General features: G+C 45.9%; 113 protein-coding genes and 3 pseudogenes (2 of these 116 only partly in view). 72 read left to right on the top strand and 44 right to left on the bottom strand.

Going from position 1 to position 113,049, the window contains the following annotated elements:
• From murC to lpxC, 7 genes are all read left to right on the top strand, one after another.
• Nucleotides 1–1,263 carry the 3' portion of a UDP-N-acetylmuramate--L-alanine ligase gene (gene murC, locus ICN20_RS05060; protein ID WP_216238472.1) on the top strand. Its footprint begins 174 nt before the window's first position, so only the last 1,263 of its 1,437 coding nucleotides appear in the window; the start codon falls outside the window, past its left edge; the stop codon is at nt 1,261–1,263.
• A complete protein-coding gene (locus ICN20_RS05065) occupies nt 1,256–2,269 on the top strand; it encodes a D-alanine--D-alanine ligase (protein WP_255534653.1) in 1,014 nt (337 codons plus the stop codon). The genes murC and ICN20_RS05065 overlap by 8 nt, the downstream gene beginning before the upstream one ends.
• Nucleotides 2,266–3,123 (top strand): cell division protein FtsQ/DivIB, encoded by an 858-nt coding sequence (locus ICN20_RS05070; protein ID WP_216238473.1) that lies wholly within the window; start codon nt 2,266–2,268, stop codon nt 3,121–3,123. Before ICN20_RS05065 ends, ICN20_RS05070 begins: the two co-directional genes overlap by 4 nt.
• 9 nt (nt 3,124–3,132) lie before the next feature.
• Nucleotides 3,133–4,362 (top strand): cell division protein FtsA, encoded by a 1,230-nt coding sequence (gene ftsA / locus ICN20_RS05075; protein WP_215321364.1) that lies wholly within the window; start codon nt 3,133–3,135, stop codon nt 4,360–4,362.
• Between the two features lie 59 nt (nt 4,363–4,421).
• Nucleotides 4,422–5,762, top strand: a complete 1,341-nt coding sequence (ftsZ, locus tag ICN20_RS05080) for a cell division protein FtsZ (protein ID WP_216238476.1) — start codon at nt 4,422–4,424, stop codon at nt 5,760–5,762.
• Between the two features lie 112 nt (nt 5,763–5,874).
• Nucleotides 5,875–6,375, top strand: coding sequence for a peroxiredoxin (locus ICN20_RS05085; protein ID WP_216238478.1), 501 nt, complete (start codon nt 5,875–5,877; stop codon nt 6,373–6,375).
• A 47-nt stretch (nt 6,376–6,422) separates the two neighbouring features.
• Nucleotides 6,423–7,337: a UDP-3-O-acyl-N-acetylglucosamine deacetylase gene (gene lpxC / locus ICN20_RS05090; protein WP_216238480.1), complete on the top strand. Its 915-nt coding sequence runs from the start codon at nt 6,423–6,425 to the stop codon at nt 7,335–7,337.
• Nucleotides 7,338–7,359: 22 nt separating this feature from the next.
• Here the strand turns inward: lpxC and ICN20_RS05095 are convergent, their stop codons facing one another.
• Nucleotides 7,360–7,890 (bottom strand): hypothetical protein, encoded by a 531-nt coding sequence (locus ICN20_RS05095; RefSeq protein WP_255534654.1) that lies wholly within the window; start codon nt 7,888–7,890, stop codon nt 7,360–7,362.
• Between the two features lie 24 nt (nt 7,891–7,914).
• On the opposite strand from ICN20_RS05095, the gene secA reads away from it, so the two are divergent.
• The 6 genes from secA (at nt 7,915) to ICN20_RS05125 (ending at nt 16,061) form a co-directional block, all read left to right on the top strand.
• Nucleotides 7,915–10,680: a preprotein translocase subunit SecA gene (gene secA, locus ICN20_RS05100; RefSeq protein WP_216238482.1), complete on the top strand. Its 2,766-nt coding sequence runs from the start codon at nt 7,915–7,917 to the stop codon at nt 10,678–10,680.
• Between the two features lie 170 nt (nt 10,681–10,850).
• Nucleotides 10,851–11,309, top strand: coding sequence for a (2Fe-2S)-binding protein (locus ICN20_RS05105; RefSeq protein WP_216238484.1), 459 nt, complete (start codon nt 10,851–10,853; stop codon nt 11,307–11,309).
• A gap of 13 nt (nt 11,310–11,322) precedes the next feature.
• Entirely contained in the window at nt 11,323–13,446 is a 2,124-nt protein-coding gene (locus ICN20_RS05110; protein ID WP_216238487.1) for a molybdopterin cofactor-binding domain-containing protein, read from the top strand.
• A gap of 77 nt (nt 13,447–13,523) precedes the next feature.
• Nucleotides 13,524–14,759 carry a bifunctional glutamate N-acetyltransferase/amino-acid acetyltransferase ArgJ gene (gene argJ / locus ICN20_RS05115; RefSeq protein ID WP_216238489.1) on the top strand — a complete coding sequence of 412 codons (1,236 nt, stop codon included), beginning with the start codon at nt 13,524–13,526 and terminating at the stop codon, nt 14,757–14,759.
• Between the two features lie 15 nt (nt 14,760–14,774).
• Complete coding sequence (locus ICN20_RS05120; RefSeq protein WP_216238491.1) at nt 14,775–15,632, top strand: ATP-binding protein; 858 nt, start codon at nt 14,775–14,777, stop codon at nt 15,630–15,632.
• Between the two features lie 12 nt (nt 15,633–15,644).
• On the top strand, nt 15,645–16,061 hold the full coding sequence (locus tag ICN20_RS05125) for an NUDIX domain-containing protein (RefSeq protein WP_216238492.1): 417 nt from the start codon (nt 15,645–15,647) through the stop codon (nt 16,059–16,061).
• Here ICN20_RS05125 and zapD read toward each other — a convergent pair.
• The 6 genes from zapD to ICN20_RS05155 are packed head-to-tail and all read right to left on the bottom strand — an operon-like array spanning nt 16,058 to nt 21,368.
• Nucleotides 16,058–16,810 (bottom strand): cell division protein ZapD, encoded by a 753-nt coding sequence (gene zapD / locus ICN20_RS05130; RefSeq protein ID WP_216238494.1) that lies wholly within the window; start codon nt 16,808–16,810, stop codon nt 16,058–16,060. The two genes, ICN20_RS05125 and zapD, sit on opposite strands and share 4 nt — an antisense overlap.
• A gap of 11 nt (nt 16,811–16,821) precedes the next feature.
• A complete protein-coding gene (gene coaE, locus ICN20_RS05135; RefSeq protein ID WP_216238495.1) occupies nt 16,822–17,508 on the bottom strand; it encodes a dephospho-CoA kinase in 687 nt (228 codons plus the stop codon).
• Complete coding sequence (locus ICN20_RS05140) at nt 17,463–17,963, bottom strand: A24 family peptidase (protein ID WP_216238496.1); 501 nt, start codon at nt 17,961–17,963, stop codon at nt 17,463–17,465. The genes coaE and ICN20_RS05140 overlap by 46 nt, the downstream gene beginning before the upstream one ends.
• A complete protein-coding gene (locus tag ICN20_RS05145) occupies nt 17,963–19,009 on the bottom strand; it encodes a type II secretion system F family protein (RefSeq protein ID WP_216238498.1) in 1,047 nt (348 codons plus the stop codon). The genes ICN20_RS05140 and ICN20_RS05145 overlap by 1 nt, the downstream gene beginning before the upstream one ends.
• A complete protein-coding gene (locus ICN20_RS05150) occupies nt 19,000–20,079 on the bottom strand; it encodes a GspE/PulE family protein (RefSeq protein WP_216238500.1) in 1,080 nt (359 codons plus the stop codon). The genes ICN20_RS05145 and ICN20_RS05150 overlap by 10 nt, the downstream gene beginning before the upstream one ends.
• A complete protein-coding gene (locus ICN20_RS05155) occupies nt 20,076–21,368 on the bottom strand; it encodes an HlyC/CorC family transporter (protein ID WP_216238501.1) in 1,293 nt (430 codons plus the stop codon). Before ICN20_RS05155 ends, ICN20_RS05150 begins: the two co-directional genes overlap by 4 nt.
• Before the next feature lie 118 nt (nt 21,369–21,486).
• Here ICN20_RS05155 and ICN20_RS05160 point away from each other — a divergent pair, with 118 nt between their 5' ends.
• The gene (locus ICN20_RS05160) at nt 21,487–21,999 is read left to right on the top strand and encodes a methylated-DNA--[protein]-cysteine S-methyltransferase (RefSeq protein WP_216238502.1); all 513 of its coding nucleotides are present in this window, start codon (nt 21,487–21,489) and stop codon (nt 21,997–21,999) included.
• Between the two features lie 6 nt (nt 22,000–22,005).
• Here the strand turns inward: ICN20_RS05160 and ICN20_RS05165 are convergent, their stop codons facing one another.
• Entirely contained in the window at nt 22,006–22,989 is a 984-nt protein-coding gene (locus tag ICN20_RS05165; protein WP_370624527.1) for a squalene/phytoene synthase family protein, read from the bottom strand.
• Nucleotides 22,990–23,106: 117 nt separating this feature from the next.
• Here ICN20_RS05165 and ICN20_RS05170 point away from each other — a divergent pair, with 117 nt between their 5' ends.
• Both ICN20_RS05170 and ICN20_RS05175 read left to right on the top strand, forming a co-directional pair.
• On the top strand, nt 23,107–24,522 hold the full coding sequence (locus tag ICN20_RS05170; protein ID WP_216238503.1) for a sodium:solute symporter family protein: 1,416 nt from the start codon (nt 23,107–23,109) through the stop codon (nt 24,520–24,522).
• Nucleotides 24,523–24,627: 105 nt separating this feature from the next.
• Complete coding sequence (locus tag ICN20_RS05175; RefSeq protein WP_216238504.1) at nt 24,628–25,647, top strand: 2-dehydropantoate 2-reductase; 1,020 nt, start codon at nt 24,628–24,630, stop codon at nt 25,645–25,647.
• Nucleotides 25,648–25,719: 72 nt separating this feature from the next.
• On the opposite strand, the gene ICN20_RS05180 is transcribed toward ICN20_RS05175, so the two are convergent.
• Nucleotides 25,720–26,487, bottom strand: coding sequence for a fumarylacetoacetate hydrolase family protein (locus tag ICN20_RS05180; protein ID WP_216238505.1), 768 nt, complete (start codon nt 26,485–26,487; stop codon nt 25,720–25,722).
• Between the two features lie 56 nt (nt 26,488–26,543).
• Here ICN20_RS05180 and ICN20_RS05185 point away from each other — a divergent pair, with 56 nt between their 5' ends.
• Nucleotides 26,544–27,479, top strand: a complete 936-nt coding sequence (locus ICN20_RS05185) for a reductase (protein WP_216238506.1) — start codon at nt 26,544–26,546, stop codon at nt 27,477–27,479.
• Here ICN20_RS05185 and ICN20_RS05190 read toward each other — a convergent pair.
• A complete protein-coding gene (locus tag ICN20_RS05190; protein ID WP_216238508.1) occupies nt 27,476–28,480 on the bottom strand; it encodes a polyprenyl synthetase family protein in 1,005 nt (334 codons plus the stop codon). The genes ICN20_RS05185 and ICN20_RS05190 overlap by 4 nt on opposite strands.
• A 75-nt stretch (nt 28,481–28,555) precedes the next feature.
• Here ICN20_RS05190 and rplU point away from each other — a divergent pair, with 75 nt between their 5' ends.
• From rplU to proB, 4 genes and pseudogenes are all read left to right on the top strand, one after another.
• Nucleotides 28,556–28,867, top strand: a complete 312-nt coding sequence (rplU, locus tag ICN20_RS05195) for a 50S ribosomal protein L21 (protein ID WP_011902040.1) — start codon at nt 28,556–28,558, stop codon at nt 28,865–28,867.
• A 19-nt stretch (nt 28,868–28,886) separates the two neighbouring features.
• The gene (gene rpmA, locus ICN20_RS05200) at nt 28,887–29,147 is read left to right on the top strand and encodes a 50S ribosomal protein L27 (RefSeq protein ID WP_011902041.1); all 261 of its coding nucleotides are present in this window, start codon (nt 28,887–28,889) and stop codon (nt 29,145–29,147) included.
• Nucleotides 29,148–29,235: 88 nt separating this feature from the next.
• Nucleotides 29,236–30,324, top strand: coding sequence for a GTPase ObgE (gene obgE, locus ICN20_RS05205; protein ID WP_216238510.1), 1,089 nt, complete (start codon nt 29,236–29,238; stop codon nt 30,322–30,324).
• A 21-nt stretch (nt 30,325–30,345) separates the two neighbouring features.
• A pseudogene (proB, locus tag ICN20_RS05210) lies at nt 30,346–31,122 on the top strand (glutamate 5-kinase); the annotation flags it as partial.
• Between the two features lie 24 nt (nt 31,123–31,146).
• On the opposite strand, the gene ICN20_RS05215 reads toward proB, so the two are convergent.
• Both ICN20_RS05215 and ICN20_RS05220 read right to left on the bottom strand, forming a co-directional pair.
• Nucleotides 31,147–31,710, bottom strand: coding sequence for a CNP1-like family protein (locus ICN20_RS05215; RefSeq protein WP_216238513.1), 564 nt, complete (start codon nt 31,708–31,710; stop codon nt 31,147–31,149).
• Nucleotides 31,707–32,309, bottom strand: a complete 603-nt coding sequence (locus ICN20_RS05220; RefSeq protein ID WP_216238516.1) for an RNA pyrophosphohydrolase — start codon at nt 32,307–32,309, stop codon at nt 31,707–31,709. Before ICN20_RS05220 ends, ICN20_RS05215 begins: the two co-directional genes overlap by 4 nt.
• A gap of 48 nt (nt 32,310–32,357) precedes the next feature.
• On the opposite strand from ICN20_RS05220, the gene ICN20_RS05225 reads away from it, so the two are divergent.
• Nucleotides 32,358–34,100 carry a proline--tRNA ligase gene (locus tag ICN20_RS05225; RefSeq protein WP_216238518.1) on the top strand — a complete coding sequence of 581 codons (1,743 nt, stop codon included), beginning with the start codon at nt 32,358–32,360 and terminating at the stop codon, nt 34,098–34,100.
• 15 nt (nt 34,101–34,115) lie between these two features.
• On the opposite strand, the gene ffh is transcribed toward ICN20_RS05225, so the two are convergent.
• Nucleotides 34,116–35,498, bottom strand: coding sequence for a signal recognition particle protein (gene ffh, locus ICN20_RS05230; RefSeq protein ID WP_216238520.1), 1,383 nt, complete (start codon nt 35,496–35,498; stop codon nt 34,116–34,118).
• A gap of 20 nt (nt 35,499–35,518) precedes the next feature.
• Here ffh and ICN20_RS05235 point away from each other — a divergent pair, with 20 nt between their 5' ends.
• From ICN20_RS05235 to ICN20_RS05255, 5 genes and pseudogenes are all read left to right on the top strand, one after another.
• Nucleotides 35,519–36,367, top strand: a complete 849-nt coding sequence (locus ICN20_RS05235) for an inner membrane protein YpjD (RefSeq protein ID WP_216238528.1) — start codon at nt 35,519–35,521, stop codon at nt 36,365–36,367.
• 3 nt (nt 36,368–36,370) lie between these two features.
• Nucleotides 36,371–37,192 (top strand): 1,6-anhydro-N-acetylmuramyl-L-alanine amidase AmpD, encoded by an 822-nt coding sequence (ampD, locus tag ICN20_RS05240; protein WP_216860188.1) that lies wholly within the window; start codon nt 36,371–36,373, stop codon nt 37,190–37,192.
• A gap of 327 nt (nt 37,193–37,519) precedes the next feature.
• Nucleotides 37,520–40,429, top strand: a complete 2,910-nt coding sequence (locus tag ICN20_RS05245; protein ID WP_370624557.1) for a ribonucleoside-diphosphate reductase subunit alpha — start codon at nt 37,520–37,522, stop codon at nt 40,427–40,429.
• 51 nt (nt 40,430–40,480) lie between these two features.
• Nucleotides 40,481–41,665 (top strand): ribonucleotide-diphosphate reductase subunit beta, encoded by a 1,185-nt coding sequence (locus ICN20_RS05250; RefSeq protein WP_216238538.1) that lies wholly within the window; start codon nt 40,481–40,483, stop codon nt 41,663–41,665.
• Between the two features lie 331 nt (nt 41,666–41,996).
• Nucleotides 41,997–42,457: pseudogene (locus ICN20_RS05255) on the top strand (histone H1-like DNA-binding protein).
• A 99-nt stretch (nt 42,458–42,556) separates the two neighbouring features.
• Here the strand turns inward: ICN20_RS05255 and ICN20_RS05260 are convergent.
• The 7 genes and pseudogenes from ICN20_RS05260 to ICN20_RS05285 form a co-directional block, all read right to left on the bottom strand.
• Nucleotides 42,557–43,516, bottom strand: a complete 960-nt coding sequence (locus ICN20_RS05260) for a carbohydrate kinase family protein (RefSeq protein WP_216238541.1) — start codon at nt 43,514–43,516, stop codon at nt 42,557–42,559.
• A gap of 44 nt (nt 43,517–43,560) precedes the next feature.
• Nucleotides 43,561–44,181 carry a DUF3426 domain-containing protein gene (locus ICN20_RS10275; protein WP_255534735.1) on the bottom strand — a complete coding sequence of 207 codons (621 nt, stop codon included), beginning with the start codon at nt 44,179–44,181 and terminating at the stop codon, nt 43,561–43,563.
• A pseudogene (gene prmA, locus ICN20_RS10280) lies at nt 44,170–45,090 on the bottom strand (50S ribosomal protein L11 methyltransferase); the annotation flags it as partial. The pseudogene prmA and the gene ICN20_RS10275, both read right to left, overlap by 12 nt.
• A 34-nt stretch (nt 45,091–45,124) precedes the next feature.
• Nucleotides 45,125–46,489 (bottom strand): acetyl-CoA carboxylase biotin carboxylase subunit, encoded by a 1,365-nt coding sequence (gene accC / locus ICN20_RS05270; RefSeq protein WP_216227159.1) that lies wholly within the window; start codon nt 46,487–46,489, stop codon nt 45,125–45,127.
• Between the two features lie 65 nt (nt 46,490–46,554).
• Entirely contained in the window at nt 46,555–47,016 is a 462-nt protein-coding gene (gene accB / locus ICN20_RS05275; protein WP_216238545.1) for an acetyl-CoA carboxylase biotin carboxyl carrier protein, read from the bottom strand.
• 36 nt (nt 47,017–47,052) lie between these two features.
• Nucleotides 47,053–47,502: a type II 3-dehydroquinate dehydratase gene (gene aroQ, locus ICN20_RS05280; protein WP_216238546.1), complete on the bottom strand. Its 450-nt coding sequence runs from the start codon at nt 47,500–47,502 to the stop codon at nt 47,053–47,055.
• A 229-nt stretch (nt 47,503–47,731) separates the two neighbouring features.
• Nucleotides 47,732–48,259: a TlpA disulfide reductase family protein gene (locus tag ICN20_RS05285; RefSeq protein ID WP_216238548.1), complete on the bottom strand. Its 528-nt coding sequence runs from the start codon at nt 48,257–48,259 to the stop codon at nt 47,732–47,734.
• A 26-nt stretch (nt 48,260–48,285) separates the two neighbouring features.
• Here ICN20_RS05285 and mpl point away from each other — a divergent pair, with 26 nt between their 5' ends.
• The 6 genes from mpl to mtgA are packed head-to-tail and all read left to right on the top strand — an operon-like array spanning nt 48,286 to nt 55,053.
• Nucleotides 48,286–49,686: a UDP-N-acetylmuramate:L-alanyl-gamma-D-glutamyl-meso-diaminopimelate ligase gene (gene mpl, locus ICN20_RS05290; protein ID WP_216238550.1), complete on the top strand. Its 1,401-nt coding sequence runs from the start codon at nt 48,286–48,288 to the stop codon at nt 49,684–49,686.
• A gap of 19 nt (nt 49,687–49,705) precedes the next feature.
• Entirely contained in the window at nt 49,706–50,440 is a 735-nt protein-coding gene (gene fabG / locus ICN20_RS05295; protein ID WP_216238552.1) for a 3-oxoacyl-ACP reductase FabG, read from the top strand.
• Between the two features lie 2 nt (nt 50,441–50,442).
• Entirely contained in the window at nt 50,443–52,482 is a 2,040-nt protein-coding gene (locus tag ICN20_RS05300) for a ribonuclease catalytic domain-containing protein (RefSeq protein ID WP_255534655.1), read from the top strand.
• Nucleotides 52,466–53,353, top strand: coding sequence for a TonB family protein (locus ICN20_RS05305; protein WP_216238555.1), 888 nt, complete (start codon nt 52,466–52,468; stop codon nt 53,351–53,353). Before ICN20_RS05300 ends, ICN20_RS05305 begins: the two co-directional genes overlap by 17 nt.
• A gap of 44 nt (nt 53,354–53,397) precedes the next feature.
• Nucleotides 53,398–54,300: a shikimate dehydrogenase gene (gene aroE, locus ICN20_RS05310; protein WP_216240287.1), complete on the top strand. Its 903-nt coding sequence runs from the start codon at nt 53,398–53,400 to the stop codon at nt 54,298–54,300.
• Nucleotides 54,301–54,309: 9 nt separating this feature from the next.
• Nucleotides 54,310–55,053 (top strand): monofunctional biosynthetic peptidoglycan transglycosylase, encoded by a 744-nt coding sequence (gene mtgA, locus ICN20_RS05315; protein WP_216238557.1) that lies wholly within the window; start codon nt 54,310–54,312, stop codon nt 55,051–55,053.
• Nucleotides 55,054–55,075: 22 nt separating this feature from the next.
• Here mtgA and pyrF read toward each other — a convergent pair whose 3' ends face one another.
• Complete coding sequence (pyrF, locus tag ICN20_RS05320) at nt 55,076–55,921, bottom strand: orotidine-5'-phosphate decarboxylase (RefSeq protein ID WP_216238559.1); 846 nt, start codon at nt 55,919–55,921, stop codon at nt 55,076–55,078.
• A 73-nt stretch (nt 55,922–55,994) separates the two neighbouring features.
• Between pyrF and corA the strand changes: the two genes are divergently transcribed.
• Nucleotides 55,995–56,960, top strand: a complete 966-nt coding sequence (gene corA, locus ICN20_RS05325; RefSeq protein WP_215358999.1) for a magnesium/cobalt transporter CorA — start codon at nt 55,995–55,997, stop codon at nt 56,958–56,960.
• 59 nt (nt 56,961–57,019) lie between these two features.
• Here the strand turns inward: corA and ICN20_RS05330 are convergent, their stop codons facing one another.
• From ICN20_RS05330 to thiL, 3 genes are read right to left on the bottom strand one after another with little or no spacing between them, the layout of a single operon-like run.
• A complete protein-coding gene (locus ICN20_RS05330; RefSeq protein WP_216240289.1) occupies nt 57,020–57,499 on the bottom strand; it encodes a CinA family protein in 480 nt (159 codons plus the stop codon).
• Nucleotides 57,500–57,507: 8 nt separating this feature from the next.
• The gene (locus ICN20_RS05335; protein ID WP_216238561.1) at nt 57,508–58,068 is read right to left on the bottom strand and encodes a phosphatidylglycerophosphatase A; all 561 of its coding nucleotides are present in this window, start codon (nt 58,066–58,068) and stop codon (nt 57,508–57,510) included.
• Nucleotides 58,065–59,090: a thiamine-phosphate kinase gene (thiL, locus tag ICN20_RS05340; protein WP_216238563.1), complete on the bottom strand. Its 1,026-nt coding sequence runs from the start codon at nt 59,088–59,090 to the stop codon at nt 58,065–58,067. The genes ICN20_RS05335 and thiL overlap by 4 nt, the downstream gene beginning before the upstream one ends.
• Nucleotides 59,091–59,195: 105 nt before the next feature.
• Here thiL and ICN20_RS05345 point away from each other — a divergent pair, with 105 nt between their 5' ends.
• Both ICN20_RS05345 and ICN20_RS05350 read left to right on the top strand, forming a co-directional pair.
• The gene (locus ICN20_RS05345; RefSeq protein ID WP_216238566.1) at nt 59,196–61,517 is read left to right on the top strand and encodes an NADP-dependent malic enzyme; all 2,322 of its coding nucleotides are present in this window, start codon (nt 59,196–59,198) and stop codon (nt 61,515–61,517) included.
• A gap of 128 nt (nt 61,518–61,645) precedes the next feature.
• On the top strand, nt 61,646–62,266 hold the full coding sequence (locus ICN20_RS05350) for a barstar family protein (protein ID WP_215321414.1): 621 nt from the start codon (nt 61,646–61,648) through the stop codon (nt 62,264–62,266).
• A gap of 33 nt (nt 62,267–62,299) precedes the next feature.
• On the opposite strand, the gene ICN20_RS05355 is transcribed toward ICN20_RS05350, so the two are convergent.
• Complete coding sequence (locus ICN20_RS05355; protein ID WP_216238567.1) at nt 62,300–63,061, bottom strand: 16S rRNA (uracil(1498)-N(3))-methyltransferase; 762 nt, start codon at nt 63,059–63,061, stop codon at nt 62,300–62,302.
• 43 nt (nt 63,062–63,104) lie between these two features.
• On the opposite strand from ICN20_RS05355, the gene tkt reads away from it, so the two are divergent.
• On the top strand, nt 63,105–65,096 hold the full coding sequence (gene tkt, locus ICN20_RS05360) for a transketolase (RefSeq protein WP_223146555.1): 1,992 nt from the start codon (nt 63,105–63,107) through the stop codon (nt 65,094–65,096).
• A 42-nt stretch (nt 65,097–65,138) separates the two neighbouring features.
• A complete protein-coding gene (gene gap / locus ICN20_RS05365; protein WP_216238569.1) occupies nt 65,139–66,167 on the top strand; it encodes a type I glyceraldehyde-3-phosphate dehydrogenase in 1,029 nt (342 codons plus the stop codon).
• A gap of 131 nt (nt 66,168–66,298) precedes the next feature.
• On the opposite strand, the gene fur is transcribed toward gap, so the two are convergent.
• Nucleotides 66,299–66,751, bottom strand: a complete 453-nt coding sequence (fur, locus tag ICN20_RS05370; protein WP_216240293.1) for a ferric iron uptake transcriptional regulator — start codon at nt 66,749–66,751, stop codon at nt 66,299–66,301.
• Between the two features lie 130 nt (nt 66,752–66,881).
• On the opposite strand from fur, the gene ICN20_RS05375 reads away from it, so the two are divergent.
• From ICN20_RS05375 to hemL, 10 genes are all read left to right on the top strand, one after another.
• The gene (locus ICN20_RS05375; RefSeq protein WP_255534656.1) at nt 66,882–67,532 is read left to right on the top strand and encodes an outer membrane protein assembly factor BamE; all 651 of its coding nucleotides are present in this window, start codon (nt 66,882–66,884) and stop codon (nt 67,530–67,532) included.
• 72 nt (nt 67,533–67,604) lie between these two features.
• Nucleotides 67,605–68,405, top strand: coding sequence for a 4-hydroxy-tetrahydrodipicolinate reductase (dapB, locus tag ICN20_RS05380; RefSeq protein WP_216240297.1), 801 nt, complete (start codon nt 67,605–67,607; stop codon nt 68,403–68,405).
• Between the two features lie 43 nt (nt 68,406–68,448).
• On the top strand, nt 68,449–71,121 hold the full coding sequence (gene leuS / locus ICN20_RS05385) for a leucine--tRNA ligase (RefSeq protein WP_216238571.1): 2,673 nt from the start codon (nt 68,449–68,451) through the stop codon (nt 71,119–71,121).
• Between the two features lie 14 nt (nt 71,122–71,135).
• Nucleotides 71,136–71,663 carry an LPS assembly lipoprotein LptE gene (lptE, locus tag ICN20_RS05390; protein ID WP_216238579.1) on the top strand — a complete coding sequence of 176 codons (528 nt, stop codon included), beginning with the start codon at nt 71,136–71,138 and terminating at the stop codon, nt 71,661–71,663.
• 14 nt (nt 71,664–71,677) lie between these two features.
• Nucleotides 71,678–72,739 (top strand): DNA polymerase III subunit delta, encoded by a 1,062-nt coding sequence (gene holA, locus ICN20_RS05395; RefSeq protein WP_216238593.1) that lies wholly within the window; start codon nt 71,678–71,680, stop codon nt 72,737–72,739.
• Nucleotides 72,740–72,777: 38 nt separating this feature from the next.
• Nucleotides 72,778–74,055, top strand: a complete 1,278-nt coding sequence (locus ICN20_RS05400) for a glutamate-5-semialdehyde dehydrogenase (RefSeq protein WP_216238594.1) — start codon at nt 72,778–72,780, stop codon at nt 74,053–74,055.
• Between the two features lie 29 nt (nt 74,056–74,084).
• Nucleotides 74,085–74,510, top strand: coding sequence for a CopD family protein (locus tag ICN20_RS05405; RefSeq protein ID WP_216238595.1), 426 nt, complete (start codon nt 74,085–74,087; stop codon nt 74,508–74,510).
• Nucleotides 74,511–74,570: 60 nt separating this feature from the next.
• A complete protein-coding gene (locus tag ICN20_RS05410) occupies nt 74,571–76,007 on the top strand; it encodes a class I SAM-dependent RNA methyltransferase (RefSeq protein ID WP_216238596.1) in 1,437 nt (478 codons plus the stop codon).
• A gap of 81 nt (nt 76,008–76,088) precedes the next feature.
• Nucleotides 76,089–76,259: a rubredoxin gene (locus ICN20_RS05415; RefSeq protein ID WP_071464595.1), complete on the top strand. Its 171-nt coding sequence runs from the start codon at nt 76,089–76,091 to the stop codon at nt 76,257–76,259.
• A gap of 21 nt (nt 76,260–76,280) precedes the next feature.
• Complete coding sequence (gene hemL / locus ICN20_RS05420; protein ID WP_216238597.1) at nt 76,281–77,582, top strand: glutamate-1-semialdehyde 2,1-aminomutase; 1,302 nt, start codon at nt 76,281–76,283, stop codon at nt 77,580–77,582.
• 34 nt (nt 77,583–77,616) lie between these two features.
• On the opposite strand, the gene ICN20_RS05425 is transcribed toward hemL, so the two are convergent.
• Both ICN20_RS05425 and ICN20_RS05430 read right to left on the bottom strand, forming a co-directional pair.
• Nucleotides 77,617–78,456 (bottom strand): symmetrical bis(5'-nucleosyl)-tetraphosphatase, encoded by an 840-nt coding sequence (locus tag ICN20_RS05425; RefSeq protein ID WP_216238598.1) that lies wholly within the window; start codon nt 78,454–78,456, stop codon nt 77,617–77,619.
• 58 nt (nt 78,457–78,514) lie between these two features.
• On the bottom strand, nt 78,515–79,987 hold the full coding sequence (locus ICN20_RS05430; RefSeq protein WP_216238599.1) for a deoxyribodipyrimidine photo-lyase: 1,473 nt from the start codon (nt 79,985–79,987) through the stop codon (nt 78,515–78,517).
• Between the two features lie 214 nt (nt 79,988–80,201).
• Between ICN20_RS05430 and ICN20_RS05435 the strand changes: the two genes are divergently transcribed.
• The 8 genes from ICN20_RS05435 (at nt 80,202) to ICN20_RS05470 (ending at nt 86,613) form a co-directional block, all read left to right on the top strand.
• Nucleotides 80,202–80,873, top strand: coding sequence for a YdcF family protein (locus ICN20_RS05435; RefSeq protein ID WP_255534657.1), 672 nt, complete (start codon nt 80,202–80,204; stop codon nt 80,871–80,873).
• A gap of 126 nt (nt 80,874–80,999) precedes the next feature.
• Nucleotides 81,000–81,539 carry a YqgE/AlgH family protein gene (locus tag ICN20_RS05440; RefSeq protein WP_255534736.1) on the top strand — a complete coding sequence of 180 codons (540 nt, stop codon included), beginning with the start codon at nt 81,000–81,002 and terminating at the stop codon, nt 81,537–81,539.
• On the top strand, nt 81,532–81,945 hold the full coding sequence (ruvX, locus tag ICN20_RS05445; protein ID WP_216238609.1) for a Holliday junction resolvase RuvX: 414 nt from the start codon (nt 81,532–81,534) through the stop codon (nt 81,943–81,945). Before ICN20_RS05440 ends, ruvX begins: the two co-directional genes overlap by 8 nt.
• A 44-nt stretch (nt 81,946–81,989) precedes the next feature.
• Nucleotides 81,990–82,490 carry a bifunctional pyr operon transcriptional regulator/uracil phosphoribosyltransferase PyrR gene (gene pyrR / locus ICN20_RS05450; protein WP_216238610.1) on the top strand — a complete coding sequence of 167 codons (501 nt, stop codon included), beginning with the start codon at nt 81,990–81,992 and terminating at the stop codon, nt 82,488–82,490.
• Nucleotides 82,490–83,449 (top strand): aspartate carbamoyltransferase catalytic subunit, encoded by a 960-nt coding sequence (locus ICN20_RS05455; RefSeq protein WP_216238612.1) that lies wholly within the window; start codon nt 82,490–82,492, stop codon nt 83,447–83,449. Before pyrR ends, ICN20_RS05455 begins: the two co-directional genes overlap by 1 nt.
• Nucleotides 83,450–83,459: 10 nt before the next feature.
• Nucleotides 83,460–84,791, top strand: a complete 1,332-nt coding sequence (locus ICN20_RS05460) for a hypothetical protein (protein ID WP_216238614.1) — start codon at nt 83,460–83,462, stop codon at nt 84,789–84,791.
• Between the two features lie 8 nt (nt 84,792–84,799).
• On the top strand, nt 84,800–85,699 hold the full coding sequence (locus ICN20_RS05465) for a DUF6492 family protein (RefSeq protein WP_216860189.1): 900 nt from the start codon (nt 84,800–84,802) through the stop codon (nt 85,697–85,699).
• A complete protein-coding gene (locus ICN20_RS05470; protein WP_216238615.1) occupies nt 85,699–86,613 on the top strand; it encodes a glycosyltransferase family 2 protein in 915 nt (304 codons plus the stop codon). The genes ICN20_RS05465 and ICN20_RS05470 overlap by 1 nt, the downstream gene beginning before the upstream one ends.
• 6 nt (nt 86,614–86,619) lie before the next feature.
• Here the strand turns inward: ICN20_RS05470 and ICN20_RS05475 are convergent, their stop codons facing one another.
• The gene (locus ICN20_RS05475) at nt 86,620–87,504 is read right to left on the bottom strand and encodes an alpha-1,2-fucosyltransferase (RefSeq protein ID WP_216238616.1); all 885 of its coding nucleotides are present in this window, start codon (nt 87,502–87,504) and stop codon (nt 86,620–86,622) included.
• 85 nt (nt 87,505–87,589) lie between these two features.
• Between ICN20_RS05475 and ICN20_RS05480 the strand changes: the two genes are divergently transcribed.
• The 6 genes from ICN20_RS05480 to waaC are packed head-to-tail and all read left to right on the top strand — an operon-like array spanning nt 87,590 to nt 93,518.
• The gene (locus ICN20_RS05480) at nt 87,590–88,807 is read left to right on the top strand and encodes a glycosyltransferase (RefSeq protein ID WP_216238621.1); all 1,218 of its coding nucleotides are present in this window, start codon (nt 87,590–87,592) and stop codon (nt 88,805–88,807) included.
• 35 nt (nt 88,808–88,842) lie between these two features.
• On the top strand, nt 88,843–89,901 hold the full coding sequence (gene rfbB / locus ICN20_RS05485; protein ID WP_216238628.1) for a dTDP-glucose 4,6-dehydratase: 1,059 nt from the start codon (nt 88,843–88,845) through the stop codon (nt 89,899–89,901).
• A 2-nt stretch (nt 89,902–89,903) separates the two neighbouring features.
• Nucleotides 89,904–90,878, top strand: coding sequence for a dTDP-4-dehydrorhamnose reductase (gene rfbD / locus ICN20_RS05490; protein ID WP_216238630.1), 975 nt, complete (start codon nt 89,904–89,906; stop codon nt 90,876–90,878).
• Nucleotides 90,879–90,918: 40 nt separating this feature from the next.
• A complete protein-coding gene (gene rfbA / locus ICN20_RS05495; RefSeq protein WP_216238631.1) occupies nt 90,919–91,848 on the top strand; it encodes a glucose-1-phosphate thymidylyltransferase RfbA in 930 nt (309 codons plus the stop codon).
• Nucleotides 91,845–92,411: a dTDP-4-dehydrorhamnose 3,5-epimerase gene (gene rfbC / locus ICN20_RS05500; protein ID WP_216238633.1), complete on the top strand. Its 567-nt coding sequence runs from the start codon at nt 91,845–91,847 to the stop codon at nt 92,409–92,411. Before rfbA ends, rfbC begins: the two co-directional genes overlap by 4 nt.
• Nucleotides 92,412–92,450: 39 nt before the next feature.
• Nucleotides 92,451–93,518 (top strand): lipopolysaccharide heptosyltransferase I, encoded by a 1,068-nt coding sequence (waaC, locus tag ICN20_RS05505; RefSeq protein WP_216238635.1) that lies wholly within the window; start codon nt 92,451–92,453, stop codon nt 93,516–93,518.
• A 10-nt stretch (nt 93,519–93,528) separates the two neighbouring features.
• On the opposite strand, the gene ICN20_RS05510 is transcribed toward waaC, so the two are convergent.
• Nucleotides 93,529–95,154, bottom strand: coding sequence for a TolC family protein (locus ICN20_RS05510; RefSeq protein WP_216238637.1), 1,626 nt, complete (start codon nt 95,152–95,154; stop codon nt 93,529–93,531).
• A 120-nt stretch (nt 95,155–95,274) separates the two neighbouring features.
• On the opposite strand from ICN20_RS05510, the gene ICN20_RS05515 reads away from it, so the two are divergent.
• Genes ICN20_RS05515 through trmB form a run of 3 tightly spaced genes read left to right on the top strand, consistent with a single transcriptional unit; the run spans nt 95,275 to nt 97,399 of the window.
• Entirely contained in the window at nt 95,275–96,120 is an 846-nt protein-coding gene (locus ICN20_RS05515; protein ID WP_216238640.1) for an undecaprenyl-diphosphate phosphatase, read from the top strand.
• A gap of 38 nt (nt 96,121–96,158) precedes the next feature.
• Entirely contained in the window at nt 96,159–96,623 is a 465-nt protein-coding gene (locus ICN20_RS05520) for a DUF2721 domain-containing protein (RefSeq protein WP_216238648.1), read from the top strand.
• A complete protein-coding gene (gene trmB, locus ICN20_RS05525) occupies nt 96,620–97,399 on the top strand; it encodes a tRNA (guanosine(46)-N7)-methyltransferase TrmB (protein WP_216238650.1) in 780 nt (259 codons plus the stop codon). The genes ICN20_RS05520 and trmB overlap by 4 nt, the downstream gene beginning before the upstream one ends.
• A gap of 45 nt (nt 97,400–97,444) precedes the next feature.
• Here the strand turns inward: trmB and ICN20_RS05530 are convergent, their stop codons facing one another.
• The 4 genes from ICN20_RS05530 to ribBA form a co-directional block, all read right to left on the bottom strand.
• A complete protein-coding gene (locus tag ICN20_RS05530; RefSeq protein ID WP_216238651.1) occupies nt 97,445–98,917 on the bottom strand; it encodes an NAD-dependent succinate-semialdehyde dehydrogenase in 1,473 nt (490 codons plus the stop codon).
• A gap of 124 nt (nt 98,918–99,041) precedes the next feature.
• The gene (gene nusB / locus ICN20_RS05535) at nt 99,042–99,551 is read right to left on the bottom strand and encodes a transcription antitermination factor NusB (RefSeq protein ID WP_216238652.1); all 510 of its coding nucleotides are present in this window, start codon (nt 99,549–99,551) and stop codon (nt 99,042–99,044) included.
• 5 nt (nt 99,552–99,556) lie between these two features.
• Nucleotides 99,557–100,069: a 6,7-dimethyl-8-ribityllumazine synthase gene (ribH, locus tag ICN20_RS05540; RefSeq protein ID WP_216238653.1), complete on the bottom strand. Its 513-nt coding sequence runs from the start codon at nt 100,067–100,069 to the stop codon at nt 99,557–99,559.
• A gap of 46 nt (nt 100,070–100,115) precedes the next feature.
• Nucleotides 100,116–101,246, bottom strand: a complete 1,131-nt coding sequence (gene ribBA / locus ICN20_RS05545; protein ID WP_216238654.1) for a bifunctional 3,4-dihydroxy-2-butanone-4-phosphate synthase/GTP cyclohydrolase II — start codon at nt 101,244–101,246, stop codon at nt 100,116–100,118.
• 375 nt (nt 101,247–101,621) lie between these two features.
• Here ribBA and ICN20_RS05550 point away from each other — a divergent pair, with 375 nt between their 5' ends.
• Genes ICN20_RS05550 through ICN20_RS05570 form a run of 5 tightly spaced genes read left to right on the top strand, consistent with a single transcriptional unit; the run spans nt 101,622 to nt 104,923 of the window.
• Nucleotides 101,622–102,275, top strand: coding sequence for a hypothetical protein (locus tag ICN20_RS05550; RefSeq protein WP_216238657.1), 654 nt, complete (start codon nt 101,622–101,624; stop codon nt 102,273–102,275).
• A complete protein-coding gene (locus tag ICN20_RS05555; RefSeq protein WP_216238659.1) occupies nt 102,272–102,601 on the top strand; it encodes a hypothetical protein in 330 nt (109 codons plus the stop codon). The genes ICN20_RS05550 and ICN20_RS05555 overlap by 4 nt, the downstream gene beginning before the upstream one ends.
• Nucleotides 102,594–103,142 carry a Tfp pilus assembly protein FimT/FimU gene (locus tag ICN20_RS05560; RefSeq protein WP_255534658.1) on the top strand — a complete coding sequence of 183 codons (549 nt, stop codon included), beginning with the start codon at nt 102,594–102,596 and terminating at the stop codon, nt 103,140–103,142. Before ICN20_RS05555 ends, ICN20_RS05560 begins: the two co-directional genes overlap by 8 nt.
• 17 nt (nt 103,143–103,159) lie before the next feature.
• Nucleotides 103,160–104,278 (top strand): bifunctional diaminohydroxyphosphoribosylaminopyrimidine deaminase/5-amino-6-(5-phosphoribosylamino)uracil reductase RibD, encoded by a 1,119-nt coding sequence (ribD, locus tag ICN20_RS05565; RefSeq protein WP_216238661.1) that lies wholly within the window; start codon nt 103,160–103,162, stop codon nt 104,276–104,278.
• A gap of 27 nt (nt 104,279–104,305) precedes the next feature.
• Nucleotides 104,306–104,923, top strand: a complete 618-nt coding sequence (locus ICN20_RS05570) for a riboflavin synthase (protein ID WP_216238662.1) — start codon at nt 104,306–104,308, stop codon at nt 104,921–104,923.
• A gap of 9 nt (nt 104,924–104,932) precedes the next feature.
• Here ICN20_RS05570 and ICN20_RS05575 read toward each other — a convergent pair whose 3' ends face one another.
• From ICN20_RS05575 to tolQ, 9 genes are all read right to left on the bottom strand, one after another.
• A complete protein-coding gene (locus ICN20_RS05575) occupies nt 104,933–105,223 on the bottom strand; it encodes a type II toxin-antitoxin system RelE/ParE family toxin (RefSeq protein WP_216238664.1) in 291 nt (96 codons plus the stop codon).
• Nucleotides 105,210–105,464, bottom strand: a complete 255-nt coding sequence (locus tag ICN20_RS05580; RefSeq protein ID WP_215362623.1) for a type II toxin-antitoxin system prevent-host-death family antitoxin — start codon at nt 105,462–105,464, stop codon at nt 105,210–105,212. Before ICN20_RS05580 ends, ICN20_RS05575 begins: the two co-directional genes overlap by 14 nt.
• A 106-nt stretch (nt 105,465–105,570) precedes the next feature.
• Complete coding sequence (queC, locus tag ICN20_RS05585; RefSeq protein ID WP_216240303.1) at nt 105,571–106,305, bottom strand: 7-cyano-7-deazaguanine synthase QueC; 735 nt, start codon at nt 106,303–106,305, stop codon at nt 105,571–105,573.
• Nucleotides 106,306–106,315: 10 nt separating this feature from the next.
• On the bottom strand, nt 106,316–107,047 hold the full coding sequence (gene ybgF, locus ICN20_RS05590; protein WP_216238666.1) for a tol-pal system protein YbgF: 732 nt from the start codon (nt 107,045–107,047) through the stop codon (nt 106,316–106,318).
• A complete protein-coding gene (gene pal, locus ICN20_RS05595) occupies nt 107,047–107,553 on the bottom strand; it encodes a peptidoglycan-associated lipoprotein Pal (protein ID WP_216238667.1) in 507 nt (168 codons plus the stop codon). The genes ybgF and pal overlap by 1 nt, the downstream gene beginning before the upstream one ends.
• A gap of 130 nt (nt 107,554–107,683) precedes the next feature.
• Nucleotides 107,684–109,006 carry a Tol-Pal system beta propeller repeat protein TolB gene (gene tolB, locus ICN20_RS05600; RefSeq protein ID WP_216238668.1) on the bottom strand — a complete coding sequence of 441 codons (1,323 nt, stop codon included), beginning with the start codon at nt 109,004–109,006 and terminating at the stop codon, nt 107,684–107,686.
• A gap of 3 nt (nt 109,007–109,009) precedes the next feature.
• Nucleotides 109,010–109,828, bottom strand: a complete 819-nt coding sequence (locus tag ICN20_RS05605) for a cell envelope integrity protein TolA (RefSeq protein ID WP_216238669.1) — start codon at nt 109,826–109,828, stop codon at nt 109,010–109,012.
• A gap of 23 nt (nt 109,829–109,851) precedes the next feature.
• Nucleotides 109,852–110,271, bottom strand: coding sequence for a protein TolR (tolR, locus tag ICN20_RS05610; RefSeq protein WP_072583297.1), 420 nt, complete (start codon nt 110,269–110,271; stop codon nt 109,852–109,854).
• A 35-nt stretch (nt 110,272–110,306) separates the two neighbouring features.
• Complete coding sequence (gene tolQ / locus ICN20_RS05615; RefSeq protein ID WP_216238670.1) at nt 110,307–110,963, bottom strand: protein TolQ; 657 nt, start codon at nt 110,961–110,963, stop codon at nt 110,307–110,309.
• A 76-nt stretch (nt 110,964–111,039) separates the two neighbouring features.
• Here tolQ and glyA point away from each other — a divergent pair, with 76 nt between their 5' ends.
• Entirely contained in the window at nt 111,040–112,284 is a 1,245-nt protein-coding gene (gene glyA, locus ICN20_RS05620; protein ID WP_216238671.1) for a serine hydroxymethyltransferase, read from the top strand.
• A gap of 39 nt (nt 112,285–112,323) precedes the next feature.
• Nucleotides 112,324–112,770, top strand: coding sequence for a transcriptional regulator NrdR (gene nrdR / locus ICN20_RS05625; protein WP_215360817.1), 447 nt, complete (start codon nt 112,324–112,326; stop codon nt 112,768–112,770).
• 9 nt (nt 112,771–112,779) lie between these two features.
• Here nrdR and ICN20_RS05630 read toward each other — a convergent pair whose 3' ends face one another.
• Nucleotides 112,780–113,049 carry the 3' portion of a DNA-binding transcriptional regulator gene (locus ICN20_RS05630; RefSeq protein ID WP_216238672.1) on the bottom strand. The gene runs 48 nt beyond the window's last position, so only the last 270 of its 318 coding nucleotides appear in the window; the start codon falls outside the window, past its right edge — the gene reads right to left on this strand; it ends in the stop codon at nt 112,780–112,782.

Consider the following 113,049-nt stretch of genomic DNA (forward strand, 5'->3'; position numbering starts at 1 on the left):
CCTAAAAATATTGGCACCGCTGAAGCTGTAGTGATATCCACTGCCGTTGCGGGCAATAACCCAGAAGTTTTGGCTGCACGTGCGGCAAAGGTTCCAGTCATTCAACGCGCAGTGATGTTGGGTGAGTTAATGCGCCTAAAGCAGGGTATTGCGATTGCGGGAACGCACGGTAAGACGACTACCACTAGCTTAGTAGCATCAGTTTTAGCTGAAGGCGGATTAGACCCAACATTTGTCATTGGTGGGAAACTGAATTCAGCAGGTGCCAACGCCCGTTTGGGACGTGGCGATTTCATTGTTGTAGAGGCAGACGAATCAGATGCTTCTTTCTTGCAGTTATTCCCCGCAATGGAAGTGGTAACCAATATTGATGCTGATCATATGGATACCTATCAACATGATATGGCGCGTCTAAAGCAGGCATTTGTACAGTTTATTCAGCGTATGCCGTTCTATGGTGTGGCAGTGCTGTGTATTGATGATGCAAATGTACGTGACATCATTCCATTTGTGTCTCAGCCAGTGCTACGTTATGGCACATCAGAAGAGGCGGATATCCGCGCAAGTAATGTTCGTGCAGATGGCACTCAAATGCACTTCACGGTTGATCGTCGCACGGTGCGGAGACATGGAAATAAGCCTGGTCCGCTAAATATCACCCTGAATTTACCGGGCTTACATAATGTTCGTAATGCCTTGGCTGCCATTGGAATTGCGACAGAGTTAGGCGTAGGTGATGAGGCAATTATTAAGGCTCTATCCGAGTTTGGCGGTGTAGGTCGTCGTTTCCAGCGTTATGGAGAAATTCCACTGACATCTGGCGGCAGCTTTACCTTGATTGATGATTATGGACATCATCCAGTTGAGATGGCTGCAACGCTAGCTGCAGCTAGAGGTGCTTTTCCAGATCGTCGCTTGGTCTTGGCATTCCAACCGCACCGCTTTACTAGAACGCGTGACTGCTTTGGTGAATTTGTGCAGGTCCTCAAGAGTTTTGACGCTTTGGTTTTGACGGACGTATATCCAGCAGGCGAAGCAAAAATTCCAGGCGCTGATAGCAAGAGCTTGATGAAGGCCGCGGTTGCTGAGGACAAGAATTCTAAAACCTTATTAAATGTAAGTGCAGTGGCTTACGCTGCAAATATTGCCGAGATGCCAGAAAAATTGAGTCAAGTTTTAAAAGATGGTGATGTTTTAATCACGATGGGTGCAGGATCGATTTCTGCTTTGCCGCATACGCTTTCGGAGGCAAAGAATGTCTAAGGTAGTTGCTAATTTGAGCTCTTGGGGTGATCGTGCAAAGGCTAGCTTAGCTGGCTTGGACCCTAAGTCTTTCGGTCGCGTTGGGGTATTGCTGGGTGGTAAATCTGGTGAGAGAGAGATCTCCCTCATGTCCGGTAATGGCGTATTAGAGGCTCTGCGTGCAAAAGGCGTTGATGCGCATGCATTTGATACAGGATTGCGTTGTCCGACTGAGCTAGCTAAAGAAAAATTTGATCGTATATTTATTTCCCTGCACGGTCGCTTTGGTGAGGATGGAACCATTCAGGGTTTGCTTGAATTGTTAGGCCTGCCTTATACCGGTAGTGGTGTTTTGGCATCTGCTTTAGCTATCGACAAAATTGTTACCAAGCAAGTCTGGATTAGTAATGGACTCGCCACCCCTGATTATGAAGAGCTGACAGCTAGAAGCGACTGGAATGCAGTTGTGAAACATCTGGGCTTGCCTTTGATTGTGAAGCCTGCGCATGAAGGCTCTTCTTTGGGTTTAACAAAAGTTAAATCAGTTGATGAATTGCCTGCTGCTTACAAGTTGGCAGCTGGATTGGATAAGAAAGTGATTGCAGAGACTTGCATCATTGGTGATGAGCTCACTTGCCCATTAATTGGACAGGGCAACACAGCTGAAGCTTTGCCTGTCATTAAAATTATTCCGCCACAAGCAAATTATGATTTTCATAACAAGTACTTTTCTGACGAGACTCAGTACCTATGCCCAACCGGACTTGCGCCTGAAGTGAATGCTGCAGTCCAAGAATTAGCTTTGGCTGCATATAAAGCTTTGGGTTGCCGTACATGGGGACGTGCAGATGTGATGTTGGAGCAAAAGACTGGTAAGCCTTATTTACTAGAGATGAATACCTCCCCTGGCATGACTTCTCACTCCTTGGTCCCTATGGCTGCTAAGGCTGCTGGTATTGAGTATGCCGACTTAGTGCTCTGGTTATTAAGTCAAACATTGCAGCAAAAAGAGGGCGCCTCTACATGAGCAACTTCATGGACCGCTTCGGTGAAATTTTCTCCATGTTAATGGCTCCGCTTTGGAATCATTCCGAGCGAATGGAGAAATTGAGTCGCTTCATGATGCGTTGCTTTGTTGTAATGCTGGTGATTGGCATTTTGGTTTGGTTGAGTCAACGGCCTGTATTTGCATTGAAGCAAATTCAAATTGAGCCGGTTGCTGGCCAAACGTTGAAACACATTAATAAGCCTATTGTGAAGCAGCAAGTGCTTGAAACAGTTCAAGGCAATTTCTTCAGTGTTCGCCTAGAGGATGTGAAGCGCGGCTTTGAAAGTATGCCTTGGGTAAGACATGCCAATGTGCGTCGTGTCTGGCCAAATGGATTGGTGGTGAGTATTGAAGAGCAGAAGCCTTTTGGAACCTGGGGCGGAGCTGATAGTCACACCCTCATGAATACCCATGGCGAACTTTTCACCGGTCGTGTTTCTGAGTTGGGTGACGATGTCCGTTTAGTTGACTTCTCTGGCCCTGCAGATGCTGGTAAAGAAGTGATGAGTCTTTATGAAAAAGCCAATAACTGGTTTAAACCATGGGGTGCTGAAGTAACTAGTCTTGCACTGACCGAGCGTTATGCATGGCACGTAAGACTTTCTAATGGCATGAAGGTGGAGTTTGGACGCGATGAAGAAAGCTCCGACAAGAATTTAACAGAAGAGCGTGTAGCGCGATTATTTAAGTATTGGCCACAAGTTCAAGAGAAGTGGGCGAATCGAGTGGATGCAGTTGATTTGCGCTATGCAAATGGTTTCGCAGTTCATCTTGCTGCTGCAAGTTTGAAAAAGAATGATGTAGATGGCAAAAAAAGTGAGCTGAAGCAATGAGGAATGGTAATGAGTAAAGACAATCGCGATATTTTGGTTGGTTTAGATATTGGAACTTCCAAGGTAGTTGCCTTGGTTGCTGAATTAGCTCCTGATGGTCAATTCAACGTGGTTGGTGTTGGTCAAACTGCTTCGAAGGGATTAAAGAAGGGTGTTGTAGTCAATATTGAGGCAACCGTTCAGTCGATTCAGAAGGCGCTTGAAGAAGCCGAGGTAATGGCCGATCGCCAGATCGTACAAGTATTTACAGGTATCGCGGGTAACCACATTGTGAGTTTTAACTCGAGTGGCATGGTTGCCATTCGTGACAAAGAAGTTGGTTCTGGAGACGTTGAGCGTGTTCTCGAAACAGCAAAAGCAATCAATATCCCAACTGATCAACAGATTCTGCACATCCTGGTTCAAGAATTCATTATTGATGGCCAGGAAGATGTACGCGAACCAATTGGTATGAGTGGCCTACGCTTAGAGGTAAAGGTACATATTGTTACTGGAGCCGTTAGCGCCGCACAAAATATCGTGAAGTGTGTACGTCGTTGTGGTCTTGAGGTAAATGATTTGATATTGCAACCTTTGGCCTCAAGCTTAGCAGTGTTAACTGAAGATGAAAAAGAGCTTGGCGTTGTATTGGTCGATATTGGAGGTGGTACAACTGATATTGCGATTTATTGCCAGGGTTCGATTCGTCACACAGCAGTTATTCCAATCGCTGGCGATCAAATTACCAACGACATTGCAATGGCATTGCGCACGCCAACGATTGATGCTGAGGATTTGAAAATTGCACACGGTATCGCTCGTCAAGAGATGGCTGATCCAACTGCGATGATTGATGTTCCTGGTGTTGGTGATCGTGAGCCACGACCTATGTCTAAACAGGCTCTAGCAGCGGTCATTGAGCCACGAGTTGAAGAGTTATTTACCTTAGTAAGAGGCGTAGTGCGTGACTCTGGCTATGAAGACATGGTTTCTTCTGGAATTGTTTTAACTGGTGGCACTGCGCTAATGCCTGGCATGGTGGAGTTGGCTGAGCAAGTCTTCTTGCGGCCAGCCCGTATTGGTACACCGGAGTACCGCGGACATTTACATGAGGTTTTACGAAGCCCTAGATATGCCACCAGCATTGGTTTGCTGATGGAAGGCCAAGCGCAGTTGTTGCGCGGCCGTCGTGTTTCTCAATCAGGCGCGCTACAAGGTGTTATTTCGCGCATGAAGGAATGGTTTGCGGGTAATTTTTAAACAATTTTTAAGTTTTTTTCGTCGTCGTCAACGTAGTACGTATTTACCTAGGAGGGTATATGGAATTTGAAATGTTAGATCAAGAAACAGCCGGCAAGACCATTATTAAAGTGGTTGGAGTCGGTGGCGCTGGTGGTAATGCTGTCCAGCACATGATCCGTCGCGGTGTTAATGGCGTAGAGTTCATTTGCATGAACACCGATGCTGGCGCTTTGCAGCGTTCTGAGGCATCTGTGAATTTGCAACTGGGTTCTAGCGGATTAGGTGCAGGAGCCAAACCAGAAATTGGTGCAGCTTCAGCCGAAGAGGCTCGTGCTCGTATTGCTGATACCTTGCAAGGTGCGCACATGGTGTTCATTACTGCTGGTATGGGTGGCGGTACTGGAACTGGTGCGGCTCCAATCGTGGCTCAAGTAGCTAAAGAAATGGGCATCTTAACTGTTGGTGTAATTAGCAAGCCATTTGATTTTGAGGGCGTAAAGCGCTTGAAGGTTGCAGAGAATGGTGCTGCTGAACTCGAATCTTATGTGGATTCATTAATTGTTGTGCTCAACGAAAAACTCTTTGAAGTAATGGGTGAGGATGCTGAGTTTGACAAGGCATTTGCTTGTGCTGATGATGTATTGCATAACGCTGTTTCAGGCATCGCAGAAATTATTAATGTTCAGGGTTTGATTAACGTTGACTTTGAAGACGTTAAGACAGTTATGGGTGAGCAAGGTAAGGCCATGATGGGAACAGCAACTGTTTCTGGTATGGATCGCGCTCGTTTGGCCGCTGAAGCTGCAGTTGCTTCACCATTGCTCGAAGGTGTTGATTTATCAGGCGCTCGTGGCGTATTGGTGAACATTACTGCTAGCCGTTCATTAAAGTTATCTGAGACTCGTGAAGTGATGGCTGCGATTCGTGGCTACGCTGCAGACGATGCAACTGTGATTTTTGGTACCGTGTATGACGAGAGCTTAGGTGATGCACTCCGTGTGACTGTTGTTGCTACTGGCTTGAATAATCCCCAAGCTCGTAAAAATAATCAACCAGAAGTTGTTTGGAGACAAGCAACAGGTACTCACGATGCAATGCCAACGATGGCTGATCTCAATAGCTTTGCCCCTGCTAGTGCATCAGCAGCAATCAGCAGAGTCAGTTTAGATTCCGCTTTAAGTGCTAGCGCAGGTTTAGCAATGACAGGTGTTGGAAGTGCTCCAGCAGTGGCGGCTCAACCAGCAAGTACTGGCGTTGACTATAGTCAATATGATTTACCGCGTGTTTTTCGTAGCTCTCGTGAAGCGACTCCTGCGCCTACATTAGGTGCGGATAGTTCTCCTCAAGCGAAATCCATGTTGGATAAAGGGGCTGATTACTATGAAATCCCAGCCTTTTTACGTAAGCAAGCAGATTAATTGACTGCTTAATACAATAGGTAATTGCGAAATGCCAGCGCGGCGCCCCTCCGGACGACGAATCCCGCGCTTGCGTTGGCATGCTTACTAACAATTATTTATTGGAGATGTCATGATTGAAGTTGGACAAAAATTACCTAACGCTACCCTTTATGAGTTTATGAATGAAGAGAGCGAAGGCTGCTCCTTAGGACCAAATGCTTTTGAAGTTGAAAAGCTAGCCGCTGGAAAAAAGATTGTGTTATTTGCATTGCCTGGTGCATTTACACCGACTTGCTCTGCAAAGCACGTACCTGGCTATGTTGAGCACTACGATGCGATTAAAGCTAAGGGTGTTGATGAAATCTGGTGTGTTTCTGTGAATGATCCATTTGTAATGGGTGCATGGGGGCGCGATCAAAAGGTTGGTAAAAAGATTCGTATGTTGGGTGACGGCAGTTCTGAATTCACTAAAAAGCTTGGTTTGGAGTTGGACTTAATTTCTCGAGGACTGGGCGTCCGTTCCGATCGTTACGCAATGATCATCGAAGACGGTGTTGTGAAGTCATTGGATCGCGAAGCTCCAGGCAAGTTTGAAGTAAGTGATGCCGCTTCTATTTTGAAAAAGCTGTAATTCAAGCTTTTATATAACTAATATCCCCTGAATTTGAATATCTAAATATGATGAAGCAACGCACTATCGCTACTCCGGTGAAGACCGTGGGGATTGGCTTGCATTCTGGCCGTAAGGTAACGATTTCAATTAAGCCTGCGCCAGTAAATTCAGGGGTTCAGTTTGTTAGAGTGGATACGCCAGAACAGTCTGTAGTACCTGCAACTGCTTTGGCTGTATGCGATACCAGACTTGCCTCGGTTATTCAAAAAGATGGTGTGCGTGTTTCGACTGTGGAGCATCTTCTTTCAGCCTGCGCTGGTCTTGGTCTTGATAACTTATTCATTGAGCTTGATGGTGAGGAAGTCCCCATCATGGATGGTAGCGCTGCCTCATTCTTATTTTTAATTGAATCTGCTGGTATTGCAGAACAAGATGCGCCACGTCAATTTGTAGTTATTAAAAAGCCAGTAGAGATTCGCGAGGGCGATAAGCTTGCCCGCTTAGAGCCATTCTTTGGATTTAAATTAGATTTCACGATTGACTTCAAGCACCCGGCAGTGGATAAAACTGGTCAACGGTTTGTGGTGGATTTTGCAGAGCAGGCCTATCGAAGTGAAATCGGTCGCGCGCGTACTTTTGGATTTGCTCACGAAGTAGAGGCATTGCGTGAAATGGGACTAGCGCGTGGTGGAAGTTTAGATAACGCGATTGTTTTAGATGAGCATCGAATTTTGAATAACGAAGAACTTCGTTATGAAGATGAATTTGTGCGCCATAAAATCTTGGATGCAATTGGAGATCTTTATCTCATTGGACATCCAATTGTTGGGGCTTATGTTGCTGAGAAGTCAGGACATGCACTTAATAACGCACTTTTACGCAAGCTTTTGGAAGACCCAAGTTCTTATGAAATCAGCACATTTGCTGAAAATAAGGCTCCGGGAGCGTATTCCCAGGAAAGCCAACCCCTATTTTTCTAATGGGTTTTAAAGTAGTTTTTAGCTACTTTGGTTTGTTTTTGAGTAATTTCTCGATAGAGGCGCGCAAGCCTGAGTCTGGCCCCAATCTCTCCAATAGCGACTCCCATGACTTTTTAGCAGCCTCATTTAGTCCTTTTGGCCTCTCGCGTTGAGCCTCTGGACGGGGTTTAACCTCCCATGCGGGTGGAGCAGGCTTTACTCGTACTTTAACTGTCTTACAGGGTACTCCAGATTTAGCTAACTCATTGATAAGACTGGGTATTATTTGCTGTAAACGGGTTGCAATGCTGGCGCTATTCACCAGCAAAAAGAGCTCATCTTGTGAGCCAGAGCGCCATCCAGCTTCAATTTTAGAGCTCAGATGCCCCAATTCGAGCTTTGTTAAGACTGAGTTAATGACGGTTTTGAGTTTGGCCAGATCCTCGGTTTTAGCCAAAATTCCCCCTAGGCCATCAGATTCCCTAAGGTAATCCATCCAATCATGGGCTTTGTGCTTGCGGGATGGTTTGGGGGCAAAGTTCATAAAAAATGGGGTTACGGGTGATAAACTCAAGGACTTAATTTTCTTCAATATCCCATGGTAATCGGTCTTCTTAAAACCCTGGTCGGCAGTCGTAACGACCGCCTCTTAAAACAGTATCGCAAAGTCGTTGCCAAGGTTGGCGCTTTTGAAGCAAGCCTGCAATCTTTGGATGATGCTGCCCTTACTGCAAAAACTGCAGAATTCAAGTCGCGCCTTGCTGCTGGAGAGTCTTTGGACGATATCGCAGCCGAAGCTTTTGCGGTGGTGCGTGAGGCTAGTACACGCGTGATGAAGATGCGCCACTTTGATGCGCAGATTCTGGGTGGATTGGCCCTACATCAAGGCAAGATTGCTGAGATGGGTACAGGCGAAGGAAAGACATTAACAGCAACCCTTCCAGTCTATTTAAATGCTTTGACTGGCAAAGGTGTCCACGTTGTAACTGTGAATGATTATTTGGCACAACGCGATGCTGAATGGATGTCCACGCTGTATAACTTCTTAGGCATGAAGGTTGGTGTGAATTTATCCCAAATGGATCACACTACCAAGCAAGAGGCTTATGCCGCAGATATAACTTACGGTACTAATAACGAATTTGGTTTTGACTACTTGCGCGACAACATGGTTCAGGATTTGAACCAACGCGTTCAACGTGGTTTGGCTTATGCAATCGTTGACGAAGTTGACTCGATTCTGATTGATGAGGCTCGTACACCATTAATCATCTCTGGACAGGCAGAAGATCACACTGATCTCTACGTCAAGATTAATGCCCTGCCATCTCATTTAGAGCGTCAAATTGGCGAAGAGAAGGCTGATGGTACTGGCGTTGAAAAGCCGGGCGACTATTGGGTGGATGAGAAATCTCAGCAGGTTTATTTAACCGAACAAGGGCATGATAAAGCTGAAGCTATCTTGATTCAGTTGGGAGCGCTCAATGATGGCGACTCTCTGTATGCGCCACAAAATATTACTTTGATGCACCACGTATATGCAGCATTACGTGCGCACTGCCTGTACCACCGCGATCAACATTACGTTGTTCAGAATGGCGAAGTCATCATTGTGGATGAATTTACTGGCCGTTTAATGCAGGGTCGTCGTTGGTCTGATGGCTTGCATCAAGCTGTGGAAGCAAAAGAAGGCGTGCAGATTCAGAACGAGAATCAGACTTTAGCTACGATCACCTTCCAAAATTATTTCCGTATGTATGGCAAGTTAGCTGGTATGACTGGTACTGCCGATACAGAAGCATATGAATTTAAAGAAATCTACAACTTAGAAACAGTTGTGATTCCCCCAAATCGTATTAGTCAAAGAAAAGACAAACAAGATCAGATCTATAAGTCTTCTCGCGAACGTTACGATGCGGTGATTAAAGATATTGAGGATTGTTTTGAGCGTGGTCAGCCAGTATTGGTGGGTACCACCTCTATTGAAAACTCTGAGCTGATTGCGAGCTTGCTAGATAAGCGCAAATTGCCACACCAAGTCTTAAATGCTAAGCAGCATGCTCGCGAAGCAGAAATCATTGCTCAAGCTGGTCGTCCTAAAATGATTACGATTGCTACCAATATGGCGGGCCGCGGTACCGATATTGTTTTGGGTGGCAACGTAGGTAAGCAGTCATCCCTCATTGAGGCTGATAGCGCACTTTCTGATGCAGAAAAAGCGTCCAAGATTAAGCAGTTGCAGGACGAGTGGCAAAGTATTCATGACCAAGTGTTAGTGGCTGGTGGTTTGCATATCATCGGTACAGAGCGTCACGAGAGCCGTCGTATTGATAACCAATTAAGAGGGCGTTCGGGTCGACAAGGTGACCCAGGCTCTTCCCGTTTCTATCTCTCGTTGGATGATGCGCTTCTGCGTATTTTTGCCGGCGATCGTTTGCGTGCGGTGATGGATCGACTCAAGATGCCAGATGGCGAGCCGATTGAAGCTGGCATGGTAACCCGTTCGATTGAGTCTGCACAACGCAAAGTTGAAGGTCGTAACTTTGATATTCGTAAGCAATTGCTCGAATATGACAACGTTGCCAATGATCAGCGCAAAGAAACTTATCGCCTTAGAAATGAAGTGCTTGAAAGTGCTGATATTGGTGACTTGATTGCCAACTTACGCGAAGATGTTCTGCGCTCTGTTTGCTCCGTGTACATACCTCTGGAATCTATGGAGGAGCAGTGGGATTTAGTTGGGCTGGAAAATGCCCTAGCTAGCGAGTGGGGTCTTACGATCGATCTGAGAGGTTGGATTGAAAGCGCTGAGACCGTAGATGACGCAGAAATTGTTGATCGGGTACTGGAAGCTGCTAAGGAAGCCTATGATGCAAAAGTCGACCTCTCCGGACGCGAATCTTTTGCTGGCTTTGAGCGCTCAGTCCTTTTATATAGCTTAGATAGTCATTGGCGTGAGCATTTGGCTGCCTTAGATCATCTGCGTCAGGGTATCCATTTGCGCGGATATGCGCAGAAGGATCCTAAGCAAGAGTATCGTCGTGAAGCATTTGAGTTGTACGGTGAATTACTCAATGTCATTAAGAACGATGTTGTGAAAAGCATCATGACCGTGCAAATTCGTAGTGCCAATGAATTAGATCAAGCATCGGAGTCGATGAACGATGATTTAGCAAAGCTTTCGGATGTTCAGTATCAGCATGCTGATCCTGAGAAAGAGGTAGCTGGATCAACTGGTGACCGCGGCGCTGCAATTGATATTCAGCCTGCACCTCTTCGTACAGGACCAAAGGTAGGTCGTAATGATCCTTGCATTTGCGGTAGCGGTAGGAAATACAAAAATTGCTGCGGCGCTTTGGCTTAGAGCGATTACCTATTTGATAGTGCTAAATGGCTCAGATCACTCTGAGCCATTTTTCTTGGTGGAATCCCTAATCATGAGAATCCCCTCAGATTCTGTATATCTGTCATGATTTGTAAGTGCAAAAATATTTGCTTTATCTTCCAAATTTCAAATCTAACTAAGGGGGCGTTATGGCCGTGTCTTTTACTCTCAACGGTAAAGCTGTTGATTTCGATGGAGATCCTGAAACACCAATTCTCTGGGTCTTACGAGACCATTTAGATGTAACTAGTCCAAAGTATGGCTGTGGCGCAGGACTATGTGGCGCATGTACCGTTCACTTAGAGGGTGCCGCAATTCGTTCTTGCTCCACCCCCGCGTCTGCTGCAGGTGGTAAATCAGTCACCACTCTTGAGGGTTTAGCTGCAAAAGTTGGAAAAGCGCTTCAAGATGCATGGATTGAGTTTGATGTACCTCAGTGTGGGTATTGTCAGACTGGGCAAATGATGTCCGCTGCTGATTTATTGGCAAAGAAAAAACAGCCTAGTAGTGATGATATTAAAAATGCCATGAGTGGCAATATTTGCCGTTGCGGAACGTATTCTCGCATCGAAAAAGCAGTCAAACGCGCTGCAGATAAATTGGCATAAGGAATCAAGAAAAATGAAAAATAATTCTTTAAAAAATCTTGGTCGTCGTCAGTTTATTCAGCAAAGTTCTGCTTTGACTGGCGCATTAGTGATTGGGATGCATCTCCCTCTAACAAGTCAAGCTGCTACAGGCGATGCCGGCAAACCTGCTTTAGCAAATGCCTGGGTACAAATTACCCCGAATAATCAAATTACTTTAATTTGTGCTCGCTCAGAAATGGGCCAAGATGTATATACCTCCTTGCCGGCATTGCTGGCTGAGGAATTAAATTTACCTCTCTCGATGATTCGGGTTGAGATTGCTGGGGTGGCTCCTGTATATATCAATGCGATGTTAGGTGGTCAGATTACTGGCGGCTCTACTTCAGTACGCGAAGCTTTTGATAAGTTAAGAACAGCTGGTGCTGCAACTCGTACCGTCCTAGTGCAGGCTGCCGCTCAACGTTGGAATGTTTCAGCGGCTGACTGTAAAGCAATGAATGGCAAAGTAACGCATTCGAGTGGTAAGTCAGCCACCTATGGTGAATTAGCGGCGGACGCAGCCAAGTTGCCACTTCCAGAGAAGCCAGCTTTGAAATCACCTGCGAATTTCATGGTGATTGGCAAGGAGACAATGCGTCGTTTAGATACGCCAAGCAAAGTTGCGGGTAAAGCAGTTTATGGAATTGACGTAAAAATTCCGGGCATGGCGATTGCATCTTTAGCGCAGTGCCCAGTTATTGGGGGTACGCCTACTTCCTTTGATGCTTTGGCTGCAATGAAAGTATCTGGGGTTATTAAGGTTGTGCAGATTTCTGATGGTGTTGCGGTATTGGCAAAAGATTTTTATGCGGCTCGCAAGGGTAGGGATGCTTTAAAGATCACGTGGAATGAAGGCCCCAATGCGAACCTCAACAATGCTGTCGTTCGAAAGTCATTGGAAGAGGGTTTATCTAAAAAAGGTGCTGTGATAAAAACGGTTGGCAATCCAAATGCTAGCGTAGCTAGTGGCAAGCCGCTGAGTGCCCAATATTTTTTACCGTATTTGGCACACTCCACCATGGAGCCTGTGAACTGCTCTGCAGATGTATCCAATGGAAAGTGCAGAATTATTGGGCCAATTCAGTTCCAGCAAGGTGGCCAGGCGGTTGCTGCAGCCGCAGCTGGCGTTAAACCAGAAGATGTCACGATTGAGACAACCTTCCTGGGTGGTGGATTTGGCCGTAAGTTGGAGCTGGACTTCATTCGTCAGGCTGCTGAAGTTTCTAAAGTCGCTGGAATGCCGGTCAAGATGCTTTGGACTAAAGAGGATGACATTACCCATGACTTCTATCGTCCAATGAGTATTCATAAAGTGGATGGTGTCTTGGATGCTAATGGTCAGTTAGCTTCTTTGAAGGCCAAAATGGTTTCTCAATCAGTCACGGCGCGAGCCTTTCCAGGTTTTGTGAAAGATGGTTTTGATCCTTTCATGGTTGAGGGCTCAAACAATATTACTTACGAAATACCCAATCTAGAAATCACCAATGTGATTACAGACACTGGACTTCGAGTCGGTTATTGGCGCTCAGTCAGCAATGCGCTTAATGCATTTGCAATTGAAAGTTTTGTAGATGAGGCCGCTAAAGCTGCTGGTAAAGATCCTGTTGCGTATCGGATGGCGTATTTAAGCAAACACCCCCGCGCTAAGGCAGTTCTTGAGTTGGCGGTGAAAAAGTCTGGATACACTCCTGGCAGCAAGCGTTTTGGTGTTGCGCAGATGGAGTGTTATGACACCTATTCTGCTTGCATACTTGAATTGGATCCTTTGGCTAAGGAGACGACGGTTAAAAAAATTACCTTTGTTTCTGATTGTGGAATTACTGTGCATCCCGACCAAGCGAGAGCTCAGCTCACTGGTGGTGTGATTTATGGTTTGAGCGCAGCCCTGAGCAATGAGATCACGATCGTCAATGGCCGAGTGCAGCAGAATAACTTCAATAACTACCCTAGCTTGCGACAAAATCAAGTGCCGGTTGTTGAGGTGCACTTGGTGCCAAGTCAGGAGAAGCCAGGTGGTTTGGGTGAGGTTGGAGTGCCCTTAGTGGCCCCGGCTCTAGTTAATGCAATTGCTGCATCAACTGGTAAGCGTATTCGGGAGCTGCCAATCAAGGCATAGCATTCTGGATGTTAACCAAATAAAGCGCGCCCAGAAGGCGCGCTTTATTTTTGAGCCTCATCTACAATTATCAGACTATGACTGTTAACTTACCCCTCCCCCAAAAAGCCGAACTCAAGCCCGTTAAAGGCTTTGAGATGGGCATCGCCCAAGCCGGCATTAAGAAGGTAAACCGCAAGGACTTATTGGTGATGACTTTGGCTCCTGGATCCCAGGTAGCTGGCGTTTTTACGCTGAATCGTTTTTGCGCCGCCCCTGTGCAAGTCTGTCGTGAGCATTTAGCTCAAGAGGGTCGCAATGGTGAAATTCGAGCTCTAGTGGTGAATACTGGAAACGCCAATGCAGGGACGGGTGAATCTGGCATGAAACACGCCCTAGAAACTTGTGCGGCTTTAGCAAAGGATCTGAAAATTAATCCAGAGCAAATCCTGCCATTTTCGACTGGCGTGATTCTTGAGCCTCTGCCGATTGAAAAAATTATCAGCGCCTTGCCAAATGCAGTAGCAAGCCTAGGAGAAGATAACTGGCTTGATGCAGCTGAAGCCATCATGACAACTGATACTCAGCCAAAGGCTACATCGGTAACAATACAAATGCCCGAAGGACCGGTGACGATTACTGGAATCTGTAAAGGCGCAGGCATGATCCACCCAAATATGGCAACGATGCTTGGGTTTATTGCGACCGATGCTGGGTTTGCACCTGGTCTCTTAGCAAGCCTTACTCGTGAGATTGCCGACCTTTCATTTAATGCCATCACAATTGATGGCGATACATCTACCAATGACTCTTTCATCATCATGGCGACGGGGCAATCTGCAGTGCAGATTAAATCGATTAACGAGTCTAGTTATGGAGTACTCCGCGAGGCCTTAATTGCTTTAGCCAGAAAGCTAGCGCAAATGATTGTGCGCGACGGTGAGGGCGCAACCAAATTTATGACGATTGATGTTGTCGGCGGCAAGACTCCTGAGGAGTGCCGTATGGTTGCTAAGGCAGTTGCGCATTCACCCTTGGTAAAAACAGCTTTCTTTGCGAGTGACCCTAACCTAGGACGTATCCTGGCAGCCATTGGTTATGCAGGCATTGCAGATTTGGATGTCAATCGTGTGCAAATGTGGTTGGGTGATGTTTGGGTTGCTAAGGATGGTGGGCGCAATCCCGATTACCAAGAGGTTGATGGTCAAAGGGTAATGCAAGCCCCAGAAATCACAATCAAAATTGACTTAGGCAGAGGCAATGCAACACAAACCATGTGGACTTGTGATTTATCGCACGACTATGTATCTATTAATGCGGATTACCGCTCATAAAAGACCGCTCAAAATATGAATGAAAAATTAGACCGTCTTTTAGACCATCTTGATACCTTTTTACCCAAGCCTTTATCTGACGAGCAGTGGAAATCTTCTACTGCGTTTAGATGGCGTCGTCGCGATAGTATTTTTGGCAGCATTGGATTTTTGCAGCCCGTAAAACACGTATCTGATATCACCTTTGAGGATCTGCAGAATATCGACCGTCAACGTGATGCCATTCGCGACAATACAAAAAACTTTATTCAGAAAAAACCAGCCAACAATATTTTGCTCACAGGAGCTAGAGGGACTGGAAAGTCTTCCCTGATTAAAGCCAGTTTGCATGAGTTCGCGAGCCAAGGCTTGCGTCTGGTTGAGGTTGAAAAAGAGCATTTGGCAGATTTGGCAGACATTACTGAAATCTTGGCTGAACGCCCAGAACGATTCATTATTTTTTGTGATGATTTGTCATTTGAGGATGGCGAGTCTGGCTATAAGGCCATGAAATCAGCCTTAGATGGCTCTGTTTCTGCCCAAGTCGACAATATTTTGATCTATGCCACCTCGAATCGTCGTCATTTATTGCCTGAGTATATGAAAGATAACGAAAGTTATGTTCATAACGATGATGGAGAAATTCATCCTGGTGAGGTCGTAGAAGAAAAGATTTCTTTATCAGAGCGTTTTGGTCTTTGGCTGTCTTTTTATCCGCCTAAGCAAGATGAGTATTTATCAATCGTGGCACATTGGCTGCAACATTTTGGCTTAAGCGCTGCACAAATTGAAGCAGCGCGTTCAGAGGCTTTGGTTTGGGCATTGGAGCGCGGCTCACGCTCAGGTAGGGTTGCTTGGCAATTTGCTAAGCATTGGGCCGGCTCAAAAGCTTGAGTTATTGAATTCATGAGCGAAATTAAACGTCCTGTCACTGAAGTTGCCGCTGGAATATTACTGGATGCACAAGGGCGCTATCTTTTGGGGCAGCGACCAGAAGGCAAACCATACGCAGGTTACTGGGAAGTTCCTGGTGGAAAAATCGAAAAAGGGGAAACCGTTTTCGAGGCACTTAAGCGAGAACTGCAAGAAGAGCTTGGCATTGATATTCAGTCAAGCGAAGAGCTTACTGTGCTGGAACATGATTATCCACATGCCTATGTTCGTTTGCATGTGAGCATTATTCGCGACTGGGTAGGGACGCCCAAGGGCTGTGAGAATCAAGCCTTATCTTGGGAATTGCTCAATGCAGAAAAGCCTAGTGTGGAGCCTTTATTGCCAGCTGCTTGGCCAATGCTCGAAAGGCTTAGAAGCCTTTTATCTTAAAGCTGGCAGAGGGTTAGCTTGAATGGCACATCGGCATTTACCAACTGTGCTTTTTTATCCCGCTCTGACTTTAGGAAGCGCACAGAGAGTAGATACTTATTTGCGCTAATTTCTGAAAATAAAGTGTCATCCTCAACAGCGATACGCATTAATTGGTAAACCTTACCAGAGGGCGCTTGTTGAAAGGATCCATTGTGCGCGACTACATCTTTAGCTTCACCTGATTGACGAAGCAATCTTAAAAATAACTGACATGCTTCGTGCCATGGCAAGAGTGGAGCGATATATTTTTCTAGTAACGCACGACGTTCAGATGAAGGGCTATTTTTCCAGGCGTGATAGCTTGGTAAATCAATTGGGCTTGTGCCACCAGGAATATTTAATCTAGTGCGAATAGCATTTAACCATTCACTTTCAGTGATGGCCGAGTTAGGTCTACCTGCAGACTGATTAATCCCACTTGCAACAGCATCAATCTCGGAAAGAGTTTGGGCAAGCGCCTCTTGATCAACCTTTTGTGATGACTTCAATCCATTGAGTGCATATTTTTGACGCTCAAATTCTTTCAGGAGCAATGACTTGATATCACCACGTGCGCCAATGTCGCCAAGATCAAATAGAGTGGAGATAGCATTGTGATGTAACTCAGGATCGTCTGAGCGGACAAAGTGGTTGTAACGGGCGAACAAATACTCCAGTCGAAGCATGCTTCGAACTAATTCATTGAAAGGGTATTCGTAGACAATCACAAGCCCATATTCTATGACGAACTGGTGGGATCTTTCTGAATCTGTAGGATTTTTTGGTGCAACTTTAAAACCTCGGCATGCAAGTCTTCCAAGCTACCTTGGTTTTCAATAACCATATCAGCATGGTTAATGCGTTCTTGTCTGCTGGCCTGAGCTTTTAGGATGCTTTCCACTTCATTTCGGGGTAATTTGCTGCGGTGCATCACTCGACCAATTTGAACCTCTTCTGGACAGTCCACCACCACGAGGTAATCCAATAGAGGTAGCCAGTTCCCGGACTCAATTAATAGAGGCACCACAAAAACCAGGTAAGGAGCCTTTGCTTGAATCAAATACTTTGCCTGCCGAATGGTTTCTGCCCGAATGAGGGGGTGGGTAATGCCCTCTAAGGCTTTTCTAGCTTCAGGGTCGGCAAACACCAGGCTGCGCATCTTGGCCCTATCCAGCGCCTCATTTGGGTCAATAAATTCTGATCCAAACTGCTGTTGAATTAGGGGGAGTGCAGCTCCATTTGGAGCGGTGATCTGATGGGCTATGAGATCGGTATCTATAACGCCCGCGCCTAATTGAGCTAGTTGATCGCTAACGGCGGTTTTGCCTGAGCCAATGCCACCAGTAAGACCCACAAAAGGTGCATGCCCTTTTAGCTCGCCTAGATTAGCTTGTTCAGAAGGAGGGTTTGTAGGGTTTGTGGCCATAACAACTCAATGATGCCAGCAATGGCAAGAAAAGGACCAAAAGGAAATGCTGAACGATGATTTTGCTTATTCCATCGCAGCCAAATGAGGCCGCCCAGTAATCCAGATAAGGAAGCGATGAGAAGAACGCCGGGCAAGCTATACCAGCCAAACCATGCACCTAGTGCTGCTAATAACTTAGCGTCCCCCATGCCAATGCCATCTTGCTTTTGAGCCAGCCGATAAAGAAGATTGAGGAGCCAAAGAGAGGTATACCCAAGAATTGCACCAATGACTGAGTCTTGAAAAGAGACGAGCCCCTGGTTAGAAAAGCCACTCACCAACAGGCCAGATAGGATCAGCGGGAGTGTGATGACGTCGGGCAATCGGAAGGTGCGTAAATCAACGTACGCCAAGTACATTAGGGCGCCTATTAAAAGGATATGAATCCAATCGATAAAAACAAGATTACCCATTAAACAATCTGACCTAGGTTAAAGATGGGGAGATATAAGATTATGACCAGACCTCCAATAATGACTCCGACAATCATAATTAATAAGGGTTCTAAGCTTTGACTTAAGGTGTTGAGTCGACTACTTAATTGCGAGCCCGTTATCAACGCGCGCCTTTGAAGCATTTCAGAGAGCGCTCCACTTTCAGATGCTATTTGCAATAGTTGCAATGTTTCAAGATCAAATAATAAGTGCCTAGGATCTGCTTTCACTATCGCATCTCCAAGGGGCCAGCCTCGCGTCAGGTGCTTGAATATTTCAGCACTGAAATCATGGCTAAGCCAGTGATTTGATGATTGCGCGGTAACTCTAAGCGCATCCGGTAGGGGTAGGCCAGATTTTAGAAGGTGACCTAGAGTCCGGCACCAGCAGGTAAGCGTTGCTAATCTCAATAGCTGTCCAATGATGGGTATATAAAAGCTTAGTCGATCACATTGTTTTTGTAGTCTTGGAAGTTTGAACCACGCAAAACTAAACAGTGCAATGACGGTCATGGTGACTATCAATATAGCAACGTAGCATTCCTCAAACCAAGACGATATCTGAATTAATGCTTTGGTTGGGGCTGGCAATTCAGCTTGAAAATGAGTAAATACATCTTTGAAGACAGGTACAACCCAAATCATCATCACGATGACCAGCAGGCAAGAGCTACTTAGGGTGATGATGGGATAACTCAGTGCCTGCTGTATTTTTCGGCGCAATTCAATTTGATCCTCTAGTTGCAGGCAAATTGTCTTCAGTGCTAAATTGAAATCACCAGTTCGCTCACTTACGCGAATGAGATTAATGAACTCCATGGAAAATACATTTTTTTGGGTTCGCAGGCATTGAGAGAAGCTTTCTCCCTTTTTCAGTTGGGCATAGATATTATTAACCCAAGAAAGCCAGGCTTTTGGGGCGGATGAGTAAATCAGTTCAATCGCATTTAAGAGTGGTAGACCTGCTTCTAAAAGCATTAAGAGCTGCTCTGCAAAGTGAAGTTGATCTTGTTTGCTTAATGCCATGGACCTACTTCTGCATCTAGAGCCGCCTGATTGATCAGGCCGGCTTGCACGTGCATGAATCCTGCATCACGCATACTGATACGTGAGGGAGATGGGTTAAACACATGCTCCTTGCTTAACACTTCATGGACGCCAATCCGCCCAAAGCAACCACTACCTTTACAGGTTGGGCATGGGGATTTGGTGATGACATTTTTTCCGAGACAGTGCTGACAGATTTTTCGCACTAAACGTTGCGAGCTGATACTCAATAGACAAGACTCAAGAGATTCCTGGTCAACTCCTAGGTTTTTAAGTCTTGGAACTGTGCCACTAGCATTGCGCGTATGCAAGGTGCTGAGCACGAGATGTCCAGTTTGAGCTGCCTGAATTGCCAACTGGGCTGTAGCAATATCTCTTATTTCTCCAATCATGATGACATCTGGATCCTGTCTAAGTAGGGCGCGAATGATCGTTGGAAAATCTAAACCTGCTCTAGGATGATATGCAACCTGATTGACTCCAGCGAGACGAATTTCAATAGGGTCCTCGATCGAGCAAAGGTTGCGATGATCTTGATTGAGTTGACGCAGGCAACTATAAAGTGTCCTTGTCTTGCCGCTCCCTGTTGGTCCCGTCACCAATATGAGCCCATTGGATTGAGAAAGTGCTTGCTGAAATATTTCCAGCTGATCGGATAGGAGACCAAGCTCTTCAAGATCAAGATCATTAATGTGGCTTGGTAATATGCGAATAACCGCTTTTTCTCCATGAAGGGTCGGCAAAATGGAGACTCGACAATCTACATTGGGTTTAGAAAAATCATGGCCTATGGAAAGGCGCCCATCTTGCGGAAGACGTTTTTCTGCAATATCTAAGCGGGACAGAACCTTAATACGCGTTATTAGGCGCTCATGAAATTCAATTGGGTAGTGTGACTGTATTTGCAGGAAGCCATCGACCCGAATGCGAATAACTGTGGCTAGTGTTCCAGCCTCAATATGTATATCACTCGCTCTGGCATCTAAAGCATGTGCAGAGATTTCATACCAAGTCCGAATAATAAGTGAGTCATCAGCGGCAACACTCAATCTTGCTCTTGAGCCAGCTTAGCCGGACGATAGAGTTTCACGGTTTTGACACCTTGCTCATCAAACTGAACGATTTCCATGACGATACCTGCGATGCGAATGCTGACATCGTGGTCTGGAATAGCCTCTAGTTTTTCGAGAATAAGACCATTTAAGGTACGTGGCCCGTCTAGTGGAAGGCTAAGGTTAAGTAGGCGATTGAGGTCTCGTAGAGAAGCGCTACCCGTTGCCAAATACGTGCCATCAGCAAGCCAGCGCGGGTCGGTGGAAAGGTTGGAGAAGGAGGTTGTGAATTCACCGATGAGCTCTTCAACGATATCTTCAAAAGTCACTAAACCCAGAACCTCGCCATACTCATTTACAACCAAGCTTAAGCGTTGTTGGTTATCTTGAAAAAATTGCATTTGCTGTAAGACTGGCGTACCACTTGGAATGAAATAGGGCTCATTTACCAGGGATCTAAAATCCTCATGTTTGAGATCGGTATCGCCCAATAAGGATAGCGCCTTCTTAACAGGGAGAATGCCAATAATGCGTTCAGAATCACCATCGCAGACTGGTAATTTGTTGTGATAGCAAGTCTCCAGCTGCTGCACTACTTCATCAATTGGTCTCGAAAGATCCAGAACCTCAATCTTAGATCTCGGTGTCATTACATCATCCACCGTAATATTTTCTAAGTTAAATAAGTTGAGCAGAATGTTGCGATGATGATTGGAGACAAAGCGGTTTGATTCCAAAACGAGGCTACGTAATTCTTCTTTGCTCATAGCCCTGCTGTCAGAGGAGGATTGCAGGCCAGATACTTTCATGAGGCCAGATACAAAACTATTAATGAACCAGAGTAGAGGTTTAAGTACAAAAGTGAGTGGCAAGATAAACCAACCCACATTGGAGGCAATCTTTTCAGGGAAGGCGGCGCCAATGACCTTAGGCGTAATCTCGCTAAAGATAATGATGAGTAACGCAACCACCAAGGTGGCAATTGACAGTACTAGGCCGCTATCGCCAAAAATATGTAGAGCAATGCCGGTTACCAGAATAGGTAAAACAGTATTAATTAGGTTATTGGAAATTAAGAGTACCGATAACAACGAGTCAATCCGTTTTAAGAGTCTTTCCGCTAAAGCCGCTCCCGTATTTCCACCATTAGCCATCGCCCTTAAACGATGACGATTAGAGGACAACATACTAGTTTCTGCCATCGAGAAAAAGCCAGAGAGCGCTAGTAAAAACAGGACCAGAGCAACTTGGCCATAAAAGGGCCAATCGTCAAAAAAGGTGTCCATTCGGTATGCCTGAAAAAAGTAAGGATGAGTCAATATAGCAAAGTGGCATTTCGCCGGCTATAGCTATGGAATAAAGGTCTGTCATCCCACTTGTGTATTTGTGTAAGAATTGCTTGATATGGCTTCCTCAACATCACCATTGAACCCAATGAGCGCCAGCTACTGTGTTATTGCTGCGCCTTTTGGGTGCCTAGGTATTTTGACGGAATTGGTAGAAGGTAGTTTGATGCTTTCCGGGATTCATTATTTGCCCGCCAATACAGCTTTAATCGCTCCGAAGAATGCGTTAGCCAAAGAAGTGGCACGACAATGCAAAGCGTACTTCAAGGACCCGCATTGGCAATTCGATTTGCCAATCAAGCCTGCGGGTACCGAGCATCAGAAAAGAGTGTGGGCTAGCATTCAAGAGATTCCAGCCGGTAAAACAAAAACCTATGGTGAGGTAGCAAAGAAAATTAAAAGTGGGGCGCGGGCGGTGGGTACAGCCTGTGGCGCGAATCCTTACCCATTAATTGCGCCTTGTCATCGAGTGATATCGGCTCAGGGAATTGGAGGCTTCATGAAAGAAAACTCTCCTGGCTTGTATCGTCAAATTAAGTTCTGGCTGTTAAAACATGAAGGTGCTTTGTAATAGCGCCTATTTAACTAGCGATCTACTGCTGAAGTAGAAAAAAGTCTTCATCAAGATATTGCTTTTAACAGCCCACTTTGTGAAGCCATAAAAACTCATTACGGTATTTCGGGAAAGTTTTACTTCGTCTTTATTGGCGAATTCATTGCAATTGGAAATCTTCGAAAGAGTTAAGACGGCTAAGCCGAATGCTAAAAAACAAAAACGTCGCATACCCTGCTCTTGCTTGGGAATGAGCAAAATATACTTTAGGGAGTCTTGGAGTTTTTGATTGGCAATCTTGAATAGCTCTGACTGACTTACGTTTACTGGCTTCCAGGATACGCCACGTGCTTTATCTTCTGGAGAGTCTTTGAGAATATTGGTCATTTGCAATGCTTGACCAAATGCAATAGCCAAATCTTCATGCCCTAGCATTTGCTTCTTAAAGGCAGGCGAATGGTTGCCAAAGATAGTTGTAAGTAGTTCGCCAACGACACCAGCAACTACATAGCAATATTGTTCAAACTCAGGGAGGTCTTGAAGGCCGCTTTGATTTTGTTTCCCGTGGAAAAAAGACATTCCTTCAGACATGATCGAAACGCAGCGACTCACTGCCTCCTGATCGTTGCTTGAGCAAGTATGCAAAATGCGCAGAACAGTTGGTGTATTTGCAATTAAATCTAGCTCATCTGGGTTGTTGTAATTCTTTAATGCGTCTAGACATGGCCGCACAAAAGTTTCTACAGGAGCCTTTTCAAGTACCGCATCTAAAAAAAGTCCTGATAGCAATTGTTTGGTCTGTGCACTTAAGTCTGCGGCATCCTCAATAGTGTCAACAATCCGGCAGAGCAAATAGGTATTGCCAACGACTTTTTCAATGTTTGCGGGTAAAAGTGGGATGGTAAGGGCAAAGGTGCGAGATACAGACCTCAAAATGGCTTTTTGGTAAGCCAGATCAGCCGATGGACTGGATGTCGGGGTTTGCAGGATTTGTTTCGGTGCTCTCACTCTTGAATTATGTCAGACCATCGTCTTTGACGGGGCGCTCCAAAGAGGCACTTTTACTATCTGTCAAAAGTGACAAAGCCATATAATTTCATCAAATTTCTGAAGGAGCATTTAGGCGTGCTAATTTGGTTTGTCATTATTTACTGGGTTATTTCCGTTGGCATAGGCTTGTGGGCAGCTTTGCGGGTGAAAAATACCGCCGACTTTGCAGCAGCAGGTCATAGCCTCCCTTTGCCAATTGTGACGGCAACGGTATTTGCTACGTGGTTTGGTTCGGAAACTGTTTTAGGAATCCCAGCTACTTTTCTAAAAGAAGGTCTGGGAGGGGTGGTCTCTGATCCATTCGGATCTTCCCTTTGCTTAATTTTGGTGGGCCTGTTTTTCGCACGCCATCTATATAACCGCCGTATGTTAACGATTGGCGACTTCTTTCGTGAAAAGTATGGTCGTACGGTGGAGGTGTTGGTTACGCTCTGTATCGTGGTTTCTTATTTAGGTTGGGTTGCCGCACAAATTAAAGCCTTGGGCCTCGTGTTTAACGTGGTTTCTGAAGGCAGCATTTCTCAGACTGGTGGAATGTTAATTGGTGCCGGTAGTGTGCTGATCTACACCTTATTTGGTGGCATGTGGTCGGTTGCGATTACTGACTTTATTCAGATGATCATCATTGTGATTGGCATGCTCTATATCGGTGGTGAGATGACGGCCCAGACTGGCGGTATTGGCGTAGTGCTTGAGCATGCGGCTGCAGCTGGTCAATTTAGTAACTTCTGGCCAGATATGAATTTAGCCTCGATCTTAGGGTTTGTAGCTGCTTTGTGCACCATGATGCTCGGATCTATTCCGCAGCAAGATGTTTTCCAGCGCATCACATCATCTAAGAACGTCAATATTGCTGTTCAAGCAGCTTTGCTAGGTGGTGTCCTGTATTTTATTTTTGCTTTTGTGCCAATGTATTTAGCTTATTCAGCAACGCTCATTAGCCCTGATTTGGTTGACCAGTATCTCAACACTGATCCGCAAATGATTTTGCCAAAGTTGATCCTAAATCACGCACCACTCATTGCGCAGGTGATGTTCTTTGGCGCCTTACTGTCAGCCATCAAGAGTTGTGCCAGTGCAACCTTATTAGCGCCTTCGGTAACTTTTGCAGAAAATATTGTGCGAGGCTTTTTTAAGCATTTGTCTGATCAGGATTTGCTTAAAGCCATGCGGATTACGGTTTTATGTTTTGCAGTGGTAGTGACCTTCTTTGCGGTGAACTCTGAGCTGTCTATTTTTAAGATGGTGGAGAGTGCCTATAAGGTCACTTTGGTTGCCGCATTTGTTCCGCTAGCGTTTGGTGTGTACTGGCCAAGGGCCAACTCCTTGGGGGGCTTGCTAGCAGTAGTTTGTGGTTTAACTATCTGGATTAGCTGTGAGGTTTTGGCGCCCAATTCTATTTTGCCGCCCCAATTGGCTGGCTTATTTGCCAGTATTGCAGGCATGATTTTGGGTAGCCTGGTGCCAAAAGACGCATTAAAAGCTGTTTAGAGTGTGATGTGCTGAAAAATGATGCACATAGGAATATATTGCACCGCAAAATGTTCTCCTCTAATATGACAGTAATACAAAATTTTTTATTCTTATGGAGTTCCTATGAAAATCTGTGTGATTGGCGGGGGTGGCGCTATTGGCGGCTACTTAGCTGTCATGTTGGCGCGAGCGGGCAATGAAGTAACTGTTGTTGCGCGTGGTGCAACTTTAGCTGCAATTAAAGAGCGCGGCCTGGCTTTGATTATGGATGACCAGCCAGAACCTTTGGTTGCTCAGGTTAAAGCAGTAGAAAAAATTCGTGATGCCCAGACGCCTGATGTTGTGATCCTTGCAGTGAAGGCTCATCAAGTAGAGCCGATCATTGATGACTTAGCGGCCATCATGGGACCAGAAACGATTTTGATCCCAATGCAAAACGGAATTCCTTGGTGGTATTTCCAGAAGTTAGGTGGCGAGTATCAAGATCATGCAGTTGAAACAGTAGATGCTGGTGGTGTGGCGAAGAATGCCATTAATCCAAATAACATCATTGGTTGCGTAGTGTATCCAGCAACGTTTACACAAGCACCTGGCGTGATTCGCCACGTAGAAGGTAATCGCTTTCCATTGGGTGAGTTAGATGGTCAGACAACCGAGCGCATTCAAAAGATATCAGAGATGATGGGCGCAGCTGGTTTCAAGTCTCCAATCTTGGACGATATCCGTTCAGAAATCTGGCTCAAGCTTTGGGGCAATATGACCTTCAATCCAATCAGCTCGCTCACGCATGGCACCTTGGAAGGCATATGCCAATATCCATTGACCAAAGAGTTGGCGCGCAACATGATGGCTGAAGCGCAGACTATCGCTGAGAAGTTGGGCGTAACTTTCCGGGTTGATATCGAGCGGCGTATTGCTGGCGCAGAAAAAGTCGGTAAGCACAAAACTTCCATGTTGCAAGACTTGGAAGCTGGCCGCAGCTTGGAGATCGACGCTTTATTGGGATCGGTAATCGAGCTTGGCAAGATTACTCAAACTCCAACACCTTGCTTGAATACTGTATTTGCTTTGACTAAATACTTAGATGAGAACGTCCAGGCATCTAAAGGCAGCTTGGCGTTGCCATCAGTATCCGGTTACTAAGTAATAAAACCTTAGTATTAAAAAACCCTTGCTATGTTCAGTAGCAAGGGTTTTTGTTTTAGAAAACCTGAATTACTCAAAGCGATTATCGAGACGTCCCACGCCATCAATAATGATGCTGACATTGCTACCAGGTTTCATGGAGCCAACACCTACTGAAGTACCGCAGGCAATGATGTCTCCTGGCGAGAGTGGTACGTCTTGAGAAATCAAGCTCACCAGTTTTGAGGGTGAGAAAATCATATCCGCAATGGGATAGTTTTGGCGCTCTTGATCATTCAGAATAGTCTTGATCGTTAGCGTACTTGGATCCACATCGGTGGTGATGTAAGGGCCGAAAACGCCAAAGGTATTGAAGCTTTTTGCACGAGTCCACTGGGCATATCCAGGATCACGATTCAGGATTTCAATAGCGGTCACATCATTAATGCAGGTATAGCCAAAGATGGCCTTAGCTGCTTCGACTTCATCGACTTCATGACAGTGCTTGCCAATCACAATACCAAGCTCACCTTCGTAAACTACTTTCCCGGAGTAAGACTTGGGTGTGCGAATAACTTGGTTTGTTGCCAGGAAGGAGTTATTGCCTTTGAGGAAGTACAAAGGCTCAGCAGGAACGGCGTGCTCAAGCTTGGTGACCAATGCATGAAAGTTATCCACCATGGCAACCATCTTCGAGGGGATACAAGGAATATCGATTGTGACGTCGGCCAATTTGATGTTTTGGCCGGTAGCTTTAGGGGTGTTAAATAAGTCACCTTCATATAAGGCAATTTGATCGCCCTGCACTTGTCCTAAACCACTTTTCCCCTGATGCTGAAATCTAAGCCACTGAGCCATAATAAGTTCCTATGAAGTTAAATATTTGATATGCAATATCTTACAGGGATGAATTGATGTCTAAGACTTCTGAATTCACATTTGCACCAGAACAGGATCAGCCCGTTCGCTATATGGAGCGCACCCGAAGTTATTACTTGGGTTTGGGCTATGAGAATCCTTATGCATGGGCTCACTACATTGATGTGCCGTTTACCCCACTCAGAAAGCCGCTTGCTCAATCTGTATTGGGCTTAATTACTACAGCCGTTCCATATGATCCTGATAAGGGGGCTCAAGGCCAGAGTGCACCTTATAACGCTGCAGCAAAGTTTTACCAACCCTATCAACAATCTCTGGATAACGATGTCGATTTACGTATTGCGCATGTAGGGGTTGATCGCAAGAATGCCAATATGGAAGATGGTCATTGTTGGTTTCCGCTGGGTGCTGCTCAGCGGGCGGTTGTTGCCGGGAGGGTAAAGGCGATCTCTCCGAATTTTTATGGCTTACCAACCAATCGAAGTCAGCGCCATACCTTAGAGATTGATGCTCCTCTCATTTTAGAAATGCTGAAAGCGGACGGTGTAGATGTCGCGATATTAATTCCGAATTGTCCGATCTGTCATCAGAGTCAGAGTTTGTTGGCGCGTTATCTGGAGTCTGCAGGAATTTCAACTGCGATCATGGGCGCCGCTAAAGATATTGTGGAGTATTGCGGAGTGCCGCGATTTTTATTTAGTGATTTTCCATTAGGGAATGCAGCTGCAAAACCAAATGATCTAGCTTCTCAAGATCTCAATTTCGATTTAGCTCTGCGCCTTCTGGAGTCTGCCCCTGGCCCGCGCACAACAGTGCAATCGCCACTGCGATGGTCATCAGATCCATCATGGAAGTTAGATTATTCAAATCTGGAAAAGATGTCTTCACAAGAAATCCTACGATTGCGTGAAGAGGCGGAGCAGGCGCGAATTACGGCGCGCGAACTCAGAGTCAACAGCCTGGGGGCTTAAGTTTGCCTAGTGAGGGAGTATGCGCACAGGGCATGTAGTGCAGCACTAGCTTCATTTTCAGGGAAGTCTTTTAGGCAAGCTAAGGCCAGGTCGGCCTCACGTTTGGCTGCTGCTTGTGTGTAATCTAGGGCGCCAGAGTTTTGAACTGCAGCAAGGATTTGCGCAAACACATCATCTGGTAAATCTTGGTTTTGTTCAATCGCTGCGCGAACTAAAAGGCGCTCTTCGCTACTGCCGTTTTCAAGTAAGTAAATCAGTGGCAATGTAGGCTTGCCTTCGCGCAAGTCATCACCAGCATTTTTCCCCATCTGTGCAGCGTTTGCGGTGTAGTCAAGCAAGTCATCCATCAATTGAAATGCCGTACCAATATGGCGCCCAAATGCAGCGGCTTGTTCGCGCTGAACATCGGTAGCATTTGCCAATATGGCGCCTAACTCAGTTGAAGCTTCGAAGAGTTTGGCTGTTTTATAGCGGATTACTTGCAAGTAGCTCGCTTCATCCACCTCAGGATCATTCATATTCAGAAGTTGCAAAACTTCGCCTTCAGCAATCGTATTGGTCGCATCTGACAGAATTTGCATGATTCGAAGATCATTCGGGCCAACCATCATTTGAAAGGCCCGGGAGTACAAGAAATCACCCACCAAAACGCTAGCGGCATTACCAAAAGCAGCATTGGCCGTCTCCCGACCCCGTCTTAGGGTTGATTCATCGACGACATCATCATGAAGGAGGGTAGCTGTATGGATAAATTCAACTACAGCGGACATTTCCAGGGTATGGGGCGTCTCTTTGCCGTTAGCCAGGGCTTTAGCCACCAGCATTAACAGGGCGGGTCTGACCCGTTTGCCGCCAGCCTGGATGATATAGCTTGAGATTTGGTCAATTAAGGCGACTTTTGAGGCCAAGCGCTGACGGATAACCTCGTCTAAGGCCTTGAAATCTAAGGCTATTGGAGCTAGGATTTGGCTTAAGTCATTGGTTTTGACAGTGATCGTCATGCAAGATATAATAATGGGCTTAGCTAGTCCAGGGTGGATTAGCTTAAATGTAGATATTAATTGAGGTTTCAAACCATGTACGCGGTCATAAAAACCGGTGGCAAACAATATAAAGTTGCTGCAGGCGAAAAATTGAAAATAGAACAGATACCAGCGGAAATCGGCAGCGAAATCACTCTTGACCAAGTCCTCGCCGTTGGCGAAGGCGCTTCACTGAAATTAGGTGATCCATTGGTTAATGGTGCAGCTGTGATGGCCACTGTCGTCTCCCAGGGACGTCACGATAAAGTGACAATCTTTAAGATGCGCCGTCGCAAGCATTATCAAAAGCACCAAGGCCATCGTCAGAATTTCACTGAAATTTTGATCAACACGATTAAAGCCTAATTCAGGGTAGGAGAAAGATATGGCACAGAAAAAAGGCGGCGGCTCAACACGAAATGGCCGCGACTCAGAATCGAAACGCTTAGGCGTTAAGGTATTTGGCGGCGAGCACATTAATGCTGGCAGCATCATCATTCGTCAACGTGGCACACGTGTTCATCCAGGTGCAAACGTTGGTATTGGTAAGGATCACACTTTGTTCGCCTTAATTGACGGTCAGGTGGAATTCGGCGTTAAGGGTGCTTTGAAGAAGGCCCAAGTTTCAGTCTTGCCTCGTTCATAAGGCAGCCTGACTGAGACACGTTTGATTCAGATTTATTCCGAATTTAACTCTTAGGAACAGGCCTCGCTAAGCGAGGCCTTTTTTATTCATGAAATTTATAGACGAAGCACGTATTGAAGTGATTGCCGGGCAAGGTGGCGCCGGAAGTGCCTCTATGCGCCGCGAAAAATTCATTGAATTTGGCGGTCCTGATGGTGGTGACGGCGGCAAAGGCGGTAGCGTCTGGGCGATAGCCGATCGCAACATCAACACCTTGATTGATTACCGCTACGCAAAGACACACACTGCAAAAAATGGTGAGCCTGGTCGTGGCGCCGATTGTTATGGTCGCGCTGGAGATGACATCGAGTTGCGGATGCCGGTTGGCACCATCATTGCTGACTATGAAACCGGTGAGCCAATTGCTGACTTAACTACACATGGCGAACGGCTTTGTTTAGCCCAGGGCGGTGTTGGCGGTTGGGGCAATATTCACTTTAAGAGCAGCACGAATAGAGCGCCACGTCAAAAGACAAATGGCAAAGATGGTGAACGCCGTAAGCTGAAACTTGAGTTGAAGGTTTTGGCAGATGTAGGTTTGTTGGGTATGCCTAATGCCGGTAAATCCACTTTGATTACTGCTGTATCAAATGCTCGTCCGAAGATTGCTGACTACCCTTTTACAACGCTGCATCCTAATTTGGGTGTTGTGCGTGTGGGAGCTGAGCGTAGCTTTGTTATTGCTGATATCCCTGGTTTGATTGAAGGCGCAGCTGAAGGTGCTGGCTTAGGCCATCGTTTCTTACGTCACTTGCAGCGTACCGGCGTTCTATTGCATTTGGTTGATATTGCTCCATTTGATGCGAATGTAGATCCAGTAGCTGATGCCAATGCAATCGTGAATGAATTGCGTAAATACGATGAAGCTTTGGTTGAGAAGCCACGTTGGTTAGTCTTGAATAAAGTAGACATGATTCCCGAGGAAGATCGCAAGAAAGTGGTCGCAGACTTTATTAAGCGCTTTAAGTGGAAAGGCCCAGTCTTTGAGATCTCGGCCTTAACGGGCTTGGGTTGCGACAAACTTTGTTATTCCTTGCAAGATTATTTGGATTCTGTGCGTCGTGACCGAGATGATGCGGATGAGCGCGCACAAGATCCGCGTTATCAAGACCAGTCTGAAGATAAAAAACCAGATTAAATATTTGACTTGCCCTTTGCTATGAACGCTAAAAAAACTCAACGAATTGTTGTCAAAGTAGGCTCCAGTCTTGTCACCAATAATGGTGAAGGTTTAGATCATGCTGCGATTGCTATGTGGGCCGAGCAAATGGCAGGCCTATTGAAGGCTGGCCATGAAGTCTTGATGGTGAGCTCTGGTGCCATTGCCGAAGGCATGCAGCGTCTGGGTTGGAGCAAACGCCCAAAAGAGATTCATCAATTGCAGGCTGCAGCTGCAGTTGGGCAAATGGGTTTGGTACAAGTTTATGAAAGCTGCTTTGCGCGCTTTAATTTGCGTAGTGCCCAGATCTTATTGACCAATGCAGACTTAGCAGACGCAGAACGCAATGCTAATGCAAGAGCAACTTTGGATACTTTGCTGAAGTTGGGTGTGGTTCCTATTATTAATGAGAACGACACGGTGGTAACCGATGAAATTAAGTTCGGAGACAACGACAATCTTGCTGCTTTGGTAACCAATTTAATCCATGCTGATCTCTTGGTAATTTTGACCGACCAAGGTGGATTGTTTACTGCGGATCCACGTCAAAATCCAAATGCCACATTACTTACGGATGCTATTGCAGGAGACCCAGCCTTGGAAAAAATGGCCGGAGGTGCTGCTAGTGAGTTGAGTAAGGGCGGAATGTTAACCAAGGTATTGGCTGCAAAGATTGCCGTTAAAACTGGCGCAGCGACAGTGATTGCCTCTGGGCGCGAACCCAATGTGCTAACTCGTCTCATTGCTGGCGAGAAACTTGGCACTCACTTAAGCGCCAATTAGGCAAAATCCTGCTGGGTTTTAGGGGGTTCCATTTGAATTGGTTGGTTTGGTGCCACCAATGAATCCATTAGGGTTGAGCGACTGAAGAATTGCTTTGATACTCTTTTCCTGCGAATTGAAGTTGCAAAATGCGCCTTGAGCCAAAGCTGCTTGATATCGATTGGGGACATTACTTTGGATCGCACGCCAGCTAGAGAGGGGATTTTCTCTCCAGACATTGTTCTCTAGGGTGCCATAGAGGCGCCACTGAAATGAATCGCAACGAATGCCTTCGTATTGCGCTTGAACGCTACCACTCGGGCTGGTCAGCACCACAATATAGCGAGTCACTCCATCTGCACCTATCAGGATCGAGTCGGTATCCACTGCAAATTTAAAAATGGTATGTTGGGATACGTAAAAAGGCAGTAGGGTGGCTTGGTTAGGTGGGTTCAGGGGCATGGCAGTCGTACCCTCTTTGAATACCATGGGTGCAAAAGGATCTAGCCCGCTTTGCAGTGGATCGCCTGCACAGGCAGAAAGTGTGATGCCAATAATGACGGCGCAAAAACAGAGGTAAATACGTTTGAGATGGTGGGTCATTGTGGTGTGTCTTTTGGATTTTCATCTTCATTAGGGTGCTCGTGCGAGCCACCATAAAAAGATTGAATCAGGTCGAGAGGGGAGCCCCAGGCAAGCTGTTGCATGCGCATACCGCGGGATAAGAAGCGAGCCAACTCAGAAAGTGCGAGCTGATAGACTTCGCGTTTAAAGCCAATCACTGCATCCAACTGAATCCAGAAGGGGACCCAGCGCCAAGCATCAAACTCAGGATGTTCGGAGGCGCGCAATTGAATGTCGCTATCTAAGCCTACTAGACGTAGGAGAAACCAAATTTGTTTTTGACCGCGATATGCAGCACGATGCACTCTAGTGGAGTTTTGACGGCGCAAGTATTCCTCAGGGACGTCGTAGCGAAGCCAATCCCTGGTGCGTCCAATAATTTGGACATGCTCCGGCAGTAAGCCAACCTCCTCTTGCAATTCGCGGTACATAGCCTGTTCAGGGCTTTCACCATGCTGAATCCCGCCTTGCGGGAACTGCCACGAATGCTGCCCAACGCGTTTTCCCCAGAAAACCTCGTTACGGCTGTTGAGGAGGACAATGCCGACATTCGGGCGATACCCTTCACGGTCAAGCATGATCGTGCCTCAAATCCTTTAAAATCAACGATTTGATTATATCCATACATGAAAGCCTCACAATCATTTCTCGCCACGCTAAAAGAAGCTCCCTCAGACGCTGAGGTGGTTTCGCACAAACTCATGGTGCGTGCAGGTTTAATTCGCAAGCTGAGCGCTGGCATTTACAACTATTTGCCTTTGGGTTTGAAAGTCATTCGCAAAGTAGAAAACATCGTTCGCGAGGAAATGAATCGTGCGGGCGCAATTGAATTGCTGATGCCAATGATTCAGCCTGCTGAATTGTGGCAAGAGACTGGGCGTTGGGAAAAGATGGGTCCTGAGTTACTAAGAATCAAAGATCGTCATGATCGTGATTTCTTGATCCAGCCAACCTCTGAAGAAGTGATTACCGATTTAGCTCGTAATGAGATTAAGAGTTACAAACAATTGCCAGTGAATTTCTATCAAATTCAGACCAAGTTCCGCGATGAGCGTCGTCCTCGTTTTGGCATCATGCGCGGTCGTGAGTTCAGTATGAAAGACGCCTACTCATTTGATCGTGATGTTGAAGGCCTCAAGAAATCCTATCAAGTGATGTTTGACGCCTATACCCGGATCTTTAAGCGTATGGGGCTTGAGTTCCGCGCAGTGACTGCTGATAACGGTGCGATTGGTGGCTCAGGTAGTCAAGAGTTCCATGTGATTGCCGATACTGGTGAAGATGCCATTGTGTATTGTCCAAATTCTGATTACGCAGCCAATCTAGAGGCAGCTGAGTCTTTAGCATTGATTGCTGCTCGTGCTGCAGCTTCTGCGGCAATGGTTAAAGTGCCAACCCCTGATAAGACTAACTGCGCTGATGTAGCAAAGTTTTTGAACATTCCACTTGCATCTACTGTGAAGTCCTTATTGTTTGCGGCTGATCAAGAAAAAGGGCCAGCAAAACTCTTTATGCTGTTGGTGCGCGGTGACCATGAGCTCAATGAAGTTAAAGCGAGCAAGATTCCTGGCATGGCAGAGTCACGCTTTGCTACTGAAGCAGAAATTAAGCAGGCTTGTAATGCACCAGCCGGTTATTTGGGCCCTGTTGGGGTGAGTGCTGATGTGACTGTGGTTGCTGATCGCACGGTTGCCAATATGGCTGATTTTGTTTGTGGCGCTAACGATGCTGGACATCATTTGACTGGTGTGAACTGGGGGCGTGATTTGCCTGAGCCCTTGGTATTGGATATTCGTAATGCAGTGATTGGCGATCCCTCGCCGGACGGCAAAGGTGTTGTCGATATTTGCCGCGGTATTGAAGTTGGGCATGTATTCCAGCTGGGCACACGTTATTCAGAAGCAATGGGTTGTACATACTTGGATCAGCAGGGCAAAGCACAGCCCATGGTGATGGGTTGTTACGGCATTGGCGTAACTCGTTTGCTTGGTGCTGCGATTGAGCAGGGCCATGATGAGAAGGGCATTATTTGGCCAATCTCCATGGCACCATTTGAGGTGGTGATTTGCCCGATGGGTTACGAAAAATCAGAGGCAGTTAAGGCTGCATGTGACCAACTCCATGGCGAGTTGTTAGCTGCTGGTATTGATGTGATTTTGGATGACCGCAATGAGCGTCCAGGTGCGATGTTTGCTGACTGGGAGTTGATTGGAGCGCCATTCCGAGTGGTGATTGGTGATCGCGGCTTGGCAGATGCACAGGTGGAATTTAAAGGCCGCACTGATGCTGAGTCTCAGAACATCCCATTAAATGACATCAAAGCAAAAGTGATTGCGGCAGTACAGGCCGCTAAACAATTGATCGCTTAAGTTATCTCTTAAGTTTTACTTTTTAAAGAGCCCGCCAATACCCTTGGCGGCTCCTTTGGCGGCCATGCTTGCCATGGTGCGTGCCATTTTTCCACCTTTAAATTGCTTCATCATGGTTTGCATTTGCTCGAATTGAGCTAGCAGGCGATTGACCTCTTGCACTTCAACACCTGAGCCTGCAGCAATACGGCGCTTGCGACTCGCTTTGAGCAGCTCAGGTTTTCTGCGTTCTTGAGGTGTCATGCTGTCAATAATGCCGCGCATACGCGTAGTTTGTTTATCGGCATTACTGAGGTTTGCTTTGGAGGCAGCTTGCGCAACTTGGCTTGGTAATTTATCCATCAAGCTCGCCATACCACCCATCTTTTGCATCTGCATGAGTTGATCTCGAAAATCTTCCAGATCAAATCCACCTTTAGAAATCTTGCTGGCTAATTTTTCTGCTTTAGCAACATCAACGTGTTGTTGGGCTTGTTCAACCAAAGCCAGAATATCGCCCATGCCCAGAATACGGTTGGCCATACGTTCTGCATCAAATGCTTCCAGACCATCCATCTTCTCGGCAACGCCGATAAATTTGAGTGGTACACCGGTTACTTGGCGAACTGAGAGGGCTGCACCACCACGGGAGTCACCATCCAACTTCGTGAGAATCACGCCAGTGAGTGGGAGGGCTTCATGGAAGGCTTTAGCAGTATTGACGGCATCTTGGCCAAGCATGGCATCAACAACAAATAAGGTCTCAATTGGATTGAGGCTGGCATGCAAAGTTTTGATTTCTTGCATGAGCACTTCATCAATACCTAGTCGACCTGCGGTATCCACTAACACTACATCAAAGTAATGACGGCGCGCCCAGTCAAGGGCAGCGAGTGCAATGTCATTCGGTTTTTGGCTAATATTGCTTGGGAAAAACTCAGCACCCACTTGTTTGGTAACTGTCTCCAACTGCTCAATCGCGGCTGGACGATAGACGTCACAAGAAACAGTGAGAACTTTCTTCTTCTTTTTCTCTTGCAACCATTTAGCAAGCTTTCCAACAGAGGTCGTCTTACCAGCACCCTGTAAGCCAGCCATCAATATCACTGCTGGAGGCTGCGTTGCTAGATTGAGCTCTCCGCTTTGATTGGTGTCGCCCACCATGACTTGGGCGAGCTCGCGCTGCACAACACCAACAAGAGCTTGTCCAGGACTGAGGCTTCCAACCACTTCCTCGCCAAGGGCTTTAAATTTAATTTGTTCCAGTAAAGACTTCACTACCGGAAGCGCTACGTCGGCCTCCAATAAGGCTAAACGGATTTCCCGCAACATTTCTGCGGTATTGGCTTCAGTGAGGCGGGCTTGGCCTCGCATTGTTTTAACAACACGAGATAGGCGGTCGGTGAGGTTTTCTAGCATTTATCGATTAGACTTTCCAGATGGATATTTTAGGTTACTCAAGTTACGGATGGCTCCCTTCCGCACTTTATTTAGCGCTTTTGCTAGTTTTGAGCTTCAAAGCCAAGAGCGGCGTGGAGTCTGGGCTCTCAAGTGGGCTAGTACAGGCAGCAATTTTTGTGATTTTGGTGATTCATGGGGTGCAACTGCATGACTCTGTGTTCACTCCCCAAGGCTTTGTATTTGGCTTTGCGCAAGATTTGTCCTTAATTGCTTGGGTTGGCCTGGCTTTTTATTGGTTTCAATCTTGGTTTTTACCTATCTCTAGCTTACGTTGGATGGCCTTAATGTTTGCGCTAATTTGCGCAGCCCTCCCTAATATTTTTCCGGGAACCTTAATTTCACCTAAGGCTGTTTCAGATCCTTGGTTTAAGGGTCACTTCGTAGTCGCTACAGTTTCAGTTGGCTTACTGAGCCTAGCGGCAATGCATGCCATGCTGATGAGTGTTCAAGATCGTGCTTTGCATCGCCAATTAGCCATTATTCCTAATGGTCGCCTAGCTCACTGGTTGGAAGATTTACCTCCGCTAATGACAATGGAAAGCCTTTTATTCAACTTACTTTATGTGGGCTTTGCGCTTTTGAGTTTGACGGTATTCTCCGGACTACTCTTCTCGCAGACCTTGTTTGGCAAGCCCCTTGTGTTTGACCACAAAACCATTTTTGCTTTGGTCTCCTGGTTTTTGTTTGCAGGCCTATTGATAGCACGCTGGCGAGTGGGACTTCGTGGCAGAGCTGCCATTCGCTGGGTGTTAAGTGCCTACACTGCTCTGCTGCTTGCCTATGTCGGTAGTCGCTTTGTGCTTGAAGTCATTTTGCAGAGGACTTAATCCTTGTTTAAGTGGCTTTTATTATTTGCCGGTGCTGGACTTTTATATCTCTGGATTAAAGGCAAAAAACAGGCGGAGCTTAATAGAGGAAATTCCTCCAAACCCAATAAAAATAAGCCTGAGAAGGCTGTCGCTGCGCCTGAGGTAGTGGTTCAATGTGAGTGCTGCAAAGTACATCTACCCAAGTCAGAAGCCCTCATTTTCGATGACCGTTTTTATTGCTCAAATGAGCATCTACAAGCATTGGATTCAAAGGGCTGGGTTGGTGACGCGCGGTGGCATATTTCACCTAATCAAGATGCGAGACCAGAACATGTTCAACCTGATTTGGTGGTTATTCATCACATCAGTCTTCCGCCGGGTGAATTTAGAAATCAATCGTCTAGCCATCATATTGTTGATTTTTTCCAAAACAAGCTTGACCCAAATGCCCATCCGTATTTTGCGGAGATAGCTGATCAGAAGGTATCCAGCCATTTTTTAATTACGCGCTCAGGCGAGTTAATTCAGTTTGTATCCACTCAGGGCAAGGCCTGGCATGCAGGCAAGTCGAATTTTCAGGGTCGCGAAAAGTGCAATGACTTTTCTATTGGTATTGAGTTGGAAGGGGATGGCGATACATTATTTGAAGCTGCGCAGTATTTGGTTTTGGCGCAGCTTATTAAAAAACTGATGAGCACATATCCACTTCTGCAATTTGCTGGGCATAGCGACATTGCACCCGATCGCAAAACGGATCCTGGAATTTCTTTTGATTGGAAAAAGTTCCAAAAAGAGACAGCTATTCCAGTTGAGAAACTGCCTTTTGGCATAAGCTCTCGATAAGCTCTTTTTGTATGTGAGCGTACGCTTACTTTTTTAGCCTTTGTCTAAAAGGGCTAAAAATTACGCACCAAAATGACCCCAAAATAACTATAAAACTTAGTAAAAATACTAATAAATATTTGTCATAAATGGCTTACCAATTATCAAATATTTCCCTATACTTAGTGCCTAATGCGCTTTAAGACACTAGATGTAGTGTTTGAATCCAGCAATACCCCATTGTTTTTTAACGATATTTTGTCCAAATAACTATATATAAGCAGGAGCAACATGACATACGCTAACCCACAGACAGCAGGCCAGCCAGCTGGTGCGAATAACCCAGGAATGAGTCCTGCGGGGGCGGTAAATCAAGCCCCTTCTGCCAGCTTTGTGGCTGGTGGTGTTGGTGGCACCCAGGCAACCCAATTGTCTGACTACAAAATCATTCGTCGTAACGGATCAGTTGTGGCATTTGAGCCATCCAAAATTGCGATTGCTGTAACTAAGGCATTTTTAGCAGTGAATGGTGGTCAAGGTGCAGCATCTGCGCGTGTTCGCGAGCAGGTGGAGCAATTGACTCATTCTGTTGTGCGTGCATTGTTGCGTAGCCGTCCAAATGGTGGCACTTTCCATATTGAAGATATCCAAGACCAAGTCGAATTAGCCTTGATGCGCAGTGGTGAGCACAACGTTGCTCGTGCTTATGTTCTGTACCGTGAAAAGCGTAACCAAGAGCGTGCGGCACAGCAAGAAGTTTCACAAGACGCGCAAACAGCCAATCAGGCTGGTGAGTCAGGTATCAAGGTCACTGACAACGGTGTTGAGAAGTGGCTTGATATGGCTGCTTTGCGTACAGTGATTGAGGCAGCTTGCGAAGGCCTGGGCACTCACATTGATGCGACCCCAATCATTACTGAAACTATCAAGAATTTGTACGATGGCGTACCAATGGCACAAGTGTATGACTCCGCTATTTTGGCTTCACGTACTTTGATTGAAAAAGATCCTGCATACAGCCAAGTAACAGCGCGTATCTTGATGCACGTAATTCGTAAAGAAATCTTTGGTAAGGAAGTGTTGCAGGGCGATACACAAGCTGAGTACAGCACCTATTTCGCCAAGTACATTAACGAGGGTATCTCTGCTGAGTTGTTAGACCCACGTATGCGTGAGTTTGACTTGCCACGCTTGGCTGCTGCTTTGAACGCCAGCCGTGACTTGCAGTTCAACTACCTTGGTTTGCAGACTTTGTATGACCGTTATTTCTTGCATATTGAAGACCGTCGTATTGAAATGCCACAGGCATTCTTCATGCGCGTTGCAATGGGCTTGTCTTTGAATGAGATGGATCGTGAGCGTCGTGCAATCGAGTTCTATGAAATCCTTTCTACTTTTGATTTCATGTCCAGCACGCCAACATTGTTCAATTCAGCAACGACTCGTCCACAGCTCTCTAGCTGCTACTTGACAACAGTGGATGATGATTTGGATGGCATCTACGAAGCGTTGAAAGAAAATGCTTTGTTATCCAAGTTTGCAGGTGGCCTTGGCAATGACTGGACTAACGTTCGCGCGTTGGGCAGCCATATCAAAGGAACTAACGGTAAATCACAAGGTGTTGTGCCATTCTTGAAAGTAGTGAATGACACTGCTGTTGCTGTGAACCAAGGCGGTAAGCGTAAGGGTGCAGTTTGCGCCTACTTGGAAACATGGCACTTAGATATCGAAGAGTTCTTGGAGTTGCGCAAGAACACTGGTGATGATCGTCGTCGTACACATGACATGAATACCTCTAACTGGATTCCTGACTTGTTCATGAAGCGTGTAATGGAAGGTGGCGATTGGACTTTGTTCTCACCATCTAACACTCCTGATTTGCATGACAAATTCGGTAGAGCATTTGAAGAGGCTTATGTTGCCTACGAGCAAAAAGCGGATCGTGGCGAACTAAAGCCATTCCGTCGCATTCCAGCGCAGCAATTGTGGCGCAAGATGCTCGGTATGTTGTTTGAAACTGGCCACCCATGGATTACTTTTAAAGATCCTTGCAATATTCGTAGCCCACAACAGCACATTGGTGTAGTTCACTCGTCTAACCTCTGTACTGAGATCACCCTCAATACCAATGAGACCGAGATTGCAGTTTGTAACCTAGGATCCGTGAACTTAACTGCTCACATGACTACGGATGCTAACGGCAAGATGATTTTGGATCACGAGAAGCTCCAAAGAACCGTACGCACTGCAATGCGTATGTTGGATAACGTGATTGATATCAACTACTACGCAGTAGCTAAAGCACGTAATTCCAACTTGAAGCATCGTCCAGTCGGTATGGGCATCATGGGCTTCCAGGATTGCTTGCATATGCAGCGTATTCCTTACGCTAGTGATGAGGCTGTGAAGTTTGCTGACTCTTCTATGGAAGCGGTTTGCTACTACGCTTACCAAGCATCCAATGAATTGGCTGAAGAGCGTGGCGTTTACAGTACTTACAAAGGATCTTTATGGGATCGCGGCATTCTCCCGCAGGATTCAGTAGCGATGTTGGCAGCCGAGCGCGGCGGTTATGTAGAGGTAGATAACTCTTCCACTATGGACTGGAGCGGTTTGCGTGCACGCATCAAACAATACGGTATGCGTAACTCTAATTGCGTAGCGATTGCGCCAACAGCAACGATTTCCAATATTATTGGGGTATCAGCTTGTATCGAGCCAACTTTCCAAAACTTGTTTGTGAAATCTAACCTTTCCGGTGAATTCACAGTGGTAAACGAGTACTTGGTACGTGATCTGAAAGACCGCGGCCTCTGGGATGAAGTGATGATTGCTGACTTGAAGTACTTTGACGGCACTTTGTCCAAAATTGACCGCATTCCACAAGATTTACGTGATTTGTATGCGACTGCCTTTGAGGTTGAGCCAAGCTGGTTGGTTGAGGCAGCTTCCCGCCGTCAAAAGTGGATCGACCAAGCGCAGTCACTGAATATCTACATGGGCGGCGCTTCTGGTAAGAAGTTGGATGACACCTACAAGTTGGCTTGGTTGCGTGGTTTGAAGACAACCTATTACCTCCGCACAATGGCTGCAACACACGTTGAGAAATCAACGGTTGCAAGTGGTCAGTTGAACTCTGTATCTAGTGGTGGCGGTGTAAATGGTACTGATGCGGCAGCGGCGCAAGAATTAGATGGCCCAGCCTGCACAATGCGCCCAGGCGATGCTGGTTTCGAAGAATGTGAAGCATGCCAATAAGCCATTTGCTTATTGGTCAGAAATAAGAAAAGAAGAAATTAGGAGAAAGTTATGTTGAATTGGGAAGAAGAAGTTGCTCCAGCGCTAGCAAAAGTTGGCCTTGCACCACAGCCGACTGCAGTGGAGCCACAACGCCCACAGGTAGATCAGGTTGCTCAAGTAGCCCCTCAAGTTGTTGCTACTGCTCCAGCTCAAGCTGCTGCAGTTGGTGGCGCAGCTTTGCGTGTCAATGCTGCTGATAAGCGCGTGATTAATGCCAAGACTGACGTAAATCAGTTGGTACCTTTCAAGTACAAATGGGCTTGGGAGAAGTATTTGGCTGGTTGTGCAAACCACTGGATGCCACAAGAGATCAATATGAACCGCGATATCGCGCTTTGGAAAGATCCAAATGGCCTGACAGAAGATGAGCGTCGCATTATTAAGCGCAATCTCGGTTTCTTCACAACAGCCGACTCTTTGGCTGCAAACAATATTGTTTTGGGTACATATCGCCACATTACCGCTCCAGAATGCCGCCAATACCTATTGCGCCAGGCTTTTGAAGAGGCAATTCATACCCATGCGTACCAATATATTGTGGAATCTTTGGGCTTAGATCAGTCTGAAATCTTCAATGCGTACAACGAAATTGAGTCAATTCGCGCCAAAGATCAGTTCTTAATTCCCTTTATCGACGTATTAACTGACCCAAATTTCAAGACTGGCACATTAGAAGCTGATCAAAAATTACTTCGTTCGCTGATTGTTTTTGCTTGCGTAATGGAAGGTTTGTTCTTTTATGTTGGTTTTACGCAAATACTTGCAATGGGTCGTCAAAACAAAATGACGGGTGCTGCTGAGCAGTATCAATACATCCTTCGTGACGAGTCAATGCACTGCAATTTTGGTATTGATTTGATTAACCAAATCAAGCTGGAGAACCCGCAGTTATGGACTTCCGAGTTCAAAGACGAGATCAAATCCATCTTTGAAAAAGCAGTCGAATTAGAGTACCGTTATGCCGAAGATACGATGCCTCGTGGAGTGCTCGGATTGAACGCTCCGATGTTCAAAGGGTACCTAAGATACATCTGTAATCGCAGATGTTTGCAAATAGGACTTGACGCGATGTTCCCAAATGAAGAGAATCCATTTCCATGGATGTCAGAAATGATTGATCTGAAGAAAGAACGAAACTTTTTTGAGACACGCGTTATTGAGTATCAAACTGGCGGTGCGCTAAGTTGGGAGTAGTAAGCAGCAAGTAAGCGCATAGCCGGCTAAATTGGAGATTAGACGGTTGGATAGTTTAAGAAGTCAGCAAAAACAGACTCAAATCCGAAAACCCTTGCTCAAGGGTGCCTGGGCTATTCTCTCCATTTTTTCCAGCACATTTAAGAAGCCGTTGTCCTTTGGGACCACGGCTTTTTTTCCAGGATTCATTAGCGTGCAGCGCCTAGCATCAAGCCGCGCGCCGATGAATGGCTCGCTCGTCAGCTCCAAAAGGTTGAAAAACCAGGCGGAATTAGATGGTCGGGTCTTCTTAATGTAGTTTGTACTAATCCTCACGTGAAGGAGTATTAATATGGCAATCGCCAAGAAAAAACCTGCTGCAAAGAAACCAGCTGCTAAGAAAAAAGTAGCTGCTAAGAAGCCTGCTGCTAAAAAAGTAGCTAAGAAGCGTCCTGCTGCTAAAAAAGCTGCTGCTAAAAAGCCAGCTGCTAAAAAAGTAGCTAAGAAGCGTCCTGCTGCTAAAAAAGCTGCTGCTAAGAAGCCTGCTGCTAAAAAAGTAGCTAAGAAGCGTCCTGCTGCTAAAAAAGCTGCTGCTAAGAAGCCTGCTGCTAAAAAAGTAGCTCGTAAAGTTGCTGCTAAGAAGCCTGCTGCTAAAAAAGTAGCTCGTAAAGTAGCAAAAAAAAAGTAAGTAAGCCTGCTGCGAAGAAAGCGGGCTCTGCTGTAAAAAAGCCCGCGGCTAAGAAAGCTGCACCAGCGACTAGTGCGTTGAATCCTGCCGCTGCTTGGCCCTTCCCAACTGGCACACGTCCTTAATCGGACGGGTGTTACTAGAAGGGGTCTCTCACGAGACCCCTTTTTTTATTGCATAAAGTTTGATTGACTCAGATTCGAGTCGAGGCGCACATAAAGCGCTTAGAAGCTAAAGCCAAACGCCGCTTTAAATTGTTCTGCGATCTGATCTTTGCCAAGTTGGTGATTTTGTGGTCCTTGGTGGGTAATTTTGATTGAACCCATGAGGCTAGCAAGGCGACCAGTGGTTTCCCAGTCCATACCGTTTTCTAGACCAAACAGTAATCCGCCGCGGAACGCATCCCCGCAACCTGTTGGGTCGACTACTTTTGCTGCTGGTACTGGTGGAATGGCAATGCATTTACCTTCGAAGTAGATATCCGCACCTTCAGCACCTTTGGTAACAATCAGTGCCTTAACGCGCTCAGCTACTTTCGCCAAACTTAAGCCTGTTCTTTGAGAAAGCATCTCTCCCTCATAGTCGTTTACCGCCAGGAAGCTAGCGATATCAATTAATTCGAGAAGCTCTGGCCCATTAAACATCGGTAATCCTTGGCCTGGATCAAAGATAAAAGGAATGCTGGCGTCAGCCAATTGATGGCAGTGTTCCCACATTCCTTGGCGTCCATCGGGTGCAACAATTCCTAATTTAGCTGGCCCCTTGGCATTCTTGCTGCGTTCTGCCACAACTGCCAAGACTTGATTAAGGTGAGACTCGCCCATGGCACCAGGATGAAATGCGGTGATTTGATTATTGGCTTGATCCGTTGTGATCATCGCCTGTGCCGTAAAGGCATTTTCGATCTGGCGAATATGGCTTGCATCAATCTTGAGTTGCTCAAGGCGATTCAGATACGGAGCTGCATCACCACCAACCGTAGCCATGATGATGGGGTCGCCACCCAAAAGATTGAGGTTATAGGCGATATTGCCAGCGCAACCACCAAATTCTCGACGCATTGTTGGCACCAAGAAGGCCACGTTCAGAATATGAATCTGCTCTGGCAGGATTTGATCGGCAAATTTGCCTTCAAAGTTCATGATGGTGTCGTAGGCGATAGAGCCGCAGATCAAGCTAGACATAAATTACTTTCTGTAGGGGGTAAATATGATGTTGGTGAATGGAATTAAGGGTAGAGCACTCGAACACGATAGCCAGCAGCATTTTGCGGCAATGAAATTGGCAACTCAACCTGCAGAATTTCGCCAGAAGGAATACCTTTTCTTAAAAAATCAGGATGTGCATCTTGCCAAGCTTTAGGAAGCCACTCTTGCGGAGTAAATTGCAGTGATTTGATTTCAGATTCTTCTGCATCAGTCAGAGTAATTTCTAAATTTGGTGGCAAAACTGTCATCGCAAGGCGATTTTGTATCTCAACTTGCAATACAGATTGATTTGCAGGGCTTTTAAGCCCATCTCGCGCGTTTTCTGGTGCGAGCGTAGCTAAAGTTATTTTCCACGCGGCAAAATCGCTTACAGCGCGATCTACACATCCTAGTGCGCTACAAAGTTTTGCATCGATGCGTTGCAAAAGATGAAAGGCGCGGACGGAAATGGTGTTCGATGTGCCGTCAACTCTTGGCGCTAGTGCTGGCAGTAATGAGTTTCGAGAAAGATGCTCTCCAAAAACAAGTAACAACAGCAATAAAGCAGCGTAGAGGACTAACTTAAGACTTTTTTTTTGAGCAGGTGCAGCAAAAACAGATTCTTTATTGCTTTGCTTGTCCTGATTTAAGGTTCCGTGCAAACAAACCCAGCCTTCACTCTCTTTCCATACGGAAAGAGTGAGCCACTGGCTATAAGTTGCAATCACTTCGTCTGCTTGGCGGGCAAGAACGCCTGATAAAACGATTCTTCCACCTAATTTCATCTTGTTAACCAATGCAGGCGCAAGAACTTGGAGCGGATTAGCCAAGATGTTGGCCATCACGATGTCATATTTAGTTTCTGCAGCAAGCTCTATGGCGCCTTCGTTGGGAAGGACAAAGCGAATGGTGGTGTTGTTGATTTCTGCATTACTGCGTGCTGCAACCATGGCTTGAGGATCAATATCAGTGCCGATTACTGGATTGCAGCCTAGTTTTGCTGCGGCGATTGCCAAAATCCCTGAACCGCAACCGTAATCGAGCAAGCTTTGATTATGTAAATCGTTTTGTTGTTCAAGCCAAAGCAGGCACAAGTGGGTAGTGGGATGGCTGCCCGTACCAAATGCGAGACCAGGGTCAACAGCGAGACAAATCGCATTGGGATCGCTCGGCGCATCATGCCAAGAAGGCACTACCCAGATACGTTCGCCAATTTGAATGGGTGCAAATTGACTTTGGGTTAAGCGAACCCAGTCTTGCTCTTCAACGGTTTTTTCTTGAGGGGGGCTTAGAAGAAAGCCCGCTTCTTTCAGGGAAGAGAGTAGCTCCGGAATAAATTCTGCACTTCCGGATGCATCAATCTCCGGATTGAAGAGAGCGGTTACCGCTGATCTGTCCCATGCTTGTACCTCTGGATGCAGCCCAGGCTCTCCATAGAGTGGGTTTTCATCGTAGCCACCCGCAGCGTCATCTTCAACGGTGACGGATAGGGCGCCCAAGTCTAAAAGCGCATCGCCCAAAGGCTCAGCGGTTTCAGCGGCTACCGTGAATACCAGTTCACGATAGGACATGAGACGTTCGCATTAACTGTATCAATTGCATGAATTAGGATTTACCACGACTGGCAGCTTGCTCTTCTAGGCGATGTTCCAGGTAGTGAATGCTAGTGCCACCTTCAATGAAGTTCGGATCCAGCATCAGTTCACGGTGGAGTGGGACGTTGGTTGTAATGCCGTCAATCACCATCTCTGAGAGTGCAATTTGCATGCGGCGAATAGCTTGCTCACGGGTGTTGCCGTAAGAAATCAATTTACCGATCATGGAATCGTAGTTTGATGGCACCACATAGCCACTGTAGGCATGGGAGTCGACGCGAATACCAGGACCACCAGGCATATGGAATGAGCCAATTTTGCCAGGGCTCGGAGTGAACTTGAAGGGATCTTCGGCATTTAAGCGGCATTCAATCGCATGTCCACGGAAAACAATGTCTTTTTGTCGATAGCTGAGTTTTAGGCCAGCGGCAATGCGAATTTGTTCCTGAACAATGTCTACGCCGGTAATCATTTCGGTAACGGGGTGCTCTACTTGAACGCGGGTATTCATTTCGATAAAGAAGAATTCACCATCTTCGTAAAGGAACTCAAAGGTACCTGCACCGCGATAACCAATTTTGCGACAGGCTTCTGCGCAGCGCTCACCAATTTTGGCAATCAAACGACGATCAATCCCTGGTGCGGGAGCTTCTTCAATCACTTTTTGGTGGCGACGCTGCATAGAGCAATCGCGCTCACCCAACCAAATGGCGTTGCCATGGGTATCAGCCAAAATCTGTATTTCTACGTGGCGAGGTTTTTCTAAAAACTTCTCCATATAGACTTCTGGGTTGCCAAAGGCGCGCCCAGCCTCTTCACGCGTCATATTGACCGCATTGATGAGGGCTGCCTCAGTATGTACAACCCGCATACCGCGGCCACCACCACCACCGGCGGCCTTAATGATGACCGGATACCCAACTTTTTTCGCAGTAGTAATGATTTCTTTTGGATTGTCAGGAAGCGCCCCTTCTGATCCAGGCACGCAAGGAACACCCGCTTTAATCATGGCGCGTTTTGCAGAAACCTTGTCGCCCATTAAGCGAATTGATGCTGCTGTAGGACCAATGAAGGCAAAGCCCGATTTTTCAACGCGCTCTGCAAAGTCAGCATTTTCAGAAAGGAATCCATAACCCGGATGAATTGCTTCTGCATCGGTAACTTCAGCTGCAGAAATAATGGCTGGCATATTGAGGTAGCTCAGCGGAGATGGCGCTGGGCCGATGCAAACCGCTTCATCAGCAAGCTTTACATATTTCGCTTCTTTATCTGCAGTGGAGTACACCACAACAGTTTTAATTCCCAACTCGCGGCACGCGCGTTGGATCCGGAGAGCAATTTCTCCCCGGTTGGCAATCAGAATCTTATCGAACATGTCGGCTCTGAGTTAAGTAACGGTGAATTGGAATAAATCTAAAGATCATCAAGAATGAAGCTTCATTAAGCGACGATGAAAAGTGGCTGGTCAAATTCAACGCCTTGACCGTTTTCACAGAGAATTTCTTTGATCACACCAGCTTGCTCAGACTCGATTTCATTAAGCAGCTTCATGGCTTCGATAATGCAAAGGGTTTGACCTACTTTTACCGTATCGCCAATATTGACGAAGTTCGGAGACTCTGGATTTGGCGCGCGATAGAAGGTGCCAACCATTGGAGACTTTGCAACAAAGCCAGCTTCAACAGCAGGCGCTTCAACAGCGGCGGCGACCGGAGCGCTTGCTAACGGCGCAGCTTGCATGGCTTGAACAGGTGCTGGATTAGCGTAAACCACCTGGCCGGCTGGCGCAGCAGATCCTGCATTGACAATACGAACGCGATCTTCGCCTTCATTTACTTCGAGTTCTGAAATACCTGATTCAGATACCAAATCGATCAAGGTTTTTAGTTTTCTCAGATCCATGCGGGTGCTTCCTCTCTTGTAATTCTTTAAATGGTTTTACTTCTGTAAGCGAGCAATGGCTGCTTGCAGTGCTAGCTCATAGCCAATTGCGCCAAGCCCACAAATCACCCCAGTCGCAATATCGGACAAATAGGAATGTTTACGGAACTCTTCACGCTGATGAATATTGGATAGGTGGACTTCAGTAAATGGAATAGCTACTCCAGCCAAGACATCGCGCAAGGCAACACTGGTATGGGTAAAGGCGCCTGGGTTAATGATGATGAAATCAACCCCATCTTGCTTGGCTTTTTGAATGCGATCAATTAACTCGCCTTCATGATTGCTTTGATAAGTGCCAAGGTCGACGGACTGTGCTTTGGCTAGTTCTCCGAGCCTTAGGTGGATATCTTCAAGGGTAGTTCTACCGTAAACATCGGGTTCACGGGTGCCTAATAAATTTAGGTTTGGGCCCTGAATTACGAGAATTGAAGCTTTTTTCGACATAGATCCCTGTTTTTAGAGGCAGTTAAGCGTAAATTGCTAAATAACTTCATGCTCGAATGCGAATAAGAGGCAGTATACCTTTTTCAAGGCGGCTAAAGACTCTAAAATGGGATTGAAAAGAGGATTTTTCTATACTTTTCTATACAGATATTGAAAAATACTGAAGTTATTGCTTAATAATTAGGCACAATCTAGATTCAGTAAATAGGTAAAAATTGATTAAAAAGACCTATAAAGCCGATTTAATTGCACTTCTGATGTCATCTTCGCTTATCTTTCCCAATTTACTGTAGCTAGCCTTGCCCTTTGCATTAATGATGATGGTGTAAGGAAGCGCGCCTTGAGAATTGCCTAATTGCTTGGATAGGTTACTGCCTTCCATGCCGCCAATCACAATAGGATAGCTAACTGGAGTTTTTGAGAGAAATTCACGAATATTAGAGGGTGAATCGATGCCGATACCAACAAATAAGACATTTTGCTGCAAAAACTCTTGTTGAAGCTTGTCTAAAGTAGGCATTTCTTCAACGCAGGGTGGGCACCAGGAGGCCCAAAAGTTCACTACCAGAACTTTCCCTTCCCATTTTTGGGTATCGACGCTTTTGCCGTCCGGAGTTTGCCAAGAATTTGCCAAAAATGCCTTTACAGCTGGGTCGCTTGCTAAACCAGTCTTATGAATCCATTGAGAAGTCAGAGCGCCTGCAAGGAGGGCTAAAAGACTTATTGCGACGATGATGATCCATTGTTGGCGTTTCATTGCAACTCCTTCGCTAAAATTCGCTAATGCATATACATATCTTGGGCATTTGCGGTACTTTCATGGGCGGCATTGCCGCAATTGCGAGACAAGCTGGACATCGCGTTACGGGTTGCGATGCCAACGTGTATCCACCAATGAGCACGCAGCTTGAAGCGCAAGGCATCGAACTGATTGAGGGATTCTCACCTGAGCAATTATCTCAGTTTGAGACCATGCCTGATTTATTTGTCATTGGCAACATGGTTTCTCGCGGCAATCCATTGATGGAAGCAATTCTTAATCAAGGGCTCCCTTATATTTCTGGTCCGCAATGGTTGGGTGAACAAGTCTTATATGGCAGACATGTTCTCGCTGTTGCCGGTACGCACGGCAAGACAACTACCTCAGCAATGTTGACTTGGATTTTGGAATTCAACGGATATAAGCCTGGATATCTGATCGGTGGCGTCCCCCTCAATTTCACAGTCTCTGCACGTCTAGGCGAGAGCAAATATTTTGTTATCGAAGCTGATGAATACGACACTGCTTTCTTTGATAAGCGCAGTAAGTTTGTTCACTATCGACCACGCACTGCTTTATTAAATAATTTGGAGTTTGATCACGCAGATATTTTTGCTGATCTTGCTGCAATCGAAACTCAATTTCACCATTTAGTGCGTACGGTTCCTGGCGACGGTTTATTGGTAGTGAATGGCGAAGAGCCGGCGCTAGCAAGTGTGATTACACGTGGCGCTTGGGCCCCTGTTGAGCGCTTTGGCCAAGAGTTAAGTAATGAATGGTCATTAATTTCACAAGAAGCTGATGGCTTTATTGTGCGCAAGTCAGGCAATGAGGTTGCCTCAGTGAAATGGGCGCCAGATTCTGGGGTGATGGGTCGACATAATCAATTAAACGCACTTGCAGCGATCGCCTCTGCCAATCACATTGGCATTTCTCCAGCAGATTCTGCGCGTGCTTTAGCTGAGTTTAAGAATGTAAAGCGTCGTTTAGAAACCATTGGCGTTGCAAATGACATCACCGTTTATGACGATTTCGCGCATCATCCAACTGCGATCACAACCACTGTTGATGGTCTGCGTCGTCGCGTTGGTAAGGCTCGGATTTTAGCGGTACTCGAGCCACGTTCGAATACGATGAAGCTGGGTGTAATGAAGGCTCAACTTCCTGGGAGCCTTTTGGCCGCTGATAAAGTTTTTGCTTATGGCGCTAATGCTGGTAAAGAATCTTTGGGCTGGGATTTGGCGGAGGTTTTATCTCCACTGAATACAACAGAGCAGGGTAAAGCACATGCTTTCGATGATTTGGAGGCCCTAGTGAAGGCGATTTCGCAAGAGGCGAAGCCGGGTGATCATATTTTGGTTATGAGTAACGGTGGTTTTGGTGGCGTGCATCAAAAAATATTAAAAGCCATTTCGGCGAAGTAAAAAATACAGAAAGTAAATCATGGGCGATAGATTAAAAGATAAAGTAGCCATCATTACCGGCGCCGCTAAGGGTATTGGGTTCGCTACAGCCCAGCGCTTTGCACAAGAAGGTGCAAAAGTCATCATTGCTGATATCAACCTTGAGGCGGTAAATGGTGCGGTTGCGCAAGTATCCAATGCGGAAGGCTACGCCATGAATGTGACTGATCGCGCTAGCATTCAGTCAGTGGTGGATCAGGTCATGCAAAAACATGGACGTATTGATATCTTGATTAATAACGCCGGCATTACTCAAGATGCACGCTTAGTGAAGATGACCGAAGCGCAGTTCGATACGGTGATCGATGTTAATTTAAAGGGCGTGTTTAATTGCACCCAACTAATCGTGCCGCACATGCTTGAAGCCGGCTCGGGCGCAGTAGTGAATGCTTCTAGTGTGGTGGGTCTCTACGGTAATTTCGGGCAAACCAATTACTCGGCTACTAAATTTGGCGTTATAGGCTTTACCAAAACATGGGCGCGTGAATTCGGTCCTAAAGGCATTCGAGTAAATGCGGTTTGTCCTGGTTTTATTGCCACCGAAATGGTTAAAGCCATGCCAGAAAATATTTTGAAAGATATTGAAAAGCGTAGTTGGCTTGGACGCCTGGGCACTCCAACAGAAATGGCTAACGTGTATTTATTCTTAGCGAGCGATGAAGCGAGCTATGTCAATGGGGTGGCATTAGAGGCCAGCGGCGGGATCTCGCTCTAAGCATGAATCTCTTATACGAAGAAGGTGGTGACATTAAGATCGCCACGGTCCAGTCTGCTTCAGGCTCTGGTGATGCCGAGTCTTGGCAGGCAACCAGTCTTTCTGGAAAAAAGATCAAGCTCAAGGCAAAGGAAGTGTGGCTGCGTTTTGAAAAGCCAGAAGCTCAGGCCGCCATGGATGAGGCTAATACCCTAACTGCAGATATTGATTTGCAATTTCTATGGGATTGCGCACCTGATGAAGAATTTGGTTTGGTTGATGTAGCGCATGAGTACTTTGGGTCGCAGGCCAGTATTCCGCAACAGGTTGCTCTAGCGATTGCTTTGCAAGGAGCGCCCGTTTTCTTTCGGCGTAAAGGACGTGGCCGCTTTCAGAGGGCTCCACTAGAACAGCTGCAGGCAGGTCTAGCTGCTTTAGAGCGCAAGCAAAAAGAGCTTGAACAACAATCCGCTTGGCAGCAAGAGTTAGTTTCTGGCACCTTCCCTGAGTCCCTAAAGTCTTTAGCTAAGCAATTACTTTTTTCACCCGATAAAAATACTTCAGCTTATAAGGCTTTAGTTGCAGCCTGTACCGAGACTGGGGAGTCGCCTGCTCAACTCATGATTCGTTGTGGTGCAATTGATTCACCTTTGGCTTATCACCAAGGTATGTTTCTGAAAAGCCATTTTCCGAATGGTGCGGATCACAATCCGGCTATTGGCATTGATCAATTGGCATATGCATCAGCGGTTGCTGAGTTACCTCTTGCTCAGGTCCAGGCATTCTCCATTGATGATTCTGGAACTACTGAGATTGATGATGCCCTATCGGTCACGCCAATAGAGGGTGGCCATCGCGTAGGTATTCATATTGCTGCACCTGGCTTGGCGATCACTAAAGATGATCCATTGGATCAAGTGGCGCGTAATCGGATGTCCACGGTATATTTTCCGGGTGACAAAATCACGATGTTGCCTGATTCAGTTATTGAGCAATTTTCATTAGATGAGGGCATGCCGAGACCGGCGCTATCGATCTATGTAGATATTGATGCGCAAGGTATTGCCAATCGAGACAGCTTGCAAATGCGTGCTGAGATGGTGCCAATGGCAGCTAACTTACGTTTAGAGGATATTGAGCATCTTGTCAGCGAAGAGAGCTTGCTTGATGAGGGTGCAAGCTATCCTTATCGCAAAGAGTTAGCGACTTTGTGGCAGGCTGCCAAACACTTGCATGCAGGGCGTCAAGAAAAGCGCTTGGCAAATGGTTTGCGTGCGGAGCAGTTAGGTCTTATTGATCCAAATGCGCTAGCGAGAGATTTTCATTTTCAGATTCAGGATGTTGATGGCGTAAAGCGTGTTGAAATCGTGCCACGTCAACGCGGATCTATTTTGGATACCATCGTTGCCGAGTGGATGATCTTCTGTAATAGCGCTTCTGGTCAGCTTCTTGCCGACCATGGGCTTCCAGGATTATTCAGGACCCAAAAGGGTTGGGGTCCATTGCGCACCCGGATGCAAACCACTCCAGGACCGCATGAAGGTTTGGGATTGGATTACTACGCTTGGTGTACCTCTCCTTTGCGGCGGTACTCTGATTTGGTAAATCAGTGGCAATTAATTGCACTGGCAAAGCATGGGGTCACTGCTAAGATGGTTGCTCCTTTCCCGCCGCGTGATGCAACCCTAATGGGTATCGCTGCTGATTTTGAATCTTGCTATCAAGCGTATGGCGAGTTCCAAGATCGATTAGAGAAGTATTGGTGCTTACGTTGGATCACTCAAGATGGTGAATCGAAGACGGTGTATGTCCGCCATCTAAAAGAGGGTATGTCTAGAGTGGAATTAGTTCCCTTGCATTTACCTATCCCTGAGTTGGCGACTCATCCACGTATGACTCGTGCGGAAGTGGTGATTGCAGATATCGATTTACTGCAACTGAGTGCTGGTGTGCGTGTGCTCGAGATTGAAGCAAAAGCGGACTCATCTGAAAAGGTCTTAATAGATCAACCTGCAGAGCTGGGATTGACAGCTAATCCTGAAGAAGATGCTGGCCCAGATTAAATCGCTGGAATTTTCATTGCCCGCAAGACTGAGTAAGGTCTTGTGTTATCTCCATTCGGCTTGGAGTCGCCATCCTTTTCGATTTGCCTTGTGCGTTTCGATTCTGATTCACATTCTTTTCCTGTCATTTCGTTGGGGCGTTGGGGAGATTCAGAATCGCAGACTCAATACTCCTCTGAGTGTTGTATTGGTGAATGCCAGTAATAAAACTCCCCCTCAGAAAGCTAATAAGTTAGCGCAGGCTGATTTGCAGGGTGGCGGCAAAACTGAAAACCAAGAAGCTACCGCAATGCATCGTGCCAGATTAGGCGCAGAGGCTAGGCTCGAGGTTTTAGAAAAACAGCAAAAGCAAATGCTCGCAAAGTTAGATGAGCAGCGCGCTCGTTCAGGTGGTCGAAAGAGTGGGGACGAACAAAAAATTACTCCCCAGTTAAATTCTTTAGAGGCTGAGTTAGCTAAACGGCTTCAGGTTGATGGCAAAGAGCCTAGACGCAAAGTGTTGACTGGTGCTAACACCAAGGCCGTTACCTTTGCGCACTACTATGATGCTATGCGACAAAAAATTGAAGCTTATGGAAGTGCTTTTTTCCCAAGGGTGAATGGACGTCCCTTATACGGCAGTTTAGTGATTGTGGTCAGTGTTGATAATCAAGGCAGAATCACAAGCAACTCCCAAGGCAAAGACGGACTCTCCATTGGACGCAGCTCTGGCAACCCTGAGTTAGATCGTCAGGCGATAGCCATAGTGAGAGCCTCAGCGCCGTTTGGCCCGTTCCCATCAGAAATGCGTAATCAAATCGATGTTTTAGATTGGATCTCTACTTTTGAGTTCACACGCGATGGCGTGGATCGTCTAGAGCTACGCCATTAAAGCAATTGAACTAACTTTATAAATTCGCTTATTCTGTAGTCATGATGAGTTCTGCTAATACCGCATTGCATACAGATCCAAGCCTCTTTGCTGGCGTGGACGTCTATGCCGTTTCTGGCAATCCGATTGCCCACAGTAAATCTCCAGCAATACATCAACGGTTTGCAGAACAAGCAAATCAGCGGATGCACTATGGCCGCCTTCAGCCTGAATTAGATTCATTTTCTCAGGCAGCCAAATCTTTTTTTGCTGCAGGTGGCAAGGGCATGAATGTCACCGTGCCATTTAAGCTGGATGCACAAAATCTGGCAGATGTCTTAACCCCGCGTGCGCAATTAGCGGGCGCTGTTAACACCTTATGGAAAACAGAGGGTAAGATTTTTGGTGACAACACAGATGGCGCTGGTCTGGTACGTGATTTACTTGCACAAGGCATTGCACTCCATAGCGCTCGTATTTTATTGATTGGCGCTGGTGGGGCTGCACGTGGAGTGATTGGTCCTTTGCTTGAGCAGTCACCTAAATCGCTCATCATTGCGAATCGTTCTAGCGCAAAGGCAGATGCGTTGGTAAAGCTCTTTGCAGATATGGCTGGATTGAAGGAGGTAGCTCTGGAATCTCGGACATTGGCTGAATTAGAAGACCCTGCAAAAACCCAATACCCATTTGATTTGGTAATTAATGCTACTGCTGCAGGTCTTACTGATGAATCCCCTTTGACGCTGAAGGCAGTGGCTAATATTTTTGTGCCCAGCTCATTTGCTTATGACATGGTTTACGGTAAAACCACCGCCTTTATGCAACAGGCTCTGCAGCGAGGTGCGCGCGTGAGTGATGGTCTTGGGATGTTAGTTGAGCAAGCAGCTGATGCATTTTTGCTTTGGCGTGGCGCGCAACTTGCGACCGCTATAGACCCTCGCGCAGTCCTGGCAGAGCTACGTAGTTAATTTGCTCTAATGCGCTGGCTTCTTTATCCAGTGAAATGTTTGCTAGCAGGATTTGTGGCTATGCAAATTTTTTTCGCACTCCAAATTGCTTTATGGATCGGCTTGGATCCCAGTAGTACTGCGTTTCAGAGGGCTGAGAGCTGGCGTTTATGTACCTGGCATTGGAGTTGTTCTGTGCAGTCTCAGTGGACACCGTATGACAAGATCTCCAATAATCTCAAGCGTGCTGTTTTAGTCAGCGAAGACGATATCTTTTTTCAGCATAAAGGTGTGCGTGTTGAGGATATGCAAAAAGCTTGGCAGAAAAATCAACAGCAGAATCAACAAAAAACCCAAGCAGGCAATAAAGCCAAAACAGTTTTGCGTGGCGGGTCCACCATTACCCAACAGTTAGCCAAAAATTTATTTCTATCATCAGAACAAAACTATTTACGTAAGGGGCAAGAGCTCATCATTACTGGGCTCTTAGAGCTAACGCTTTCTAAGCAGAGATTATTTGAGATTTATCTTAATTCGGTAGAGTGGGGTGAAGGTATTTTTGGAATAGGCGCTGCATCCCAGCACTATTACGCTACAAGCCCAATAGGCTTAGATCGTGAGCGAGCTGCCGCACTTGCCTCAGCTCTTCCTGCGCCTAAATGTTTTGATAAGCAGCAGTATTGCCGTCGGGGAAGTATTAACTACTCTGCCCGTCAAGAATTTATCTTGGAAGGCATGGATCGAGTGGCTTTAGCGCCTTACCCCAAGAGGTAAGAGCATCTTTCTGCCTACTTCATTATTTGTTTGTAGCCGTCCTGAGTGCATCGCGTGTACTCATGGCAACCGCTCTAGCAGCCTCTGCAAACTCAGCTCCTGAGCTGGCATACAGAATAGCTCTCGAAGAGTTAATGATCATGCCGGTTCCCGGCTTGCCCGCTATTTTTCCAGCGCTGACCGTGGCATCAATATCGCCGCCTTGCGCACCAATCCCTGGAATCAATAAGGGCATTTCACCAACAATGGCGCGTACTTTAGCGATTTCTTCTGGGAAGGTTGCTCCGACTACTAGGCTAATCTGACCAGAGCTATTCCACTGTTGTGCTGCAAGTTTGGCTACGTGGAGGTAAAGAGGTTCTCCATTGGGGGCTACATTGAGAAACTGCAAATCAGATCCGCCTGGGTTAGATGTGCGGCACAGCACAATGACCCCTTTGCCCGGATGCTTGAGATAGGGCTCTATCGTGTCAAAGCCCATATATGGATTCACGGTCACTGCATCAGCGCCGTAGCGATCAAAGGCCTCGAGAGCGTAATGGTCCGCAGTACTGCCAATATCCCCCCGTTTGGAATCCAGAATTACGGGGATATGGGGATACTTATCTTTGAGGTGCTTGATGAGTTTTTCTAGTTGAGCCTCTGCTCTTTGGGAGGCAAAGTAAGCAAATTGGGGCTTGAAGGCGCAGACCAAATCCGCAGTTGCATCGGCGATTTCGCGGCAGAACTCATAGATACCCTCGGGGCTCCCTTGTAGGGCTTGGGGTAAGCGCTTGGGGTCTGGGTCAAAACCAATGCACAGCATGCTGCCTTGGGAAGCCCATGCGGACTGGAGTTGCTGGTTAAAGGTATTTGAGCGAGAGTTCATTGGATTTGGCTTATTTTAGTGAAACTGTCATGTTCTATAGGATAAACTAGCGCACATTCCTTAGGAGTTCACCATGATCAACTTGTTCGTCCTGCAAAATGGCCGCCTCTCTCAAGAGCAAGTCGAAGATCGCAATGAATTGTTGCAATATGCCAATCCTATCTGGATTGACGTCGTTGATCCAGAAGAAGAGGAATTAATTTGGATTAAAGAGGCGTTTGGCGTACTTTTGCCTGAGTTAGATGACTTGGGTGACTTAGAAGCATCTGCGCGTTATTTTGAGGCAGATGATGGCCACCTCCATATCCGCACCGATTTCTTATTGGATGAAGAAGAAACCTCTCGCAACGTTCGAGTGGCGTTTGTTCTAACCAAGCAAGTATTGTTCTCAATTCACGACGAAGATTTGCCAGTGTTCCGTTTGGTTCGCTTGCGTGCGCGTTTGCGTCCTGGTTCTGTAAGCAATGCAAAAGATGTGTTGCTAGATTTGTATTCAACAGATGCTGAGTACTCTGCTGATGCTTTGGAAGAGGTTTATGAAAACCTAGAGCAGGCAGGTAAACGAGTCTTGCAAGATGACATTAATGATGCGGATGCCGAGCAAGTTTTGGAGACAATCGCTAAAGAGGAAGATACCAACGGACGTATTCGTCGCAATGTGATGGATACCCGCAGAGCCTTGTCTTTCCTAATGCGCAGTAAATTGCTCTCGGATGAGCAGCAAGAGGAAGCACGTCAAATTTTGCGCGATATCGATTCATTGGAAAACCATACCGCCTTCTTGTTCGATAAGATTAACTTCTTGATGGATGCGACCGTTGGTTTCATTAACTTGAACCAGTCCAAAATTATCAAGATCTTCTCGGTGGTATCTGTAGCCTTAATGCCACCAACATTGCTTGCAAGTATTTGGGGTATGAACTACAAACATATGCCTGAGTTAGATGCGACTTGGGGTTACCCAATGGCCATTGGAGCGATGGTGGTTTCAGCAATCATCCCACTTTGGTACTTCCACAGCAAAGGCTGGATGAAGTAATTAGTGCATTAGTGCATTAGTGCATTAGTGCATTAGCAATTGGCAGTATGAATGTGCGCTTAACTTCTGAGAAGGGCAATTAACTCAGTTAGCGCAAATTCCGTTGCCTGTTGCCTGATCGTTTGGCGATCACCTTCAAAGTGCATCGTTTTAGTAAGAGTTTGATTTTCAGTAGCCCAGCCAAAACAAACCGTTCCCACTGGTTTTTCAGCTGACCCGCCCGATGGTCCTGCCACGCCGGTAATGGAAATAGCTACATTGCTTCCTGAATTCATGTGGGCGCCCTCAGCCATTGCCTTAGCTACTTGCTCGCTTACCGCCCCATGGGACTCAATTAGCAGGGGTGGAACATCAAGACACTCCGCTTTGGCTTCATTGCTATAAGTGATGTAGCCACGCTCAAACCATTCACTGGAGCCCGCTAGCTCGGTCAGGGTGGCGCAGACAAGTCCACCAGTACAAGATTCCGCTAAGGATACTGTCCAATTTCTAGAAAGCAAAATCTGAGCCAAGGTTTTAGTAAGGTCACTTGGGTTCATTGAATTCATTATTTAATCAAGAATTGTATTAAAGCCATCGCGAGTAGCGTACAAAAAGCAGCGGCAAGATCGTCAATCACAATCCCAAATCCACGCCAGAGTATTTGAAGATAGCTTGAGTGTTGAGTGTCATCACCTGCAGCGTTCTTAAAGTGACGATCAATCATTCCAATAGGACCAGGTTTTACAGCATCAAAAAATCGGAACAGTGCAAAAGCAGCTATCTGCATCCAAATATTAGTTGGCATGATGAAGATCAGCACCAACCAAAAGGCAACAATTTCATCCCAAACTATTCCGCCAAAATCTTTTTTCCCTAACTCTTCGCTGACATAGCCACAGATCCAGCAGCCAAGCAAAATACCGCTGCCAATAATCCACAGGAAATCTTCGGTACTGAGAAAGTATTCACCTGCTAAAAAGGCTGCCCAAGCCCAGAGGGTGCCTGCGGTGCCGGGAGCTACGGGGCTTAAGCCGCTACCAAAACCAAAAGCAAGCGTGCGACTAGCGGTTTGAAACACCCATTTGAAGTTTGGTTTCACTTGTGCAGAGTGTTCAATATTTGTCATGATGCAAAGTGATCAAATGAGTTGAAAAAAGGGGCTGCTTGTAAATCACCCAGAAGAGTGCCGGACGCATCTAATAAATATACCTTTGCCTCAACACCTTTTTTGGGAAGTATTTTTCCGATGAGTGTTAATGGCAGTTTGAGTGACTTACTGATCGCTTGAATTTTTTCGCGCTGACTTGAGGATGCTGTAAAGCAAAGTTCGTAATCATCACCACCGCTTGCGGCAAATAAGTTTTGAATGGATGACTCTTGTTTTTTCAAGATGTTCGATTTTGGTAATTTATCCAAATCAATTTCTGCATCCACTTGTGATTGTTTCAAGATGTGCATTAAGTCGCCCACTAATCCATCGGAGACATCTAGTGCTGCGGTAGCCACCTCTCTTAAATGCAGACCCAATTCAAGTCGTGGCGTTGGTTGATGCATACGGTGTTCGATTTGCTGCAAATCTTCACTAGACAGATTTAATTCATGACGCAGTGCAGCAAGAGACAGTCTTGCATCGCCAACCGTGCCTGAGACCCAAACGTCATCACCTGCCTTTGCGCCGGATCGGCGAATGGCTTTTCCGGTGGGGATGGCACCAAAAGCAGTGATGGATATGGTGAGCGGCCCAGCAGTGGTGTCGCCACCTATCAGGGGGCAGGAATACTCTTTGGCAGAAGCAAAAAGCCCCTTAGAAAAAGCTTCTAACCAGACTTCGTCTACTGCTGGCAGTGCAAGGGCCAAGGTAAATCCTAGCGGTCTTGCACCCATGGCAGCTAGATCTGAAAGGTTGACTGCTAGGGCTTTGCGGGCCAATAGGGCGGGATCAGCGCCTGCAAAAAAGTGCCTGCCCTCAACCAACATATCGCTGGTGATGGCTATTTCTTCATTCGCTGGCGGTTTGATGAGGGCGCAGTCATCGCCAATACCCAAGGCAATTGCTTCATCTGCGTTGGTGGGCATGGAATCCGCTCCCGTTTTAAAGAAACGATCGATTAGGTCAAATTCACCGAGAGGGGTGGAGCGAGAAGACATGCCCCATTTTATGGTGGTTATGAGGTGAATGCCCGAGAGGAATAGAATTGATGTCTTACAAGTCTTAGATCAATGAAGATAAGACAGAACTTAGCGAGTTAGTGAATGAGCAAAGAAAATAGTAAAGAGCAACAAATTGCAGCCTTAAGAGAGGCAGCCCTGCAATATCACGAGTTTCCGACTCCGGGCAAAATTGAAATTGCCCCTACAAAACAATTAACCAATCAACGAGACTTAGCGCTGGCATACACGCCTGGTGTTGCTGCTCCTTGCGAAGAGATTGTTAAAGATCCAGCGAATGCTTTCAAGTACACAGCGCGCGGAAATTTAGTTGGCGTCATTACCAACGGTACGGCCGTTTTAGGTTTAGGAAATATTGGACCACTAGCTAGTAAGCCGGTGATGGAAGGTAAAGCAGTTCTTTTTAAGAAGTTTGCTGGCATTGACGTTTTCGATATCGAAGTGAATGAAAACGATCCTGATAAGTTGGTAGAAATTATTGCAGCACTAGAGCCAACATTTGGCGGTATTAATTTAGAAGACATTAAAGCGCCTGACTGTTTTGTGGTCGAGCGTAAGTTGCAAGCACGTATGAAGATCCCGGTCTTCCATGATGATCAGCACGGTACAGCGATTGTGGTTGCAGCCGCTATTCTCAATGGTTTAAAGGTAGTTGGTAAAAAAGTAGAGGAAGTAAAGCTCGTTACTTCTGGGGCAGGTGCTGCTGCCTTAGCCTGTTTGGATCTATTGGTTGATTTGGGTATTCCGCGTAAAAATATTTGGGTCACTGATTTAGCTGGTGTTGCCTATAAGGGTCGTAAAGAGTTGATGGATCCCGAGAAGGAACCATTCTGCCAAGACACCGATTTGCGCACATTGGATCAAGCGATTGAAGGCGCTGATATTTTCTTAGGTCTTTCTGCTGGCGGTGTGCTTAAGCAAGATATGGTCAAGAAGATGGCGCCTAAGCCATTGGTGTATGCCTTAGCAAACCCCACTCCTGAAATCTTGCCGGAAGAAGTAAAAGCGGTTCGTCCAGATGCAGTGATGGCCACTGGCCGTACTGACTATCCGAACCAAGTGAACAACGTTTTGTGTTTCCCATTCATCTTCCGCGGTGCTTTGGATGTGGGCGCAACAACGATTACCCGTGGCATGGAAGTCGCGGCTGTCAAGGCTGTGGCGGAGTTGGCTCAAGCAGAGCAGAGTGAGGTGGTTGCCTCTGTTTACGGTATTGAGAACCTATCCTTCGGTCCGGAGTATTTAATTCCAAAACCATTTGATCCACGCCTCATTACAGTGATTGCTCCTGCGGTTGCGAAGGCAGCAATGGATGATGGTGTTGCTTTACGTCCGATTAAAGATTTTGATGCGTATCGCAATCAGCTGCAGCAATTCGTGTACCACTCCGGTACTTTGATGAAGCCGCTCTTTAGCATTGCTAAGCGCGTGCCAGCAAATCAAAAACGTATTGTGTTTGCCGAGGGTGAAGACGAGCGTGTATTGCGTGCAGTGCAGATCATTATTGATGAGCACCTTGCTACACCGATTCTGATTGGCCGCCCAGCCGTTATCGAGCATCGCATCGAGAAGTTTGGTTTGCGTATGAAGGCAGGCGATGACTTTGAGGTTGTGAACCCAGAGAATGATTCGCGCTTCCGTGATTTCTGGCAAACCTACCTTGCCCTTACTGAGCGCAAGGGTGTTACACAGTCGTTTGCTAAGCTAGAAGTGCGTCGCCGTAATAGTTTGATTGGTAGCCTTTTGATTCAAAAAGGCATGGCTGATGGCATGATTTCTGGCACAGTTGGCAATATCGCTACGCACTTGAAGTATGTTGATGAAGTGATTGGTCATGAGCCTGGTGCGAATGTTTATGGCGCAATGTCTGGTTTGATTTTGCCGGGTCGCCAAGTATTCTTGGTAGATACACATATCAATCTTGACCCTACTGCCGAGCAGTTAGCTGATCTCACTCTCATGGCCGCAAGTGAAATGCGTAAGCTAGGACTAGCTCCTAAAGTGGCATTACTATCCCATTCCAATTTTGGTTCAAGCAATGCGCCATCTGCAGTCAAAATGCGCGAAGTGTTGGCATTACTTCAGAAAGCAGATCCAACCTTAGAGGTTGATGGAGAAATGCACGGCGATAGCGCTCTGGATGCAAGCATTCGTGAAGGTGCGGTATCTTCATCTCCACTGAAAGGCGATGCTAATTTGCTGGTATTACCAAATATCGATGCAGCAAACATTTCCTACAACTTGCTAAAAACCGCTGCCGGTAATGGCATTGCTATTGGCCCGTTGTTATTGGGCGTTGCTAAGCCAATTCATATTCTCACCCCGGCCGCAACTGTCCGCCGTATTGTGAATGTGACGACTTTGGCAGTTGTTGAAGCTGCAAGCATTGCAAGAGGCATTACCTAAGTACTTATAATTTATGTAAGTTAGCAATAACTCACATAAATTATTTCTATATAAATCAGTGCTTTACATAAAATGCACTGTATTTGGGCTTGATTTGATGGCGTGTTACGGGTAACCTAGCACCCATCATGAATAATCGCTCTGAAAACAGCAATACAGCCAGCTTCGATGAACATAGCCGCGCTGAAAGTTGGGACAGTAATGATCGACTTGAAACTGAGTCATCCGCTGCCAATATTTACGCTGAAGGCGGTTTATCTCGTTTACAAACCTATGCAGCAAATCAAGTTTCGGGGAAAAAAGTGACAGCTTCTTGGCGTGCCGCTTTGGCCGTTCGCGATGCCGGACCGCCGGCAATGTTGCGCAGTGTGCGCCCTAATATTGTGCAATCTATTCGTGCCTTCCGCACTCCTGACTTACAGGAAGCGGCTACCGAATTAGGTCAGCACTTTATTTATGCCAATTGCGCCAATGCTATGACTAAAGGTGAAGTATTGGAGTCGATTGCGATTGCTTACTCATTTACTAAGCAGCAGGCAAAAAACTACGATCCTTTGTTGGATGCTTTGACTACTACTGTAGACAAATCTGGCCCACAGCCTGGATTCGTGGTGGTGCTTGAAGGTTTGCCATGCACTCAGAAGTTTGACAAAGAAGCTCGTGAAACGCTGTTAGATGTTTTCCGTGATGCTGTTGATTTCTGGGCTGAGCGCCGTACACCGTATCGCGTCTTCTACTCCTTCGCTTAATCGCTTAGGTCCTAGAAGTTCAACAAATCGCCTCTACTTGAGGCGATTTTGCATTTCAGGGTTCCACACGCTGTGAACGGCTGTAATGGCCACTACGCCGGCTGTTTCAGTTCTTAGCACCCGTTCCCCTAGCGAAACCAATTGATAACCAGCAGCCTCTGCCTGAGCTTCTTCTTCGGGGGAGTGGCCGCCTTCGGGACCAATCATTAAGACAATGTCTTGAGGATCATTTTCTAACAGCACTGAATACATGCTTTTTGTTGCATCAGGGCTCAGAAGTAGCTTGAGGGCTGGTTTTGGGCTTGCCTTTAAATAATCTTCAAATGTTTGAATTGGCTCTAAGGTGGCAAAGACAGTGCGGTCACATTGCTCGCATGCCGCTTGAACGATTCCCTCCCAGTGGGCGAGGCGTTTTTGGGCACGCTCTAAATCGCTAGTTCTAGTAAGTTTAAGGATGGAACGCTCACATTGCATCGGGGCAATGTTTTGTGCGCCAGTCTCGACTGCCTTTTCAACGATCCAGTCCATTTTGTCGCCACCAGCCAGTCCTTGGGCCAAAGTAATGGCATATGGGGTCTCGCGATGGGTATCAGTGCGGATATCCGTTAGCTGAACTTGACCTGATTTTCCGCTCAAAGAGAGGAGTTCTCCCTTGGCTATTTGGCCTTTTCCATCAAATACTGGGAAAAATTCCCCAGTTTGGATACGCCTTACGCGCAGATGGTGGGCAACCTCGGGTGTAAGGGTTGTTGGCTTTTGGGATTCCCATGGCCCGGGAAGATAAAATTGAGGCATTACTGAAATATAGCCAATTAATTTTCCAGAGACCACTTTTACGATGTCAAACCTTCAAATTCGCATGGCCAATGCCATTCGCGCCTTATCCATGGATGCAGTACAGCAGGCAAATTCAGGTCACCCTGGAATGCCAATGGGTATGGCAGATATTGCTGTTGGACTTTGGAATGAGCATTTAAAACATAACCCAACAGATCCGCATTGGATTGATCGCGATCGTTTTGTATTGTCTAACGGTCACGGCTCAATGTTGTTGTATTCGCTCTTGCATCTTTCTGGCTACGACTTGCCGATTGAAGAGTTAAAAAATTTCCGCCAATTACATAGCAAGACTCCAGGACATCCTGAGTATGGAATTACTCCGGGCGTAGAAACAACGACCGGTCCATTGGGTCAGGGAATCTCTAATGCAGTCGGTATGGCATTGGCCGAAAAATTATTGGCAGAAGAATTTAACCGTCCTGGTCTAAATATCATTGATCACTACACCTATGTATTTTTAGGTGATGGCTGTTTGATGGAAGGTATTAGCCATGAAGTGTGTTCTTTAGCTGGCACTCTCAAGCTTAATAAGTTAATTGCGTTATGGGATGACAACGGCATCTCGATTGATGGCAAAGTGGTTTCTTGGTTTAACGAAGACACTCCTAAGCGTTTTGAAGCCTATGGCTGGAATGTCATTCGCGCTGTTGATGGCCATGATGCGGAAGCCGTATCTGCTGCTATCGCCAAGGCTAAAAAGAGTGATAAGCCAACCCTGATCTGCTGCAAGACCGCTATTGGGCAAGGCTCGCCGAATATGGCTGGTAGCGATAAGGTGCATGGCTCACCATTGGGCGCTACCGAAATCGCCGCAACTCGCGTCGCATTAAATTGGCCTTATGCACCATTTGAAATTCCGAAAGATATTTACGCTGCTTGGGATTTTAAAAAGCGCGGTCAAGCCGCAGAGCACGATTGGAATAAAGAATTTCAGAAATACAAAAATAAATATCCAGAGCTCGCATCTGAATTGCAACGCCGTATGGCAGGTGATTTATCCAAAGATTTTTCATCTACATTAAATGCGTATTTGAAAACTTGCCAGACTAAGGCGGAGACTATTGCGACTCGTAAAGCAAGTCAAAATGCAATCGAAGCTTTAGCACCTGCGTTACCAGAATTTATGGGCGGCTCTGCTGACTTAACTGGATCGAACTTAACCAATTGGTCTTCATGCAAACCTGTACGTGGTGATCAGTGGGGCAACCACATTAATTACGGTGTGCGCGAATTTGGTATGAGCGCCATCATGAATGGCATTGCCTTGCACGGTGGTTACATTCCATTTGGCGGCACATTCTTAACCTTCTCGGATTACAGTCGTAACGCTTTGCGTATGGCTGCTTTGATGAAATTGCGCAGTATTTTTGTCTTTACCCATGACTCAATCGGTTTGGGCGAAGATGGCCCAACCCATCAGTCTGTAGAGCATGTTGCTAGCTTGCGCCTTATTCCGAACCTCATGGTTTGGCGTCCTTGCGACACCACAGAGAGCGCTGTAGCCTGGGGTTCAGCCATTGAGCGTAAAAATGGGCCGAGTGCCTTGATTTTTAGCCGCCAGAACTGTCCATTCGTATCTCGTACCGCCGCTCAAATTAAAGATATTGCTCGTGGTGGTTATGTCTTGCGCGATCCGACTGGCAAGATTGATGCCGTCATTATTGCTACTGGTTCTGAAATTGCTCTCGCATTACAAACTGCACAGCAGTTGGAAAAAGAAGGCTTGGGAGTTCGAGTAGTTTCGATACCTTCAACAACTGTCTTTGATCAACAGGATGCTGCGTATAAAGCAAAAGTGTTGCCTGCGAATATTCCACGCATTGCAGTGGAAGCAGGTGTGAGTGATTTCTGGTGGAAGTATGGTTGTGCAGCCGTGCATGGAGTGGATACCTTTGGCGAATCTGCACCAGCACCAGTCTTGTACGAATATTTTGGTTTAACTGCTGACCAGATTGCGAAGACCGTTAAACAATGTATCGCAAAAAAATAAAGCAAAGTACGAAATAAATTCAATATTAGTTAGGGGAAATAAATGACAATTCGTGTCGCAATTAATGGTTATGGGCGTATTGGCCGCATGGTATTACGTGCTTTGTATGAAGATCAAGTCAATGGCAAGCCACGTCGTGATATCCAAATCGTCGCAATTAATGCGATGGGTGATATTGCTATTAATGCGCACCTTACAAAATATGACTCTGCGCATGGTCGTTTCCCCGCGGATGTGTCTGTTGATGGCGATTGCATGGTAGTTAATGGCGATCGTATCAAGATGTTCTGCACACGCAATCCTGCAGAAACCCCATGGGGTGAATTAGGCGTTGACTTGGTTTTGGAGTGCACTGGTAAGTTCACTTCAAAAGAAAAGGCCATGATTCATATCGAGCAGGGCGCGAAGAAAGTATTGATTTCTGCTCCTGGCGAAAAAGATGTAGATGCAACCATTGTGTATGGCGTAAACCAAAATGTATTAAAGCCAAGCGATGTAGTGGTTTCAAATGCAAGCTGTACAACCAACTGTTTGGCTCCACTAGTGAAGCCGCTTCTAGAAAAGATTGGTATTGAGTCAGGCTTGATGACTACGATTCATGCATTTACTAATGATCAAGTATTGACTGATGTTTATCACAAGGATATGCGTCGTGCGCGTTCTGCCGTCACTAGCATGATCCCAACTAAAACTGGTGCAGCTAAAGCGGTTGGTTTGGTATTGCCAGCATTGGCAGGTCGCTTTGATGGTTTCGCGATGCGTGTGCCGGTGATTAACGTTTCTGTTGTTGACTTAACTTTTGCGGCAAGTCGTGCCACAAGCGTCGATGAAGTCAATTCGATTCTCAAGACTGCCAGCGAAGGTGAGCTCAAAGGGATTTTGGGCTTCAATACTTTGCCTCTGGTGTCTATCGACTTTAACCACGATCCCCGCCCAAGTATTTATGACGCTTCCCAAACCCGCGTATCTGCCGATGGCAAATTGGTGAAGGTATTGGCTTGGTATGACAATGAGTGGGGTTATTCAGTACAAATGCTCAATGCCGCTGAAGCATTGATGGCTGTAAAGTAAGGAAATTAGATAAGATCACCTAAAAGAGTCTAAGTGTTGTTAAAAAACGCTTAAATCTTATTTTTTGGCTTATTTTTGTAGAAAAGACCTCAATTTGAGGTCTTTTTTGCGTTTAAAGCGCTTAAAACAGCTTATTTAGCCTGTTTGTTGCGACAATTTTTCTTCAAGCAGTGGCCATACATGGCTAAAGCGTGTTCCTGGAGCTTAAAGCCCAGGTTTTTAGCAATATCGCGCTGCCTTTTTTCAATAGCCTCGTCTACAAACTCCTCAACATGGCCACAATCAATGCAGACTAAGTGGTCATGGTGCTGGCCTTCGTTTAGCTCATAGATGGCCCTACTATCACCCTTGCTGGACTCAAAATGACTGCGTAAAAGCAGTCCAGCCCGCTCAAATTGTGTAAGTACTCGGTAAACCGTTGCTAGGCCTATCTCTTTATCCTCTTTGGCCAAGGCCATAAAGACGTCTTCAGCGCTAAAGTGAGTGCCACCATTTTGATGAAAAAAATCGAGGATTTTCATCCGTGGCCCAGTCGCTTTTAGGTCAATATCTCGTAAATCTTCAGGGGTTCGGTTTTGGGTCATATTTATGGCATTGGGAGCTAAAATCAATGTCTTAATGATACGGCCAGCCATGCAAAATTGCCTTGAACTTTTTACTCGCTTTTTGAACCCGGTTTTGAAGGGTGTCTGTTCCCCTGTACGCCTGGGAATAATGTCCCTAGCGCTGTTGGGATTATTGGGGGTAGGTGGGTGTACTTCTGCAGTGGATGAAACCCAACGCGCTTGGATGAATAAGATTTTTAGGCCTTACGTTCCAGACGTCGTGCAGGGAAATTTTATTTCTAGCGAGCAGTATTCCAAATTGAAATTGGGAATGACACGTGAGCAAGTGCGCCAAATTATGGGTACGCCATTATTAGCGAGCTACTTCCATGCCAATCGCTGGGATTACATTTTTGAATTCAAACGTGCAGGGCAGCCAATCGGTAAAGAGCGTCATGTCACAATCTATTTTGATGGTGACAAAGTTGTTAAGTTTGAGGGTGATGCATTGCCAACGGAAGTCGAGATGGTTGCGGAAATCGATAACTACGCAAAGACCAAGCGCTCATTCTGGGATGTGATTACTGGATCTAATAAGCCGCCCGTTACGCCACCATTGCAGCAGCCAGAGTATTTAGTGCCAAGTAAAACTGACAATTTGTCAGCAGGCACGCCCATACCAGCCGCCGCACCTGCAGCTAATGTGAGTGGTTCATTCTGGGACTTTTTTAGTTTTTCAAATAAGCAGCCAGATGCACAGTCTCCACAGTTAGGGCCTGGCACTTTAAATGATGTGCCAAAGGCAGCTGATTCCAAATAATAGAAATCACTTTTGTATTGATGCCAAGATGACAGTTTTGGCTCACTTGAATAAGAAGCGAAGAAACACATGATGAAGATTGCAATTGCAGGTGCAACAGGACGTATGGGCAAGATGCTAATTGAGGCTGTCCTCAATACGGCTGATGCTCAATTAGTTGGAGCACTCGAACATACATCCTGCCCACAATTGGGTGAGGATGCTGGCTCATTCTTAGGTAAAAAAACGGGCGTAATGATTTCTGCTGATGTAGCTCAAGTGCTGGCCAATGCCGAGTTCTTGATTGACTTCACAAGACCCGAAGGCACGATGGCTCATTTGGCCGTTGCTGAAAAGACAGGTACCAAAATGATTATTGGTACCACTGGCCTGACGGTTGAGCAAATTGCTAGTTTGAAACAAGCTTCTGCAAAATTGGCGATTGTGTTTGCGCCCAATATGAGTGTTGGTGTTAATGCAACCTTTAAGCTCTTAGAGATTGCTGCCAAGATGCTCAATCAAGGTTATGACATTGAAATTATTGAAGCTCACCACAAGCACAAGGTAGATGCTCCTTCAGGCACTGCGCTCAAGATGGGCGAAGTGATTGCAGATGCGTTGGGTGAAAAGCTGGATGATGTTGCTGTATATGCGCGCGAAGGCTATACCGGTGAACGTAAAGAGGGTTCAATTGGTTTTGCCACTATTCGTGGTGGCGATATCGTAGGTGATCACACTGTTTTATTTGCTGGCGATGGTGAGCGTATTGAAATCAGTCATAAGTCTTCAAGCCGTCAGTCCTATGCCCAAGGCTCATTGCGTGCCGCACGCTTCTTACAAAACCAAAGTAGTGGCTTATTCGATATGCAAGATGTTCTTGGCTTGCGTAAGTAATTAGTCAATCAATTAAAAAATAGAAGAAAAGAGCTGTCGAAGAATGAGCAAGGATTACGACTACCGCAGTATTGAAGCGGCAGCGCAAGCTGACTGGGAAGCTGCGCAAGTCTATCAAGTAGCAGAGAACGCAGTTGACGCACAAGGTAAGAAAAAGCCAAAGTATTACGCTTGCTCTATGTTGCCTTACCCATCTGGCAAACTCCACATGGGTCACGTACGCAACTACACCATCAATGATGTCATGGCACGTCAACTCCGCATGCAGGGCTATAACGTCCTCATGCCGATGGGTTGGGATGCTTTTGGTATGCCGGCTGAAAATGCGGCGATTCAGAATAAAGTGCCACCAGCAAAGTGGACCTACGACAACATTGCTTATATGAAAAAGCAAATGGCTGCGATGGGTTTGGCTATCGATTGGTCACGTGAAGTAGCTACCTGTAGTCCTGATTACTATCGTTGGAACCAGTGGCTCTTCTTGAAGATGCTGGAAAAGGGTGTCGCCTATCGCAAGACTCAAGTAGTTAATTGGGACCCAATCGATCAAACCGTTTTAGCAAATGAACAAGTAATTGATGGTCGTGGCTGGCGCTCCGGTGCATTGGTTGAGAAGCGTGAGATTCCTGGTTACTACTTCAATATCACTGCTTATGCAGAGCAGTTGCTTTCTGGTTTAGATGGTTTGGGTTGGCCTGAGCGCGTGAAGACGATGCAGCAAAACTGGATTGGTAAAAGTCGCGGCGTGCGTTTTGCTTTTAAGCATGAGGTTGCCGATGACCATGGCAATTTCATTCAAGATGGTTTGTTGTATGTATTTACTACGCGTGCCGATACCATCATGGGTGTTACTTTCTGTGCGGTAGCGGCTGAGCACCCTTTAGCAACACAAGCAGCTGTCAATAACCCAGCGCTCTCTGCATTCATTGAGAAATGCAAAACTGGTAGCGTGATCGAAGCTGATTTAGCCACACAAGAAAAAGAAGGGATGTTTACTGGTTTGTATGTCACGCATCCGTTGACGCACGAACCTGTACCAGTCTGGGTTGGTAACTATGTATTGATGTCTTATGGCGATGGCGCAGTGATGGGTGTACCTGCCCACGATGAGCGCGATTTTGCTTTTGCCCTTAAGTACGATTTGCCAATTAAACAGGTGATTGCGCTTGAAGGTGAATCCCCAATGTTCAATACCACTCGCTGGGAAGATTGGTACGCCCAAAAAGAGGGTGTTGTTTGCTTTAATAGCGCTCAGTTTGACGGCCTATCGCATGAAGAGGCTGTGAGTGCTGTTGCGAAAGAATTAGAAAAGCTTGGTATTGGCGAAATTAAAACTACCTATCGTTTGCGCGATTGGGGAATTTCTCGTCAGCGCTATTGGGGCACACCGATTCCGATTATTCATTGTGGTGATGAGAGTAATCCTGGTTGTGGCGCTGTGCCTGTACCAGAGGCTGATTTGCCAGTAGTGTTGCCGGAAGATTGCGTGCCAGATGGCAGCGGTAATCCGCTAAATAAACGCGCTGACTTCTTAAACGTCAAATGTCCGAAGTGCGGCAAGCCTGCACGTCGTGAAACAGACACTATGGATACCTTTGTAGACTCCTCTTGGTATTTCATGCGCTATACCGGTCCTAATGCTAAGACCATGGTGGATGAGCGTAATGAATATTGGATGCCAATGGACCAGTACATCGGTGGCATTGAGCATGCGATCTTGCATCTTCTCTACGCGCGTTTCTGGACCAAGGTGATGCGTGATCTCAATCTCATTACCTTTGATGAGCCGTTCCAGAATTTGCTGACCCAAGGTATGGTTCTCAATGAGACTTATTACTCCGAAGATGCTTCGGGTAAAAAGACTTGGCTCAATCCGCTTGATGTGGAATTAGACCTCGATGAAAAAGGCCGACCTCAAGGCGCCAAGCTCATCGGTGATGCCTCAAACACACCAGTGATCATTGGCGGTGTTGAGAAGATGTCTAAGAGCAAGAACAATGGCGTTGATCCACAGGCTTTGATTGATCAATACGGCGCCGATACTGCTCGTTTATTTGTGATGTTTGCTGCTCCTCCTGAGCAGCAGCTGGAGTGGTCGGGCGCTGGCGTAGACGGTGCCTCTCGTTTCTTGCGTCGGGTGTGGATGTATTCCAGCGGTCACGCTAGTGTCTTGCGCGATGCGTCTGACACCTCGCCTAGCAATCTGAGCGATGCTGAAAAAGAATTGCGTCGTGAAGTTCACACCATCTTGAAGCAAGCCAACTTTGACTATCAACGTCGTCAGTACAACACGGTTGTTTCTGCGGCGATGAAAATGCTCAATACACTTGAGCCGATCAAGCTCGATCAGAATGCCGCGATTAGCGCGCCGGTCTTGCGTGAATGCCTAAGTATTTTGTTACGCGTTCTCTATCCAGTAGTTCCACACATGACCCATGTGTTGTGGAAAGACCTTGGCTACACCAAATCTTTTGGCCCTTTGCTTGACGCCCCATGGCCTTCTGTAGATGAAGCGGCTTTAGTGCAAACAGAACTGACTTTGATGCTCCAAATTAACGGTAAGTTACGCGGTGATATTAAGGTGCCTGCTGATGCAAGCAAAGAGCAAATTGAAGCCTTGGCTTTACAAAGTGAGCCTGCACAAAAAGCATTAAATGGCGGCGCACCGAAGAAGGTGATTGTGGTGCCTGGACGTTTGGTCAATATTGTTGCTTAAATAGAAAAAGAGATATGAGCGTAAATTCCCTACGTCGCACAATGCTAGGCTTGATTGCTACAGCTCCAGTAATGGGGTTGATTGCATGCGGCTATCGCTTACGCGGCATGGTGGATTTGCCTTTCAAGGTCATTGCGATTACAGGCAACCCTTCTCCGCCACTCAGAGCAGACTTACAGACGGCGATCTTGACGGGCACGGATGCAAAAGTTGCCATCAACCCTAAGGATGCAGATCTCATCTTGGAAATTAACAACGACATTAATGGTCGTGAGATTTTGGCTTACAACTCCAATGGTCAAGTATCAGCTTATCGTCTGAATATTCGCGTTGGATTTAGGGCATATGATTTGGCTGGTGCTGAAATCGTCCCAGAGGCTGAGATCTACATGACTAGAGATATAGACTTTAGTGTGTCAACAGTGTTGGCGACTGACGTTCAAATTCAGCAGTTCTTAACTCTGATGCGCAAAGATTTGGCGACTCAGATCCTGCGCCGTGTATCTGCTGGTGCAAGATCGCCGCAGGCAAAATCTTTCTAGAGATGAATTAGGGCATGGTTAAAGTTGATGCCTTACAAGTGCACCTCAAGTCTTTGAGTTCTGGTGGTGCAATGTTGCCACTCTATGTATTTAGTGGTGATGAGCCTCTATTGATGATGGAGGCGATGGATCAACTGCGATCTGCTGCCAAGAAGCAAAATTTCACTGAGCGCGAAGTTTTATTGCAAGAGCGTGGCTTTGATTGGAGCGCTTTATTAAATGCTGGTCAAACCATGTCATTGTTTGGTGATAAACGTTGGGTAGAGTTGCGCATACCAACTGGAAAGCCTGGTCGCGATGGGGCTGACGCTTTAAAACAATTTGCCGCTCAAATTGCTTCACAAGCTACTGGTTCAGATGGCCCAGATACTGTTGTATGTATTGTGTTGCCTCGTTTGGATGGTAAGACTAAGACTTCCGCGTGGTTTAGTGCTTTAGATGATGCGGGTATGGCGATTCAGATTGATTCTCTGGATCGTAGTCACTTGCCGCAGTGGATTTCTGGGCGTTTAAAGCGTCAAGATCAAGAGGTGGAGTCTGGTCCTGAAGGACAGCGCGCACTTGAATTTATTGCTGATCAAGTGGAGGGTAATTTAATTGCTGCCCATCAAGAGATTCTGAAATTAGGCTTGCTCTATCCCACTGGCAAGTTGAGCGAAGAGCAAATTCGTTCTTCTATTCTAAAGGTAGCGCGTTACAACGTTTTTGAATTAACTGAAGCCATGCTTGCGGGAGATCTGGCTAGGTTAAATCGCATGCTAGACGGTTTAAAGGGTGAGGGTGAGCCACTGGTATTGATTCTGTGGAGCGTAACTGAGGAGCTTCGGATACTATCTAAACTCAAGGCAGCCAGTGATGCTGGTGAGTCTGTACAGAATTTGATGCGCGCCAACCGGATTTGGGGCAATAAAGAACGTTTATACCCAGCGGCATTAAGAAGAGTTCAGCCCCTGAAGTTGCGCAGAGCGATGCAGGTTGCTGCAGGATTGGATCGCCAAGTAAAAGGTTTGCATGCTGCAGAGTTGCCAGCAGACCCTTGGGATGGTTTGCGTTTAGTTGGAAATTTATTGCGTTGAGTAGTGCATATAAAAATTAGTGAATTAGAGAGCAAGAAATGAGTTCAGCTATAAAAGAAATGATGCAAGATATTGGCATGCGAGCACGAGCTGCATCGCGGGCAATGGCGCGTGCATCTAGCGAGAAAAAAAATCAAGCTTTATTGCATATCGCTACAGCTGTTCGTCAGAAGGCTGATGAGATTCAGAAGGTCAATCAGGTTGATGTTGAACGCGCGAAAGCAAATGGGCAAGATGCTGCTTTTGTTGATCGCTTGACCATGACACCTAAAACAATTGAAACCATGGCTTTGGGTTTGGAGCAAATCGTTTCTTTAGAGGATCCAATTGGAAAAATATCAGCTTTAAAAAAGCAAGCATCAGGCATTGAATTAGGTCAGATGCGTGTTCCACTGGGTGTCATCGGCATCGTTTACGAGTCTCGGCCTAACGTCACTATTGATGCTGCTGCCTTGTGCCTCAAGTCAGGCAATGCAGTGATTCTGCGTGGCGGCTCTGAAGCAATTGACTCCAATACCTTATTAGCGCAGATCATTCAGGATGGCTTGGCTGCCGCTGGATTGCCTAAGGATGCAGTACAGGTAGTCACCACAACGGATCGTAGTGCTGTTGGCGAAATGATCACTATGACGCAATATATTGATGTGATCGTGCCACGCGGTGGCAAGAGCTTGATCGCGCGTTTGATGGCTGAGGCACGTGTGCCCATGATTAAACACCTGGATGGTATTTGTCATACCTATATTGATGCTGATGCTGATGTCGCTATGGCGGTAAAGGTTTGCGATAACGCCAAGACGCAACGCTATGCTCCTTGTAATGCGATGGAGACATTGCTGGTAAATCAAGAGATCGCACAGAAAGTATTGCCAACCCTTTGTAAGATCTATCAGGACAAGGGTGTGGAGCTGCGGGTTGATGGCCTAACTCGCAAAACACTAGAAGCAAATGGGTTCCAGAATTTAGTAGATGCTAATGAAGAGGATTGGCAGACTGAGTACTTGGCACCAATCTTGTCAATTAAGACTGTGGCCAACATTGATGAAGCGATGAACCATATTGAGCAATACGGCAGCAAACATACCGATGCCATCATTACCAATAACAAAGCTCAGGCTGACCGATTCTTGCGTGAAGTGGATAGCGCGAGTGTGATGGTTAATGCCAGCACTCGCTTTGCGGATGGCTTTGAATATGGCCTTGGCGCTGAAATCGGTATTTCGAATGACAAGCTGCATGCCCGTGGGCCTGTTGGTTTGGATGGCTTGACCTCATTGAAGTATGTGGTCATGGGTCACGGCGAGATTCGTACCTAAAGTTAATAAATAAATAGAGCAAACTACATATGAGCAATGCCTACCTCTGGGTAAAAACCTTTCACATCGTATTTATTACCTCCTGGTTTGCTGGCTTGTTTTATCTGCCTAGAATTTTTGTGAACCTGGCTGAGGAGAAAAATACCGAAGCTTATGCTCGCCTTTTGGGTATGGCCGACCGACTCTTTCGATTCATGACTATTTTGGCTGTGCCAGCAGTAGTGCTAGGTCTAACGCTATGGCTCTATTTTGGTATTGGTGCCGGCGATGTTTGGATGCATGCCAAATTATTCTTTGTGATCTTGGTAATTGGCTATCACCATGCCTGCCTAAGCTTGCTCAAGAAATTTCGTGCCGGCGTAAATAAGCGATCCGGTGTTTGGTTCCGTTGGTTTAACGAAGTACCAGTCATCTTGCTAGTGATTATTGTGGCCTTGGTGTTGTTCAAGCCTTAAGACCAACCTACTAATATTTACTTTATTTTCTAATTCCCCCATTTATAGACTGTTAGCCCCATGAGATTTTTTGTTGTTTGCCCAGGTGGCTTAGAAGTGCCGCTTGCCCAGGAGCTGGCGGAGATTGCTGGACGCCCAGAATGTAAGGCCTTAGGGGCGTGGGTGATTGATCCAACGCCTACCAGCCCTACTGGTGGCGTCGGTCTTGCTGCGCCCCTTTCGGCTACCATGGCACTGAACCTGCATTCCCGTATTGCGAGTCGGGTGCTGTTACAAATGGCGCAAGCACCATACAGGCAAGAGGACGATTTATATAAATTGGCTAGTGGCTTGGCTTGGGAAGAATGGTTTACTTCCAAGCAAACCTTACGCGTCGATGTGACAGCACACCGCTCCCCATTGAAGAGTTTAAATTTTGCAACGCTCAAAATAAAAGATGCCATCGTTGATCGTTTGCGCGATGTCACTGGCGATCGCCCCAGTATCGACACAGCCTTTCCGGATGTTCGTGTTCAGGCGCATTTGACGGCAACTCAAGTTACCATTTATTTAGATACTTCAGGCGAAGCATTATTTAAGCGTGGCTGGCGTGATGAAAAAGGGGATGCACCCCTAAAAGAAAATTTAGCAGCAGGCATTCTGTCGATTACCAGCTGGAAGCCAGGTCAGACCTTATTTGATCCTATGTGCGGTAGTGGCACTTTCTTAATTGAAGCTGCACAGATGGCGTTAGCCATTCCTCCTGGGGCAATTCGTGCTGGGATGTATGGTGATGATGCCAAGCCAAGCCGATTGGCTTATCGCCCTTTAATTACCTCTGCCCATGGTTTTGGATTCCAGCGACTCAAGCCATTTAATGACTCTGCAGAGCAAAAGCGCTGGGTAGACTTGAAAGAAGCCGCTCTTGCTTTGATGTTGGAAAAGCGTAAGCAGCATCCTAGTGTCGATTCCTTAAAAATTTCTGGTGGCGACATTAATGAGAAATTGGTATCGATGTTTAAGGGCAATTGGCAAAGAGCGCAATTGCCAGATCAGCCTGTAGTTCGTCAGGTTGATGCTTTGGCAGCGAAAGCACCGGGTAATTTGAGCGAGGGTGTGATGCTCTTAAATCCGCCTTATGGCGAGCGTCTAGTGATTAAAGGTGGACGTGGTCAGGATCGCACCTCTAATCAAGAAGAGAGTTATGACGATGAGCCCGATAATCGTTTTGAGTTGAACTTAGAAACTGGGCGTCAAAGCGCTAAGCGTTCTAGTCGTGAGTCATTGAAGAAGCTTCAAGCTCAAGAAGAGCAGGATCCGAAGTTTGTCGAGTTCTTACGTCAGTTTGGACAACACCTCAAAGAGGATTTTGGTGGGTGGAATATCTTTGTGTTGACTGCAGATATGGCGCTTCCAGGCCAACTGCGCATTAAAGAATCCAAACGCACACCTTTATTCAATGGCCCATTAGAGTGTCGTTTATTCAAGTTTGAGATGCACGCTAAGCGACCAGCTTAAAGCAAGTAAAAACCTTAAAATAAATGAACAAGCTTAGTGCAGCTAAATTCAAGTAGCTAAAAATATTCGGAGATTAAAGTAATGGAATTTAAAACGTATATGTGTCTAATCTGTGGCTGGGTTTATGACGAAGCTGCTGGTTTGCCTGACGAAGGTATTGCACCAGGAACCCTCTGGAAAGATGTTCCTATGAATTGGACATGTCCAGAATGCGGTGCTCGTAAGGAAGATTTTGAAATGATGGCGATTTAATTTATTGAATTTGAAAAAATAATGGCAAAAGTAGATCAAAACGAAGCGCTGTTTGAGCGCGCACAAAAGACTATCCCTGGGGGAGTCAACTCTCCAGTGAGGGCTTTCCGTCAGGTGGGTGGTGTCCCTCGTTTTGTTTCTAAAGCAAAAGGCCCTTATTTTTGGGATGCAAATGATCAACGCTATATTGATTTAATTATGTCTTGGGGCCCCATGATTGTGGGCCATGCAAATCCTGAGGTAGTAGCTGCAGTTCAAAAAGCAGCTGAAACCAGTTTTAGTTACGGCGCACCTACCGAGGGTGAAATTGAATTGGCTGAGCGTATCTGTGCCTTGATGCCAAGCGTTGAGCAGGTCCGCATGGTGTCTAGCGGTACTGAGGCGACGATGAGTGCCTTGCGTCTAGCTCGCGGCTATACCGGTCGTGATTTGATTATCAAGTTTGAGGGCTGCTATCACGGACATGCTGACAGCTTATTGGTAAAGGCCGGATCAGGCTTGCTTACCTTTGCGGACTCTACGCAAAATGCACCTTCTTCTGGTGGTGTTCCACAAGATTTGGTGAAACATACCTTGGTGTTGCCTTACAACGATGTAGCAGCCATTGAAGAAGTCTTTAAAAAGCAGGGCGATCAAATTGCTGCAGTCATCATCGAGCCTATTGCTGGCAATATGAACTTGATTAAACCTTCAAAAGAGTTTTTGGGGGCCATTCGTAGTCTGACCAGCAAGCATGGCGCTGTATTAATTTATGACGAAGTGATGACTGGCTTTAGAGTGGCCTTAGGTGGCGCCCAGTTTTTGCAAGGCATTACCCCTGACCTCACTTGTTTGGGCAAGGTTATGGGTGGCGGTATGCCAATGGCTGCCTTTGGAGGCAAGAAAGAAATCATGTCTAAGCTTGCCCCACTGGGTAATGTGTACCAGGCAGGCACTCTCTCTGGTAATCCGGTAGCTGTGGCTGCAGGCCTAAAAACTTTAGAGATTATTTCTCGCGAAGGTTTTTATGAATGCTTAACTGGTCAGACTGAAAAGTTGATGGCTGGCTTAAAGCAGGCTGCAGATAAAGCCAATGTACCTTTTTCTGTAGACAGTGTTGGCGGCATGTTTGGTTTTTACTTTACCAATCAAGTTCCTGCTTCATTTGAAGCGGTGACTAAATCCAATATTGATGCGTTTAAGAAATTCTTTCATCTCATGTTAGATGAGGGCATTTATTTGGCGCCTTCAGCGTATGAAGCAGGCTTTACATCCATTGCACATGACAATGAAGTGGTCGATGCTATCGTTGCTGCTGCTGAGAATTCATTCAAAAAACTCTAAGCTTTAAGAGTCAGTTTTTAATTTCTAGAAGAAATTACATTCGGAGTGGGTGGTCATAGCCACTCACCTGAATAATCTCTAATTTCTTGCTGTCTTTATTGGAGTCTGAGATTTCTAGGGCAGTAAGTTTTCCACCCCATACGCAGCCAGTGTCTAAGCCAATCACGTTGTGTTGGCGTAATAGCCCCAAGGTAGACCAGTGGCCAAAATAAGTAAGGACATCCTGGGTTTTTCTGTTTGGAACGGTGAACCAGGGAATATAGCCCTTGGGACCTTGTTCTAAACCTTCTTTGCTCTCAAATTCCATTTGACCTGCGGGTGTGCAGAAACGCATTCTGGTTAATGCATTGGTGATGACACGAAGACGTTCATAACCCTTAAGTGACTTGCTCCATTTATTTGGAGTGTTGCCATACATATTGGCCAGAAAGTCTTTGTACGATTTACTGCGTAAGGTTTTTTCGACCTCGTGAGCGCATTCAATAGTTTGCTGTAAGTCCCATTGCGGTAGTACGCCTGCGTGAACGGTAAGAACATTTCCATTGCTGAGTGCCATGGGTCGATTCCGAATCCAATGAATCAATTCTTTTCTATCGGGCGCTGACAGAATGGGTTGAATCGTGTCTAAGCCTTTAGGGCTGCGCAAACCAGCATCAATGGCTAAAAGGTGCAGATCATGGTTGCCCAGTATGCATTCGGCACGACCAGATTCTTGTAGGGTCTTGAGTTGGCGCAATGCGCCAAGAGAGTCTGGGCCGCGATTAACTAAATCTCCCAAAAAAATCATTTTTGATTTAGCTGGGAGTTTTTTAACTAAGGCTTTTAATGACGGTGCGCAGCCTTGGACATCACCTACGGCATAGATCTTGCTCATGCCCTATCTTAAATCGGAACTACAAATAGGGCTCTATTAAGTTCGAGGAGGCGATAGATTAGGCAACCTTTTTGACTACGCTATAGCGCACCAGGGTATTTTTTCGGGCTTCATCATGATCTACGACTGGTAGCGGGTAGTCTCGCCCAATGACTATGCCAGCAGCCTCTAATTCAATATGACCGGCCTGCCATGGGGCATGAATGGATTTCTTGGAGAGCTTTTCTAGCTGAGGCAGGTAGCGTTTAATGAACTTGCCCTCAGAATCAAACTTCTCTGATTGAGTAATGGGATTAAAGATGCGGAAGTAGGGCTGTGCATCGCATCCCGATGAGGAAGCCCACTGCCATCCGCCATTATTGGATGACAGTTCAAAGTCATTGAGATGTTCGGCAAAATAGGCTTCGCCCCAACGCCAATCAATGCCCAGATCTTTTGTCAGAAAACTTGCAACCACCATACGTAAACGATTATGCATGTAGCCACTTTGGTTGAGTTGATGCATTGCTGCGTCAACTAGTGGATAACCAGTCTTACCTTCACACCAGGCGGCAAATAATTTTTTGGCCTTAGCTCCAGATTCCCAGATGATATTGTCATAGTCTGGTTTAAAAGATGCGCCCGATGCAAGGCGGGGATGATTGGCAAGAATCATGAAATAGAAATCACGCCAGATCAGTTCACTTAACCAAATAGTTGCACCCATGCTGCCGGCCAGCATACGTCGATGCGCTTCACGTACCAAGCCTCTGATCGATAGCATCCCAAAACGTAAGTGGGTGGATAGGTAACTTACGCCTTTGATTGCAGGGAAGTCTCTGCCAACTTGGTATTGATCAATGCGGGGTAGGAAGTCTTCCAAGAAAGCCTGACCACCCTCTGAGCCTGGTGGCAGATAGGCTTCAATGCCAGTAGCACAAAAACCCATGGACTCTAAAGAAGGAAATGGCTCATTTAACTTTTTGGGAACAGCTGCTAGTTGACCCGGCTTTGGATTGCACTCATAAGCAGCCAAATCTTTTTCTTGGAGAGTCTTTAGCCAATTATTTTTATAAGGCGTAAAGATTGAGAAGACGGTATTGGAGTTGGTGAGAATTTCTTTTTTCTCAAAGATCACCTGATCTTTAAAAGTCTCGAATCCAATATCTTGCTTCTCTAGTTTGGTCTTAACTATTTCATCACGTTCGATTGCTGAAGGTTCGTAGTCGTGATTTACAAAGACAGTGTCGACACCGAGTTCTTTGGCAATCTCAGGAATACACTCAGTCGGCTTGCCAAAGCGAACAATGAGTCCTCCGCTTTGTTTACGTAATTGATCATCAATTTGCTTTAACCCCTGCCATATGAAATCCACGCGGCGATCGTGCTTAAGTCCTTTGGGATCTAATTCACCCTTAAGCAGGGGTTTGAGGATGTCCGTATCAAAGATAAAAGCGAGCCAAACCTTCTCACTTTCCTTAAGGGCGTGGTGAAGGGCGGCATTGTCATATAGACGAAGATCTCGGCGGAGCCAAACTAGAGCTTTTTGCATAGCCCCTATATTAGGGCTTATTTAGCTTCAATGCAGGCGCCTAGGCTTGTCAGTCAGGTTAAGATCGTAGGGAATTATGGATACGATCTTTTTTATTTTGTCGAAGGTAGTGCAATTTTTAATTGAACCACTCAATTGGGTACTACTCTTCACCCTATTGGCTTTGGTATTTTTATCGCTGCGAAAACCTCATCTTTGTAAGCGATTTTTAGTATTGGCCTTGATAGATCTTGTGCTGGTGGGTTGGCTACCTGCATCAGAAGTTTTTTTGAGGGCGCTGGAAGACGCCGTCCCAAAAACTGAAATTTCAAAAGTGGCAACTAGCGACCTTGGTGGCATCATCATTTTGGGCGGCGCTATTGAGGATGGTGAGATTGCGATTGATCGCGGAGAGGTTTCGATTTACTCATCTGCCGAAAGGGTGACCAAGGCCTTTGAGTTGATCAGGAAGAATCCAGGGCTACCTTATATCTTCAGCGGGTCATCGGGTCGTATTATCCCCAAAGGTATGTCCGAATCTGAAGCATTTAAACGGCTTGTTCAAGAGCAGGGTTTAAATGAAGAGCAAGCACACTACGAAAATCAATCCCGTAACACCTATGAGAATGCCTTGTATCTAAAGCCGATGATCATTGATTTTGGGCTTAAAACTGAATCTACTGAACAGAAGCCCTGGCTTTTAATTACTTCAGCCAGTCACATGCTTCGTTCGGAGAAGGTTTTTCAAAAACAAGGCATTAAAGTGATCCCCGTGCCAGTTGATTATCAAACAGCGCACCGCTTGCAGTGGACTTCTTTTGACCTAACCGATGGAGCTCACAACTGGAACACCTTGGTTCATGAAATAGTTGGCCTTTTTGCTTATTGGATTACCGGAAAAATCTAGATATTCTGTAAAATAGACCCTATGACTTCTGCTAAAAAAGCACCCCCTGCTTCAGAACGAGCTTCTGTGTCAGAGTCATCAATTTCCTTTTCCGCAGACCATCTTGCCAATCAGTTTTTAATCGCCATGCCAGGCATGGTTGACCCCAACTTTGCTGGTTCCGTCATTTATCTCTTTGAGCATACTGAGAGAGGTGCAATGGGCTTGGTAGTGAATCGACCCACTGAGGTTGATTTAAAAACCCTCTTTGACAAGATTGAATTGAAATTGGAGATTGCTCCATTATTAAATCAGCCCGTATATTTTGGTGGACCAGTTCAGATTGAGCGCGGCTTTGTTTTGCATGCCTCTGATTCGCTGAGTCCCTATAGCTCTTCTCTTGTCATACCAGGTGGTCTGACAATGACCACTTCAAAGGATGTTCTTGAGGCCGTAGCTGCAGGCAAAGGGCCGCAACATTTTTTAATGACTTTGGGTTATGCAGGTTGGAGTGCTGGTCAGCTTGAGGAGGAAATCACTCTCAATGGTTGGATGAATGTTCCACTAGCACGCGAGCAAATGATTGAGATTATTTTTAATACCCCATCGAGTCAGCGTTACGAGAGGGTGGTGGGTCACCTAGGATTTAATTTATCGGATTTATCTGGTGAGGCTGGGCATGCCTAAGGCATTGACCATATTGTCTTTTGACTATGGAACTCGCAGAGTAGGTGTAGCGGTTGGAAACTCGATATCTAAGTCGGGTCAAGCTTTAAAGACGATTGCTGTGTCAAGTAGCGACGCTCTTTTTCAGGAGATTGAGTCCTTATTAAAGGAGTGGCAGCCAGACCAATTGGTAGTTGGAAAACCAACCCATCCAGATGGCACGCCCCATGAGATGACGTCTAAAGCAACTCGCTTTGGCAACCAGCTACATGGACGCTTTCATTTACCGGTTGTTTGGGTAGATGAGCGCTATACCTCAGCTGTTTTAGAGGGGGATCCAGAGATGTACGACAATCTAGATGCCCATTCCGCTGTTTTGATTTTGGAGCAGTTTTTTGCAGAGCAAAGCGCGAAGTCTTTAAATTAAAAATAGTTACCAAAATAGAATTGATATAAGCACCGGACCAAAGAATGAACGCTGAACAGTTATACGGAAAATTACTAGAGAATCTGCGCAAGAGAAAACAAGAGGGCGCTTTTGAGCTTGCAGGTCTGGCTATGGGAGGCGCTTGGATTGCTGAGCGTTTGGCTCACGATTTAGGGCTTCCACACTTTGGCGTAATTAATGTGGCCTTTCATCGGGATGATTATGCAGAAAAGGGTATGACAGCTCTACGGACTGCCAGTACGATGACTACCCATTTGCCGTTTGATGTAAACGGCGCCAATGTGATTTTGATTGACGATGTTTTGTTAACCGGTAGAACTGTCCGTGCAGCATTGAATGAGCTATTTGATTTTGGCAGGCCAGCACAGGTGGAGTTGATGGTTTTGGCTGATCGCGGAAATCGCGAGCTGCCAGTTGCCGCTAATTTTGTGGGCGAACAGATAGAAGTTCCAGAGAATCAAATTCTGGTTTTAGAGAAAGATACCGCTGGCAAGTTCAGCTTTCAGATAGAGGAGCGTGAATAATGAGTCAGCTAGTCAATCAATTTAATTCCGCTGGCGAGTTAACACATCTTCTAACGCTTGAAGGTTTGCCTAAAGAGCAGATTCTCCATATTTTGGATACTGCGCAGCAGTTTGTGAGCGTGACTGATCCTGCACGTGAAGTAAAAAAAGTGCCACTGCTCAGGGGTAAAAGTGTCTTCAACCTCTTTTTTGAAAACTCCACTCGAACCAGAACAACTTTTGAGATTGCTGCAAAACGTTTATCTGCGGATGTGATTAATTTAGATATTTCCACATCATCTACCGCTAAGGGCGAGAGCCTCCTCGATACGATTGATAACTTAGTGGCAATGCAGGCAGACATATTTGTTGTGCGACATGGTGTTTCTAAAGCCCCTATTGAGATTGCAAACCACGTACCAGCGCATGTACACGTTGTGAATGCTGGTGATGGTAGCCATCAGCATCCAACCCAAGGTTTGTTGGATATGTATACGATGCGCCACTTTAAGCAAAATTTCAAAGGCCTAAAGGTTGCAATTGTGGGTGACATTGTGCACAGCCGTGTAGCCAAATCTAATATTCATGCGCTGACCACATTAGGCTGCGAAGATATACGTGCCATTGGTCCAGAAAGTTTGCTTCCAAGTAATTTAGATATGCTGGGTGTGAAGGTATTCCATAGCATGGAAGAGGGTCTAAAAGATGTTGATGTCGTGATGACATTGCGTATCCAAAAGGAGCGCATGGAAGCTGGGCAAGTGCCTGAAGGCGATGCATTCTTTAAGCAATATGGTTTAACGCCTACACGTTTAGCCTTAGCGAAGTCTGATGCGATTGTCATGCACCCTGGTCCCATGAATCGTGGTGTGGAGATTGATTCAATTGTGGCTGATGGTCCGCAATCTGTCATTCTGAATCAAGTCACCTTTGGAATCGCCGTGCGCATGGCTGTGATGTCTATAGTTGCTGGTAACTAAGATCATCAGCATGCAGTCTAAAAAACGCTGGTTGATTCTGTCGCATGGCTTCAATATGGATGGCCGTGCCTCAAGTCAAACGATTACCGACAAGATGCCTTATTTTCTTGAAGCAGGTATTGAGCCGACTGTCTTTAGCGCTATCACCGGAATTAAAGATCGACGATTTCCTCATCGCCAATTCCTAGCTTGGGGCCCAGCAGCATTCCGGTTTGATTTTCGTCATTGGATTGCAAACCAATATGGCAGAGGACTCTTTTATAAGGTTTCAACCGGCATCGTTTCTTTGCTGCTTGCCCCCTTGATTGCCTTGGAAAAGTTTTTTCTTGGCTACTCTAGTCAATGGTCATGGGCGATGCCTGCATTTACGCATGGGTACAAATTAATCCGCGATGGCAAGATCGATTTGGTGTATTCCACTGGTGGGGCATGGTCTGCCCATTTAGCGGGGCTTTGGCTTAAGAAGGTCACAGGAGTTAAATGGATTGTTGAAATCCACGACCCATTAGTTATTCGCAAAAGTGCCGTTGATATAGGGCTTGAAAGGCCTAAAAATCGAGATGCGGGCTTTCGTCATTATTTAGAAAAGCAAATTATTAAGCATGCAGATTTTGCCTGGTGGTTTACTGATGGAGCTTTGCATTATGCGAAGACTCGTAATACAAACCTCAATACAGCAGGAAATGCACAAGGCTTTAGGGTGTTACCTGGTGCTGAGCCCCCTGGCGGACTGATTGCTGCTAAATCTCATCTCTATACCAATACTTTAAATTTATCCCATTCGGGTTCATTGGCAAAAGATCGTTCGCTTTCTACAATCTTGAATGCACTACATTCGTTGTTTAAAAAATATCCCCAAGCACGAGAAAAGATTCGCGTTCATGCATATGGCGCCCCCTTAGATGAGCTAACGATTCATGCCATCAAGCATTATGGCTATCAAGATGTATTAATAGCGCATGGGAGGCTGGAAAAGGATCCTGTTACAGGAAAATCAGGGCGCGAACGAGTAGTTGAGAAAATGCAAGAGGCAGACGTTTTGATTTTGTTACATGGAAATGATGAGTGGTGCGCGGAATATATCCCTTCAAAGTTTTATGAATATCTTTGGACTGGTCGTCCAATATGGGGTATCACTCATCGTAATCCGCAGCTAGATGAAATGTTGTCAGAACGAGGCGCTTACCTGAGCCAAGAGGGTGATAGTGCCGGCATTGATATGGCTATTGAAAGAATTTGGTTGGACTGGAATGAGCGTAAGCTGATTGACCCTCAATGGCATCCTTTGGGGGTTGATCAAGCTGTTGCACAGATTCTGTCTAAAATTGAAGATAAACAATAGGTAGCCCATTGAAAGACTTTGTTCTCTACTGCAAGTCCTATCGCAACGACTTATTGCGCTTAAAAAGATTGCTGACTTCGATTCAGGAATTTAATTTAGATCGAATACCGTTTTATATATCGACACCAAAATCTGACCACACTGCTTTGACTGAAATTCTTGGTGCAGATGGTTATATATGGGTGGCCGATGAAGATATCGTGGCTTCAAATCCAAGAGCCTCAATGCAAAAGTATGAGGCTATGCCGGGTGGTTTATCACAGGCAATTGTTAAGTCTGAATTTTGGAGGCTTGGATTAGCGCAAAACTACTTAAGTTTGGACTCTGATTGTGTCTTTATTAGACCATTTCAAAAATCAGATTTTGTTTCTGAGGGCGGTGTGCCCTACACAGTGCTCCATCAAAATAAAGAATATTTTCAGTTGGCAAATAACCGAGGTCAAACCAAGGTAGTTGAAAACTTACGATCTGAGGCAAGAAGAGTGCAATCATTGTTTGGTAGGTCGGGCCCTGAATTTTATTGCGCACCCGCACCTTTTATTTGGTCCGCCAATGTTTGGGAGTCCCTCGATCGCGAGTACCTGCAGCCCAAGGGAATAACACTATGGGATATGGTGACTCCAGAGTATCCAGAAACCCTGATTTATGGCGAGACTCTATTGAAGTATCGCGCCATTCCATTGATTGCAATTGAGCCATTATTTAGGGTTTATCACTATGACTGGCAGTATTTTTTAATGCGACGCCTAGGTGAGACTGAAGCCAAAGCTGCAAAACATTACTTAGGCATTATTTATCAGTCCGCTTGGGAGGCTGAGTTAAATTTTGGGTTGTCACAAAAATCACTGCCCTCACGTTTATTCAAGCGTGTTAAGCGATTTGGCCGTTATTTGCAAAGCTTTATCTAATGAATCAGCCAGTCGTTAGCGTTTTAATGCCAGCATTTAATGCTGAGCAGTACATTGCTCAGGCGGTAGAAAGCATTTTGCAACAGAGCTTCTCTAATTTTGAATTAATTATTTTGAATGACGGCTCTACCGATAGAACCTCCCAAATTATTGGTGGGTTTAATGATCATCGTATTCGCGTAATTAATTTGGCTGAAAATCAAGGCTTGGTAAATGCACGTAACCGCTTAGTAGAGGGTGCCAAGGGAAGGTATATTGCTTTTCTTGATGCAGATGATATCGCCATGCCTAGTCGACTTGAGGAGCAAGTTAATTATTTGGATGGGGACGAGGCTGATCTTTGTGGGTCTGCTTATTACTCCCTGTATGAGGGTTTGGGAAGGACCAAATCCTCTAAAGAGCGCTATACGGACGCTGACATTAGAGCCTTGATTACTATTTCAAGCCCACTCTGTAATCCAACCGTGATGGGGAAGGCTGAGATATTTAAAAAATTTCCCTATCGCGTAGGGAAAGACTATGCTGAAGATTATTCTCTTTGGGTTGAGTTGGCTTTAGCAGGATATCGATTCGCCAACTTGAAAGCAAAACTCATTACCTACCGCATCCATGTCAAGCAAACTAGTCAGGTTCAGAACGCTGAAACGAATGCCATTTTTTCAAAGAGTCGAGAAGAATATTTATTGGGCCTTGGGATTTTGTCTAAGCTGAGTCCAAGACCCATGGGTTTTTCTGATCGGCTAAAAATTGCACTACCGTTTCTGATGCAGCTGAATCAGAAAATTAAGGGTATTTCTGTAGCGGCAAATTATGAAATCTATGCTCGCTTTCAATATCGAGGTAATGGCCTGTTAACACCATTTACTAGGTTGGAACGCTTGCTAGTATCTGCGCTGGCTTCATTTAGAGCCTAGTCACCCTTAAATTCTCTGCCAAGAGCTGGGTAATAAATCAGACCAATTAACGCTGGTATCAGTCGTCCACTGGCTTGGGCAGATCACAGAACCATTTGGATTCTTGCTTAACCAGGCAGCCCACCAACTTAATGAACTATTGGCAATCAGATGATGTTGGCAATAAGTCATGAGCTCAAGCTCTTGAATAACAGCATCACCGCTACTTGTAGATTCTATGAATTTGCATTTATCTTGATAAGGCAGATTTTCTTTAGCCCATTGAAGATCATCTGAGAATACAAAGAATTGGGTATCAGGATTTTTTTCTATAATAAATTGCATCCCATTTTGGTAATAATCTAGGCCAATAAACCCGTGTACCTTGGCCGCACTTGTTAAATTGACATAGTCACCTCGGCGGACATGCACCATAGCGGATTTACTAGTTTTGATCTGCTCTAAATAGTTTTGATAATGCTTATCGAGAGGATTTTTTGGGCTAATTTCTGTTTGTAGGATTGACTTGATTGACTCAAAATATTTATAGGATTGCCAATACCCCATCAGATATAAATTTTGTCGCTTAAATGCGGGTGCTTTACCGAGTCGAGAGTCAAATCGAAAAGGCGTTTGCTCTACAAAAATAAACGGATCAATTGGCCAAAATTTTTGGGCTAGGCGATAGAGCTTTTTTGGTCGTTTAATCGTCATCCCATAGGAAATGAACGAACCCTTAACATTCATTAAGGGCAACAAAAATGCTCGCGGTGTGACATCTTCGTAGGCCTTACTAAACCAACTTTGATCCAAAAGTAATGGACTTTGCTGTTTGTGGGATAGGGCTCTGGCAGCGGCATATTGAAATAGCTGGTTGCCAAGACCGCCCTGTAGCTGTGCAATGATATTCATAATTCTATAATTAGAACATTAGATGAACTCAATTGGGGGGGGGTCTTGTGCCTATACCATTTACGCATTGCATTTTGGAAAGAATATGACCCTTCAGTATCTGCAGAAACTAGCCCAAAAGAGGATCATCAAGCTTAAGCGCTCTTTTGAAAAGCATCAATTTAACTACGTATTTAATTCAAAAACCCTGTTATCCCATGACATGGTTCTTGCAGAAGCCGAGGCTGGGCTACTTCATCAAGCCACTCATGAAAATCATGAGTTATGCCTCAGTTCTTCTGATCCAGTAGTGCGTCAAGGTACTCGTTTGAAAATAGACTTGGAAGCCCAAATGAAAGACTCCTGCATTGGCAGCCCTGAGCGTATTTTGATTCAGGTGCCTGATGCTCGATTTTCACCCGCCGGCTTCTCTCTTTTTTCTAATTTAATCGAAAGCTTGAATTACATCGGGGTGGATGCAAGAGTCTTGGATTGGAATGAAGATATTCGAGGCGCTCTAGAAATATTCAAACCTTCTATTTTGCTCTCTAGTGATAATCCCGAGTATCTCAAAAGAATTGACTGGGATAGCGTGAATCAATATAAAATGCACTCGAGACTGTATGTTGGCCTTAGCGCAGCCCTAGAGGAGTATGAGAGTACCCCTCTACTGCCACGACTGGCTTGGGCTAAACAGCATCGAATTGATTTTTACTATAGCTATCGTGATGAAGATTACGTTCGCAGTCGCTTAGAGTACCAACCATTTTTTGATGCTGGCTTTCAAATCATCTTCATTCCTTTTGGGGCGAACATCCTTCATTACTATCCAGTTGCTGGGTTTCAGAGGGACCTCAATTATGTCTTGATGGCTTCTCGCAAGCGTGAGCATATTCAATATCTAAAAAATATTATGAATGAGTATTCTGGATTTCTAGATGGTCCTGGCTGGAAGCAGGTGAAGAGTTTCTCATTTAAACGCGAGCGTGATCGGTATATTTATGCACGTGCTAAAGTTGGCCTAAATGTGCATTTACCAGAACAAACAAGCTGGGCGTGTGAGCTCAACGAGCGTACCTATCAGTTAGCTGCCTGTGGTGTGCCACAGTTAATTGATCATCCGATACTCTTAAACAAGATATTTGGACGCGAATCTTTCTTTATTGCAGGATCACCAAAAGATTATGAAGAGATGTTTAGAGAACTAATCGCTCATCCTCAATTAGGCACTGATAAAGCCCTGCATGCCCAAAAAGAGGTTTTTGCCGCCCACACCACTTTACATAGGGCTAAGTCATTGATCGATCAGTTAAAATTACTTTAATAAATTTTCCAAATAACTGATTTATAAGGTAAAAAATGATTCTAGTTACTGGTGGTGCCGGTTTTATTGGCGGTAATTTCGTTCTAGACTGGCTTAAAGTGCCTGCTAATGAGGCCATTATTAATCTCGATAAATTGACGTATGCCGGTAATTTGGCCACGCTGGCATCCTTGAAAGATGATTTGCGCCATGTATTTGTTCATGGTGATATTGGCGACAAAGAGTTGGTTACCAAGTTGTTGAAAGAATATCAGCCGCGCGCCATTATTAACTTTGCTGCCGAAAGTCATGTGGACCGCTCTATTCATGGGCCCGCAGATTTTATCGAGACCAATATCGTTGGCACATTTAATTTGCTAGAGTGTGCTCGTGAGTACTGGAATGTTCTTGAAGGAGATGCTAAAGAAAAGTTCCGTTTTCATCATGTCTCTACGGATGAAGTCTATGGCTCTTTATCTGCATCCGATCCGGCGTTTACGGAAAAAAAATCATATGAACCAAATAGCCCTTACTCTGCGTCTAAGGCAGCCTCCGATCATTTGGTGCGCGCTTGGTTTCATACCTATGGGTTCCCAGTGATCACCACCAATTGCTCTAATAACTACGGCCCGTATCATTTCCCAGAAAAATTAATTCCTTTGGTGATATTAAATGCGCTAAATAGCAAGCCATTACCTATTTATGGCGATGGCCAACAGATTCGCGATTGGTTATATGTTGGTGATCACTGCTCAGCAATTCGTGAAGTGTTGGCTAATGGTAAATTAGGCGAGACTTACAACATCGGTGGTTGGAATGAAAAGGCCAATATCGATGTGGTGAAAACTATTTGCGCTATCTTGGATGAGCTCAAGCCGCGTGCAGATGGCAAGCCCTATGTTGATCAAATAACCTACGTAAAAGACCGTCCAGGCCATGATCGCCGTTATGCAATTGATGCCAGTAAGGTAGAGCGCGAATTAGGCTGGAAGCCAGCCGAGACCTTTGATACAGGTATTCGAAAGACTGTCCAATGGTATCTGGATAACCCTGCTTGGATTGATGGTGTGGTGAGCGGGTCTTATCGTGACTGGTTGCAAAAACAATACAACTAACTGTGAATATTTTAGTTTTCGGAAAAGATGGTCAGCTGGGTAAAGCATTCAAAACTTTATTTGACCAACTTCCAGATTCTGCAAATCTACGTGTAACTTATCTCGGTAGGGCGGAATGCGATCTTAGCAAGGAGGAGGAAGTTCTTGCGCAACTTAGCGAAGCCCGCTCTGATCTCATTATTAATGCCTCTGCTTATACAGCAGTTGATAAAGCGGAATCTGAAATCGATATGGCTTATGCCATCAATGCTAGGGCGCCAGAGCGCATGGCTCAGTATGCGGCAGACAAGAATGTTTCTTTCTTGCATTACTCAACTGACTATGTATTTGATGGTGGTAAAGATGGCTTTTATGTTGAGAGTGATTCTCGCAATCCTCTCAGTATTTATGGCAAGAGTAAGGCCGCTGGTGAAGAAGCAATTGAGAAAGTATTTGCAAACTCATCAAAAGGTCAATTTGCGATTTTCAGAACTAGCTGGGTTTATGGAGATGGTGGCAATTTCATACGCACGATGTTGCGCTTAGCAAAAGAGCGTGAAGAGTTAAAAGTGATTCGTGATCAGCATGGAGTCCCCACCAGCGCGGAGTGGCTTGCACGGGTAAGTCTGAATTTGGTACTAGATTCAGAATGGAAGTTAAAGCAGTTTCCATCCGGCATTTATCATGCCGTGCCAGCAGGTGAGACTACTTGGCATGGTTTGGCCTCTTTTGCAGTTCAGGCTGCCCTAAATGCCGGTGTAGAGCTAAAGATCAAACCAGAGGCAATTAAACCTATTCTGACTGTTGAATACCCTCTCCCAGCGCCCAGACCAATGAACTCCAGAATGGATAGCGGCAAACTACGATCCGCCCTGCAAAACCAGGCTTCTGATGCCTCAAACTCTTATAATGATCTTCAAAATATGCCACATTTCCCAGTCTGGGATGGCATGGTTCAAGAATATGTATCCAAGTTAGCCTTGAAGGGTTTGATTTAATTCCTCAGGTTCACCAGAGATGCTGAAATAGGGGTTATTAATGGCTGTAAATCGCAAAGGGATTATTTTGGCTGGCGGGTCTGGTACCCGTCTCTATCCAGTGACTCAGGCAGTTTCTAAGCAGTTGATGCCAGTCTATGACAAGCCAATGGTGTATTACCCTTTAAGCACCTTAATGCTCGCTGGCATCCGCGACATTCTCTTAATTTCTACCCCACACGATACTCCGCGATTTTCAGAGCTCTTGGGTGATGGTTCCCAGTGGGGTCTCAATATTGAGTATTGCGTGCAGCCTTCACCGGATGGTTTAGCCCAAGCATTTACATTAGGTAAAAACTTTGTTGGAAACAATCCTAGCGCCTTAGTGCTTGGCGACAATATTTTTTATGGCCATGAATTAGTGGATCAACTCAATAGTGCAAACGATCGCACCTCGGGTGCATCTGTATTTGCGTATCACGTGAATGATCCAGAGCGTTATGGTGTTGTGGAGTTCGATAAAGACTACAAGGCGCTCTCCATTGAAGAAAAGCCTTTAAAACCACGTAGTAACTATGCAGTAACAGGCTTATATTTTTATGACAATCAGGTTTGCGATATTGCCTCCTCGATTAAACCTAGCGCCCGTGGCGAGCTCGAGATTACGGATGTGAATCGCGTCTATCTTGAAAAGAATGAGCTCAACGTGGAGATCATGGGTCGTGGATTTGCCTGGCTTGATACGGGCACTCATGATTCATTGCTAGATGCCGCAGGTTTCATTGCTACGCTGCAAAAGCGACAAGGTTTGATGGTAGCTTGTCCTGAAGAGATTGCTTATCGCCAAGGCTGGATTAGTGCTGAGATAGTGCAAAAGGTTGCTGCACAGTTAAGCAAGAATAGCTATGGCCAGTACTTAGGTAAGATTTTGAATGAGCTCAATAGCTCTGCTCAGCCTATTTCACTTTCTACCAAGAAAGTTTCTAAATGAGTTCCGCTTCTAAGTTGCAATTAACGCCTACTGCGATTCATGACGTTTTCATTGTGGAGCCCAAGGTATTTGGTGATGAGCGCGGATGGTTTGCTGAATCATTTAATGCAGAGGACTTCGCTAAAGCCACTGGGCTGAATGTTCAGTTTGTGCAAGACAACCATTCCTTTTCTCGTCAGTGGACTTTGCGTGGCTTACATTACCAAATAGAGAAGACTCAGGGCAAATTAGTGCGGGTTGTGGCTGGTAGCGTATTTGATGTTGCTGTGGATATTCGCAAAGATTCCCCAACTTATGGCAAGTGGGTGGGTGTTGAGTTAAGCGCCGAAAACCATAAGCAATTATGGATTCCACCACAATTAGCCCATGGCTTTTTAGTGCTCTCACCAACAGCCGAATTTCTCTACAAAACGACGGATTACTATCATCCACAGAGCGAGGCTTGCCTTGCCTGGAATGACCCAACTGTCGGTATTGAGTGGCCTTTACCGGCTGGTATTCAACCTAATATGAATGCCAAGGATGCTGACGGTCTTTCTTGGGACGCAGCACCCAAGTTCTAGCCACCTTGGACAATTTCAAAAAGATAAGATAATCGTCACATGAGCGATTTATCTTCGACCTATTCAAAGGGTCTCCCGTCAAATCCCAAGATTTTGTTGGTAAAGCTCTCCTCATTAGGGGATGTGCTTCACAATTTACCGATAGTTTGGGATCTGCGTACGCGTTTGCCTCATGCTCAAATTGATTGGGTGGTCGAAGAAGGGTATGTCCACTTACTTAGGCCCTTGTTGTCTCGAGATGGTTTTCGAGGAATTGATCGCATTATTCCGTTTTGTTTACGTCGCTGGAAAAAGAATCTATTTAAGCTTTCTACCTGGCAGGAGTTTTTTGCATTTAAGAAGAAGCTCCAGGAAACTTCTTATGATGTGATTATTGAGACGCAAGGTCTACTGAAGTCAGCCATTGTTTGTTCTCTAGCAAGTAAAGCCCCCAATGCAGTGATTGCGGGCCTTGCCAATGCAACAGAATTTTCTGGGTACGAGCCTATTGCCCGATCTTTTTATAACCAGTCCGTGCAAGTTCCAACCCAATGTCACGCAGTAGATCGTTCACGCTGGGTTATGTCTTCAGCTCTAGATTGGCTGCTGGTGGATCGCACAATTGCACCCCAGTTTTATCTAAAGACTTATGTTGATTCTTTGAATATCAATTCAGGTGTGGCCTTAAAAGACTTAAAGTCACCATATGTTTTGTGTTTTCATTCGACTGCAAGAGAAGCTAAGCGTTGGCCCAATGAAAGCTGGATTGCTTTGGGTAAAGAGCTGGCTGCTCGTGGCTATCAAGTTGTCTTGCCTTGGGGTAGTTTGGCTGAGCAATCGGTGAGTAATGAGATTGCAGCGCATATTCCAAATGCTTTGGTGCCTCGGGCATTTTCAATTGAAGAAGCGTTTTCAGTGATTGCGGGTGCTGCATTGACTGTGGGTGTTGATACGGGACTGACGCATCTTGCAGCTGTTTTAGGTGAGCCTACAGTAGAAATTTATTGCGACTCACCAAGATGGAAGACTGAAGGTTATTGGTCTAACAATATTCGCAATGTGGGTGATATTCAGGAGCCACCGACAGTGGCAGAAGTCATTGAAGCTTCTTTGAGTTTGTTGATCTAGAAACTAAAACCTAGCGCAATAAAGAGTTGATTGCTATTAAATCTTCATCCGTTAATGCTGCGGCATGAGCTTTTAATCTAATGGCATTCAGGATGGTGTTATAGCGTGCTTGCTGCAGCAAGGAGCGAGTATTAATAACAGAATCCAGCGCAATTAATACATCAATATTAATTAAGGTTCCTACTTGGAAGCCAAGTTTGCTGGACTCTAATGCGGATGTGGTTGAGCGCTCTGCGGCTTCATAAGCTTTCACACTAGCTAAACCGCCATAAAAGCCTGTAAAGGCAGTCCTGGTGCTTTGAGCAGCCGCACGACGATAGTTGTCATAGTTGGCTTTGGCTGCATCTACCAAGGCAGCATTTTGACGAATGACAGAACTGTTATATCCACCTGAAACCAATGGAATCGTCATCTGCAGAGCTAGGGTATTGTTGTACACATTGGTACTAGATGGCGTGTAGTTATTCGGTGTGCCATTGGAAGTGTTGTATCCCGATGTGCCAACCAAGTTGATGGTTGGATAATTTAAAGCTTGGGCGCCGCGATAGGTGCTTTCTGCAAGACTCACCGATAGCTGTCCTGCTAAGACATTAAAGTTTGCGGATTCAGCCTGGTTAATCCAATCATCGAGAGTTTGTCCAGGAGGAAGCGGTGGGTTGACGCTCTCAGCAATAGGATAGCCTTTGGAATCTTTGCTCTTGGTGCGCGGATCTTTGAGAACGCCTTCAATTTTGGCATCCTTCACTAATGGCTTGAGTGCACCTACTGGGCGCCCAACAATTTGTTCTAGTGCACCACGCTTCACAATCAGATCCGCCTGAGCGGTGATCTCTTGAGAGTTTGCTAGATCAAGGGCTGCTTGAGCGGTATTGACATCCACAATCGTTGCTAAGCCAGCATCAAACTTTGCCTGAGCGGCTTCAAGCTGTTGCTTAATCAAGTCCTTCTTATTTTTATAGAGCGCTACATTATCTTGACTAGTTAGTGCATCAAAGTAAGCCTGCGATACCCGCAAGATTAAATCTTGCTGCGCCAAGAAAAAGCGCATATCTGCCAGCTTGGTATTGAGATCGCCCTGTTTGAAAAGTTCTAATGCGCCAACGTTGAATACAGGTTGGGTGAGTGTGACGGTATAACTTTTTTGATCAAAGACTCGTGAGTTACCGGGGCTATTTGAAACTACGGTGCTACCCACTCCATGCTGATAGTAGCGAGTGCCACCAGGGGTGGCGTTAGCTTGCGGCATCAACAAGGAGAAGCCTTGCCAGTAGAGTTCTTTGCTTGCTTGGTAATTAAAGCGAGCGGCTGTTAATACTGGGTCACTAAAAGCGGCCTCTTGATACAGTTGAATTAAATCGTTTAATTGCCCCTTGGTATCAGCACTTTTATTGCCATTCAAATTAGAGGGCGCAGCCACTGCTGGTACCGCTAGTTTGCTTGGCGGCGGAATCATCTGTGGAGGCTGCTCAAGTCCAATCAGGGTAGATGCACTCATTGGAGTAGGTAAAGCGGGCCTTGCGGCTGCATTAGGGCTTTGCGCCAGCGCCTGAAATGACAATGTGCCAAGACCGAGCGATTGACTGAGGATCAAACCAAAGGCGGTAAGTCGAGAAAGTCTAAAGCGGGCTGGGGTCATGTAATTCGGATACTTTTCAATGTGCCATGCAGTTTAAGGCTAATTTATTCAAAATGCTCATTTAGACGCTATTTTGCCAAATCCCCGAAATTGCATCCATATGCCTATAAAATTTGGCCTATGGATCTAATTTTGTTACTAAAAGCAGTCATTCTGGGGGTGGTCGAGGGATTAACGGAGTTTTTACCGATCTCGAGCACCGGGCACCTTATCTTGGTTGGTGATTTGCTCGACTTTAATGATGATCGGGGCAAGGCTTTTGAGGTCATTATTCAGTTTGGTGCGATTTTGGCGGTTTGTTGGGAGTTTCGTCAAAAGCTCATCAAAGTTGCTTCTTGTTTTTCCGGTAGCGCCATTGCGCGACGCTTTGTTTTAAACCTATTGATCGCTTCTATTCCGGCCATGGGTTTAGCTTTCTTATTTGGAAAATATATCAAAGCAGTATTGTTTTCACCTATTCCGGTGGCTAGTGCTTTCATTGTGGGGGCCTTAGTTATTTTTTGGGCCGAACGTCGCCAGCAAAATCGTGCTGACGTTTCTAGTCACATCAAAACAGTAGATGACCTCACTCCCTTAGATGCGTTGAAGGTTGGTATAGCTCAATGTGCCGCATTAATTCCAGGAACATCCCGTTCGGGCGCAACGATTATTGGCGGCATGTTGTTTGGACTACCTCGTGCCGTTGCTACTGAGTTCTCATTCTTTTTGGCAATTCCAGTCATTGGTGGCGCTACAGCATATGAGTTGCTTAAGCTTTGGAAAGCGCCAGTAGCGTTTTCTGGAGAATTTACGCTAGCGATTATTGTTGGTTTCATTGCTGCGTTTATCTCAGCCTTTATTTGCGTGCGTTGGTTGATTCATTACGTGGCCCATCACAACTTCATCCCATTTGCTTGGTATCGAATTGCTTTTGGTTTACTAGTGCTCCTTACTTCTTACAGCGGACTGATTGCCTGGTCTCACTGATCTAAAAATATCTTTAATCAAAGTTAACGGAATTTAATATGGATGTATCAATAGACGCAATTACCAACAATATTCAGCTGGCGCTTGCCCCTGTATTTTTGTTAACTGCTGTGGCCACTTTGATTAATGCGATATCTGGACGCTTAGCCCGTTCAGTTGATCGCATGCGTGCGATTCGGCATTCTATTAATCTGGGCGAGGTAAAAGATGTCGCGTTATTGGAGCACATGAATAAAGAAGCTGATGAAGCTCAAACTCGGGGACGTCTTTGTACTGCCGCTATCTTTTTTGACGTTCTTAGTGGTGTATTTATTTCCTTAACGGTTCTTGAGTTATTTTTCTTTCAGGCGGGCGCAGTGCGTTCTTTGCAAACGGCTTATGTCATTTGGACTTTTGTTCTGGGCTTGCTATTTTTTATGACATCCTTATCCATTGTTTTGGCTGAGGTTGTTTATGCCTATCGCTCGGCAGGATGGAAGATACCGACTGGCTTTGATAAATGAATAGAACCGATCGGATTCGCTCCTTTGTTTTAAGGGCGGGGAGAACTACTGCTGGTCAACAGCGTGCTATTGAAGAATTGGGGCCTCAGTTTTTAGTTCCATATAAAGCATCTCATTTAGATTTAATAGAGGCTTTTCGGGGTTCAAATCAGCCAAAGATTTTAGAAATTGGCTTTGGCATGGGCGAGACGACTGCCAAGATCGCTGCCTTAAGGTCAGATGATGATTTTTTAGCAATCGAGGTTCATCCTCCGGGTGTCGGCGCCTTACTAAAGCTCATTGGTGAAAACCAGCTGAGTAATCTCAGACTCATTCGCCACGATGCTGTTGAGGTTTTGGAGAATATGATTGCTCCAGAATCTTTGGATGGCATTCATATTTACTTTGCTGATCCTTGGCATAAGAGACGTCATCACAAGCGCCGTCTAATCCAGGCTGAGTTTGTGAAGTTATTGGTTTCTAGACTGAAGCCCGGCGCATATTTACATTTAGCAACCGATTGGCACAACTATGCCGAACAAATGCTCTTGGTTCTCAATGCAGAATCTACTTTGCAAAATACTTCTAGCGAATTTGTGAAGGTGGAAACTTTCACTGCCGAAGATCTTGCCAAGCCAGATGAGATTTGTAATGAATTCAAGCCAACAATAGAGCAGGTAAATGCTCAGCATGCTGGATATGTGGAAAGACCTGCTTATCGCCCGGTAACCAAGTTTGAAAACCGTGGCATCAAGCTAGGCCACGGTGTTTGGGATCTAGTTTATAAAAAGAAATAAAAACTAGGCGCCTTATAGGCTTTTTAGGCTCATAGCCTTATAGAATCAAAGGCCTACGCAGACGTATTTCATTTCGAGATATTCATCCATGCCGTAGACACTGCCTTCGCGCCCAAGGCCAGATTGCTTGATGCCGCCAAAGGGTGCAACCTCATTAGAGATTAGTCCCGTATTGACACCTACCATGCCGTATTCCAGTGCCTCAGCTACTTTCCAAACGCGGCCAATGTCACGGCTGTAAAAATAGGATGCCAGACCAAACTGACTACTGTTTGCGAGCTTGATGACTTCTTCGTCGCTCTCAAATGGAATGATCGGCGCTATCGGACCAAAGGTTTCCTCATAGGTAATCAGCATTTGACTACTTACATTGGCTAGGATGGTTGGTTCATAAAAGTTCTTGCCTTCAATCGATTGTTTGCCGCCAGTCACTAGTGTTGCACCCTTGCTTAGAGCATCTGCAACATGTTTCTTTACTTTATCAAGGGCGGCAGTTTCAATCAGGGGGCCTTGGGTAACGCCAGCATCCATACCGTTGCCAACTTTAATGATGGCAAGCGCTTTGGCAAACTTTTCAACAAATTGATCATGTACTTTTTTGTGAACATAAAAGCGGTTTGCGCATACACAGGTTTGACCTGAGTTTCTAAACTTCGAAGCCATGGCACCACTAACTGCAGCATCAATGTCGGCATCTTCAAAGACGATAAACGGAGCGTGTCCGCCTAATTCCAATGCAAGCTTTTTAACGGTTGGCGCACATTGCTGCATCAAGATGCGTCCAACTTCCGTTGAGCCCGTGAAGGATAGGTGGCGCACTGTAGGTGAAGAGCAGAGAGTTTTGCCAATAACAATGGATTGATCTGCATCAGCAGTCACAATATTGATAACCCCATCCGGAATGCTAGCACGCTTGGCGAGTTCAGCCAGAGCTAAGGCGGATAGCGGAGTTAATTCAGCGGGCTTAATCACAATCGTGCAGCCTGCAGCCAATGCAGGTGCAATCTTGCGCGTAATCATCGCAATCGGAAAGTTCCATGGTGTGATAGCTACGCAGACACCAATCGCTTGCTTTAAAACCATCAGGCGCTTATCGCTCCAAGTGGTTCCTAAAATGGAGCCCTCAACCCGTTTAGCTTCTTCAGCAAACCACTCTACAAAACAGGCTCCATAAATTACTTCACCAGTAGCTTCAGCCAAAGGTTTGCCTTGCTCAAGCGTCATCAGCTTTGCAAGGTCTTGGGTATTTTCAATAATGAGATCAAACCACTTACGCATAATGGCAGCGCGTTCTTTAGCTAGTTTGCTGCGCCATGCCGGCAGAGCTTTTTCTGCTGCTGCAATGGCTGTCTCAGCATCATGAGTTTCTAAGTTAGCAACGTTTGCAATGATTTCATCGGTTGCTGGGTTGTTTACTGGGAAGGTCTTATTAGATCCAATCCATTTGCCGTCGATAAAAGCCTCTTCTCTAAAAAGGCTGGAGTCTTTGAGTTGGCTGCGGATATCTACTTTTTGCATGATCTATTGCCCTGTTCTTGCTCTGTAATCGATATGGATCATTTTATCCCCCTACAAATAAAAAAGCCTCCAAGCGGTTTAGGCTTGAAGGCAGATATTGCGGAATGCTATTCGGGCGGGGTATTTAGCCTGCTTGAGTTTCCGTAGTGCGAAGCTGCTGGGCTAATAGGTCTAGCACGCCGTTCACATACTTATGGCCATCTGTGCCACCAAAGGTTTTGGCAAGCTCGACAGCTTCATTGATCGCCACTTTATATGGCACTGAGAGGTCTACCGCTAGTTCATAAGCACCAATGAGGAGGGCTGCATGCTCTACAGGGGAAAGCTCATTAATCGGGCGATCTAGCGCTGGGGTAATGATGGCCTCTAATTCATCTGTGCGGGCTAAGACACCATCAAAGATGCCCTGAAAGAGGTCAAGTTGGCAACGACGGAATGCAGGGTCCTCGGCAAGCTGCTTGGCAATTGCAGCACCATTCGGAATGCTGCCAGCACGACGCATGACAAGGCTTTGATAAACACCCTGAAGGGCGTACTCACGTGCGCGACGACGTGGTGTCAGTGAGCGCTTTGGCGCTGGCTTTAATTCTTTACCGGCTTGCGGATTGGGTGGGTTCTGGCTAGATGTAGACATGCGAATTATTCTTCTTCACTCGAGTTGATTTCGATATCGATATCGGGAGTTAATGCTAAGGCTAGGTTCGCCATCTCAACTACCGCTTGAGCACATTCTGCGCCTTTTACCTGAACACGTGCGAGCGCTTGCTCATCAGTGTCACAAGTGAGTACGCCATTGGCGATTGGCAAGCCAGAGTCAATAGAGATACGTGTAATTCCGGCAGCGGATTCATTAGAGACCAACTCAAAGTGATAAGTTTCGCCGCGAATCACTGCGCCAAGGGCAACCAAGCCATCAAACTCACCAGTCTCAACGAGCTTTTGCAGTGCAAAGGGAATTTCAAGCGCCCCAGGTACAGTCACGAGCTTGATATCAGATTGACTAACGCCAAGAGAGATAAGTTCATTAATGCAAGCGTTCGTTAGCGCAACGCAATGATCTTCATTAAAGCGCGCTTGTACAACGCCAATGCGTAAATCCTGGCCATTGAGATCTACGTCTAATACGCCTACAAAGTCATTAGTGCTAGTCATATCAATTTTCTAAAATTATTTAATACCGTGAGGACTGTCAGAGTTTTTAGGCAGTGTAAGGCTTGTAGCCTGTCACTTCGAGCTTATAACCAGAGAGGCTTGGAACAGGGCTTGGATTGGCTAGTAAACGCATTTTGCCAACGCCGATATCTTTCAATATTTGGGCGCCAATACCATAGCTTCTGAAATCGGTTTTTCTGGCCAAAGGTTTCTTGGCTTCTTCTTGTGATTGATTCAGTTTCTGGAACTGTGCCAACCAATCTTGATCATTTGGAGCGGCAATGCCAGAGGCATTGAGAAGAACTGCAACACCAGAGGATGAAGAAGCAATCTCCTCTAGGGCTTTAGCTAGCGGCCAAGAATGGGTGCTGACGTTAGAGTCTAGGAAATCTAAAACAGTAACCGGCTCATGCACGCGCACCAAGGTTTCTTGTGCTTCAGAAGGTTTGCCATGCACCAATGCAATATGAATGCAGGAGCTTGGAGTATCGCGATAAATAATGCCTTGGAATTTTCCCCAAGGCGTGATGAATTCTCTGCTACCTTCGCGAACTACAATACTTTCATGCTGGCTGCGATATTGAATAAGGTCTGCAATGCTGCCAATTTTTAATTGATGCTCTTTTGCAAATTCAAGAAGATCTGGAAGGCGTGCCATGCTGCCATCGTCTTTCATGATTTCGCAAATCACGGAAGTAGGTGAGCATCCTGCCATTGCTGCTAAGTCGCAACCCGCTTCAGTATGACCAGAGCGAATGAGTACGCCACCAGGCTGTGCCATCAATGGAAAGATGTGCCCAGGCTGAACTAAATCACTAGGCTTAGCGTTTGGTGCTACTGCAGTTTTAATAGTGAGCGCACGATCTGCTGCTGAGATTCCAGTGGTAACCCCATTTGCTGCTTCAATAGATACTGTGAAATTGGTTCCCATGGATGTGCCGTTATCACGAACCATCAAGGGGAGGTTTAATTGCTGGCAGCGCTCACGCGTCAAAGTTAAGCAAATCAAGCCGCGGCCATGTTTTGCCATGAAATTCACAGATTCTGCAGTGACGTGATCGGCAGCAAGGACTAAATCACCTTCGTTCTCACGGTCTTCTTCATCAACGAGGATCACCATTTTGCCGGCGCGGAGCTCGGCAATAATTTCTTCGGTGGAGGCAAGGGTATTTGGCATAGCCCTCTATTTTAAGCGCAGGACCTACTTGTTGTTCAGTCCTACTGCAATATCCCATCTTTCTGACGGCAAGAGCCTTGGGTAGGAGTTTCAGCTCAAGAGCCTAGCTTTGAAAATGGGCAATGCCCCCTAAAAAGCAATTCAACTCAGGACTCCGCCCTCGGAATTGCCAGGGATTCATTTTGCTGGAGGTTTTAGTGGCTATGAGCATGATTTTGGGGGTCTGGATGGCTTCGGTAGGGGTTTATCAGCGCCTGGCATTAAACCTAGCCCAGCAAGAGGCCAAAAGATCGCAACTGAGAAAGGAATTGGATGTCTTTGAAACACAAGAACGAGCTAGAGCTAGCTCTCAGTCCCCTAGCAAAACCTTAATTAATGAGCCTGCTCGAATGCCTAGTCGCAATCGCTCTATGCGCACTGCTACTCAATCCATTGCTAAAAACCAGCGCTGATTTGCTTATCAAGCAAATTGAGTTTGAAAAAACACAATCCCTAATCTCAGAAGCAGATCGTGCCTTCGAGCTGATTGGGCGAGCTATTCGTATGGCTGCTTATCGCAATATTCAAAATACACAAATAAGCAGTCGAACAGCAGGACATAAAGCAAATGAAACTCTATTTCTTGAAATAAATAAAAAATCCGGATTTCGAGGATCTGATGCTTTGACTATTCTCCATGAATTATCGGATGGGGTGGATTTTGATTGCATTGGCAATGCGCTAACAAAAGATCGCACTAAAAATAATTTAGCTATGCAAGGTTTCTTGGTCGATCGTCAAGCGGGAGTTCCAAAAGGTCAAAAAGTAAATGGTGGCTCGCTGATATGTCAGTCGCTAGATCGTCAGGGACGGATTCAAAATACTACCCTGATGAATGGCATTAATGGACTCTTTATTGAGGAGCTGACTACCCCTCGTGACCAATCTATTCGGGGTCAAAGGCTATTTAAGATCAAGCTGCAAATGACTGACGGGGCTAAGCTCAATATAGATCTAGAGCGTACTTTTGCAACCAGGAATCTGTTGTGATCTTAGCTTGGGTAATTTCACTGCTCTTGCTTTGCTCCTCCTTGGTGACTTATTTAGAGAGGCTGAATGCATTGCGCATCGTGGAGGTAAAAACAATGCAAGTGGCGCAGAAAAATTTTATTGCTGCTGAGAGTGCAGTATTGGAGTGCGAGAAAAATTTAACAGCCCTTACTGATCTCAAAGAGAACGAGTGTTTTATTCAGTCGGTTGGTAAAAACCGTTGGTTGATCTCAAGTAAAGATAAACCAGCAATTCAGATAGGTGTTGTCATTGATGAAAAAACTGGTCTTGCAAATCGCATGAATTGGCGGCAAGTATTTGAATAAATCAAAGAATGGATTTAGTCTTCTTGAGTTAATGGCTGTGGTTTTAGTTATTGCTATTGCTGCTATGGCGGCGATGCCTTTATTGCAAGAGCAAATAGCAGCCAGAGAAATTGATACTATCGCCAGAAGATTTATCAGTCATGCGCACTTTGCTCGTCAGCAAGCACTTCATTTGGGCCAGCCCGTGCATCTGGTTCCCATTTCTGGTGATCAGTGGGAGGCGGGGTGGATTGTCAAAAGCGGCTGTATCGGAAAGTCTGTAAAGGCAGGGTGTATCGATAAGCCCTGGTTCACGCAGGCAGGTATTGAGCCTATTTACTTTAAAGGGGGTGGTAAGCAGTTCATTGACCCCCATTCTGGCAAGAAGGGCATTTTGTTTAACGCTGCTGGCGCTGCTAAAACGGCTCAAGGTGGGTTTGTTGCAAATCGTTTGATCCTGGGTCACAGCCGGAGCCCCAACTTGGAGCGGCAAATGATTCTGGGTAGCGGCGGGCGATGGCGCATCTGTGATCCCACGAGAGATGCAAAGCGCTGCCATTGAATGGTTTAATAGACCCTATGTACAGCGCAGTTGACCACCAGTTTATGAGCGAGGCAATAGCCGAGGCTCAAAAAGCACTTTATTTATCCAACCCTAATCCTAGGGTGGGTTGCATCATTATTAAAGATGGCCAAGTGATTGGAAGGGGCTTTACGCAAAAGGTTGGTAGTGCCCATGCTGAAGTTCAAGCTCTAGCCAACGCAAAAGCACTCGGAAATGATCCTATTGGATCAACTATCTATGTCACCTTAGAGCCATGCAATCACACTGGCCGTACACCGCCCTGTGTAGATGCTTTAATCGCAGCTAAACCGGCCGCTGTATTTGTAGCCATGTCAGACCCTAATCCGCTGGTATCCGGTAAAGGCATAGAGCGTTTAAAAGCAGCAGGGATTAATGTTCATTGTGGGCTTATGGAGTCAGAAGCACGCTCTTTAAATCCAGGATTTATTTCGCGGATGACTCGAGGCTTACCTTGGGTACGTATGAAGATTGCGGCAAGTCTTGATGGTAAGACAGCATTACCGGATGGTCGCAGTCAGTGGATCACTGGATCATTAGCGAGAGCTGATGGCCATCATTGGCGTGCACAAGCATGTGCCATTGTGACTGGAGTGGGCACTGTTAAAGAGGATGACCCTAGTCTGAATGTGCGAGATGTACAAACCGAACGTCAGCCTTGGTGCATCATCGTTGATTCCAAACTAGAAACGCCACTTACTGCAAAGATCCTAGATGGGCTTGATCAATCTGGCGTCATCATTGTTTGCGCTAGTCTAGAGAGCTCTGAGATGCAGCAAAAAGCTAAGGCATTTACTGAGCGCGGCATTGAAGTTATTGCTATGGCGAACCCCTTTGGTAAGGTAGATCTGCCAAAGCTATTCTCATATCTAGCCAAAGAGCGTGAAATGAATGAGATTCATATTGAGGCCGGCTTTAAGCTCAATGGTTCTTTACTCAGGGAAAACTGTGTAGACGAGTTATTGCTCTACTATGCACCATTCTTCATGGGTGAGGGTATTGGCATGGCCAATATCTCGCCCCTAAATTCTTTGGATGACAAGCAGGGTTGGAAAGTCATCGATCAAAGCCTATTTGGCTCCGATCTTCGTATGCGCCTAATTAAGAGCCATTAAAAATAATTCAAAACTAAAATTACAACTATGTTTACTGGAATCATTACCGCAGTTGGTCAAATTAAAAGCGCTCAAGCAAAAGGCGATGGCTTGCATTTAGTTGTCGAAGTTCCGGCAGGCTATTTAGATGATGTTGCCTTGGGTGACAGTATTGCGATTCAGGGCGCCTGCATGACCGCTACCCAGCTAACAAATCATTCGTTTGCTTTAGATATCTCTCGGGAGTCTCTTAATAAAACCATTGGTCTGGATAAGGTTGGCCCAGTTAATCTTGAAAAGGCCATGCGCTTAAATGATCGCCTGGGTGGACATTTAGTGAGTGGGCACGTAGATGGTGTTGGTAAAGTCGCGCACTTTGCTCAGGTGGCTAATGATGTTTATGGTTCTTGGTTGTTACGCATTGAGGCGCCCAAAGAGCTCGCGCAATACTTGGCTTACAAAGGCTCTATTGTTGTAAATGGCGTTTCACTCACGGTCAATCAGACTGAAGACACGGCAAATGCTTGCATCATCGATATCAATATCATTCCCCACACTTTGCAGAACACTACGCTAGGTAACTTGAAGCAAGGTGATGCTGTGAATCTGGAAGTGGATCTTATTGCGCGGTATGTGGCGAGGATGCTAGAAACTCAAGGTAAATAGATTTACCTCTTATTTTCTGGTTTCTGCTTTTCGATATACCGCATCTTGATCCCGCTTACCGACAGCAATTACTAGAACTACAAGCCTGCGATCAATGACTTCGTAAACAAGTCTGTAACCGACGGTTCTCAGTTTAATTTTATAAAAGTCGTCTAAGTCGCCATGAAGTTTTGCTGAGGGTACTCTTGGATTAATCAGGCGCTTCTGTAATTGCTTTTTAAATTGTTCCTTTATTGAGTTATCTAATTTTTGCCATTCTTTTAGCGCAAGAGTATGAAACTCAAGATTAAAGCTCTTCAAGCTTCACTTTCACGGTTTTGCCACCTTTGCGAGCCTGAATGGTTTTAATGAGCGAGACATCATCAATTAGATCGAGCAGCGCTTCATAAGCCTTTGCCGACAAAAGATAGGCTTCGGGCTTGTTGTGGTTTAAGACGGCTACAGGAAGGTCGCCAGCGATTTCCATGATCTTGCTGGGATTGCGTCTTAAGTCAGTCATGCTGACTGTGGTTTTGGCGTGAATAGTCTGTGTAAGGCTCATATAAAAATACCCATAATTTAGTGCATTATTGTGTGCTTTTTTATAAATGTCAAACATAAAAAAATAGGGCCTTAAGGCCCCATGGGTTTGACTGATTAAAACGGGTTTATCTGTAGCGGGTTGGATCGGCTAGATTAGCCTGCTTAAAACCCGCCTGTCTTAATCTGCAAGACTCACATTCACCACAAGCTTCACCCAAATCATTTGCTTGGTAGCAAGAAACTGTTTGGGAATAATCCACACCTAGAGTGCTGCCCAGTTGAATGATTTCGGCTTTAGTGAGGCTGATGATCGGTGCGTGTACCCGAAAGCGATTCGCATCATTCATAGCTTCTACACCCGCTTTGGTGGCTAGGTTGGCCATATGTTCAAAAGAGGCTACATATTCTGGTCGGCAATCTGGGTAACCTGAGTAATCCACTGCATTAGCGCCATAGAAAACATCGAGACCGCCTAATGATTCTGCCCAGCCCAATGCAAGCGATAGCAAGATCGTATTGCGTGCTGGTACATAAGTGATGGGAATTTCTTGATCTTTGCCGGGGGTGATGGGAACTGCGATTGAAGAATCAGTTAAGGCTGATCCCCCAAAACGGGTGAGATCTAAATTCACCACTTCATGACGAGCAACACCAATTTGTTTGGCAATATGTTTGGCTGCAGCTAACTCTGAAGAGTGGCGCTGGCCATAGCCAACTGATAAAGCATAAGGCGTGTAACCAAGATCTTTAGCAAGCGCTAGAACGGTAGTGGAGTCCAAGCCACCAGAGAACAAGATGACCGCTGGAGCGCCTTGCTTACGGGGCGCGAGCGATTTAAATGCAGCAGACAAATTAGACATGGCTGATGAATTACTTGGCGCCAGCAATGAGTTGCTGCGCATCTTTAGCTGCATCAGTGTCTGGGTACTTAGCAATAATGTCGCCAAAGGTTTTCTTGGCTGCCGCTTTATTACCACTCTCTAATTGTGAGTTACCTAATGTGACCATCGCAGCAGGAACACGCGGGTGGTTAGGATATTTCTTAATCAGGTTTTGTAACTGGCTGATAGCGCCAGCATATTCTTTGTTGGCATATTTGCTGTTACCACTCCAGTACAGAGCAAGGGGTAGGTAAGGGCTCTTGGGGTATTTAATAGTAAAGGCTGAAAATCCTTCATCAGCTTTTTTGAGATTACCCGTTTGAAATGACTTTAAGGCATCGTCATACGCCTTCTTCTCGCCAGGCTGTACTGTGCCGCTGACGCCTTCGATGGTGACAGTGCGGGGCTCAAAATTCCCTAAGCGAGTATCGAGATCTTGGTAGTAAGTCTTCTGACTGCTGTTAATGTCTTCACCTTGCTTTTGAAGCTCTTCCACTTTGCCACGCAGCTCTGCATTCTCAGTTTTGAGTTTGTCGATCTGGCCTTGCAACTCAAGCTGGGTGGTGGCTAGAGACTTACGCAGGTCCAGAATAGCCTTGCGCGCTTCGTCATCGGAGAAGAGAGCCCAGGCACTATTAGATGCACCCAAGCAAATGAGGGCAGCACTTAAACAAAACGCTCGTGAGAGCGTTTGTTTTGCAGAGTGAGAAAGCGTCATCATTAGTTTGTGATGTAAACAATGTCAGCGCGGCGATTTTCTGCCCAAGCTGCCTCATTGTCACCTTCGGCTTTTGGTTTTTCTTTACCAAAGCTGACTGCTTCCATTTGATCGTCAGAAACACCCATCAAGTTCAATGATTTGCGTACGGCATCAGAGCGACGTTGGCCAAGTGCTAAGTTGTATTCAGCGGTACCGCGTTCATCGGTATTACCTTGAATAATCACTTTCTGCTTAGGATTGGCTTTTAAGAAGCTTGCGTGAGCAGATAACATTTTTTGATATTTAGTCTGAACGGTATATTCGTCAAAGCCAAAGTAAACACTTTTCTCAAAGAGTGGGCTGCTAGGATCATTCCATGGTTGTGAGCCAAATTTGCCACTACCGCCACCGCCACCATTAGCAGCATCCGTGTCATCTAGCTTGACGCTGGAGCATGCCGCCATAAGAAGTGCTGTTGCGCCGATCAGGGCAAATGTCGCTGCACGACGTGCGATAGAAATCTTCATGAATTTTCCTTTTTCCTACAGACTGAATCTATAAATGAATCAATAGACAATATTATGCCCCTAAGAGCATCAAAAGTGACTATTTCAACCCCTAAAAAGGGGTTTAGGCGTGTGTAGGGGTGCCCTCAGCTCAATCCATGAATGGACCCCAGGACGGCTGACGAACATCAGATCCTGGAATGCTGAGTACCTGCTTAGAATTGCCATCCACTGAAACGGCAGCAAGAACACGTTTGCCACCCACTTTGGTGGAATAGAGAACATAGCGCCCATTGGCAGCAAAGGAGGGGGATTCATCGCTAGTGCCATCGGTAAGTGCTTGAGCATCTCCGGTAGCTAAGTTCAGAATGTAGAGGCGATAAGCTCCGCCAATATTGGCGATGTAAGCCAGGTATTTACCATCTGGAGAGATGCGTGGTGAGGTTACAAAACCTTGTTTGAAGGTGATGCGTTTAACACCTTCAGCTTGTTCGCCTTCAGCACTCATGCGATAGATCTGTGGATTGCCACCACGATCGCTGGTGAAGTAGATATAGCGACCATCAGCAGAATATTGGGGCTCTGTATCAATCGTGTTGCCACGAGAGAGGCGATGTAAACCAGTTCCATCTGCATTGATGCCATAGATCTGCGTGTTGCCATCTTTGGATAATGAGATAGCGAGCTTTTTGCCATCGGGTGACCAAGCTGGCGCACTGTTATTTCCCTTTTGATTAGACAGAGAAATGCGACGACCAGTAGCAAGCTCATGAACATAGATAACTGGTTTTCGATCTTCGAAAGAAACGTAAGCAACTTTCTTGCCATCAGGTGACCATGATGGAGAAATAATCGGTTCGCCACTGTTCATGGCATTACGAATATTTTGTCCATCCGCATCTGAGATTACTAGGCGATAGCGCTTGCCATCCTTAATCACATAGGAGAGGCGGGTTGAGAACACACCACGCTCACCCAGTAATTTAAAGATGATGTCATCAGCAATCTTGTGGGCTACAGCGCGTAAATTATCTGTGCTGGAGTTAAGATTTAAGCCGCCAAGACTTTGGGATTTACGAACATCAAAGAGTTTGTAGTGAATATCAAATTGATTGTTGCCAGTCTGTATGACTGAGCCTACTACCAAAGCATCAGCGCCACGTGCAGCCCAAGACTTGTAGTTTGGTGTGCCTTCATCACTCTCAACAGCATTACCGTTCTCAGTATTTTTAAAGTAACCACTGCGAGCTAAATCTTGACGAATGATTTCAGTAACGCTGGTGGGTAATTTATTTTCATCTTTAAAACGCATGACTGCGATTGGGTAGAGTGATTGACCTACACCAGTGATTTCAATATTCATCTGCGCCAGCGCAGGTGTTGCCAAGCTAATGAAGAGTGCGAATATGACTAAGCCAAAAGAATTCAGTTTTGATGCTTGTTTCTGTATCTGTCTTTTCGCTATGTGCAGCATGCATTAATCCTTGGGTTTGAAAGTCAGTTTTACTTCGCGTTGAGGAATTTTGCCATTGTCGTCTTTTGGCAGGCTCTCTGCACGCGAAAGGGCTAGTAATACGGCGCGATCCCAGCCGGCATTGCCGCTAGAGGACTGAATGCTGGTGCTCAAAATGGCCCCATCTGGTGCAAGGCTGACCAAAATGACTGCTGCTGGGTTGCCGCTCACGGATTCTGGATTAAAGACGATCAAAGGCCTGACCTTCTTAATGACTTTATCGGTCCAGCCTGGGGGCGCATTACCTCCACCGCCAACACCACCGCCGACTGTGCCACCACTACCACCTTCGGCACCAGCTGCAGCCCGTAAGCGCGCCAATTGATCGGTGCGAGCTTTTTCAGCCGCAGCATTGGCTTTAGTTTCTGCTGGCGATACTGCTTTAGGAGTTTCAGCTTTCTTAGGTGGGTCTTCTTTCTTCGGCTTTTCTTTTTCCTTAGGCGGAGGGGGCTTCACTACTTTTGGTGTTTCTTTTACTTCTTTTTTAGGTGGATCTTTCTCGACCTTCTTTTTCTTGATCGCGATATCGGCAGCTTCTTCTTTCACTTCTGTTTTGAGTTCGGGCTCGGGAGGTGTCTCAACCTGTGGAGCAGAATCCCAAAGTTCCACTTCAACACCAGAAGAAGTGGAGTTGTTCCAGCTAATACCAATCATCAAAAAAGCAAGCAATCCCAAATGCGCAATCAGTGAAAAAGTAAAGGCGCGTTTAGTGCTTTCTGATTTAGTGCGTCGACCTCGCTTAAACGGCGAGAATGATGGCTGAAAAGAAGATGCGCTATTCATGAGCAGCTATGAAGGCTAGAGCCTTATTGAGTCTTAACCGCAAGGCCAACGCGCTTGACGCCATTCTCTTTGAGCTTGGACATCACTTCCATTACTGTTTCATACTTAATGGATTTATCTGCGGCAATCACAATCGGTTGATCGGCAGACTTTTCTGCTTGTGATCTTGCAAAAGCACCAAGCTCAAATTTATTCAGAGTTTGTGTTGGGTCACCATCTTTGCGTACGATGACATTTTCATTGGCATCAATAGTTAAAAAGACGGGCGGCAAAGATTGCACTTTGGCACCACCAACTGTTGGTAAATTGACGACACCCGGATTAACCATGGGAGCAGTGACCATGAAGATCACCAGCAATACCAACATCACGTCGATGTAGGGAACGACATTAATGTCAGACATCGCCCGACGTTTGTTTTTACGTAATGAAGATCCGGCCATAATTTTTTCGCTTATCGATTCACTGATTGGTTCAATCAGCGTCCAGCAGTTTGACGCTGCAAGATGTTGGTGAATTCTTCAATGAAAGTTTCAAAGCGAATGGAGAGGCGATCAACATCAGTAGCTGCGCGGTTGTAAGCAACCACCGCTGGAATCGCTGCAAACAAACCAATCGCAGTAGCGATCAATGCTTCGGCAATACCAGGAGCTACAGCAGAAAGGGTCGCGTTTTGCACGTTAGCCAAACCACGGAAGGAATGCATGATCCCCCAGACGGTGCCAAAGAGGCCGATATACGGGGAGACTGAGCCTACGGATGCCAGGAAGGGTAGATTGGCTTCTAGGAGGTCCATTTCGCGCTGGTAGGTGGCTTTCATGGCACGGCGGGCAGCGTCAATCTCACGCCCCTTGTTGAACTCCTGCATTCCGGCTTCAAAGATGTGCTCCAGGACGGCATCGCTGCGGGTATTGCGCTGGGCGGCCTCCAGGAGGGTATTGAGGTCTCCGCCAGCCCAAAAGTCACGTTCAAAACGCTCGGTATCCTGGCGGACCCCCCGCAAAACAGCCGTTTTCTTGAAAATAATGGTCCAGGAGGCCACGGACATGCTGAGTAATAACAACATTACCAACTGTACTAATAGGCTGGCATTGAGGACTAGGGAGAGGAATGAGAGGTCTTGTGTAGAGGTCATGGTGGATTTTGTATGATGTAGGTTGATTTTACTAAGTTAATTCACTTAGCAATCCAACTTTTTCAGGATTATCACCATGTTTGACCGTCAAAACACCTTAGCCAAAACCGATCCCCAGTTATGGGCAGCCATTCAGAATGAAAATAAGCGTCAGGAAGACCATATTGAGCTGATTGCTTCTGAGAACTACACCTCACCAGCAGTAATGGAGGCGCAAGGCTCTCAGTTAACTAATAAATACGCCGAAGGTTATCCAGGTAAGCGTTATTACGGTGGATGTGAGTTCGTGGACGTGGCTGAGCAATTGGCAATCGATCGTGTCAAAGCTTTGTTTGGTGCTGAAGCAGCAAACGTACAACCCCATTGCGGCGCATCTGCTAACCAAGCAGTGTTTTTGGCTTTCTTAAAGCCGGGCGATACCTTCATGGGTATGAGTCTTGCTGAAGGTGGTCACTTGACTCACGGTATGGCTTTGAACATGAGCGGCAAATGGTTTAACCCAATCGCTTATGGCCTCGATAAAAACGAAGAGATTGATTATGAGCAAATGGAACGTTTGGCTCGTGAGCACAAACCAAAATTGATTATTGCTGGTGCCTCTGCTTACTCTCTAAAAATTGATTTCGAGCGCATCGGTAAATTGGCAAAAGAAGTGGGCGCGATTTTTATGGTCGACATGGCTCACTATGCTGGTTTGATCGCTGCAGGTGTTTATCCAAATCCGGTGCCTCATGCAGACATCGTTACTTCGACTACACACAAGAGCTTGCGCGGCCCTCGTGGCGGCATCATCTTGATGAAGGCTGAGCATGAGAAGGCGATTAACTCCGCAGTGTTCCCTGGTTTACAGGGTGGTCCTTTGATGCATGTGATTGCTGGTAAAGCGGCAGCATTCAAAGAGGCTCAGGAACCTGGCTTTAAGGATTATCAAAAGCAAGTTGTTGCCAATGCTAAAGCACTTGCAGAAACATTAATTGCGCGTGGCTTAAGAATTGTTTCTGGTGGTACAGATTCTCATGTGATGTTAGTTGATCTGCGTGCCAAGAAAATGACCGGTAAAGAAGCTGAGCGTGTTTTAGGTGAGGCGCATATCACTTGCAACAAGAATGGCATTCCAAATGATCCAGAAAAACCAATGGTGACTAGCGGTATTCGTTTGGGTTCACCTGCAATGACTACACGTGGATTTAAAGAAGCGGAAGCAAGACAAGTTGGAAACTTTATTGCGGATGTTTTGGATAACCCAAATGATCCTGAGAATATTGCTAAAGTGCGCGCTCAAGTTTCAGAGCTCACGAAGCGTTTTCCAGTTTACGGTTAAGCAAGCCTTCAGCAACCCAACCAATAAAAGAAGAGCTAATTGCGCTGCCCCTTTTGTCATAACGAAGATACCCAGGTTCTAGATACCCGGGTATCAGACGAGGGCGATACCATTCGCCGTCGTCGCCGTTGTGCCAAGTGCGATAAGCGCTTTACAACCTACGAGCGTGTTGAATTAGCGTTACCAGCTATTGTCAAAAAGAATGGTAGTCGGGTTGAGTACAGTCACGATAAGCTGGCTAGCTCAATCAAGTTGGCGCTGCGCAAGCGCCCGGTATCTTCAGACTCCGTAGATGAATCTATTGCACGCATTGAAGAAAAACTCCTCAGCCTTGGCGAAAAAGAAATCCCAAGTGAGCGTGTGGGCGAATTAGTGATGCGTGAGCTCAAGCGTCTCGATAAAGTAGCTTACATTCGCTTTGCTTCGGTCTACAGAAGTTTTGCGGATATTGAGTCTTTTGAGAGCGCCCTTAAAGAGCTAAAGTAATGTAATGGGTTAGAGAACCACTTCTAAACCCTTTCTCTCTATCAGCGATAAAAGTTTCAAAGAGGGCCCACTGGGACTCTTATCTCCAGCTTCCCATTTTTGAACTGTCGAGAGACTCGCATTAATTGTCACAGCAAATACTGCTTGGCTAAGGCGTGTTTTAGCGCGCAAGCGTTTAATGCGACTGGGAGTCATGGGTTTTACGTCAAGGTTATGCAGGGCTTCAAACTCCTCCAAGCTCTTCTTGGTAATAACCCCTGCATGATGCAAGCCCACAAC

It is taken from the genome of Polynucleobacter sp. JS-Polo-80-F4, from assembly GCF_018881965.1.
Classification (GTDB): Bacteria; Pseudomonadota; Gammaproteobacteria; order Burkholderiales; family Burkholderiaceae; genus Polynucleobacter.

Excerpts from the sequence above, each read along its gene's own strand:
- gap (WP_216238569.1), top strand. The coding sequence starts at position 65,139 with ATGACAATTCGTGTCGCAATTAATGGTTATGGGCGTATTGGCCGCATG.
- holA (WP_216238593.1), top strand. The coding sequence starts at position 71,678 with ATGGTTAAAGTTGATGCCTTACAAGTGCACCTCAAGTCTTTGAGTTCT.
- ICN20_RS05515 (WP_216238640.1), top strand. The coding sequence starts at position 95,275 with ATGGATCTAATTTTGTTACTAAAAGCAGTCATTCTGGGGGTGGTCGAG.
- ICN20_RS05120 (WP_216238491.1), top strand. The coding sequence starts at position 14,775 with ATGAATGAAAAATTAGACCGTCTTTTAGACCATCTTGATACCTTTTTA.
- mpl (WP_216238550.1), top strand. The coding sequence starts at position 48,286 with ATGCATATACATATCTTGGGCATTTGCGGTACTTTCATGGGCGGCATT.
- ICN20_RS05160 (WP_216238502.1), top strand. The coding sequence starts at position 21,487 with ATGGCTTCCTCAACATCACCATTGAACCCAATGAGCGCCAGCTACTGT.
- queC (WP_216240303.1), bottom strand. The coding sequence starts at position 106,305 with ATGTCTAATTTGTCTGCTGCATTTAAATCGCTCGCGCCCCGTAAGCAA.
- ribBA (WP_216238654.1), bottom strand. The coding sequence starts at position 101,246 with ATGCCAAATACCCTTGCCTCCACCGAAGAAATTATTGCCGAGCTCCGC.
- mtgA (WP_216238557.1), top strand. The coding sequence starts at position 54,310 with ATGCGCTGGCTTCTTTATCCAGTGAAATGTTTGCTAGCAGGATTTGTG.
- rfbC (WP_216238633.1), top strand. The coding sequence starts at position 91,845 with ATGAGTTCCGCTTCTAAGTTGCAATTAACGCCTACTGCGATTCATGAC.
- hemL (WP_216238597.1), top strand. The coding sequence starts at position 76,281 with ATGGCAAAAGTAGATCAAAACGAAGCGCTGTTTGAGCGCGCACAAAAG.
- corA (WP_215358999.1), top strand. The coding sequence starts at position 55,995 with ATGATCAACTTGTTCGTCCTGCAAAATGGCCGCCTCTCTCAAGAGCAA.
- ICN20_RS05355 (WP_216238567.1), bottom strand. The coding sequence starts at position 63,061 with ATGCCTCAATTTTATCTTCCCGGGCCATGGGAATCCCAAAAGCCAACA.
- rfbB (WP_216238628.1), top strand. The coding sequence starts at position 88,843 with ATGATTCTAGTTACTGGTGGTGCCGGTTTTATTGGCGGTAATTTCGTT.
- ICN20_RS05580 (WP_215362623.1), bottom strand. The coding sequence starts at position 105,464 with ATGAGCCTTACACAGACTATTCACGCCAAAACCACAGTCAGCATGACT.
- leuS (WP_216238571.1), top strand. The coding sequence starts at position 68,449 with ATGAGCAAGGATTACGACTACCGCAGTATTGAAGCGGCAGCGCAAGCT.
- thiL (WP_216238563.1), bottom strand. The coding sequence starts at position 59,090 with ATGTCTTCTCGCTCCACCCCTCTCGGTGAATTTGACCTAATCGATCGT.
- ICN20_RS05440 (WP_255534736.1), top strand. The coding sequence starts at position 81,000 with ATGCCAGGCATGGTTGACCCCAACTTTGCTGGTTCCGTCATTTATCTC.
- pyrF (WP_216238559.1), bottom strand. The coding sequence starts at position 55,921 with ATGAACTCTCGCTCAAATACCTTTAACCAGCAACTCCAGTCCGCATGG.
- ICN20_RS05345 (WP_216238566.1), top strand. The coding sequence starts at position 59,196 with ATGAGCAAAGAAAATAGTAAAGAGCAACAAATTGCAGCCTTAAGAGAG.
- ICN20_RS05185 (WP_216238506.1), top strand. The coding sequence starts at position 26,544 with ATGTCTAAGACTTCTGAATTCACATTTGCACCAGAACAGGATCAGCCC.
- ICN20_RS05460 (WP_216238614.1), top strand. The coding sequence starts at position 83,460 with ATGCAGTCTAAAAAACGCTGGTTGATTCTGTCGCATGGCTTCAATATG.
- coaE (WP_216238495.1), bottom strand. The coding sequence starts at position 17,508 with ATGGCCACAAACCCTACAAACCCTCCTTCTGAACAAGCTAATCTAGGC.
- ICN20_RS05415 (WP_071464595.1), top strand. The coding sequence starts at position 76,089 with ATGGAATTTAAAACGTATATGTGTCTAATCTGTGGCTGGGTTTATGAC.
- obgE (WP_216238510.1), top strand. The coding sequence starts at position 29,236 with ATGAAATTTATAGACGAAGCACGTATTGAAGTGATTGCCGGGCAAGGT.
- glyA (WP_216238671.1), top strand. The coding sequence starts at position 111,040 with ATGTTTGACCGTCAAAACACCTTAGCCAAAACCGATCCCCAGTTATGG.
- ICN20_RS05410 (WP_216238596.1), top strand. The coding sequence starts at position 74,571 with ATGAGATTTTTTGTTGTTTGCCCAGGTGGCTTAGAAGTGCCGCTTGCC.
- ICN20_RS05145 (WP_216238498.1), bottom strand. The coding sequence starts at position 19,009 with ATGGCATTAAGCAAACAAGATCAACTTCACTTTGCAGAGCAGCTCTTA.
- lptE (WP_216238579.1), top strand. The coding sequence starts at position 71,136 with ATGAGCGTAAATTCCCTACGTCGCACAATGCTAGGCTTGATTGCTACA.
- fur (WP_216240293.1), bottom strand. The coding sequence starts at position 66,751 with ATGACCCAAAACCGAACCCCTGAAGATTTACGAGATATTGACCTAAAA.
- ICN20_RS05260 (WP_216238541.1), bottom strand. The coding sequence starts at position 43,516 with ATGTCTAGCTTGATCTGCGGCTCTATCGCCTACGACACCATCATGAAC.
- ruvX (WP_216238609.1), top strand. The coding sequence starts at position 81,532 with ATGCCTAAGGCATTGACCATATTGTCTTTTGACTATGGAACTCGCAGA.
- ICN20_RS05550 (WP_216238657.1), top strand. The coding sequence starts at position 101,622 with ATGAGCCTGCTCGAATGCCTAGTCGCAATCGCTCTATGCGCACTGCTA.
- ICN20_RS05155 (WP_216238501.1), bottom strand. The coding sequence starts at position 21,368 with ATGGACACCTTTTTTGACGATTGGCCCTTTTATGGCCAAGTTGCTCTG.
- ICN20_RS05065 (WP_255534653.1), top strand. The coding sequence starts at position 1,256 with ATGTCTAAGGTAGTTGCTAATTTGAGCTCTTGGGGTGATCGTGCAAAG.
- tolQ (WP_216238670.1), bottom strand. The coding sequence starts at position 110,963 with ATGACCTCTACACAAGACCTCTCATTCCTCTCCCTAGTCCTCAATGCC.
- ICN20_RS05215 (WP_216238513.1), bottom strand. The coding sequence starts at position 31,710 with ATGACCCACCATCTCAAACGTATTTACCTCTGTTTTTGCGCCGTCATT.
- ICN20_RS05285 (WP_216238548.1), bottom strand. The coding sequence starts at position 48,259 with ATGAAACGCCAACAATGGATCATCATCGTCGCAATAAGTCTTTTAGCC.
- ICN20_RS05470 (WP_216238615.1), top strand. The coding sequence starts at position 85,699 with ATGAATCAGCCAGTCGTTAGCGTTTTAATGCCAGCATTTAATGCTGAG.
- ICN20_RS05305 (WP_216238555.1), top strand. The coding sequence starts at position 52,466 with ATGCTGGCCCAGATTAAATCGCTGGAATTTTCATTGCCCGCAAGACTG.
- ICN20_RS05570 (WP_216238662.1), top strand. The coding sequence starts at position 104,306 with ATGTTTACTGGAATCATTACCGCAGTTGGTCAAATTAAAAGCGCTCAA.
- ICN20_RS05430 (WP_216238599.1), bottom strand. The coding sequence starts at position 79,987 with ATGCAAAAAGCTCTAGTTTGGCTCCGCCGAGATCTTCGTCTATATGAC.
- accC (WP_216227159.1), bottom strand. The coding sequence starts at position 46,489 with ATGTTCGATAAGATTCTGATTGCCAACCGGGGAGAAATTGCTCTCCGG.
- ICN20_RS05425 (WP_216238598.1), bottom strand. The coding sequence starts at position 78,456 with ATGAGCAAGATCTATGCCGTAGGTGATGTCCAAGGCTGCGCACCGTCA.
- tolR (WP_072583297.1), bottom strand. The coding sequence starts at position 110,271 with ATGGCCGGATCTTCATTACGTAAAAACAAACGTCGGGCGATGTCTGAC.
- aroE (WP_216240287.1), top strand. The coding sequence starts at position 53,398 with ATGAGTTCTGCTAATACCGCATTGCATACAGATCCAAGCCTCTTTGCT.
- dapB (WP_216240297.1), top strand. The coding sequence starts at position 67,605 with ATGAAGATTGCAATTGCAGGTGCAACAGGACGTATGGGCAAGATGCTA.
- ybgF (WP_216238666.1), bottom strand. The coding sequence starts at position 107,047 with ATGATGACGCTTTCTCACTCTGCAAAACAAACGCTCTCACGAGCGTTT.
- tkt (WP_223146555.1), top strand. The coding sequence starts at position 63,105 with ATGTCAAACCTTCAAATTCGCATGGCCAATGCCATTCGCGCCTTATCC.
- accB (WP_216238545.1), bottom strand. The coding sequence starts at position 47,016 with ATGGATCTGAGAAAACTAAAAACCTTGATCGATTTGGTATCTGAATCA.
- ICN20_RS05330 (WP_216240289.1), bottom strand. The coding sequence starts at position 57,499 with ATGAACCCAAGTGACCTTACTAAAACCTTGGCTCAGATTTTGCTTTCT.
- ICN20_RS05455 (WP_216238612.1), top strand. The coding sequence starts at position 82,490 with ATGAGTCAGCTAGTCAATCAATTTAATTCCGCTGGCGAGTTAACACAT.
- ICN20_RS05520 (WP_216238648.1), top strand. The coding sequence starts at position 96,159 with ATGGATGTATCAATAGACGCAATTACCAACAATATTCAGCTGGCGCTT.
- rpmA (WP_011902041.1), top strand. The coding sequence starts at position 28,887 with ATGGCACAGAAAAAAGGCGGCGGCTCAACACGAAATGGCCGCGACTCA.
- ribH (WP_216238653.1), bottom strand. The coding sequence starts at position 100,069 with ATGACTAGCACTAATGACTTTGTAGGCGTATTAGACGTAGATCTCAAT.
- ICN20_RS05335 (WP_216238561.1), bottom strand. The coding sequence starts at position 58,068 with ATGACAAATATTGAACACTCTGCACAAGTGAAACCAAACTTCAAATGG.
- ICN20_RS05510 (WP_216238637.1), bottom strand. The coding sequence starts at position 95,154 with ATGACCCCAGCCCGCTTTAGACTTTCTCGACTTACCGCCTTTGGTTTG.
- ICN20_RS05225 (WP_216238518.1), top strand. The coding sequence starts at position 32,358 with ATGAAAGCCTCACAATCATTTCTCGCCACGCTAAAAGAAGCTCCCTCA.
- ribD (WP_216238661.1), top strand. The coding sequence starts at position 103,160 with ATGTACAGCGCAGTTGACCACCAGTTTATGAGCGAGGCAATAGCCGAG.
- ICN20_RS05375 (WP_255534656.1), top strand. The coding sequence starts at position 66,882 with ATGTCCCTAGCGCTGTTGGGATTATTGGGGGTAGGTGGGTGTACTTCT.
- ftsA (WP_215321364.1), top strand. The coding sequence starts at position 3,133 with ATGAGTAAAGACAATCGCGATATTTTGGTTGGTTTAGATATTGGAACT.
- waaC (WP_216238635.1), top strand. The coding sequence starts at position 92,451 with ATGAGCGATTTATCTTCGACCTATTCAAAGGGTCTCCCGTCAAATCCC.
- nusB (WP_216238652.1), bottom strand. The coding sequence starts at position 99,551 with ATGTCTACATCTAGCCAGAACCCACCCAATCCGCAAGCCGGTAAAGAA.
- tolB (WP_216238668.1), bottom strand. The coding sequence starts at position 109,006 with ATGCTGCACATAGCGAAAAGACAGATACAGAAACAAGCATCAAAACTG.
- lpxC (WP_216238480.1), top strand. The coding sequence starts at position 6,423 with ATGATGAAGCAACGCACTATCGCTACTCCGGTGAAGACCGTGGGGATT.
- ICN20_RS05110 (WP_216238487.1), top strand. The coding sequence starts at position 11,323 with ATGAAAAATAATTCTTTAAAAAATCTTGGTCGTCGTCAGTTTATTCAG.
- ICN20_RS05125 (WP_216238492.1), top strand. The coding sequence starts at position 15,645 with ATGAGCGAAATTAAACGTCCTGTCACTGAAGTTGCCGCTGGAATATTA.
- ftsZ (WP_216238476.1), top strand. The coding sequence starts at position 4,422 with ATGGAATTTGAAATGTTAGATCAAGAAACAGCCGGCAAGACCATTATT.
- ICN20_RS05180 (WP_216238505.1), bottom strand. The coding sequence starts at position 26,487 with ATGGCTCAGTGGCTTAGATTTCAGCATCAGGGGAAAAGTGGTTTAGGA.
- pal (WP_216238667.1), bottom strand. The coding sequence starts at position 107,553 with ATGAAGATTTCTATCGCACGTCGTGCAGCGACATTTGCCCTGATCGGC.
- ICN20_RS05300 (WP_255534655.1), top strand. The coding sequence starts at position 50,443 with ATGAATCTCTTATACGAAGAAGGTGGTGACATTAAGATCGCCACGGTC.
- ICN20_RS05475 (WP_216238616.1), bottom strand. The coding sequence starts at position 87,504 with ATGAATATCATTGCACAGCTACAGGGCGGTCTTGGCAACCAGCTATTT.
- ICN20_RS05085 (WP_216238478.1), top strand. The coding sequence starts at position 5,875 with ATGATTGAAGTTGGACAAAAATTACCTAACGCTACCCTTTATGAGTTT.
- ICN20_RS05105 (WP_216238484.1), top strand. The coding sequence starts at position 10,851 with ATGGCCGTGTCTTTTACTCTCAACGGTAAAGCTGTTGATTTCGATGGA.
- ICN20_RS05220 (WP_216238516.1), bottom strand. The coding sequence starts at position 32,309 with ATGCTTGACCGTGAAGGGTATCGCCCGAATGTCGGCATTGTCCTCCTC.
- fabG (WP_216238552.1), top strand. The coding sequence starts at position 49,706 with ATGGGCGATAGATTAAAAGATAAAGTAGCCATCATTACCGGCGCCGCT.
- rplU (WP_011902040.1), top strand. The coding sequence starts at position 28,556 with ATGTACGCGGTCATAAAAACCGGTGGCAAACAATATAAAGTTGCTGCA.
- ICN20_RS05175 (WP_216238504.1), top strand. The coding sequence starts at position 24,628 with ATGAAAATCTGTGTGATTGGCGGGGGTGGCGCTATTGGCGGCTACTTA.
- ICN20_RS05605 (WP_216238669.1), bottom strand. The coding sequence starts at position 109,828 with ATGAATAGCGCATCTTCTTTTCAGCCATCATTCTCGCCGTTTAAGCGA.
- ICN20_RS05140 (WP_216238496.1), bottom strand. The coding sequence starts at position 17,963 with ATGGGTAATCTTGTTTTTATCGATTGGATTCATATCCTTTTAATAGGC.
- ICN20_RS05245 (WP_370624557.1), top strand. The coding sequence starts at position 37,520 with ATGAGTCCTGCGGGGGCGGTAAATCAAGCCCCTTCTGCCAGCTTTGTG.
- secA (WP_216238482.1), top strand. The coding sequence starts at position 7,915 with ATGGTAATCGGTCTTCTTAAAACCCTGGTCGGCAGTCGTAACGACCGC.
- ICN20_RS05190 (WP_216238508.1), bottom strand. The coding sequence starts at position 28,480 with ATGACGATCACTGTCAAAACCAATGACTTAAGCCAAATCCTAGCTCCA.
- rfbA (WP_216238631.1), top strand. The coding sequence starts at position 90,919 with ATGGCTGTAAATCGCAAAGGGATTATTTTGGCTGGCGGGTCTGGTACC.
- argJ (WP_216238489.1), top strand. The coding sequence starts at position 13,524 with ATGACTGTTAACTTACCCCTCCCCCAAAAAGCCGAACTCAAGCCCGTT.
- trmB (WP_216238650.1), top strand. The coding sequence starts at position 96,620 with ATGAATAGAACCGATCGGATTCGCTCCTTTGTTTTAAGGGCGGGGAGA.
- ICN20_RS05235 (WP_216238528.1), top strand. The coding sequence starts at position 35,519 with ATGGATATTTTAGGTTACTCAAGTTACGGATGGCTCCCTTCCGCACTT.
- ICN20_RS05070 (WP_216238473.1), top strand. The coding sequence starts at position 2,266 with ATGAGCAACTTCATGGACCGCTTCGGTGAAATTTTCTCCATGTTAATG.
- ICN20_RS05400 (WP_216238594.1), top strand. The coding sequence starts at position 72,778 with ATGAGTTCAGCTATAAAAGAAATGATGCAAGATATTGGCATGCGAGCA.
- ffh (WP_216238520.1), bottom strand. The coding sequence starts at position 35,498 with ATGCTAGAAAACCTCACCGACCGCCTATCTCGTGTTGTTAAAACAATG.
- ICN20_RS05405 (WP_216238595.1), top strand. The coding sequence starts at position 74,085 with ATGAGCAATGCCTACCTCTGGGTAAAAACCTTTCACATCGTATTTATT.
- ICN20_RS05350 (WP_215321414.1), top strand. The coding sequence starts at position 61,646 with ATGAATAATCGCTCTGAAAACAGCAATACAGCCAGCTTCGATGAACAT.
- ICN20_RS05250 (WP_216238538.1), top strand. The coding sequence starts at position 40,481 with ATGTTGAATTGGGAAGAAGAAGTTGCTCCAGCGCTAGCAAAAGTTGGC.
- aroQ (WP_216238546.1), bottom strand. The coding sequence starts at position 47,502 with ATGTCGAAAAAAGCTTCAATTCTCGTAATTCAGGGCCCAAACCTAAAT.
- ICN20_RS05480 (WP_216238621.1), top strand. The coding sequence starts at position 87,590 with ATGACCCTTCAGTATCTGCAGAAACTAGCCCAAAAGAGGATCATCAAG.
- ICN20_RS05530 (WP_216238651.1), bottom strand. The coding sequence starts at position 98,917 with ATGCAAAAAGTAGATATCCGCAGCCAACTCAAAGACTCCAGCCTTTTT.
- pyrR (WP_216238610.1), top strand. The coding sequence starts at position 81,990 with ATGAACGCTGAACAGTTATACGGAAAATTACTAGAGAATCTGCGCAAG.